Source organism: Schaalia odontolytica, from assembly GCF_005696695.1.
GTDB lineage: Bacteria > Actinomycetota > Actinomycetes > Actinomycetales > Actinomycetaceae > Pauljensenia > Pauljensenia odontolytica_C.
Genome location: NZ_CP040006.1, coordinates 861,304 through 976,646 on the forward strand (window position 1 = coordinate 861,304; position 115,343 = coordinate 976,646).

The window sequence follows — 115,343 nt, forward strand, 5'->3', positions numbered from 1 at the left end:
TAGAAGTGGAACTCGTCCATGACGATCATGTCCGCGTCCAGCGTGGGCCCCTCGCGCAGCGACTGGTTCGCCAGGATCTCGGCGGTGCAGCAGATGATGGGCGCGTCGGCGTTGAGAGACACGTCGCCGGTCACCATGCCGACGTTATCCGCGCCGAACAGGGACACGAGGTCAAAAAACTTCTCCGACACCAGGGCCTTGAGCGGTGCCGTGTAGTAGGAGCGGCCCCCGTGCGCCATCGACGTGAAGTGCGCGGCGAGCGCGATCATCGACTTACCCGACCCCGTGGGGGTCGCCGCAATCACGTGGTTGCCCGCGAGGATCTCCACCAGGGCCTCCTCCTGGTGGGGGTAGAGCGGACGCCCGGTGCCCTCGGCCCAGGACACGAAGGCCTCGTACAGGGCGTCGTCGTCGCCCAGACGGCCCTCGTCCTCCAGGTCGTCCAGGATCTCGTTCAAAGTCGCGCTCATGCTCCCATTGTCCCAGAGTGCGCCCACGTCTGCGTCCTCGCACCGCAGGACTCTTCCCGCAGCTCATCGACGAGGCCGGGATACCCCATGCGCTCACGCGCGGGCGTGCGCGTGGCGAGACGTCGCCTGCCGGGTGAGGAGCCCTGTGGCAAGATGAACGGGTCCCATTACAACGCGCGGGTGCGTCCCGCGACAGCGCGCGAGGTGCGGCGACCCGTCCCCGGCCTCGTTCTTTGACACCCCGGGAGGCTCCTGTGGAACACATTGCCCAGATCGAGCAGCAAATCGCTGACTGGATCACGATGCACCTGACGATTGTCATCCTGATCGGCGTGGGCCTTGTCCTGACGGTCGTCTCCCGCGGCGTGCAGCTGCGCCTCTTCCCGGAGATGGTGCGCACGGTGCTCGGCTCGCGCAAGGGAGCCGACGGCGGCATCTCCTCGTTCCAGGCTTTCGCGATCTCGCTGGCCGCGCGCGTGGGTATCGGCAACGTGTTCGGCGTGGCCGCGGCGCTCATGTTTGGTGGCCCCGGCGCAATCTTCTGGATGTGGGTCGTGGCCCTGGTCGGCATGGCGACAGCGTTCTTCGAGGCGACGCTGGCCCAGATCTTCAAGGTGAAGCACTCCGACGGCTCCTTCCGTGGCGGCCCGGCCTACTACATCAAGCGCGGCATGAAGAACCGCGTCCTGGCCAACGTCTTTGCCGTCATCACCGTCGTCACCTGCGGCATCGTCATCACCTCCGTGCAGTCCAACGCCATCGCGGGCACGCTCACGAGCGCGTTCGGTGAGGCCGCCAAGCAGCCCCTGCCCGGCGCGGGCGGCTTCTCGGCCGCGCAGCTTACCGTCGCAGGCCTGATCTTCGTCTTCTCCGCGATGGTCATCTTCGGCGGTATCCGCACCGTCGCCCGCGTCACCGAGTGGATGGCCCCGATCATGGCGACCGTCTACGTCATCATGGTCGCCATCGTCTGCCTCATGAACATCACGCAGTTCGGCACCGTTGTGGGCCAGATCTTCACCTCCGCGTTCTCTATGGACGCCACCGTCGGCGGCCTGGGCGGCGGCATCATCGCCGCGATGATCAACGGCACCAAGCGCGGCCTCTTCTCCAACGAGGCCGGCCAGGGTACCGCTCCCAACGCCGCCGCGACCGCGACCGTGTCCCACCCGGTGCGCCAGGGCCTCATCCAGTCCCTGGGTGTCTTCATTGACACGATCGTCGTGTGCACCGCGACCGCCTTCGTCATCCTCATCGCAGGCGAGAAGGTGTGGGGCGGCGCGGACGTGAACCCCTCGAACCTGACGACCCTGGCCGTGGCCCACGAGCTGGGCGCCTGGACGATCGTCCCCATGGCGATCCTCATCTTCGTCCTGGCCTACTCCTCGATCATCGCAGCCTACGTCTACTCCGATACGAACATGTCCTTCGTCTTCGGGGATGCCCGCTGGGCGAGCTGGACCGTGCGCGTCGTGTGCGTGGCCTCGGCGACGATCGGTGCCCTGCTGACCCTGGACGTCGTGTGGAACGCCGTTGACATCGCGATGGCGGTCATGACGATCACGAACCTGGTGGCCCTGGTCTTCCTGGCCCGCTGGGTACTGGGCGCGCTGCGCGATTACGAGACCCAGCGTCGCAATGGCGTCGCCGAGCCCGTCTTCGTGGGCGAGAAGAACCCGCTGCTGCCCGGCGACGTTCCCGGCAGCGTGTGGAAGCGCCCCAAGCAGAAGAAGAAGTAATAGATGCTGACCACCTCGCCGGGTGCGCCGGGCACGTCTCGTGCCTCGTGCACCCGGCGTCGTGTATGTCGGCGCTGCTCGGCGCGACGTGCGCAGAGCTGCGTTAGGCTACCGGCATGAGAATCGCACGTTTTTCCGATGGTACGAACCCGGTCTACGGCGCCCTTGAGGAGGGCTCGACGAGGATCGTGGGGCTCAAGGGCGACCCGCTGTTTTCGCCCGTGGAACCCTCCGGCCAGATCTACGAGCTGGACGAGGTGCGCCTGCTCTCCCCGGTGATCCCGCGCTCGAAGGTCGTGGGTATCGGCGACAACTACTCGGACACCCCGATTCCGGCTGACGAGCGCCCCGAGCCGCCGATTTTCCTGAAGGCCAACACCTCGGTCGTGGGCCCCGATGACCCGATCGCGATCCCATCGTGGTCGAATGCGGTGGCCTTCGAGGGTGAGCTCGCGATCGTCATCAAGTCCCTCGCCAAGGACGTGAGCGTCGAGGACGCGCCGCAGATGATCCTCGGCTACACGATCGCCAACGACGCCACCGCCCGCGACGCGATGACGGGCGGCCCCTGGTCGCGCGGAAAGTCTTTTGACTCGGCGTGCCCGCTGGGCCCGTGGATCACGGTCGACCCCGCCCTCGACGTCACCAACCTGGCGATTCGCTCGTACCTGAACGGCGAGATCGCTCAGGACTCCTCGACCGCGCACATGATCTGGAACCCCTTCGAGCTGGTGTCCTACGTGTCTCACCAGATGACGCTGCTGCCCGGCGATGTGATCGCCACGGGCGCGCCCGCGGGTGCCGAGATCGTTCACGCCGGTGATCGCGTGGAGATCGAGATCGAGGGGATCGGGAGCTTGACGAATCCCGTCGTGCGAGCCTGATCGTGTGACCTGTGTGATAGGATTACGTCGTTCTGACAATATCTCCGTCGCATAGGAGCACACTGTGAGCGAACCCCAGTCATCGGGCGCTCTGGCCGTCGAAATGGCCGGCCTGGACGTCATCCCCGAATCCGATCGCAAGGGAAAACCCTCCGACCTGTTCATGCCGTGGTTCGCGGCGAATATCTCGGTCCTGGGTATCTCGTGGGGCTCGTGGGTCCTCGGCTTCGGGCTTTCCCTCGCCCAGGCGGTCGTCGTGTCCGTCGTCGGCGTGGCCCTGTCCTTCCTGGTCTGCGGCCTCATCGCGATCGCCGGTAAGCGCGGCTCCGCCCCGACGCTGGTGCTGTCGCGCGCGGCCTTCGGCTTCAACGGCAACCGCATTTCGGCGGCGATCTCGTGGATCCTGACGGTGGGCTGGGAGACCTTCCTTGCGATCATGGCCGTCCAGGCCACGGCCACGGTCATGGGGGCGCTCGGCTTCACCAACCACGTTGTCGCCCAGATCATCGCGCTGATCCTCGTCGTCGTCCTGGCGGCCGGCTCGGGCATCCTCGGCTTCGAGGCGATCATGAAGGTCCAGACGTGGATCACGTGGGCCACCGCGGCCCTGACGATCGTCTATCTGGTTCTGGTCGCACCGACGATCGACTTCGCGGTCCTCTCCTCGCGCCCCTCGGCGCCCCTGACTGCGGTCTTGGGTGCGGGCTGCATGCTCCTCGTGGGCTTCGGTTTCGGCTGGATTAACGCGGCCGCCGACTACTCGCGCTACCTGCCGCGCGCCGCCTCGACGAAGGGGGTGGTCGGCTGGACGACGGTGGGCGCGGCGCTGCCCACGGTCATCCTGGTCTTCTTCGGCATCCTCCTGGTTGGTTCGGCCGACGAGTCCCTCTCCGAGGCCATCGGCGGCGACCCGATCGGCGCGCTCACCACGCTGCTGCCCACCTGGTTCCTCATCCCCTTCGCGCTGGTTGCGATCCTGGGCCTCATCGGCGGCATCGTCATGGACATCTACTCCTCGGGCCTGTCGCTGCTGGCCACGGGCGTGCCCGTCTCGCGTCCGGTCGCCACCGCGATCGACGGCACGATCATGACGGTCGGCACGATCGTCGTCGTGTTCTTCGCGGACTCCTTCCTGACTCCCTTCACGGCGTTCCTCACGACCCTCGGCGTTGTCATCGCCGCGTGGGGCGGCGTCATGCTGGCGGATATCGCGCTGCGCCGCAAGGACTACGACGAGCCTTCGCTCTTCACCCCCTCGGGCCGCTACGGCTCGGTGAACTGGGGTGCTGTCGCCTCCCTGATTGTCGGCTCGCTGGTGGGCTGGGGCCTCGTCGTCAACGCGAGCGCCTCCTGGCTGTCCTGGCAGGGCTACCTCCTCGGCCCTCTGGGTGGCCGCGAGGGTGACTGGGCGGGCGCCAACATCGGCATCCTCCTAGCGATGGTCGTCGGCTTCGTCGGCTACTGGGCGACCAGCGCGGGCCGCGTGCGCGCGCAGGAGAAGCTGCCCTCGCGCACCTACGCAGAGGGTGCGGGCGAGGACGAGCAGTGAGCGTCGACCCGCGCTTCACGCAGGCTCTCCTCGACGATGAGGCCCAGGCCGGCGCCCGGGTCCTCACCGCTCTTGCGGGGCGCCCGGATGCGCTCGTCGTACTCGGGTCCGGCTTGGCCGAGGCTCTCGACGAGGCCTGGGGAGCCCCCGTGGCCACCGTTTCACTGGGTGACATCCCCGGCGTCGTCACGCCGGTCGCGGACGGGCACGGCGGCGAGCTGCGCGCCTACGAGGCACGTAGGGGAGTGGTCCTCGTGGCCACGGGCCGCACGCACCTCTACGAGGGACTGGGCGCCCGCCCTGTCACGGCTCTCGCCCGAGCTGCGGTTGCCGCGGGGATCAGCCGCGCGGTCCTCACGAACGCGAACGGCTGCCTGAAGCCCTGGAACCTGGGCGACGTCATGGCGATCACCGACCACGTGAACTTCAGTGGCGCCTCGCCCTTCGACGGGCCGCTCTTCCTGGACGTGTCGGCTGTGTGGGACGCCCAGATGACGCAGGCTCTGCGCGGGGTCTGCCAGCGCGAGGGCATTTACGCGATCCTGCGCGGCCCTGAGTACCAGACCATGGCCGAGACCCGCATCCTCGCGGGCCTGGGCGTGGACTGCGTGGGCATGTCGACCGTCATGGAGGCCATCACCCTGCATGCCCTGGGCGTGCGCGTCGCCGGCATGTCGGTCGTCTCCGACCTGTCCTTCGCCGATGCCCCCACGGATCCGACCGCCGTCGTCGAGGTGGCCTCGGCGGCCCGCCAGACCGTGGTCGCAGGCATCGAGGCGGCACTGGGCGCCTGAGCAGGAACCAGACGCAAACGAGGCCGTGGCCGGGAGGTGGATGTCCACCGTTCCCGGCCACGGCCTCGTTTCGTGTAGAAGACGCTTACAGCAGGCCGAGGACCCTCTCCACGATCCGCGAGGCCACGTCGGGGGCGCACGCCAGGTTGATGCGCGCCCACGAGGCGTAGTCCGCTCCCAGGGTGCGGCCCTCGTTGGCGGCGATGCGGGCGCGCTCGCGCAGCGTCGCGGCGGGGGAGAGGGGACCCAGGTCGACTCCCTCGAAGCCCCACCATGTCAGGTAGGTGCCCTCGGGGCGCACGAAGTCGATTGGTGTATCCGCGAGAGCGCGTTCGACGAGGTCCACGTTGGAGCGGATCAGGTCCTTGACCTCGCGCTGCCAGGCATCGCCGCGCTCGTAGGCGGCGATAGCGCCCACGGTGCCGATGACGTTGGCGTCGTGGCGCACGTCGGCGGCGAAAACGTCCCAGCGCTCGCGCAGCGCCCCGTCGGGCAGGATCACCTGCGCGGAGGGCAGGCCTGCGATGTTCCAGCCCTTCGACGCGGCGGTCGCCGTCACCGTGTGGGACGCGAACGAGGGACCGAGCGACGCGTAGGAGACGAAAGGAATCGACTCATCCAACACGAGGGAGGAGTGGATCTCGTCGGAGAACACGAGGGCGTCGTACTCGCGGACCACGTCATGCAGGGCGCGCAGCTCGTCCTCGCGCAGGACGCGGCCGACCGGGTTCCACGGGTTGCACAGGATGACGAGGCCGGCCCCAGCCTCGAGCCCCGCGCGGATCCCCTCCAGGTCGAGCGCCCAGCCGCGCCCGCCGGCGCGCGTGCCACGCAGCGAGGGAACCTCGATGACGGGGTGGTCGAACTTGCCTGGGATCGTCAGGAACGGCATGTAGGCGGGGGTGGGCACGATGATCGGCGCGCCCGGGCGCACCAGGTGCTCAATTGTCGCCTCGAGCGCGGGCAGGACCGAGGCCACGAGGCGCACGTGCGAGGCGTCCACGTCCCAGCCGAAGCGGCGCTTCTGGAACTCGGCGGTCGCGCCTGCGATGCGGGGTTCCAGCCAGGTCGGCTGGTACCCGAGCAGGCCGTCGTCGATCGCGCCCTTCATCGCGTCGGCCACCTCCGGGGCCGTCCCGAAGTCCATTTCCGCGACCCACGCGCCGATCGTCGGCTCACCGCTCGCGGCCGTGATGCCGGTCCACTTCAGGGAGCCGGTGCGGTAGAGGTGGGAGTCGGAAAAGAGACGAACGGACACGGTGTCCTCCTGGATGAGTCGGTGGATACGGCGCGGGCCGATCCCGGTGATGCAACCAGCCTATCCGCGCCACCGGCGCGCGTCGCAGCGCGCCCACCCATCAAGCAAATGCAACAGCCACCGCTGGAGTAGGATGGAGGAATCATGAGTGAAACAACTGCCACCGGTGCCGACGTTCGCGTCCGCTTCTGCCCCTCGCCCACAGGAACCCCTCACGTCGGCATGGTCCGTACGTGCCTGTTCAACTGGGCCTATGCCCGCCACACGGGAGGAACCTTCGTCTTCCGCATTGAAGACACGGATGCCGCCCGCGACTCCCAGGAGTCCTTCGACCAGATCATCGAGTCCCTGCAGTGGCTGGGCCTCGACTGGGACGAGGGCGTCGGTAAGGGAGGCCCACACGGCCCCTACCGCCAGAGCGAGCGCATGGACATCTACCGTGACGTGGCCGCCCGCCTGCTCGAGGCCGGCTACGCCTACGAGTCCTACTCGACCCCTGAGGAGATCGAGGAGCGTCACCGCGCCAATGGTGAGGACCCCAAGCTCGGCTATGACGGCTTCGACCGCAACCTGACGGAAGAGCAGATCGCCGCCTACCGCGCCGAGGGCCGCCAGCCCGTCCTGCGCCTGCGTATGCCCGACGAGGACATCACGTTCACGGACCTGATCCGCGGCGAGATCACCTTCAAGGCCGGCTCGGTTCCGGACTACGTCATCGTGCGCGCCAACGGCCACCCGCTCTACACGCTGGTGAACCCGATCGACGACGCGCTCATGGAGATCACCCACGTGCTGCGCGGCGAGGACCTGCTTTCCTCGACGCCCCGCCAGATCGTCCTGTACCGCGCGCTCGAGGCCATTGGCGTCGCCAAGTTCATGCCGCGCTTCGGCCACCTGCCCTACGTCATGGGCGAGGGTAATAAGAAGCTGTCCAAGCGCGACCCCGAGTCGAATCTGCTGCTGCACAAGGCTGCCGGCATGATCCCCGAGGGCCTCAACAACTACCTGGCCCTCCTGGGCTGGTCGATTGCCGCGGACCGCGACATCTTCTCCATGGAGGAAATGGCCCAGGCCTTCGACATCTCGGACGTGAACCCGAACCCGGCGCGTTTTGACCAGAAGAAGGCCATCGCCATCAACGCAGAGCAGATCCGTCTGCTGGACGGCGAAGACTTCCGTAACCGCCTGGTGCCCTTCCTGCACCGCGACGAGGTTGTTTCGGCCGACTCCTTCGAGGCGCTCACCGATCGCGAGCGCGAGATCCTCACCGAGGCCGCGCCGCTCATCCAGACGCGCATCCAGCTCCTCGGCGAGGCCACGGGCATGCTCGGATTCCTCTTCGTCGCCGACGACGCGCTGGAGACGGACGAGAAGGCCGTTTCCAAGCTCAAGGACAACGCCGTGGACGTCCTGGACGCCGCCATCGAGATCGTCGAGGGCCTGACCGAGTTCACGACCGCGTCCCTCGAGGAGTCGCTGCGCGCACGCATCGTCGACGAGATGGGCGTTAAGCCCCGTCTGGCCTTCGGCCCGCTGCGCGTCGCCGTGACCGGCCGTCAGGTCTCCCCGCCGCTGTTCGAGTCCATGGAGATCCTGGGTCGCGAGTCCTCGCTGACCCGCCTGCGTGCCCTGCGCGCCTCCCTGGCCTGATCGCTGAGACCAGCCCCGGCCTCGTCGCCCTGTCTGCGGGACGAGGCCGGGGCTTCGTCGTGCCCGGAGGAGTCCCGATTGTGGGGGGAGAGGCAGTGGGTGATCGGGACCACTGGCCTTCGATTTGGCATGAGGGCGTCGGTCCGCTACAGTTATCTCCTGTCGCCAGCGACGTGAAAGCGAAGCAGGTGATACCCAATGGGGTATGGTGTAATTGGCAACACAGCTGATTCTGGTTCAGCCATTCTAGGTTCGAGTCCTGGTACCCCAGCGATCTGAAGCGCAAGTTTCAGTCAAGGCCCCCATCGTCTAGCGGCCTAGGACGACGCCCTCTCACGGCGTTAACACCGGTTCAAATCCGGTTGGGGGTACGGATTCATAAGTGAATCAAGGCCCCCATCGTCTAGCGGCCTAGGACGACGCCCTCTCACGGCGTTAACACCGGTTCAAATCCGGTTGGGGGTACCAATGACCTCGTCACCTGAGCGGTGGCGAGGTTTTTGTTAACCGATCGGTCCGCGTATTTCCTTGTGCTTTGCAGAAAAGTTTCGGAACTGTTGCAGTGTGTCTAACCTAGGAGCAGCCCCCATGGGAGGGGACCGCTTTTGGACGAGGGAGTCTGTCGTGACATACCGACTCAATAGGACAATGCTGCGCCGAACGTTGGGCGTTGGCGCTGCTATCGCGCTGATGGGAGGTGTACTTCCAACCGCGTGGGCCGCGCCCGGGACGGAAACGTCAAACGGGGGAAACGATGCGACTGCTGCCGACGCGGGAGCTGCTGGCGCCGCCGCCGACGTGCTGGTGACAATTCCCGGTAACCACAACGCGGCGATGGGATGCGACGCGGACTGGGCACCTGCCTGCGATAAGGCTGTGCTCAAGCGCGACGCGACGGGCGTGTACAGTGCGACGTTCACGCTGCCGGCCGGCGATTACCAGTACAAGGTTGCCGAGGGCGGCTCGTGGGACACGTCGTTTGGTGCCGGGGGCGCTGCGGGGGGAGCGAACATCTCCTACACCCTGACCGAGACGACGTCCGTCACCTTCTTCTACAACCGTGCGACGCACCGCGTGTGGAACACCGCCACCGACCAGATGGTGACGCTGCCTGGCTCTTTCCAGAAGGCGCTGGGCTGCACGGACAACTGGAAGCCCGAATGCCTGGCACCCCTCATGGAGCCGGTGGGGGACGGGACCTACACCTACGCCACCACCGCGCTGCCTGAGGGCGACTACGAGTTCAAGGTTGCCGTTGGCGGGTCCGACAACGAGAATTACGGGCAAGATGGCGCCATCGGCGGTGCCAACTACCAGTTTGCAACGAAAGCGAACAAGCTCGTGACCTTCACCTACGATTCTCAGACGCACAAGGTCGACATCGCGAGCGCTGACGCCCCGGTCGCGGGCGCCGGCGAGCAGCGCGCCTACTGGGTGACCTCGAACATTCTCGCGTGGCCGACGTCGCTGCTCCCCGAGGGCGTGACCCGCGCGCAGGTCCTCGACGGTTCCGTGAAGCTCTCCTACGAGCTGGTGACCGCCCCCGAGGGTGGCGCTGGCCTGGCTGATGGTGCCGTCACGGGCGCTTCGACGAGCACCCTGACCGTCGCGGGCGACCTGCCCGCCGATGTGACGACGGCCCACCCGAATCTCAACGGCTACATCGCCCTGAAGGCTTCCCTTGACGAGGCCGGGGCTCGCGAGGCCCTCACCGGCCAGATCGCGGTCGCCCAGAAGTCGGGGGAGAGCGTCAATGCCTTCACCGGCGTGCAGATCGCTCCCGTCCTCGACTCGCTGTACGCTGCGAAGGCCACCCAGGCCTCGTACGGCGTGGGCTGGAACGAGGCGGGTAACCCGACGTTCGCGCTGTGGGCACCGACCGCTAAGAACGTGACCCTGCTGTCGTGGAACACCTCGACCCCGCGCGGCTCCGACGCCGACGTGCAGGGTGACGGCCTGCGTACCGCCGCCGTGCGCGGCGAGGACGGCCGCTGGAGCGTGGACAACGCTGCCGGCGAGATCCACGAGGGTGCCCAGTACCTGTGGGAGGTCAGTGTCTACGTGCCCGAGACGGGCAAGGTCGAGACGAACCTCGTGACCGACCCCTACTCGGTGGCTCTGACCGTCGACTCCACGCGCTCCGTCGCCGTCAACATGGACAACCCGTCGATCGCCCCCTCGATGTGGACGGACTCCAAGGCCCCCGTCATCGAGGACGACGCTCAGCGCTCCATCTACGAGCTGCACGTGCGCGACTTCTCCGCCGCGGATACGTCGGTGCCCGAGTACATGCGCGGCACCTACATGGCCTTCACGCAGTTCCAGTCCAACGGCATGCGTCACCTGGCTGAGCTGTCGCGCGCCGGCATGAACACGGTGCACCTGCTGCCCACTTTCGACATCGCGACCATCCCTGAGAAGCGCGCCGACCAGAAGACGCCCGCGATCCCCGAGGATGCCGGCCCGGCGTCCGAGGAGCAGCAGGCGGCGGTCACGGCCGTTGCCGACCAGGACGCCTACAACTGGGGCTACGACCCGCTGCACTGGATGGCCCCCGAGGGCTCGTACGCGACCTCGTCCCAACAGAACGGCGGCGCGCGCGTGCGCGAGTTCCGCTCCATGGTGGGTGGTCTGCACTCGATCGGCATGCAGGTCGTCCTCGACCAGGTCTACAACCACACGCCCGCGGCGGGTCAGTCCGCCCACTCCGTGCTTGACCGCGTCGTGCCCGGCTACTACCAGCGCCTGAACGCCACCGGCGGTGTCGAGACCTCGACCTGTTGCTCCAACGTCGCGACCGAAAACGCGATGAGCGAGCACCTCATGATCGACTCGATGATCCACTGGGCGAAGTACTACCACGTCGACGGCTTCCGCTTCGACCTCATGGGCCACCACCCGGCCGAGGAGATGAAGCGCGCGAAGGCGGCCCTGTCCTCCCTCACCCTGGAGAAGGACGGCGTGGACGGCTCGCGCCTGTACATCTACGGCGAGGGCTGGAACTTCGGTGAGGTCGCGAACAACGCGCTGTTCACCCAGGCCACGCAGGGACAGCTGGATGGCACCGGCATTGGTGCGTTCAACGACCGCCTGCGTGACGCCGTGCACGGTGGCGGCCCCTTCGACGAGGACCACCGCGTGCTGCAGGGCTTTGGCTCGGGCGCATTCTCGGACCTCAACGGTCTCGATACCCGCTCCGAGGCGGATCGTCGCGCCGATTATCTGCACCGCGTGGACCTCGTGAAGCTTGGCCTGGCGGGCAACCTGAAGGACTACACGCTGACGACCTACGACGGCAAGACCGTGTCGGGTGCGCAGCTGGACTACAACGGCCAGGGCGCCGGCTTCGCCTCCCAGCCCGCCGAGAACGTCAACTACGTGGATGCCCACGACAACGAGACGCTCTTCGACCTGGTCACCTACAAGATGCCGGCGGATGCTCCGATGGATCACCGCGTGCGCATGTCGCTGATCAGCCAGGCCTCCGTGGCCCTGTCGCAGTCGCCTTCCTTCTGGGCCTCGGGCACGGAGATGCTGCGCTCGAAGTCCCTGGACCGCGACTCCTACAACTCCGGAGATCACTTCAACGCGATCGACTGGTCGATGCGCGACAACGGTTTTGGCCGTGGCCTGCCGGTCAAGTCGAAGAACGGCGCGGCCTGGGATCACATGCGCCCGCTGCTGGAGAACCCCGATCTGAAGCCGACCCCGGAGCAGATCGACACCTCCTCGGAAATCGCGATGGACTTCCTGCGCGTGCGTTCCTCCTCGCGCCTGTTCACGCTGGGCAGCGCGGATCTGGTCCGCTCCAAGGTGACCTTCCCCAACTCGGGTGAGGCTGCCGTGGACGGCACGATCGTCATGCTCATCAACGACGAGGCCGGAGCCGGGAACGACATCGACTCGAAGCTCGACGGCGCGCTCGTCGTCTTCAACGCGACAGACAAGACCGTGACGACAGCTGTTGATGGCCTGGCTGGGCGCGTCTTCAAGCTGCACGAGGCCCAGGCGAACGGCTCGGACGAGACCGTCAAGGGCGCGTCCTTCGATGCGAAGACGGGCTCCGTCACGGTTCCCGCTCGCACGGTCGCCGTCTTCACGCAGGCCGCAGGCGATCGCATTGATCCCACCGTCACCCCGGAGCCGGATCCGGCTGCCGCGCAGTGGGTTGCCTCGGGTGATGGCCGTTGGTGGCTTCGCTACCCGGATGGGACCTACCCGGCCAACGAGCGCGTTGTCCGTGACGGCGTCACGTACTCCTTCGATGCGAATGGCTGGATGAAGACCGGCTGGCAGGTCGAGGATGGCGCGTGGCGCTACTACGCCCCGTCTGGCGCGATGGCGACCGGCTGGACCGCCGTCGGCGGCACCTGGTACTACCTGGATCCCGACACCGGAGCCATGGCCACCGGCTGGCTGAAGGACGGCGACACCTGGTACTACCTGAACGCCAGTGGTGCGATGGCGAGCGGCTGGGTGAACCTGGGCGGCGCCTGGTTCTACCTGAACGGCAATGGCTCGATGGCGACCGGCTGGGCCGCCGTGGGTGGTCAGTGGTACTACCTGACGGAATCTGGCCAGATGGCGATCGGATGGGTGAAGGACGGCGGCAGCTGGTACTTCTGCCACCCGTCGGGTGCCATGGCAACCGGACGAGTCGTGATCGGCGGCACCGCCTACACCTTTGATGGTTCGGGTCGCTGGGTCGCCTAGCGGATCGCTACGCAAACGGGTGGGCCGGGACGATTCAGTCGTCCCGGCCCACCCGTTTGTCTGCTCTGCGGTCGCAGCTTACAGGTCTGCGGCGTCCTCGACGGTGGAGAGGAATTCCGTGAGCCTGTTGGCGGCCGCCATGACGGAGGGGCCGTGCTGGCGTCCGGGCTGGCGACCCATGCGCTCGATGGGGCCGGAGATAGACAGGGCGGCCAGGACGCGGCCGGAGGGGCCGCGCACGGGGGCGGACACGGAGGCGACGCCCGGCTCTCGCTCGCCCACGGACTGTGCCCAGCCGCGGCGGCGCACCTCGGAGAGCATGGTGGCGTTGAAGGAGGCGCCGTACAGGCCGCGGTGCAGGCGGTCGGGCTCCTCCCAGGCCAGCAGGACCTGGGCGGCGGAGCCGGCGCTCATGGAGAGCGTGGCACCCACGGGGATCGAGTCGCGCAGGCCCATCTCGCGTTCGGAGGCGGCCACGCACACGCGGTAGTCGCCCTGGCGGCGGAAGAGCTGGGAGGATTCCTTCGTGTGGTCGCGAAGAGCCTGAAGGACCGGCATGGAGGCCTGGAGGAGGCGGTCTTCGCCGGCGGCGGAGGAGAGTTCCTGGAGGCGGGGGCCGAGAATAAAACGTCCCTGCATGTCGCGGGCGACCATGCGGTGATATTCGAGAGCGACGGCCAGTCGATGGGCGGTGGGGCGAGCAAGCCCCGTGCTGGAAACGAGTTGGGCGAGGGTGGCGGGTCCCGCCTCGAGAGCGCTGAGAACCAACGCAGCCTTATCGAGAACGCCAACGCCACTGGATGTTTGCTCTTCCATACAACTATTTAATATCTCAGCTTTTGAGATGGCAAATTGTCGGATAGTGAAACAGGTCAAAGCGGCGTCCGAGACGTGAGATCAGCGGGTCGCTCGGCCGATGAGGCGGTTCCATTGATTGCGAAGCATGAATGACACCGTGTCTCCAAAGCGGAGAACAGAGGAGGAACAATGAGCGGAACGATGGCAGAAAAGGTGTGGCGCGACCACATCGTGTCCAAGGGGGAGAACGGCGCCCCCGACCTGCTCTACATCGACCTCCACCTCGTGCACGAAGTGACGAGCCCCCAGGCTTTTGAGGGCCTGCGCCTCGCCGGACGCCAGGTGCGTCGCCCCGATCTGACGATCGCGACCGAGGACCACAACACGCCCACGATCAATATCGACCAGCCGATCGCGGACATCACGAGCCGCACTCAGATCGACACTCTGCGCAAGAACGCCGAGGAGTTCGGCGTGCGCCTGCACTCCCTGGGCGACGCCGACCAGGGCATCGTTCACGTCGTCGGCCCTCAGCTGGGCCTGACCCAACCCGGCATGACCATCGTGTGCGGCGACTCCCACACCTCCACGCACGGTGCGTTCGGCGCACTGGCCTTCGGCATCGGCACCAGCCAGGTTGAGCACGTGCTCGCCACCCAGACCCTGCCGATGGTCCCCTTTAAGACCATGGCGATTACCGTCAACGGCTCCCTGCCTGAGGGATCGACGGCCAAGGACATCATCCTCGCCGTCATCGCGAAGATCGGCACCGGCGGCGGCCAGGGTTACGTCCTGGAATACCGCGGTCAGGCGATCCGCGAGCTCTCCATGGAGGGCCGTATGACGATTTGCAACATGTCGATCGAGGCGGGTGCCCGCGCCGGCATGATCGCCCCCGACCAGACGACCTTCGACTACATCAAGGGCCGCCCCCACGCCCCCGAGGGCGAGGACTGGGATCGCGCCGTCGAATACTGGTCCTCGCTGGCCTCCGACGAGGACGCCGTCTTCGACGCCGAGGTTATCCTCGAGGCCGCCGACATCGAACCCTTCGTCACCTGGGGCACCAACCCGGGCCAGGGCGTGCCGCTGTCCGCGACCGTCCCCGCCCCCGAGGACTTCACCGACGAGACGGCCCGCGCGGCCGCCGAGCGCGCCCTCGAGTACATGGACCTCAAGGCCGGCACCCCGATGCGCGACATCGCCGTGAACACCGTCTTCATCGGCAGCTGCACCAACGGCCGCATCGAAGACCTGCGCGCCGCCGCCGGCATCTTCAAGGGCCGCCGCAAGGCCGAGGGCGTGCGCGTCATGGTCGTGCCCGGCTCCGCCCGTGTGCGCCTCCAGGCCGAGGCCGAGGGCCTCGACAAGATCTTCACCGACTTCGGCGCCGAATGGCGCAACGCCGGTTGCTCCATGTGCCTGGGCATGAACCCCGACACGATGAACGCGGGAGACCGTTCGGCCTCCACCTCCAACCGCAACTTCGAAGGCCGCCAGGGCAAGGGCAGCCGTACGCACCTGGTGTCTCCGCTCGTTGCGGCCGCCACCGCCGTGCGTGGCACCCTGTCCTCCCCGGCCGACCTCTGAGGCCCGCCCTCCGCAACCCGACAGCGGGGGAGGGCCCCGGCCCCGTCCCCCACGGAAGAAAAGACTCAACCACCCATGGAAAAGTTCATCACCCACACCGGCATCGGCGTCCCGCTGCGCCGCTCCAACGTTGATACCGACCAGATCATCCCCGCCGTCTACCTCAAGCGCGTGACCCGTACGGGCTTCGAGGACGCTCTCTTCGCGGCCTGGCGTGGCGACCCGGAGTTCGTCCTCAACCAGGATGCTTACAAGAACGGCTCCGTCCTGATCGCGGGCCCCGACTTCGGCACCGGCTCCTCGCGCGAGCACGCCGTGTGGGCCCTCAAGGACTACGGCTTCCGCGTCGTTCTGGCCCCCAAGTTCGCAGACATTTTCCGCGGAAACTCCGGCAAGCAGGGCCTGGTCACCGGCATCATCTCCCAGGAGGACTGCGAGTCCCTGTGGAAGCTCCTCGAGGCCGAGCCCGGCACCGAGGTGACCGTCTCCCTGGAGGACAAGACGTGGCGCGCCGGTGCGATCTCGGGCACCTTCCAGATCGACGACTATGTGCGCTGGACCCTCATGGAGGGCCTCGATGATATCGCCCTGACCTTGCGCCACGAGGACGAGATCGCGGCTTACGAGGCCGCGCGCCCGTCCTTCAAACCGCGCACGCTCCCGGCGAAATTCTTGCCCAAGGAAGAAGTTGTGTCGGCTCGCGACTGAACGCACTGCGCATACTGGCCCCTACCTAGCTAGAGTAGGGGCCAGTTACGTCATAGTGAGGAGCACTCATGTCATCGATCCTTCAGGTTGAGGGCGGCCATCCGCTGCGCGGTGAGATCACGGTGCGCGGCGCGAAAAACTTCGTCCCCAAGGCGATGGTTGCGTCGCTGCTCGCCGACACCCCCTCTGAGCTCTACAACGTGCCGCTCATCCGCGACACCGACGTCGTCTCGGACTTGCTGAGCCTGCACGGCGTCCAGATCGACTTCGATCAGGATCGCGGCACGCTGCGCATGGACCCCTCGAACGTCAAGATCGCCTCGCGCTCTGACATCGATACGCTCGCGGGCGCCTCGCGTATCCCGATCCTGTTCTGCGGCCCGCTGCTGCACCAGCTGGGTGAGGCCTTCATCCCCGAGCTGGGCGGTTGCGCGATCGGTGGCCGTCCCATCGACTTCCACCTGGAGACGCTGCGCAAGTTCGGCGCGATCGTCGACAAGCAGCCCGACGGCGTGCACATCAAGCGCCCCGCTACCGGCCTGCACGGCGCGATCATTGAGCTGCCCTTCCCGTCCGTGGGCGCGACCGAGCAGACGCTGCTCACGGCCGTGCGCAATGAGGGCATCACGACCCTGAAGGGCGCGGCCATTGAGCCCGAGATCCTCGACCTCATCAACGTCCTGCAGAAGATGGGCGCCATCATCTCGGTGGACACGGACCGCACGATCCGCATCGAGGGCGTTGCGAAGCTGAACGGCTACCGTCACACGGCTTTGCCGGATCGCATCGAGGCGGCCTCGTGGGCCGCGGCTGCCCTGGCCACCCGCGGCGACATCTACGTGCGCGGCGCTCACCAGCCCGATATGACGACGTTCCTCAACACCTTCCGCAAGGTGGGCGGTGCCTTCGATATCGACGCCGACGGCATCCGCTTCTACCACCCGGGCGAGCCGCTGCACTCGATCGCCCTGGAGACGGCCGTGCACCCGGGCTTCATGACGGACTGGCAGCAACCCCTCGTCGTGGCCCTCACGCAGGCCGAGGGCCTGTCGATCGTGCACGAGACCGTGTACGAGAACCGTTTCGGCTTCACCGAGGCGCTGCGCAAGATGGGTGCGAACATCCAGGTCTACCGCGAGTGCCTGGGTGGGACACCCTGCCGCTTTGGCCAGAAGAACTACTACCACTCGGCCGTCATCTCGGGCCCGACCCCGCTGCACAGCGCGGATATCGAGGTTCCGGACCTGCGCGGCGGCTTCTCCCACCTGATCGCGGCCCTGGCCGCGTCGGGCACGTCTACCGTGTCGGGTATTGACGTGATTTCGCGCGGCTACGAGCACTTCACGCGCAAGCTCCACCAGCTGGACGCTCGCGTGCGCTACCTGGACGCCTGAGATCATGGCCGCATCGGGCGTGCGCCGCAGCATTTTGTTGCTCGTCTCGTCGATGTCGGCGGGCGGGCGCAGCGTGCGTCTGGGGCCGCGCATCGTGCGCATCCTGCGCGGCGGCGGCTGGGAGGTCGCGGTTCGCCTGACGACTCCCGGTGACGACCCGGCGGCGATCGCCGGCGAGGTCGCGTCCGGATCCTTCGTCGCGGCTCTGGGCGGGGACGGGTACCTGGGCGCGGTGGCGCGCGGGTGTCACGAGTCCGACGCGATCTTCGTTCCCATGCCGGGCGGGCGCGGCAACGACCTGTGCCGCGCGCTGGGGATTGGCACGGACCCGCTGGTGCGCGCGCGTTCCCTGGCTCCGCTGGGTTTTTCTTCCGACGAGGCCGGGGCCGACTCCTCGGAGTGGCTGGCCTCCCGGGTGCGTCCCCTGGACGGCATGTGGGTGCGCTCGCGCGACGGGGTGCGCCTGGCTCTCGGCATCGTCTCGATAGGCCTGGATGCGCGCGCGAATATTCTCGCGAACGAATCCTCTCTCACCTCGGGTCCGCTGGCCTACGGGTACGGCGCCTTCGCGGCCCTGGCCTCGCACGAACCCACCGAGATCGTGGCGACCGTGGACGGGGTCGAGCGCAACATGAGCGGGTGGATCGCGTCGGTGTCCAACTCCGGACGTTTCGGCGGCGGCATCACCCTGGTGGACTCCTCGGACATGAGCGACGGCGTCCTCGAGGTGTGCCACGTTGGCCCTCTGTCGCTGTCTCGCGCCCTGCCGGTGCTCGCCCGCGTCGTCGCCGGACGCGCGAAGGCACACCCGGCCATCGAGGTGGAAAGCGCCCGCGTCGTTTCCTTCGCCGCCCCCGCAGGCATGATCGCCATGGCGGACGGTGACCGCATCGCCTCGATCCCCTTCACCGTCGATGTCGCCCCCGGGGTCGTATCCGTCCTGGTGTGAGGTCCGTGTGGGCCAGCGCAATGGGGGAGCGGTCCCCGTAGAATGAAGCCATGAGTGCTGTCTCCGGCTTTTACACCTTCGCCAAGGGCGTCCTGACGCCCATCATGACGCCCTGGATCAAGTTCACCGTGACGGGCGAAGAGAACCTGCCCGCCGAGGGCGGCTTCCTCCTGGTGCCCAACCACCTGTCCAACGTGGACCCGCTGTGCCTGTGCTGGTACTTCATGAAGCGCGACACCGCCGTGCGCTTCCTGGCGAAGAAGTCGATGTTCTCCGTCCCGGTCTTCGGCTGGATCATCAAGGGCATGGGCCTGATCCCCGTCAACCGCGACTCCAACCCCTCGGCGGTCCTGGCACCCACGCGCGAGGCCCTGAAAGCCGGCGAGGTTGTCGGCATCTTCCCCGAGGGCACTCTCACGCGTGACCCCGACCAGTGGCCGATGGAGTTCAAGTCGGGTGCCGCCCGCCTGGCCCTCGATACGGGCGTGCCCGTCATTCCCGTCTCGCAGTGGGGGCCGCAGGACATCATGGCCCCCTACAACGCCAAGGGCATTGACATGCGCCCGGGCCGACGCGTCGCCTACCACTTCGGCGAGCCCGTCGACCTCTCGGACCTCATGAGCCCCGCAGGCTCGGAGGATCACGAGGCCGTCAACGAGGCGACCAAGCGCATCAGCGACGCCGTGCGCGCGGGCGTGGGTAAGCTGCGTGGACTGCCCGTCCCCGAGCAGGTGTGGGACCCCGCCACGCAGGCCGGCCCCTGGTGGGAAGAAGAGCTCGCGAAGAAGGCCAAGAAGGCGAAGAAGGCCCGCAAGAAGGGCTAATCGCGGATATCGATCACCATGCGCACCGGGTCGGACAAGAATCCGATCTGGAATTGGCGCGAGGTCGGCGCCCCGATGACGACGTGCGTGTTGTCCTCGAAGGTACCGTCCGAGACGACGTCCAGGTCGCCAACGCGCGTGTGCGTCCCGCCCGGGTAGGGGGTCTCGGACGCCGTCATCGGCGTGCCGTCGATGACCAGATCCAAGACAGCCTCGCCCTCGACGTCGATGGGCAGGCCTCGGCCCTGTTCCACGGCCTCATCCGTCCAGGCGGCACGCCACACCCCCGGCGTTCCCTTGCCCGAAAACTCGAGCACGACCCGCGTGAAATCCTCGTGCGTCGCCGCGCGAATCCCCGTCAGCGCCAAAGCCTTCGCCGGGTCATCCGAGCGCACCGGAGGCAACCCCTCCACGCTCGACATCCAGTTGTCGGCGTTGATCGGCTTGGTTGCGTCCAGACCGGGCTCGGCCGTCGGCGTTTCCTCCGGCGTCGCGCTCGCGGTCGCAGACGCCGTGGGGGAGGGGGAGCCGCTCGGCGAGGCCGCGGCTGACTGAGACGCGTCCGTTGGTGCTCCGGGCGCGCACGCACCCAACAGGAGCAGGGAGGCGGCCGCGCTCGCGGCGAGGACTCGACGGTGAGACACAGTTCCTCCTGGTGCGGGTCGGTTGTTTCAATCCTAGTAGAATGGCCTCGACAGGGAGGTCTCGATGAGTATGACAACAGCAGCGGTCCTGGGAACGGGTGCATGGGGAACGACGTTCGCGCAGGTCCTCGCCGACGCGGGCGTGAGCGTGACGATGTGGGGGCGTAACGCCGACACGATTGCGTTCATCAACGGGGGAGAGAACCCGACGTACCTGCCGGGGATTGCCCTCTCGGAGCGCATCAGCGCGACCACGGACATCGCCGAGGCCGTCGCTGGTCGCTCTCTCGTCGTCGTCGCCGTGCCCGTCAAGGCCGTGCGTGCCACCCTGAGCGCCGCGCGCGAGTCTTTCGCCCCCGACGTCGCCCTGCTGTCCCTGGCCAAGGGCCTGGAGCTTGGCTCGCTCAAGCGTGTCGACGAGATCATCGCCGAGGCCTCGGGCGTGCCGAGTAGCCGCATCGCCGTCCTGTCCGGCCCGAACCTCTCGCGTGAGATCGCGGAGCGCCAGCCCACGGCCACGGTCGTGGCTGCAACCGACGTGGAGCTGGCCAAGGAGATCGCGAAGGCCTGCCACAACTCCTACTTCCGCCCCTACGTGTCCACCGACGTCGTGGGTACTGAGATGGCGGGCGCCACCAAGAACGTCATCGCGGTGGCGATCGGCGCCGCCGAGGGCATGGGCCTGGGCATCAACACGCGCTCGACCCTCATCACCCGCGGCCTGGCGGAAATGACGCGCCTGGGCACCGCGCTCGGCGCCGATCCCGTGACCTTTGCGGGCCTGTCGGGCATCGGCGACCTCGTGGCCACCTGCTCCTCGCGCCTGTCGCGTAACTTCTCCCTCGGCCACCGCCTGGGCTCCGGTATGGGACTGGCTGAGGCCCTGGCCCTGTCCCCGGGCGTCGTCGAGGGTGTTGCCTCGGCCTCGCCGATCCTCCAGGTCGCGGCCTCCGTCGGCGTGGACATGCCGATTACGGGCGCCGTCGTTGAGGTCGTCGAGGGACGCGCGAGTATCGAGGACATGGGGCGCATGCTGCTCGCACGCCCGCAGAAGATGGACGGCTGGAAGATCGAGCTGGTCTAAACGCCGCGCACGCGGGCGTGAAAAGCCTCCCGCGCGGTAGTCTTGGACCCATGACTGCAATTTCTCGTCCTCGCGTCCTCATCGTCTTCGGTGGACGCTCCTCCGAGCATGAGATCTCGTGCTCGACGGCCGCCGGCATCCTGACCGCTATCGACCGCACCAAGTGGGACGTGATCCCGCTGGGTATCACGCGCGACGGCCAGTGGGTGCGCGTCGCCGATGATCCGTCGGCGCTGGAATTCAAGGATGGGAAGGGCCAGTCCGTCACCGCCGGATCCACCCGCGTTGCCCTGACCCCGGGCGAGGGCAACCTCGTCGAACTCACCTACGAGGGCGACCCGGACGCCCCGGACTCGCGGGTCATTGGCGTGGAGGACCTGGGTCACGTCGACATCGTGTTCCCGCTCCTGCACGGCCCCTACGGCGAGGACGGCACCATCCAGGGCCTCTTCGAGATGGCCGGCGTGCGCTACGTGGGCTGCGGCGTGACCTCCTCCGCCGTGTCCATGGACAAGCACCTCACCAAGACCGTCCTGGCAGCCGCCGGTATCGACGTGGGCCAGTGGGAGCTGGTCACCGCGCGCCAGTGGGATGCCGACGCCACCGCCTGCATGGACCGCATCGAGCGCCTGGGCTTCCCCGTCTTCGTCAAGCCCTGCCGCGCCGGTTCCTCGGTCGGCATCTCGCGCGTTACCTGCCGCGAGGACCTGCCCGTGGCCATCAAGGAGGCCGCGAACCACGACCCACGCATCATCGTTGAGGCCTCGATCTCCGGCCGCGAGGTCGAGTGCGGCGTCCTCGGCTCGCGCTCCGACTGGCGCAGCGGCACCGCGCCCCTGGGCGAGATCGTCGTCCCCGAGGGCGAGTTCTACGACTACGAGCACAAGTACGTGGACGACGTGGTCGGCCTGTCCTGCCCGGCCGACGTCGCCCCCGAATACGCCGATCGCATTCGCGAGACCGCGTGGCGCGCCTTCGACGCCCTCGAGTGCGAGGGCCTGGCGCGCGTCGACTTCTTCCTCGACGAGGCCAGCGACACCGTCATCATCAACGAAGTGAACACGATGCCCGGTTTCACGCCCATCTCGATGTACCCGCAGATGTGGGCCGCCGCAGGCCTGTCCTACCCGGAGCTGCTGACCGAACTGCTGACCGAGGCCGCGCAGCGCCCGCTCGGCCTGCGCTGAACACCCAGCTAATGCCTCGTTAATCAACTAATCCCCACGATAGAAAGATAACTATGACGGCCCATCCCAAAGTCACCCTGGTGACCTGCAAGTCCATGCCTAACCTCTTCAAAGGCGAGGAAGGTCTGCTCGACGAGCTGGCGGCGCGCGGGTGCGACCCCCAGATTAAGGTGTGGAACGACCCCGACGTCGACTGGTCCGAGGCCGGCATGGTCGTCGTGCGCTCCGTGTCCGACTACGCGAGCGACCGCCCCGCGTTCCTGGAGTGGACGAAGCAGCTGCGTCGCGTGCAGAACTCCGCGGACGTGCTGAACTGGAACACGGACAAGCACTACCTCAAGGAACTGGCCGCCCTGGGCATGCCCACGATTCCCACGAACTGGCTGGAGCCTGAGCAGAACCTGTCGAAGCATCAGATCCACACGCGCTTCCCGGCCTTCGGCGAGTTCGTCGTCAAGCCCGCCGTGTCCTCCGGCGTGCGCGACATCGGCCGCTACACGACCGTGGACACTCGCCAGCGCCAGGCCGCTATGCGCCAGGTCCAGGGCCTGCTGGGGGAGGGGCGCTCCGTCATGATCCAGCGCTACGTCGAGGAGATCGACCTGCACGGCGAGATCTCGCTCGTCTTCTTCAACGGCTTGGTCTCCCACGCCGTCGAGAAGCGCTCCGCCCTGCACCCCGCGTCGGTCAGCGACCCTTACGTCCACGAGGCCGTGGTGACCGCTGAGGCGGCCGACTCCGTCGCGTGGAAGTGGGGCGAGGAGATTCGCCGCGTCCTGCACGGCTACGTGCGCTCGCGCCTGGGCCACGACGAGCAGTTCCTGTTCAACCGCGTGGACCTGGTCCCCGACGGAAAGGGCTCCTTCCTGGTCATGGAGGTCTCCCTCGTGGATGCCGACCTCTACCTGGGTGCCACCCCGGGCGCGCTCGGCAACTTCGCCGACGCGATCTCCGCTCGCGCCCACTGGTGACGCACGCCACCGCCGTGAGGGCAGTGCTCGAGTTTCCAAGCTCGGGTGGGTAGTGCTAAGCTCTACCCGTTGCCTTCACGGCGACGCGATGGTGGCTGTAGTTCAGTTGGTAGAGCACCTGGTTGTGGTCCAGGACGTCGCGGGTTCGAGTCCCGTCAGCCACCCCACCGCCCCGGCGCTTGTGCGCCGGGGTTTTTGTTATTGGAGTATGCTTGTAGCAACCCAATTGACCGGACAAAGGAGTTCTCATGCCCAGCGTGATCGCATACGGCTGTGACGATGCCACCACCCAGTTCCACCCCCTGCAGATCGACATCCGTGAACCCGGCGAGGGGGAGATCTACTTCGACGTCGCCTACGCGGGCATCTGCCACTCCGACATCCACGCCGCCCGCGGCGAGTGGGGCCCCGTGTCCTACCCGCTCGTGCCCGGCCACGAGTTCGTCGGCACCGTCTCTAAGGTCGGCCCCGGCGTCACCACGTTCAAGGTGGGCGACCGCGTGGGCGTGGGCTGCATGGTGGGTTCCTGCGGCACGTGCGAGATGTGCGAATCTGACTACGAGCAGTGGTGCACCTCGACGCCCGGCACCCTGTGGACCTACCGCGCCGACGCCGAGGGCAACCCGACGACCGGCGGCTACTCGCGCGGCTTCACCGTGCGCGAGGACTTTGCGCTGCATGTGCCGGAATCCCTCGACTTTTCCGCCTGCGCACCCCTCCTGTGCGCCGGCATCACCACCTACTCGCCGCTCAAGCACTACAACGTGGGCCCCGGCTCGCGCGTGGCCATCCTTGGCATGGGCGGCCTCGGACACGTGGGCGTGCAGATCGCCAAGGCCATGGGCGCGGACGTCTCCGTCATCTCTCACGGACGCTCCAAGGAAGCCGACGCCCGCCGCTTCGGCGCCGACCACTTCTACGCCACCAGCGAGGAGGGCGTGCTCGAGTCCCTGCGCGGCTCCTTCGATCTCATCCTGTGCACCGTGTCCGCCGACGGCCTCGACTACGCCGGCTACATGGCCGCCCTGCGCCCCTACGGTGTCTTCGTCGACGTGGGCCTGCCCACCGAACCCGTCTCCCTGCCGCTGCGCGCCTTCGTCAACGGCGGCAAGTCTTTCGCGGGCTCCCAGATCGGCGGCATCGCCGAAACCCAGGAGATGCTGGACTTCTGCGCCGAACACGGCGTCATCCCGCAGGTCGAGATGATCGGTGGCGAGGACATCACGCAGGCCTACGACAACATCGTCGCCTCCCACGTGCGCTACCGCTACGTCATCGACACCTCGACGTTCCCCGAGAGCGCGTGAGCGTGAGTGAGTGAGCGGAAAGCCCCGGGCCGAGTGGCCCGGGGCTTTCCCTGTGCTGGAGCGGATGACGGGAATCGAACCCGCGTGATCTGCTTGGAAGGCAGAGGCTCTACCATTGAGCTACATCCGCGTACCCCCGAAGGGGACACGAAGATCGTAGCGGGTATTGTCCACGTGCGCGACATTTAAACGCCCCTTCCCGTATGATGGGGCACCGGACATCAGTCCAACGGGGTGTAGCGCAGCTTGGTAGCGCATCTGCTTTGGGAGCAGAGGGTCGCAGGTTCAAATCCTGTCACCCCGACCAACCGCGGCCACAGCGTCGCGGTTTTTTCGTACGATCCCGGGGGAGTCCATGCCGTCCTATCGCACCATCATGACGGTCACGACTCTGGCACCCGGGCGTGCCCCCGAAGAAGTCGAGGCCGCCGTCCGATCCGTCACCCGGCTCGAATCCTGGGACATCGCCATCGCCTCCGGCCAGCCCCGCGTCACCGCGCGCTTCACCGCGACAGATGACGCCGAGGCGCGAGCGACCCACCGCGAGATCACTGCCGCCGTGCGCCTCGTCGCCGATGTGCCCCGCGCCCGCTTGGCAGCCGTCGTGCGAGGGCGCTCCCACTACCTCGCCCCCTGAGTGCGCCCGGCAGCGCGGGCGGCCCCGGCCTCGTGAATGGGGAGAGTGGTACGTGCTCGTGTGGCGTTGCGCACTTGAAGTGGCCGTAGAGGGGTGGATATGCCCACTAATGCCCCGCGAATGAGGACATCAGCGGGGTCGTGGCGTACACTAAGCGAGTTGTTATGCGCCCGAAATGGGCGTTCCCGAATTCGTAGACTACGGAGCGTACGCACGTGAAGAGCACCGTTGAAACCCTCGAGCCCACCAAGGTTCGTCTGACCGTTGAGGTTCCCTTCGAGGAACTGAAGTCCGAAATGGACAAGGCGTACAAGGAGATCGCCGGACAGGTCAACATCCCCGGCTTCCGTAAGGGCCACGTGCCTCCGCGCATCATCGACCAGCGCTTCGGCCGCGCTGCCGTCATCGAGCAGGTCGTCAACCAGGTCCTGCCCGGCCACTACTCGGACGCCGTCAACGAGAACGACCTGCGCCCCATGGCTCAGCCCACCGTCGACGTCACCGAGATCCCCAACGTGACCGGCCCCCAGGGCGGCCAGCTCGTCTTCACCGCCGAGGTTGACGTCGTCCCCGCCTTCGAGCTGCCCGAGATCGACGAGAAGCTCGTCGTCGAGGTCGAGCCCACCGAGGTCACCGAAGAGGACGTCGAGAAGGAACTCGAGGACCTGCGCGGCCGCTTCGCCACCCTCAAGACCATCAACCGCAAGGCCAAGACCGGCGACTTCGCGACCATCGACCTGGTCGCCACCATCGACGGCAAGCAGGTTGACTCCGCCTCCGACGTCTCCTACGAGATCGGCTCCGGCTCCATGCTCGACGGCCAGGACACCGCCCTGCGCGGCACCAAGGCCGGCGAAGAGGTCACCTTCACCTCCAAGCTGAAGGGTGGCGAGCACGAGGGCGAAGAGGCCGAGGTGACCATCACCATCAAGGCCATGAAGACCCGCGAGCTGCCCAAGGCTGACGACGACTTCGCTCAGATGGTCTCCGAGTTCGACACCATCGACGAGCTCAAGGAAGACCTGAAGAAGCAGGCCGCCCAGTCCAAGGAGTCCCAGCAGGCCCTCGCCGCGCGCGACGCCCTCATCGACCTCCTCCTGGACAAGGTCGAGATCGTCCTGCCCGAGTCCGCGGTCGACCACCAGGTCGAGCACCGCGTCGGCGAGGATGCCAAGCCCAAGGCCAAGAAGGAAGCCCGCGAGGCCGTCGAGAAGGAAATCCGCACCGAGCTGCTTTCCGAGGCCCTGGCCAAGAAGTTCGACGTGCAGGTCTCCCAGCAGGAGCTGATCGACTACGCGATCCAGATGTCGCAGAACTTCGGCATCGACATCAACCAGCTGTTCTCCTCCTCCCAGCAGATGGCCAACGTCGTGGCCGACCTGGGCCGCTCCAAGGCCCTCATCGAGGCCCTGAAGGTCGTCACCGTCAAGGACACCAACGGCGCCGACGTCGACCTGAGCAAGTTCTTCGGCACCGATCCCGCCACCGAAGAGGGCGCGGAGATCGTCACCGAGGTTGCCGACGAGCAGGAGTGAACCGCGGCGGGCGAACCCGCTGACGAGTGACTAACTCGTGAGCTGAGGGGGTGGGGCGCGAGCCTCGCCCCCTCAGTGCATATGTCGAGCGCATGTGTCGAGTGCATGTGCCGACAGCGAAACGACGGCCCGGCGCGCGCACGAGCGGGCGCGCAGCGGGTACGGTTGACACCAATGGGGCCGACTGGGCCCGCGAACAGACGAGGAGGTACGCGTGAGCGTGCACAATACCGGGGCTGCCGGCGAAGGCTCGCAGCTGGGACTGGGCGACTCGGTCTACCAGCGCCTGCTCAAGGAGCGCATCATTTGGCTGGGCGGCGAGGTTCGCGATGACAATGCGAACGCGATCTGCGCGCAGCTGCTGCTGCTCGCGGCCGAGGATCCGGACCGCGACATCTACCTGTACATCAACTCGCCTGGCGGCTCGGTGACGGCCGGCATGGCCATCTACGACACGATGCAGTACATCAAGCCGGACGTCGTGACGGTCGGCATGGGCCTGGCCGCGTCGATGGGTCAGTTCCTGCTCACCGCGGGCGCCCCCGGCAAGCGTTACATCACGCCCCACACCCGCGTTCTGCTGCACCAGCCCCTGGGCGGTGCGGGCGGCTCCGCGACGGAGATCCGCATTAACGCTGACCTGATCCTGGGCATGAAGAAGGAACTCGCTGCCATCACCGCGTCTCGCACGGGCAAGACCGTCGAGCAGGTGGAGGCTGACGGCGATCGCGACCACTGGTTCACGGCGCAGGAAGCCCTCGAGTACGGCTTCGTCGACCGCGTGATCGACACCCCGCAGGAGATCGGAACGCGAGGAGAAAACTGATGAGCACCCAGCCCTACTTTGAGGCGGTCGCCCGCCAGATGCCCCAGGCCCGCTACGTGCTGCCCGACTTCGAGGAGCGTACGGTCTACGGTTTCCGCCGTCAGAACCCCTACACGAAGCTGTTCGAGGACCGCATCGTGTTCCTGGGCGTGCAGGTGGATGACGCCAGCGCCGATGACGTCATGGCGCAGCTGCTGGTCCTGGAGTCCCAGGATCCCGATTCGCTGATCACCATGTACATCAACTCGCCCGGCGGCTCCTTCACGGCGCTGACCGCCATCTACGACACGATGCAGTACATCAAGCCGCAGATCCAGACGGTGTGCCTGGGCCAGGCCGCCTCGGCTGCCGCCGTGCTGCTGGCCGCAGGTTCGCCCGGCAAGCGTCTGGCGCTGCCCAACGCCCGCGTCCTCATTCACCAGCCGGCGATGGAGGGCATGCAGGGGCAGGCCTCGGACATTCAGATCGTCGCCGACGAGATCGACCGCATGCGCGCGTGGCTCGAGGACACCATCTCGAAGCACTCGGGCAAGCCGGTGGAGCAGGTGCGCCGCGACATCGAGCGCGACAAGATCCTCACCGCCCCGCAGGCCGCCGAGTACGGCCTGATCGACCAGGTGCTGGAGTCCCGCAAGGCTCTGTGACGCGTTTTCGTCACTGACGAGGCCGTGGCCTCCCCGCGTGTGTGTGCGGTGGGTGCCGCGGCCTCGTTGTTTATGTGACCGGTCAGGCGGTTATCGCGCTGACAATTGTCGGCTACGGGTGAACTTTTCATAACAATAGGCGTGGCTACGCGGAAAACTGGCTCGTGTGCACTACGTTGTTTGCTAGTAAGTGCGAAAGCGCATCCGACCGAACGGCAAAACGTTCAACACCTTGGAGGTCTCGTGGCTCGTCTGACTGATGGCGCGGAACTGCTCAAGTGCTCTTTCTGTGGGAAGAGCCAGAAGCAGGTGCGTAAGCTCATCGGTGGCTCCGGCGCGTATATCTGCGACGAGTGCATTGAGCTGTGCAACGAGATCATCGAAGAGGAACTGGGTTCTCAGCAGCCTTCCTCGTCGGCGACGCCGCTGCCTAAGCCGCGCGAAATCAACGAATTCTTGAATACGTGGGTGATCGGTCAGGACCGTGCCAAGCGCGCCCTGTCGGTGGCCGTGTACAACCACTACAAGCGCGTGCGCTCGCGCGAGGCCGGCAATGCTGAGGACATGCTGGGCACCAAGTCCAACATCCTCCTGCTCGGCCCCACGGGCACGGGCAAGACCCACCTGGCGCGCTGCCTCGCCCGCCTCCTCGACGTGCCTTTCGCGATCGTGGACGCGACCGCCCTGACCGAGGCCGGCTACGTGGGTGAGGACGTGGAGAACATCCTCCTGCGCCTCATCCAGGAGGCCGACGGCGACATCAAGAAGGCCGAGAAGGGCATCATCTACGTCGACGAGATCGACAAGATCGGCCGCAAGGCTGAGAACGCCTCGATCACCCGCGACGTGTCGGGTGAGGGCGTGCAGCAGGCCCTCCTGAAGATCATCGAGGGCACGGTTGCCTCTGTGCCTCCCACGGGCGGTCGCAAGCACCCCCACCAGCAGTTCCTGGAGATCGATACCTCCGGCATCCTCTTCATCGCCGCCGGTGCCTTTGCGGGCATCGAGGATATTGTGAAGGCCCGCCTGGGCCGCCGCTCCACGGGCTTCGGCTCCGAGCTGAAGAGCGCCTCGGAGATGGGTGACCTCTACGAGGCCGTGTCCGCCGAGGATCTGCACAAGTTCGGCATGATCCCCGAGTTTATCGGCCGCCTGCCCATCCTGACCTCCACGAAGGAGCTGACGGAGGAGGACCTCGTTCGAGTCCTCACCGAGCCGTCGAACTCGCTCGTGCGCCAGTACCAGCACCTTTTCGAGCTGGACAACATGGACCTGGAGTTTACGCACGAGGCCCTGCTGGCGATCGCGGCACGCGCCAACGAGCGCAAGACGGGCGCCCGTGGCCTGTCCTCGATCATGGAGCAGACCTTGTCGGACCTCATGTTCGACCTGCCGAGCCGTGACGACGTCGCCCGCGTGGTCATCACCCGCGACCTCGTCGAGGGTGTCGGCCCCGCCGAGCTCTACCCGGAGCGCTCTTCGGAAGGCAAGCGCAGCGCCTGAGTCCGCCCGCTACACTGAGGTCAGTTGAGACCTTAGGGGAGGAACAATGGCACAGCGTGACGAGGCCTCGGTGGTCGCTTCGGCGGACCTGGGCGTGAGTGGCATTCCCGCCGAGCTGGCGGAGGCTCGCGCAACGATCGACAACATCGACGCTGCCCTCGTGCACATCCTCGCCGAGCGTTTCCGCTGCACCCAGCGCGTCGGGCACATCAAGGCCCGCCTGGACCTGCCTCCCGCCGACCCGGATCGCGAGGCTCGCCAGGTCGAACGCCTGCGCACCCTGGCGGCGTCCTCCGGCCTCGACCCCGATTTCGCCGAGAAGTTCCTGGGCTTCATGGTCCGCGAGGTCATCCGACACCACGAGGACATCAAGGCTGAGTACGACGAGGGTTCGTGCCTCTAAACTGCGCGCTGGGGAAGTGCCAAGCCCCGGCCTCGTGAACTCTCAGGGTTGTCTGATGAAATTCTGCGCAGGCTCCCCGATAGTTTTCAGGTAGCTTTCAGGGTTGTGGACTGTAATCTATACAGGCAGTGAGAACCATTGCCGATAAGCAGTCCTCAAGGAGTTTTCGATGAAGAATCGCGCACAGACGCGCGCCCTTGCCGTCATCGCCATCACCCTGGCGGCGGCCCTCAGCGCATGCGGATCGACCGGATCGTCCAGCTCGTCCGCGTCCAGCACCAAGAGCCCGAGCGCGGCGTCCACCAACGCGGCCAGCAACGACCCCAACCTGGTGTTCGCTCAGTGCATGCGCGAGAAGGGCTTCGACGTGCCCGACACGGGCCTGACGCCCGACAACCTGAAGGACACTTCCGACGCTTTCAACAACGCGCTCAACGAGTGCATGATGAAGGTCTCCGGCATGACCGGCGAAGACAACGTCGCGAACGACCCCGCCGCGCGTGAGGCCATGGTCAAGGCGGCGCAGTGCCTGCGTGAGGCCGGCTACGACGTGAAGGACCCGCAGGCCGGCGAAGGCATCAGCGTCAAGGACATCCCCGAGGACGTGCTCAACAAGTGCTTCCAGCAGTCAGGGGCCGCCAAGTGAAGCGTCCGCGAACCCCACGCCCCGCGGCTGCGCTTGCGATCCTCGCGATTGGCGCACTGACCCTATCCGCCTGCTCGGGTACCAACGCAGACGCCGAAGCCCCCCAGTCCTTTGACGGCGCGACGGCGACCGTCACGAAGGGGGACCTGGTGGGGGAGACCACCGTCCAGGGAACCCTCCACTACGCCGACTCCTACACTCTTAAGAGCGCCTTCGAAGGTGTCGTCACCGCCCTGCCCACGCCCGGCACGTCCCTGACCCAGGGATCGCACGTGTACACGGTCGCCGGCAACAACACATATCTGCTCCACGGCTCTACCCCCGCCTGGCGCGCGTTCGAGGAGGGCATGAGCGACGGCGAGGACGTCACCCAGCTGGAGACTGCGCTGTCCGAGCTCGGCTATTTCGAGGCCACCCCCAACGCGCACTTCGATTGGAATACGATCGCTGCGATCAAGAAGTGGCAGAAGGCTCTCAGCCTGCCCCAGAGCGGCTCGCTGCCGCTGGGCACCGTCCTCTTCGCTCCCGAAGACCTGCGCATCGGCGCGCTGAAGGCCCGCGTCGGCGACAACGCGACGATGGAGACGGAACTGTTCACGGCCTCGTCCTCGCGTCAGATCATCTCCGCGAACCTGAAGCTCTCCGACCAGGCCCTCGGCGTCGTCGGAAACTCCGTGACCGTGCGCCTGCCCGGCTCCGCCACGACCACGACCGGAACCATTACCTCGGTCGAGCCGCCGCGAGAGAAGGACAGCGAGGAGGGATCCAAGGAGACGACCAAGGAACGCATCATTCCGATCACCGTCACCCCCGATGACACCTCCGCCCTCGAAGGGCTCCAGGAGGCCTCGGTCTCCCTGGGCCTGACCTCGCAGACCCGCACCGGCGTGCTGTCCGTGCCCCTCGGCGCGCTCGTGGCCCTGAGCACCGACCAATTCGGCGTCGAGGTCGTGGATGAGAAGGGCGAGATTCGCCGGGTTCCCGTCACCGTCGGCCTGTTCGCGGGAGACCGCGTCGAAGTGAGCGGCGACGAGATCGCCGAAGGCCAGCGCGTGGTGGTGCCCAACCGATGAGCCACATCCTGCAACTGACCGACGTGCACCGGTCCTTCGGCAGCCCGCCCGTGCACGCCTGTAACGGAGTGTCCCTGGCCGTTGACGAGGGCGAGTTTGTCGCCATCGTCGGGCCGTCGGGCTCCGGAAAATCCACTCTGCTCAACCTCATTGGAACGCTCGACCGGCCGACCTCGGGCAGCGTGTGCATCAACGGCATGGACGTGTCCTCCCTGCGTGACACCGAACTGTCGGGAGTGCGCTCCTCGCTGATTGGATTCGTGTTCCAACAGTTCCACCTGACGGCCGGTGTCTCCGCCCTCGACAACGTCGCGGACGGACTGCTCTACCGGGGCGTGCCGCGCGCCAAGCGCCGCGAGGCCGCGCGTGAGGCCCTGACCCGCGTGGGCCTCGGGCACCGCATGGACCACAAGCCCCACCAGATGTCGGGCGGCGAACGCCAGCGCGTCGCCATCGCCCGTGCCATCATCGGGCACCCGGCCCTGCTGCTGGCCGACGAACCCACCGGCAACCTCGACTCGCGTTCGGGCGCGTCCATCGTCGCCCTCCTGCGCGAGCTTAATGAGGCCGGCACGACCATCATCGTGATCACCCACGACAATGACCTGGCGGCCTCGCTGCCCAGGCAGATCGCCATCCGCGATGGCGAGATCGTCTCCGACTCCGCACACCCGGGAGGTGACCATGGCGAGTAAGAAGAACTCGGGAGCCGGCCGCTCCGCGCTGCGCCTCTCAGACGTCGCACGCCTGGGCCTGACGGGCCTGCGCGCCCGCCCCATGCGAGCCGTCCTCTCGGCCCTGGGCATCGCGATCGGTATCGCGGCTATGGTCGGCGTCGTCGGCGTCTCGGCGTCCTCGCAGGCCCGCCTGCAAGAACAGCTGCGGGCGCTGGGCACCAACATGCTGACCGCGCGCAGCGGCGCGGACCTGTCGGGAACGGACCTGATCCTGCCCGAGGACTCCGTGGGTCGCACCCTCATGATCCCGGGCGTGACCGACGCGGCCTCGACGTCGACGCTGAGCGGCGTCTCCGTGTACCGCTCGCGACTGTCCGACCCGAACGCAACCGGCGGCATCATCACGATGGCGGCCGACACGAACCTCCTGAAGGTCGTGTCCGGGACCATGAAGAAGGGCGCGTGGCTCAACGATGCTACCGCGAAGTACCCGGGCGTCGTCCTGGGCTCGAAGGCCGCGCAGCTGCTCGGCGTCGTCGAGCCGGGCACCCAGGTGTGGCTGGGCGGCATGTCGTTCACCGTCCTGGGCATCATGGATCCGGCTCCCTTGGCCGAGGAACTCGATAACGCAGCCCTCATCGGTGTGTCCGCCGCGGGCACGTATTTCGACGCGGGCAAGACGCCCACGACGATCTACGAGCGTTCCTCCGAGGACCAGGTGGAGACCGTGCGCGAGCTCCTCGGACCCACGCTCGCCCCGCAGGGGGCCACCGGCCTGAAGGTCTCGCGCCCCTCCGACGCGCTGGCCGCCCAGAACGCGGCTGACCAGACGCTCACGACGCTGCTCGCCGGCGTCGGTTCGATCGCCCTGCTGGTTGGTGGCATCGGCGTGGCCAACACGATGATCATCTCCGTCCTGGAACGCCGCAAGGAGATCGGCCTGCGCCGGTCTCTGGGCGCCAAGCGCGGACACATCACGGTGCAGTTCCTGGCCGAAGCCCTGCTACTGTCCTTCCTCGGAGGACTCGCCGGATGCCTGATCGGCGCCGGCGTGACCTGGGGCATGTGCTACGCGTACGGCTGGCCGCCCACCCTGCACTGGTGGGTGATCGCCGCAGGCCTCGGCGCTACCCTCCTCATCGGTGCCGTCGCCGGTCTCTACCCCGCGATCCGAGCGGCCCGCACGCCGCCCACAGCGGCGCTCGCCTCGCAGTAGGAAGCCCATACACAAAAGCCGTGGCCGGCTCGCCAACCCCGACACCGAGCGGGGGAGTGCGAGCCGGCCACGGCCTCGTTCGCGGGCGCGTCAGTCCTGCACGGGGCCGCCGTAGATCTCGTCGATGATGGGCGCGAGGCGGCGCGTGGCCTCCAGGCGCTTGACCTTCAGCGAGGGTGTGAGCAGGCCGTTCGCCTCCGTGAAGTCGGTGGTGAGGACCTTGATCTTGCGGATCGACTCGGCGCGTGAGACGTGCTCGTTCGCGGAGGCCACCGCCTTCTCTAGGGAGGCCAGGACCTCGACGTTCGTGGCCGCCTCGGCGACGCTCATCGGGGGCAGTGAGTGCGCGGCGAGCCAATCGGGCAGCATCTCCGCGTCCAGCGTGATGAGCGCGGCGACAAAGGGCCTCTGGTCGCCGACGACCAGGACCTGGGAGATGAGCGGGTGGGAACGCATCGGGTTTTCGAGGCTGGCCGGGGCGACGTTCTTTCCGCCCGCCGTCACGATGATCTCCTTCGCACGGCCCGTGATGGACACGTAGCCGTCGCGGTCCAGGGACCCCAGGTCGCCCGTGTGGAACCAGCCGTCTTCGGTGAAGCAGGCGGCTGTGGCCTCGGGATCGTTGTGGTAGCGCTGGAAGACGCTCGAGCCCTTGAGGAGAATCTCGCCCTCGTCGCTGATCTTGAAGGACATGGGCGGCAGGGCCGGTCCCACGGTGCCGATCTTGGACAGGCGGGGCGTGTTCACCGAGACCGGGCCGACTGTCTCGGTGAGGCCGTAGCCCTCCAGGACGGGGATGCCGACGCCGCGATAGAAGTGCGCGAGCCAGGTCGCCAGGGGCGCACCGCCCGACACGATGTAGTCCGCGTTGCCGCCCACTAGGCGGATGATCTGCTGGTAGACGAGCTTGTCCGCCAGGGCATGCTGGGCCTTGAGCGACGCGGTCGGGCCCTCTTCGGTGTCGAGGGCTTGGGAGTAGGCGATCGCGACCTTGGCTGCCCAGCGGAAGATCTTGCGCTTGGGGCCGGACGCCTTCGTGTCCGCCGAGTTGTAGATCTTCTCCAGGACGCGCGGGACCACCAGGAGGTAGCTCGGCTTGAACGATGCCAGGTCGCCCAGCAGGTTCTTGATGTTGGAGGCGTGGCCGAGGACGCCGTTGCCGCTGATTTGGAAGACCTGCAGGAAGCGCGCGAACACGTGGGCCAGGGGCAGGAAGAGGAGCAGGCGCGAGTCCTTGCCCGCGGCGATCTCCGGCATCCACGCGTGGGCGTTGAGGCACAGGTTCGTGAAGTTCTCGTGGGACAGGACCGTGCCCTTGGGCGTGCCCGTCGTGCCCGATGTGTAGACGATGGTTGCGATGTCGTCCTTCGTGAGGGCGTCGGAGCGGGCGAGGACGCGCTCGCGCGGGGTGGCCGCGCCGTCGGCGATGAGGGTTTCGATGGCCTCGGAGTCCAGGGAGAGGACGTGCGTGTTGGCACGCTTTTCTCTCTCGGCTGCCGCGCGCACGATCTCCGCCATGGAGACGGTCTCGGTGATGATGAGGTTGACGTCCGCGTCGACGAGGACGTGGGCGACCTGGTCGATGGAGCTGGTCTCGTAGATGGGCACGGGGACGAGGCCGGCCGCCCAGCACGCGAAGTCGAGGAGGGTCCACTCGTAGCGGGTGCGGCTCATGATCGCGACGCGGTCGCCGGGTTCGAGGCCCCGCGCGATGAGGCCGGCGGCGACGGCGTGGACCTCGTCGTAGAACTCGCGCGCCGTGATGGAGCGCCACGTGTCGCCGATGCCGATCTTGCGCAGGATCAGTGGCCGGGTCGCGCCGCGCTGTACGCGCTCTTTGAGCAGGTGGGGGATCGTCGTGTGCTCATCGATGCGTACCAGGACGGGAGCGTGCCACTCGAGGGCCTCGGTGGTCGTCTGCGCCTGCGTCGTCTCATCGTCGTTGGACGAGGCCGGGGTTTCTTCGGCGGTCATGTCTGCTCCCTGGTCGCTGGGCGGGAGCGCCGCGGGACGGGCCCAGCGGCGCAGCTGTTGCTTCCCCTATCCTACGCGCCCGTAGGGTGGGGGAGTAAAACTCTCAAACTGAGGATGCTGTTTGTGCTACCTGACTTCGCCGTCAAGGGGCTCAAGGAACTGATAGACAGATTCGGGAAGGGTAACTCGCCCTTGCCTCGCAGATTGCACGGCGAGTACCAGCACCTGATCCTCCATCACGGCGAAAACGATGCGAAGCCGCTGGCGAAAACCTATAGCCCGGATTGACGGGTGAAGATCGGGACGTGCTTCACCGCGATGAGGGAACTCAGCGAGACGGGACAGAAAATCGCGTAGGGCAGTGAGGTAAGCATCAGTTGTCTGTTCTGAGCCGGTGAGGGTCAGGAGCTCGCCGCGAAAGTTGACGAGGTCATGGTATGCAGTATCGCCAATCGTAAGGCGTCGTTGGGGTGCCACTATTTCAGTCCCCATGCAGCCGTCAGCTCATCGAGAGTGTGTGCAGTTTCCGGGTGCTCAAGGTAGTGTTCGAGGGCGGGTAGAGCATTCTCACGGAGCCACGTCTCGTATTCCTCGCGCTCGCGGGCTTCCCGCCGCGCTTCGAGGGCAGCGATAGCCTCTTCGTAGAAAGCGGGGGAGACCAAGACCGCGCGGGTCTGTGCGCCGCGCGAACGGAGCTCGACGGGTTCGACTTGTGCGGCGGCGATGTACTGAGCCTGGTTCTGGCGGAAATCAGAGAGTGTTGCGGTTGACATGTACTAATTGTACAAGTTGCGAGGAGCTTGCGTGTCGTTTCGTGGTGGCGCGAGTCGTTATAGTTGGGGTTTACCTCGGGGTTTCCGATATGACAAGATGTGCCTTGTGTCACTAATTACTCAATTACCGTGAAGGGTTAATGTCATCATGTCGCAGCGGAAGATCGTGGATGAGGATGAGGCTCACCGACTGCTGGTGGATGAGGGGTGGACCTACCAGCAGATGATCGACCTGTACCGGGAGAAGTACGGGGTGGAGACGTCCACGTCTGTGTGGAGCCGCTTTTTGAGGAGTGCGGGCCGGGCGCGTATTGTCCGGTCTTTCCCGCTTGCTGCTCCCTGGCTTGTCCGGGCCAAGAATCCCCGCAACGGGCATTATCGTACGGGCCTGCGGGCGCTGGCGGCTATTGAGCATGGCGAGGACGTGGTGGGAGAGAATCGTCGGATTGCTGTTCGTCTGCGTCGTGCACTTGGCGCGGATATGGTTGTTGAATATGACTGGGATGAGAATGGTTATGTGCTTGTTCCTCGCCGCCAGGGCGTGGATAAGTGGTGGATTCGTGACCCGTTCCTAGATGATGAGGGCAACCCCGTTGCGGACTTGTCTCGCGTGACGGTGGCGGCGACTGAGGCGCATTTCGGCATGTGAGAGCTGGTTTAATTCTCTCGCCTTGGGGGCTGTGACTTAGGTTGCGGCCCCCCTGTTTTGTGTGTTCGAGTTGCGCTCGGCGCTTGCTTTGCGGCTATTTGATGGCCTGAGTTGAACGCGATCACAACACAGTTTCTACTGAACGAGAAAACGAGAAAGCGTGCATGACCGAGAAACGGATCGTTTGCAGCCTGTCGTATTCCAGCGCGGCATAGGACAATGATTGTCCTGAGCATTGGTGACTGAGGTACGTGACCTTGATGAGGTTGGAATCGCAAAGGGGCCGCCCGTGGATTCCCACGGGCGGCCCCCCAGCATCCTAACGATCAGCCCTTGCGCTTTGCAGGAGCCTCGCCCAGCTCGAAGGACTCGACAACGGCCTCGGTGGCCTCAGCGTCGTCGGAGGCAGCCACGGTCAGGGCACCCACGGCCTTCGACGCGGCCTCCAGGTCGCCCTTCACGGACTCCAGGGCCTCCACCTGAGCCTGCGGTGCGCGCACCGTCACCGCCAGGAACGGCGTACGCGGCGACACCTTCGCCTCAGACTTCACACGGCGCAGCGCGATCAGAGCAGACGACGCAGCCTCGAGCACCGAAGGATCGCCCTCGACGCCAGCCAGGTCCGCGACCACCGGCCACGGCGCGACGTGCACGGAGCCCTCGCGGTACCAGCTCCACACCTCTTCCGTCACGTACGGCAGGTAGGGGGCCAGCAGGCGCACAACGTTATCAATGACGATCGCCAGAGCCGCACGGGCCGACGCGGCCGAGGCCTCGTCCCACGCGCCATCACGGTTGTAGGCGCGCTCCTTGACCAGCTCCAGGTAGTCGTCGCAGAACGTCCAGAAGAACGACTCCGTAACCTCGAGCGCGCGAGAGTGCTCGTAGGACGCCAGGGCAGCCGAGGCCTCGTCGATGACGGAGGCCAGCGCCGCCAGCACCGAACGATCCAGCGGCACCGTCACCAGCGCCGGATCCAGATCGATCGCCGCGCCCTCGCCGCCCATTGTGAGTGCAAACTTCGACGCGTTCAGCACCTTGATCGCCAGGCGGCGGCCAATCTTCATCTGCTGCTCGTCGAACGCTGCATCCAGGCCCAGGCGAGCCGACGCCGCCCAGTAACGCACGGCATCCGAACCGTACTTCTCCAGGATGCCCATGGGGGTCACGACGTTGCCCTTGGACTTCGACATCTTCTTGTGGTCCGAATCCAGGATCCAGCCCGACAGGCCCGCGTGCTTCCACGGCAGCGCGCCGAACTCCAGGTCCGCGCGCACCACGGTGGAGAACAGCCACGTACGAATGATGTCCTGGCCCTGCGGGCGCAGATCCATCGGGTACGTGCGAGCGAACAGGTCCTCGTCATCCAGCCAGCCACAGGCCAGCTGCGGGGACAGCGAGGACGTCGCCCACGTGTCCATGATGTCCAGCTCGCCCACGAAGCCGCCGGCCACGCCGCGCTGATCCTCCGTGTAGCCCTCCGGAACGTCCGTCGACGGATCGACCGGCAGCGCAGCCTCAGACGGGGTGATGATGTCGTCGTAGTTGACCTGGCCGTCCGCGTCCACTCGGTACCACAGCGGGAACGGCACGCCGAAGAAGCGCTGACGCGACACCAGCCAGTCGCCCTTCAGACCCTTCACCCAGTTCTCGTAGCGCACGCGCATGAAGTCGGGGTGGAACTCCAGCTCGCGGCCGCGGCCGATGAGCTCCTCGTTCAGGTCCTTGCCCGAGGCCGGGTTCGTCCACGCGCGGCCACCGTTACGGATGTACCACTGGCGCGAGGTGACGATCTCGAGGGGCTTGTCGCCCTTCTCGAAGAAGTTGGTCTGACGCATCGTCTTGGTCGGCTCGCCCTTCAGCTCGCCCGACTCGCGCAGGGCGGCCACCACGGCCTCGCGCGCGGAGAACGTCGTCTTGCCGGTGATCTCCTCGAAAGCCGCGCGACCCGCATCGGTCGTGATCCACTCGGGGGTCTCGGTGATGATGCGGCCGTCCTTGCGCAGGATCGCGCGCAGCGGCAGCTCCAGGTCACGCCACCAGTCGATATCGGTCGTGTCGCCGAAGGTACAGCACATGGCGATACCCGCGCCCTTGTCCATCTCCGCCTCGGGGTGGGGCAGGATCGGCACCTCAACGCCGTACACGGGGGAGGCAACCGTCGTACCGAACAGCGGCTTGTAGCGCTCGTCGTCCGGGTGGGCGATCAGGGCCACGCAGGCGGCCAGCAGCTCAGGACGCGTCGTCTCGATGCACACGTCCACGCCGTCCTCGACGGGCGCGCCGGCGGCGGCAGCCTTCGCGGCGGCCTCGGCGTCGGTGATGTGGAAGGCCAGGCGGTGGTAGAAGCCCGGGTACTCGCGGCTCTCCAGCTCAGCCTGGGCGACCGCCGTCTGGAAGGTGACGTCCCACAGGCCCGGGGCCTCGGCCTGGTAGGCCTCGCCGCGCGCCAGGTTGCGCAGGAATGCAGCCTGGGCGACCTTGCGGGCGCGCGCACCGATCGTCTGGTAGTTCTGCTTCCAGTCCACGCTCAGGCCCAGGTAGCGCCACAGCGCCTCGAACTGAGCCTCGTCTTCCTGGGTGAGGCGCTCGCACAGCTCCACGAAGTTCTTACGGGAGATCGGCTTCTGGTCGCGAGCCTTGATCGACTTGCCGTCGCCGCCCACGTGCGGGGGCTCGAAGTCGGGGTCGTAGGGCAGCGTGGCGTCCACGCGCACGCCGAAGTAGTTCTGCACGCGGCGCTCGGTGGGCAGGCCGTTGTCGTCCCACCCCATCGGGTAGAACACGGACTTGCCGATCATGCGCTGGTAGCGGGCCACGACGTCGGTGTGCGTGTAGGAGAAAACATGGCCGATGTGCAGGGAGCCGGATACCGTCGGCGGGGGAGTGTCGATCGAGTACACCTGCTCGCGCGTGGCGCTGCGGTCAAAAGCGTAGGTGCCCTGGCTTTCCCAGGCCTCACCCCACTTGGCTTCGAGGCCTTCGGGGGCGGCGCGGTCGGGCACGCGAGGCGCCTGCGCACGGGTGTTCATGGCCATAATTGAGTTGTCTCCATCCGAGTCGTGGACTGTTTGCCCCACTAGCCTACGTTTCCCCAGGCATTTCGGTCCAATGCTGGGCCTTTTAGCCCCCGGCGCGTCGCTCACACGCGTCGTTACAAAAGTTCCCCTCGTGGCGCGGTCGGGTGAACGTGAGCGCGTGGGGATACCGTGGTGTCAGACGCGGGAGCCGGGACGAGGCCCCCGCCGGGAAGGGGATCATCGTGAGGACGCAATCACTGGGCGAGCAGACCGTCGACCTGTTGGGACGCCTGGTGCGCCTGGGCTGCGTCAACGACCTGACCGCCGACTCGGGCGGAGAGGAGCGCGCCGCCGACCTCCTCGAGGACTTCTTCGCGGGCCTGCCCGTGTCAATCGAGCGGATCACCCCGCACCCCGGGCGCACCACCCTCGTCGTCACGGTTGAGGGCGCGGATCCGCGCAGCCCCGGCACACCCCTGACCCTCCTCGGGCATACGGACGTTGTGCCCGTGGATACGGCGAAGTGGACGCGTGATCCTTTCGGCGCTCAGGTCGAGGACGACGTCATGTGGGGGCGCGGCACCGTCGACATGCTCCACCTGACCGCCGCGATGGCCGTCGTGACCCGCGAAGTCGCCCGCCGCGCTCAGGACGGCAATCCTCCCGCGCGCTCCCTGGTGTTCGTGGCCGCCGCAGACGAGGAAGCCCGAGGAGGACTCGGCGTCCCGTGGATCGGCGACAACAAGCCGGACGTCTTCCCGTGGGATGCAGCCCTGTCCGAAATGGGAGGAGCGCACATTCGTGGGCGCCGCGGAGGCGATAGCGTCGTCGTGGTCGTCGGCGAAAAGGGTGCCGCCCAGCGCCGCCTGCACATCCGGGGCGACGCCGGCCACGGCTCGGTTCCGCTGGGGCGCACGAGCGCCGTCGAGCGCCTCGCCCAGGTGAGTGCGGCGCTGTCCGCCGCCCGCTGGCTCACCGCCACGGACGTGGTCTGGGCCTCCTTCGTGCGTGCCTTCGAGTTCGATGAAACGACCGAAACGAGTCTCATCAACGGCACCTACGAGGGCGACTATTCCGAGTTCGAGGACCTGGCGGCGTTCGCGCACGCGATCTCCCATGTGACCGTCGCCCAGACGGTGGCCCGCGCGGGCGGGCCCATCAATGTCATGCCCTCCCACGCCACCCTCGAACTCGACATCCGCACGCTGCCCGGCGTCGACGACGATGACGTGGATGCCGCCATCACGGCGGCCCTCGGCGACCTCGCCGAGCACGTGACCATCGAGCGCCTCCTGTGCGAGGCCGCCACGGCCTCGTCGATCGACACAGACCTGTACCGGGCGATCGAAGCGGCGCTGACAAAGCGCTACCCGGGCGCGCGCGTCGTGCCCGTCCTCTTCCCCGGCGGATCCGACCTGCGCGTGGCCCGCAGGCTTGGCGGTATCGGGTATGGCTTCGGGGCCGTGGATAGCGGTGCGAGCCTGGGGCATGTGTACTCACAGCTGCACGCACACGACGAACACATCGCCCTGGTGGACGTGCGTGCGACCGCCGAGGTCCTCCACGAGGTCGTGACCGCCTACCTGGGCGCATAACGAGGCCGGGGCCAGGTTGCGCGTTCGTGCAACCCAGCCCCGGCCTCGTAGAGAAGAACGATGGAATCAGAGGACCATCGCCGCGATCCAACCACCGATCAACAGTGGAATGTTGTAGTGGATGAACTCGGGGATGACCGTGTCTCGCATGTGGTCGTGCTGACCGTCGATGTTCAGACCGGATGTCGGGCCGAGCGTCGAGTCGGACGCGGGTGAGCCGGCGTCGCCGAGCGCGCCCGCCGTGCCGATGATCGACACGGTCGCGATGGGGGAGAAGCCGAGCGCTACGCACAGCGGCACGTAGATTGCCGAAATGATCGGCAGCGTCGAGAAGGACGAACCGATACCCATCGTGATGATCAGGCCGACCACGAGCATGATCATGGCGGCCAGTGCCTTCGAGCCGTTGAACATCGCGGAGGTTTGCTGGACGAGGGGCTCGATCTGGCCGGACGCCTTCAGGACGGACGCGTAGCCCTGTGCGGTGATCATGATGAGGCCGATAAGGCTCATCATCTTCATGCCGCCGCTGAACACGTCGTCTGCCTGCTGCCAGGGAACGACGCGCATCGCGAGCATCATGCACAGGCCCACCAGGGAACCCACGAGCAGCGGGTCGGCCTCGGAATCCATCTTGGTCATGACGGCCTGGATGACGAAGCAGGCGACGAGGGCGGCGATGGCTGCCCAGACCTTCTTCATCTCGACGGGCTTGTCGCTGTCGGAGCTGAACGAGGTCTCGCGCTGTTCGTATTCGCGCGGCTTGCGGTAGGAGACGAGCAGGGCGATTGCACAGCCCACGGCCATCGAGGCTGCGGGGATCGCCATGGCGGCCATCGGGTTGACGATGCCCTCGACGGGCAGGCCGGCTTCCTCGATGTTCTTGTAGAGAATGTCGTGCAGGAAGATACGGCCGAAGCCGATCGGCACGAACATGTAGGTCGTGACGATGCCGAAAGTGATCGCACAGGCGACCAGGCGACGGTCCATCTTCAGCTCGTTCATGACGCCGATGAGCGGGGGCACCAGCAGAGGGATGAACGCGATGTGAATCGGGATGAGGTTCTGGCTCATCACGCCCATGACGAGGACGCCGCCGAGGATGCCCCACTTGGCGGAGCGGGCCACGCGCGCCGAGTTTGAGTCGTCGGCATTACGCAGCTTCTTGATGATCCAGTTCGCCAGCAAACGCGGCAATCCGGAGTGGGCGACCGACATAGCGAACGCACCGAGCAGGGCGTAAGACAGGGCGATCTTTGCGCCGCCGGCGAGGCCGTCCTGGAAGGCAACCATCGTGGCGGACATGCCCATGCCGGCGACCAGGCCGCCCACGAGGGAGGCCACGAAGAGAGAGATGACGACGTGCACGCGTGCGACGCTGAGGATCAGCATAACGAGCACGGAGAGCACGACTGCGTTGAAGAGCAACATGTGTGTTCCTGTGTTGAGGGTGCGCGGGTGCGCCAAATAAGGGGGAGGTAAGCCGCTGTGCGGCAGGTGGTGTCAGCCGAGATGGGAGTCGGCGTGGATGGATGCGTCGACGGCACCTACCAGTGCGGTCGACAAACCACCTTCCTCGGCGGCCAGCAATCCTGCGATTGTGGTGCCGCCGGGGCTCGTCACCCGATCAATGAGTTGCGCGGGGATCGTGCCCGCCTCGCGTTCGGCGAGGAGCAGTGCAGCGGCTCCCGCCATCGCCTGTGCGGCGATCTCGACGGCGCTGTCCTTGGACAGGCCGTGCTTGAGACCAGCGCGGGCGAAAGAATCAACAATCTGGAAATACCAGGCCGGAGAGCACGAGGCCAGGGCCTGGAACACGGGGAAATAGTCCTCGTCAATGAGGATGGTGCGGCCGACCGAGTCCATGAGGGATCGGACGGCTGCGACCTGCGCGTCGGTGGCGCGCGCGGCCGTCAGGGCGGTCATGGACTGCCCGACGGTGGCCGCGACGTTCGGCATGACGCGCACGAGCGGGATGCCCGCGCCGAAGTCAGTGGTGATCTGGTCGAGGGTGCGCCCCGCCGCCAGGGAGACGATGCAGACGTCGGTGCGACCGACCACGATGGGGGAGATCTCCTTGATGACCGCGCGCTGGTCCTTGGGCTTGACGGCCAGGATGACGATGTCGGCCTGGCGGGCCAGGGAGGCGTTCGAGGACGCGGCTGCCGCGCCGAGTTCGTCGGCGAGGTCGCAGGCCTTGGCGGCGGTGCGGTTGGAGAAGACCAGGGTCGCGGGATCGACGCCGGACGCGACGGCACCGCGAGCGATGGCCTGGGCCATGGCTCCCGTTCCGATGAATCCGATACGCATCAGGGTCTCCCGTGAAAGTTGGTCGATTGCGTTGCAGCTTACTCCACTTTGCCGTTTCTTGGCACAACGGCCGCACTGTGAGACGAGGCCGGGGCCCGGACTCCCCGAAGGAGCCCCCAGCCTCGGCCTCGTGCCGAAAAAACGGAAGGGTCAGCGCTTGCGGGTGCCGAAGATGGAGCGAGTGATCTCGCGGCCGGCGGTGCGCAGGACGGACCCGAGGACGTTTTCGACCTGGCGGGTACGGCGTTCGGCGGCGCGCTGGCGGGCGGCCTCCTCCTTCTCCTGCTGCTTTTCGACCTGGCGGCGCAGCTTCTCCATTTCCTTCTGGCGAGCAGCCTCTTCCTTTGCGGCGGCCTTCTCGGCCTCCTTGGCGGCGCGCTCGGCTTCCTTCTCGGCCTCCTTTTGCAGGCGTTCGGCCTCCCTCGCGGCCTCTTCCTGGGCGATGGCTTCCTCGCGGGCGGCCTGTGCATCGGCCGCGCGGCGCTCGAGCTTCTCCTCGGCGGAGTCCGGGTTCACGGCGTCGCGGTAGCGGCCCATGATGACGCTGGACTGGTTGATGCGCGCGACCGTGTCAGCGGACGCGGGGCCCATGACGGAGGCGGGCGCCCAGATGCCGACCGGCGTGACCGGGGTGGGGTTACCCTTCGGATCCAGGACGGTCACGACGGCCTCGCCGGTGCCCAGGGTGGTGAGGACCTCGTCGAGCTCCAGGGAGGTCTTCGGGAAGGTCTGGACCGTGGCCTTGAGCTTCTTGAAATCGTCCGGGGTGGAGGCACGCAGGCCGTGCTGGATACGCGAACCGAGCTGGGCCAGGACGTCAGAGGGGATGTCCTTGGGGGTCTGCGTCACGAAGACGACGCCCACGCCCTTGGAGCGGATGAGTCGCACGGTCTGGACGACCTGACGCTCGAACTCCTTGGTGGCGTCCGCAAACAAAAGGTGCGCCTCGTCGAAGAAGAACACCAGCTTGGGGCGCTCGACGTCGCCGACCTCGGGCAGGGTGGAGAAGAGGTTGGCGAGCAGGAACATGATGACGGCGCTGACCAGCGCCGGGCGCGTAGAGATATCGCCGACGCCGAGCAGGGAGATGATGCCGCGGCCGGTCGAATCCATACGCATGAGGTCGGCCGTGTCGAAGCCGGGGGCACCGAAGAACTGGCCGCCGCCCTGGGACTCGAGCGCGGTCAGGGCGCGCAGGATGACGCCGGCGGTGGCCTTGGAGACGCCGCCGATCGTGGCCAGCTCGTCCTTGCCCTCATCCGAGGTCAGGAAGGAGATGACGGCGCGCAGGTCGGGAAGGTCGATGAGCTCGAGGCCCTGGCCGTCCGCCCACGCGAAGATCAACTGGAGGGCCTGCTCCTGCGTGGTGTTGAGGGCGAGCGCGCGGGCGAGCAGGATCGGGCCGAAGTCGGAGATCTGGGCGCGCACGGGCACGCCCGGGAACTGCGAATCCGCGCCACCCAGGCTCAGCAGCTCGATCGGGAACGAGGAGGACGCCCAGTCCTGACCGTTGGCCGCGGTGCGGCTCAGGAGCTTCTCGGAGCTGGCGCCGGCCTCGGCCAGGCCGGTCAGGTCGCCCTTGACGTCGCACAGGAGGACGGAGGAGCCGTTCGCGGACAGGCCCTCGGCCAGGAGCTGGAGGGTACGGGTCTTGCCCGTGCCCGTCGCTCCGGCGACCAGGAGGTGGCGGTTGAACATGGGCAGCGGCATCTTGGCGCTCACGCCGGGCACGCGCGCACCGTTGTCAATCAGGGTGCCGATCGTGACCGCGGGGACGTCCCAGGAGTAGGCGCCCTGGATCTGGGTGGCGAAAGCCGACAGTTCGGTGCTGGGGGCGGGGGACGAGGCCGGGGCGGCAGGCGCTTCGGCGGCGGGGGCCTCGGGTGCGGGGGCGGCCTCGGCGGCCTCCACCTGGGTGCGCAGCGCGTCGGCCGTCGCGCGGGCGGCTTCCGCCTGCTGGGTCTCGGCCTCGGCCGTGGCGGCAGGCGCGTCTGCGGCCGAGCCGCCCTTTGCTTCAAGCTGGAGACGCAGGGCTTCGGCCTTTGCGCGGGCGGCCTCAGCCTCGGCGGCCTTCGCGGCTGCTTCCGCCGCGGCGAGCTGCGCCTTGAGGTCCTCGATGTTCTCGCTCATGGTGTGGCCTTTCGGCTCTGGGCGCAGTGCGCCACTGTACTTCGACGTTACCGGAACAGTATCCCTTGGGACCGCAGTCCCATGCGAGTTATGCGGGGTGGGTCGGATGTGGGATTCGTCCACAACCCCCACACGCGCGTCGCAGTTATCCACAGGGGTTCGTTTTCGTGTGTGCTCCTGGCGTTCGCCGGGGTTAGCGTGCGGGCATGAACGTGTCACGATGGTTGGCTCGTCGGCGCATGGCGGCGCTGACGAAAGCCGTGTACGACAGCGCCCTCAGTGAGGACGACGAACCCGCCGAGCCGAGCGCCGCCCGCCTCCTACCTGGAGCAACGACCGTGGCCGCGCTGATCGTCGTGGTCGTCCTGATAGCGGCCATGGGGGTGTGGAGGCACGCGGCGGCACGCGAGCATTCCCAGGCCCTCGCCCAATCCTCCTCCGAGCGAGAAGAGAGCGAGGCCGCGCCTGTCGCGACAGGCCCGTCCCCATCCGCATCCGCTTCCGCTTCCGCAGGCGATCGCACCGACGCTGTCGTCGTCTACGTCTCCGGTGCTGTCGCTTCCCCGGGAGTACTCACCCTGCCGGCCTCTTCCCGAGTCATCGACGCCATCACGTCAGCCGGAGGCGCAACACCCGAGGCCGACCTGGAATCAATCAACCTCGCCCGACTCCTCGTCGATGGGGAACAGATCCGGGTCGGCATCGTTGGGGAATCGCCACCAGCAGCCTCCGAGGCGGGCACCCCAGCGGGGGCGTGCATTCGACTGGCCACCGCCACCGAGGCCGAGCTCCAGACCCTGCCCGGCATCGGACCGGCCCTCGCGCAGCGCATCATCTCCTACCGGGCCACGCACCCTCGCCTGTCCGCCGTCGAGGAACTCGACGATGTGCCCGGAATCGGCCCGTCCCTCATTGAGAAGATCCGGCCGGGTGTGTGCTGATGAGTGACACGCAATGCGCTCCCCGCATGATCGACCTGCGCCTCGCGCCCGCAGCCACCGCCACCTGGGCCGCCACCTGGTGGGCGACAAGCCGACCCGTGCCATGGCTCTTGATCGGAGTGTGCGCCCTTGTCGTGCTCGGATGCGCCGCCTCCTACGCGCTCTCGCAACGCGGCCGGAATACACCCAGACACGCCCTCACCCCACCCCGGTCCGCTCGCCTCGGCGTCGCACTCCTCCTCGCCTGCGTGGCCTGCGCGCTCGCGGTCGGATCCACCGCCCGCCGGCAATACGACGCCGACCCCGCCCGCCGAGACTCCGGCCCCATCCACGCGCGCGTCGCCCTCCAGGCCGACCCAGCCCCGCCCTCGTCCGGGTTCTCAGCGACACGCAGTGCTCGCGCGCGCATCGAGGCAGTCTCCGTGGGGGAGGAGTGGCAACCCTCGAACGCCGCTGCACTCGTGCGCGCGCCCGGGTGGCGGGACGCCGCGCGAGGCGACGTCTACGAGGTCTGGGGGAACCTCGACGCGACCTTTGCCGCCGACGCGCCATCGGTGGGCACGATACGCGTCAGGCGTGCCCAGCTCATCGCCAGACCCGGTGGCCTGTCCGACTGGATGCGCTCCACCCACCGGGCATTCACCCACGCCTGCGCGCCTCTGCCCAGGGACGCACGCTCCCTCGTCCCCGGCATGGCGATCGGAGATGACCGTGCCATGCCCGCAGACCTGTCCGACGCAATGAAGAAAACTTCCCTCACCCACCTCACCGCTGTCTCCGGATCCCACATCGTCATCGTCCTCGCCACCGTCAGCCTCGTCGTCCCCGCACGAAAAGCCCTACGCCTCGGGGCCACCATCCTCGTCCTGGGCACAATCCTCATCCTCGTCGGACCAGACCCCTCAGTCGTGCGCTCTGTCTGCGTCGCAGCCGTCGCCGCACTCGGACTTATTCTCGGACGCGAGGGCCAATCCATCGCCGCCCTCTGCGCCGTCGTCATCGCAACCCTCCTCATCGACCCCTGGTCATCCCGCTCCTACGGATTCGCCCTGTCGGCGCTCGCCGCGCTCGCGGTCGTCGGCCCCTCCGCGGCGCTAGTGCGGCGCTGTCGCCGGCGAATACGAGGGGACACGCGCGCGGGGAAGATGCTTCGCCGCCTCGTAGAGATGGTGTGCGTGCCCGCCTTCGCGGAGCTGGCGACCGCGCCGCTCATCGTGTCGCTCTCCGGAAACGTACCGGTGTGGGGGATCGCGGCCAACGTCATTGCCGAGCCCGCCGTTCCGGTCGCCACCGTCGCCGGGCTCGCGGGCGCTCTCATCTCCCCGCTGAGCATGCGCGTCGCCTCCGTATGTGCCGTCGTTGCTTCGTGGGCGACCGCATGGATCGCAGGGGCAGCGCGCATGTGCGCCTCCCTGCCCGGAACCGGGGTGCATGTGCCCGGTGGATCCTCGACAGTCTTGGGTGTGTACGCATGCTGCGGCGGCGGATGGGTTGCGTGGCGCGCGTGGAAGCGGTGGGGAGCCCCGATCGTCGATGAGCGGGGGCCATGAGTGGGGCAGACACCTACTGATGGTGCGTCGTCAAGCTCTCGTGACACCTGCCACGAGTAGTGTCCGCCCACGGCAAAGACGGACGCAAATGAGCTCGCTCGGTGGCAGACTTAGACAGTTACCGTTTCAGCGGAAAGGCAGGAAGACGTGGCAGCACGCGGTTCTCGCCCGGCGGCGCCAGCCCAGATCACGCTGGCACCCATCGTGTTGATCAAAGGCCCCGAGGGCCTTCTCGTCGACCGCGCCCTCGACCAGCTGCGCGCCCTCGCCCACGAGGCCGACCCCAACCTCGAGCGCACCGACATCAACGCGGCCACCTACCAGGCCGGACAGCTCGACGTCATCGCCTCGCCCTCACTCTTCGGCGAATCCCGCATGGTCATCATCCGGGACCTGGAAACGATGAGCGACGCCCTCGCCAACGATCTGATCACCTACGCCGGCGCGCCCGCCCCCGACGTGTGGATGTTCCTGGCACACCCCGGGGGCAACGCCCGCGGCAAGAAGGTCATTGACACGATCACCAAAGCCAAATGGCCCGTGATCCCCGCCGAACCGCTCAAGAACGACCGCGACAAGCTGGCGCTCATCGCCGCCGACGTGCGCGCCGCACGCCGGCAGATGGACACCGAGGCCCAGCAGGCCCTCGTGGACGCACTCGGCAACGACCCGCGTGCGATGGCCGGAGCCCTGGCCCAGCTGCTCTCCGACGTCAGTGGACGCATCACGCTGGAGGACGTGCGGCGCTACCAGGCCGGACGCGTCGAGGCAACGGGCTACGACGTCGCGGACGCGGCGGTTGCGGGCAACTCAGCGAAGGCCCTGACGCTCGCGCGTCACGCGTTCGCCACCGGCATTGCGCCCCAGCTTCTTGTCACCGCCCTGGCCATGAAGTTCCGCGCCATGGCGAAGGTCTCGATCGGCGGATCCGCATCCGCGCTCAAAATGGCCCCCTGGCAGGTGGACCGCGCCCGGCGGGAACTGCGCGGCTGGTCCGACGCCTCGCTGGCAGGAGCCTTCGGCGCTATCGCCACGGCAGACGCCGAAACAAAGGGCGCGTCGCGGGACCCGCAGCGCGCCATCGAAAAAGCACTTATCACCATCTGCAGGCTGCACGGGCGCTGAATACGCTCCCCGGCCTCGTCTATGAGAAGCCCGTAGGGAACGAAGAGGAGATACATGAAGACGATTCGAACGCTGGTGGGGAGGCTGCGCGAGTTCAGGAAACCCGCGATCCTGACCCCGCTGTTCATCATCGGTGAGGTCATCCTCGAGTGCCTGATCCCGCTGACAATGGTCACGCTGGTGGATGCACTCGACGGAGTGTCCCTGAGTCCCGTCATGCGCCTGGGCCTCATCCTCACGGGACTGGCCTTCGCGTCGCTCGCCTGCGGCATCCTGTCCGCGCGTTACGCCGCCACCGCCTCGGTGGGCCTGGCGAAAAATCTCCGTCAGGACCTCTTCTTCAAGGTCCAGGACTTCTCGTTTGCGGACATCGACCGCTTCTCCACGTCCTCGCTGGTCACGCGCATGACGACGGACGTCACGAACGTTCAGAACGCCTTCGGTATGCTCATCCGTATTGCGGTGCGCGTGCCCCTCATGATCGTGTTCTCGATCGTCATGGCGTGGCGCATTAACGTCCAGATGGCCCTCATCTTCCTCGGGATGGTTCCGGTTCTCGCCATCATCCTCGCGGCCATCGTGCTCATCGCCTTCCCGATCTTCCGTCGCATCTTCAAGAAGTACGATGCGCTGAACAACTCGGTGCAGGAGAATGTCGCTGCGATCCGTGTGGTCAAGTCTTTCGTCACCGAGGAACACGAGACCACGAAGTTCCGCGCCGCCTCGCAGGACGTGCGCAAGGACTTCACGAACGCCGAGAAGCTCATCGCGCTCAACAGCCCCGTCATGATGTTCTTCATCTTCGCTGCGATCGTCGCCGTCGACTATGTTGGCGCCTCGATCATCATCAACTCGGGAGCGACCGAGCTGACGAAGGGTGGACTGACCGCCCTCATCACCTACGGCATCCAGATTCTGACGCACATGCTGATGCTCGCCTTCATCTTCGTCATGACGACGATGGCCGCAGAGTCCGCGAACCGTATCGCCGAGGTCCTCAACCACGACCCGTCGCTCACCTCCCCGGCCAACGGCGCCACCGAGGTCCCGGACGGCTCCGTGGTCTTCGAGGGCGTGTCCTTCAAGTACTCCGAGAGCGCCGAAGAGAACGCGCTGTCTGACATCGACCTGCGCATAGAGTCGGGCTCTACGCTCGGCATCGTGGGTGGCACCGGCTCCTCCAAGACCTCGCTCATCCAGCTGATCTGCCGCCTCTACGACGTCTCCGAGGGGTCTGTGAAGGTCGGCGGTCGCGACGTGCGCGACTACGACCTGAGCGCCCTGCGTGACGCGGTTTCCGTCGTCCTGCAGAAGAACGTTCTCTTCTCCGGAACGATCAAGGAGAACATGCGCTGGGGCAACCCGGACGCGACCGACGAGCAGATTGAGCATGCGTGCAAGCTCGCGCAGGCCGACGAGTTCATCCAGCAGCTGCCCGGCGGCTACGACTACGTGATCTCCCGCGGCGGCACCAACGTGTCGGGTGGCCAGAAGCAGCGCCTGTGCATCGCCCGAGCGCTGCTGAAGAACCCGAAGATCCTCATCCTGGACGACTCCACCTCCGCCGTGGACACGAAGACCGATTCCCTGATCCGAAGCGCCTTCGAGACCGAGATCCCCGGTACGACGACGATCATCATCGCCCAGCGTCTGTCTTCGGTCAGCCACGCTGACCAGATCATCGTCCTCGACGACGGTCGCATCAAGGAACGCGGCACCCACGAGGAGCTGATGGCAGCGGGTGGAGAATACCGCGAGATCTACGACTCCCAGAATGCCGCGAGCGAAAGCGAGGTGGCCTGACATGGCACGCATGCATGGTCGTCCCGTTGACAGCGACGGCGAGAAGCTCGAGGGTATCGAGCGCCCCTTCGGCCGCCTCATGGCCTACGTGTTCCGCCACTACCCGGTGCGCATCAGCCTGACCGTCGTGTGCATCATTACGTCCGCCGTGGCCTCGGCGGTCGGCTCGATCTTCATGCAGCAGATCGTCGACAACGTCGTGACCCCAGGCCTGGAGAGCGGCTTCGACGCGGTGCGCGCCACCCTGGTGCGCCTCGTTGTCACGATGGGCATCATCTTCAGCGCCGGCGTTATCGGTAGCTTCATCTACACCCGCGCCATGGCGATCGTGACCCAGGGAACGCTCAAGCACATGCGAGACGACATGTTCGACTCCATGGAGCGCCTGCCCCTGCGATTCTTCGACACGCACCCGCACGGCGCGATCATGTCGACCTTCACCAACGACACGGACGCGATCCGTCAGCTGATCGGCCAGTCCATCCCGACGCTCATCCAGTCGGGCTTGACGATCATCGTCCTGATCGGCACGATGCTGTACTACTCCGTGTGGCTCTTCCTCGTTGTCCTCATCGTGGGCGCTCTCATGGCCTTCCTGACCGGAAAGCTCGGCGGGCTGTCAGGCCGCTTCATGAAGGCCCAGCAGGCTGCGCTGGCGGATGAAGAAGGCTTCATCGAAGAGATGATGGACGGGCAGAAGGTCGTCCAGGTCTTCAACCACGAGCAGGATGCCAAGGACGAGTTCGTCGAGTACAACCAGAAGCTCTTCGACTCCTCGCAGAAGGCGAATATCTACGGCAACGTGCTGATGCCTGCCCTGGGCAACATCGGCAACATCATGTACGTCGTTATCGCGATCGTCGGCGGCATCATGATTCTGGAGCAGACGCCGAATATTCACCTCTTTGGCGTCGACGTCATCACGGTTGGCGTGGTTGTGTCCTTCCTGGGCATGGTCCGTAACTTCTCGCAGACGATCGGCCAGATGTCGATGCAGGTCCCGATGATCGCCTTGGGTATGGCGGGCGCGGGCCGCGTGTTCGCCCTCATCGACCAGGAGCCCGAGGAGGACGAGGGCTACGTGACCCTCGTGCGTGCGCGCGAGCTGCCCGATGGCACTCTCGAGCCGACCGAGGAACGCACGGGAATCTGGGCGTGGCGCCACCCCCACAAGGCCGATGGCACCGTCACCTACACGCGACTGCGCGGTGAGCTCGTCATGGAGGACGTCGACTTCTCCTACGACGGCGAGAAGCAGATCCTGCACGACATCTCCCTGTGGGCCAAGCCCGGCCAGAAGATCGCCTTCGTGGGCGCCACGGGTGCCGGTAAGACGACGATCACCAACCTGATCAACCGCTTCTACGACATCGCTGACGGCAAGATCCGCTACGACGGCATCAACATCAACAAGATCCACAAGCCGGACCTGCGTCGCTCCCTCGGCGTTGTCCTGCAGGACGTCAAGCTGTTCACGGGCACGGTCATGGAGAACATCCGCTACGGCCGTCTGGACGCCACGGACGAGGAGTGCATCGCCGCTGCGAAGCTGGCCAACGCGGACTCCTTCATCCGGCGGCTGCCCGAGGGTTACGACACGATGCTGACCGGCAACGGCTCGAACCTCTCGCAGGGGCAAGCTCAGCTTCTGTCGATTGCGCGCGCCGCCGTGGCCGACCCGCCGGCGATGATCCTCGATGAGGCGACCTCCTCGATTGACACGCGTACCGAGGCCCTCGTGCAGCAGGGCATGGACAACCTCATGGAGGGGCGTACGGTCTTCGTGATCGCCCACCGCCTCTCGACGGTGCGCAACTCGGACGCGATCATGGTCCTGGACCACGGCCGCATCATCGAGCGCGGTAGCCACGACGACCTGATCGCCCAGAAGGGCGTGTACTACCAGCTCTACACGGGCGCCTTCGAGCTCGAGTAAGCGCTCAACGATCACGTTTGCCCCGGCCTCGTTTCGACGAGGTCGGGGCTTCGTTATGTGCGCCCGGCGCGGAGTGCGGGGGAGTGGTCAGGGTGGGTGTGCCGGCCACTCGCACGAAGCGCGCGGGGAGCGGGTATACGAAAGCGGGCCGCCCAGTGGGCGGCCCGCTTCACGTCAAACTATTGTTCGCGCTCAGTCACCGAGCGAGGCGACGCGACGAGCAAGCTTGGACTTGCGGTTCGCAGCCTGGTTCTTGTGGATGACGCCCTTGGAGACGGCGACGTCCAGCTTGCGCGAAGCAATGCGCAGTGCAGCGAGAGCCTTCTCCTTGTCGCCGGCCTCAACGGCCTCGCGGGTCTGACGGACCAGGGTCTTCAGCTCGGACTTCACGGACTGGTTACGAACGCGGCGCTTCTCGTTGGTCAGGATGCGCTTCTTCTGGGACTTAATGTTTGCCACAGTCGGATTTCTCCTTGATGTATGTCTGACAGGGTCGGTGAGGGCTGTGTCAAGACCGGGACTTAGGCGTGGGGACACCCGCAAACGGTCCTAACCAGACCCCCTGCCCGACCAGGCCGGGAGTCCAACGACCGATCATACCAGGGCGGGGCCTTTTCGTCATATCCCTAGGCGTTCTCGCGCCTCGTAAGGTCGGTCACGTGTTGGAGGTGTCAGTCGCCGTGCGTGCGGTAGTGCTCCTCGAGGGCATCGACGATCAGCTGCCAGGTTGCCTTGGGCAGGATCGAGCCTTCGCGGCGCACGTCGGTGGCCTTGACCCACAGGGCCCGGTCGAGGCGCACCTCGGAGGGGCGGCCCTTCGAGTCCCAGTCGCCCGCACCGATGTCGAGCCAGTAGCGTCCGGCGGCGGCCTCCTGGGCGGCGTCGCGCGTGTGGTCCTTGCTGGTTAGCTGCAGGAGGTACACGCCCTCGCCCTGTGCGCCGATGACGACGGCCGGGCGATCCTTGCCGACGGAGGCGTCCTCCTGGTAGGGCACCCAGGTCCACACGACCTCGCCGGGATCCGCGTCGCCGTCCATGACGGGCGTGTACGAGGCGTGGGCGAGTGCGTCGGCGATGCTCGCTTCTCGGATCGAGGTCTTAGGTCGATTCGAGGTCGCCGGATCCTCGTAGCGGTGCTGCGAGCCGGAATGCGCGGAAGAAGACGAGGACGAACGCGGCTTGGGAGTCGACTTCTTGGCCGACTGACGCTGTCCCGTCTTCGTGGTCGTGGTGTTCTTCTGCGCCTCCTCTGTGGCGCCGGAGATGACACCGATGAGGAAGTTGATGATGCCCCTGACGATTGAGTTCATGGGACCAGCATACGGCAGGCGTTGGGGAGCATGTTTTATCCACAGGGCCCTCCGAAGACCGCGAGTTATCCACAGGCTTCGTGATGGCGCGTGACAGTGCATAACAGGAGGTGTCACTCTGTCGTTGTTCGCAGGTGAACACGCAACAATAGAAAGGCGACGACGATGTTGACTGCAACGATGCACGGACCGATTGTTTCTCTGGATGCGCTGGCTGGGGGTGGCATGCCCGAGGGGAGCAATACGAGCGCGACGAGGGCGCGGTCCTCGCTCCATGAATCCGTGCGCTGCGGGGCCGCGGGCAAGGTGGAGAAGGCACTCGAGCATGGCTTGGAGGCCTATCGAGACGAGGGTGCGCCCGTCGAGCTGCGTCTCGAGGCTGCCAAGCTCTGCATCGACTGGTACGCAGCTCTCGGATCCTACGGACAGTGTCGGAAGCTGGCCGGTGAAGCTGCGCGTCTGGGGGAGCGATACCTGGAGCGCTGCCATCCGCTGATCCTGATGATGCGTAATTCGGAGGCCTACTGGCTCGCCATTCTCGGTCAGCACGATATGGCGATCCGCAAGTTCTCGGCACTCGTGGCAGACATGAAGCATTGCCAAGGTCTCGACCCTGATATCTCTATCGCCATCCGCAATAACTCCGCGATGCCGTGGAAGTACACGGGCAAATGGAAGAAAGCGGCGCGCGTGTACCGCGAGCTCCTGTCGGAGTTGGAGGAACAGCGCGAGGAGTCCGACATGACGCTGCTGACTGTGCGGGACAATCTCGCCGAGGTGCTCTCAGCTGATCGCTGCTACGACGAGGCCATTGCCCTCTACGAGCGCAACATGGACGCTCTGCTGACCGTCGCGGACCACGGTGACTGGCGTGTTCTGCGGCTGCGCAACGAGATCGCGCGCAACACCTGGATGGGCGGGGACCGGGACGCGGGCGAGGACCTCTGGACGGTTCTGGCCGAGGATTGCCGCAGGTACCTGGGGGATCGAGACCCAATGACCGCCCGCATCCGCACGATCCTGCTGACCCTCGCGACGCTGCGCGGAGATGAGGAGCGGGCGATGTCGATCGCCCGCAAGCTCCGAGATGACCACCCCGATGACTGGGAAGAGTGCGACTTCAGCGAGGCCGCGGCTCTCCTCGCCGAGTCGGAGTGTGGAAAGAGCGGAGGAAGGGAATAGGGAGGGGAACAAATGGTGTGAGGCGTGGCCACTGTGCGCGACTTCCCGCGCCTGAACTGGCACAAATGCCTACGACAATGGGACGATAAGGAGGTTAACGACTTCACGGAGGTTCACGTGCCCATCCCCACGCCCGAGCAGCAGGCGCAGATTCGCCCTGCCCATACCCCGCAGGGGCAGATCCGTAACTTCTGCATCATCGCCCATATCGATCATGGGAAGTCGACGCTCGCGGACCGCATGCTCCAGCTGACCGGCGTCGTCGAGGCGCGCGAGATGCGCGACCAGTACCTCGATCGTATGGATATCGAGCGTGAGCGCGGCATCACGATCAAGAGTCAGGCGGTGCGCATGCCGTGGGCACACGAGGGCACCCCCTACGCGCTCAACATGATCGACACGCCCGGTCACGTGGACTTTACGTACGAGGTCTCCCGTTCCCTGGCGGCGTGCGAGGGTGCGGTCCTCCTTATCGACGCTGCGCAGGGCATCGAGGCCCAGACGCTCGCGAACCTGTACCTGGCCCTCGAGAATGACCTCGCGATCATCCCGGTCCTCAACAAGATCGACCTGCCGGGCGCCCAGCCCGAGAAGTATGCGCACGAGGTCGCTCAGCTGATCGGCTGTGACGAGAGTGAGGTCCTGAAGGTCTCAGGCAAGACCGGCGAGGGCGTCGAGGACCTCCTCGACCGCATCGTCGAGGTCGTCCCCGCCCCCGAGGGAACCCCCGACGCCCCAACGCGCGCGATGATTTTCGACTCCGTGTACGACACGTACCGCGGCGTCGTCACCTACGTACGTGTCGTCGACGGTGTGCTCTCGACCCGTCAGCGCGTGCGCATGATGTCGACGGGCGCCACCCACGAGCTCCTCGAGCTTGGTGTTATCTCGCCCGAGCCGAAGCCTGAAGAGGGTATCGGTGCCGGCGAGGTCGGTTACCTGATCACGGGCGTGAAGGACGTGCGTCAGTCCCGTGTCGGCGACACCGTCACCAGTCAGGTGCGCGGAGCGACCGAGGCTCTTGAGGGCTACCGCGATCCGAACCCGATGGTCTTCTCCGGCATCTACCCGGTTGACGGATCGGACTTCCCGGACCTGCGCGACGCCCTCGAGCGCCTCCAGCTCAACGACGCGGCGCTCACCTTCGAGCCCGAGTCCTCTGCGGCCCTCGGCTTCGGCTTCCGCTGCGGCTTCCTCGGACTGCTCCACCTGGAGATCATCCGTGAGCGTCTGGAGCGCGAGTTCAACCTCGACCTCATCGCGACCGCCCCGAACGTCGTCTACCGCGTTGTGACGGAGGACGGCGCCGAGGTGCGCGTTGATAACCCGAGCGAGTTCCCCGAAGGAAAGATTTCCGAGGTGCGCGAGCCCGTCGTCAACGCGACGATCCTGACGCCCACCGAGTTCACGGGCACCATCATGGAGCTGTGCCAGGAGCGCCGCGGCTCGATGCAGGGCATGGACTACCTGAGCGAGGACCGCGTGGAGCTGCACTACCAGCTGCCCCTCGCCGAGATCGTCTTCGACTTCTTCGATCAGCTCAAGTCTCGCACGCGGGGCTACGCCTCCCTGGACTACCAGGAGAGCGGCGAGCAGAGCGCCGACCTCGTCAAGGTCGACATCCTGCTCAACGGTGACCGCGTCGATGCATTCAGCGCGATCGTTCACCGCGACGGCGCCTACAACTACGGCCAGCGCATGACGAAGCGCCTGAAGGAACTCATTCCCCGTCAGCAGTTCGAGATTCCGGTCCAGGCCGCTGTCGGCGCGCGCGTCATCGCCCGCGAGACCATTAAGGCCCTGCGTAAGGACATGCTCGCCAAGTGCTACGGCGGCGACATCAGCCGTAAGCGCAAGCTGCTCGAGAAGCAGAAGGAAGGCAAGAAGCGCATGAAGTCCATCGGCCGTGTCGACGTGCCGCAGGAAGCCTTCATCGCGGCTCTGACCTCCGACGTTCCGACGGGCAAGAAGTGAGCGGGGATCAGATGAACGAGGCCGTGGAGGGTCGCACTCCCGTCGGCCAGCGAGCGGATCGCCGTCCGGGCGAGGCCCCCGAGGGCACGGTCTTCATGAGCCGCACGAAGTCTTTCACGCGGCGTACGCGCGAGCTGCCCGCGAATCTCGTGCGCACGTGGGAGGCCCACGCGCATCGCTACGTGGTGGAGCCGCGTCGCGGTGTCGGCTACACGACGGTCGCGGAGGATTTCACGCTCGATTTGGCCGAGCTCTTTGGGCGCAGCGCACCCGTGACGCTCGAGATCGGCTCGGGAACGGGCGAACAGATCGTCGCCGCTGCTACCGCTCATCCTGAGCGCAACTTCCTGGCCCTCGAGGTCTGGGTTCCGGGTATCGCCAAGCTCGTCTCCAAGGCGGTCGAGGCTGGCGTGGACAACATTCGCGTCATCGAGGCCGACGCGGCCCAGGCGCTGCCGATCATGCTGGAGGACGCGTGCCTGGACGAGGTCTGGACGTTCTTCCCCGACCCGTGGCGTAAGGCTCGGCATCGCAAGCGTCGCCTCGTCTCCGATTCCTTCGCGCGTGAGGTCGCGCGCCTGCTGCGTGACGGGGGAGTGTGGCGCCTGGCTACCGACTGGGACGACTACGCCTGGCAGATGCGCGACGTTATCGAAGCCTGCGAACTCTTTGAGAACCCGCACGCGGGAGAGCATCCGGATCCGGAGGATCCGCAGCCGGAGCGCGGCGGATTCGCCCCGCGCTTTGAGGGGCGCGTTGTCACGCACTTTGAGACCCGAGGCATCGATGCGGGCCGCCATGCCCACGACATCGTCGGTATCCGCCGTCCCCGTGGCTGAATCCGCCATGAGGCCCGGCGCGACCTGTTCGCTGGCGGGAGGGTGCTCGTGAGCCCCGCGCAGCCAGACGGCCAGCGCTGGCCAGACGACGGCGCTCTGGACCCAGGCCTCGTTGAGGTGGAGGCCCAGCGTCCTCTCTCCCTGTATGTGCACGTGCCGTTTTGTCGCGTGCGCTGCGGGTATTGCGACTTCAACACGTACACGGTGGGCTTCGGCCCGGGCGCCCAGGTGGGAGACTATGCGCCGTCGGTCCTGGCCGAGGCCTCGCTGGCAGCCCGCGTCATGGCTGAGTCCGGGCTGCCCGCGCGCGAGGCTGAGACCGTTTTCTTTGGCGGAGGCACTCCGACGATGCTTGACACCGCCGAGCTCGCCGAGATCCTGACGGGCCTGCGTGAGCGCATCGGCATCGCGCCCGGTGCAGAGGTGACCCTTGAGGCTAATCCCGACACGGTGACGCGCGTGGGGCTGGTGCAGCTGGCCGACGCGGGTTTTACGCGTGTCTCTTTCGGCATGCAGTCTGCGGTCCCCGCGATCCTCAAGACTCTCGACCGCACCCATACTCCGGAGCGGGTGCCCCTCGTCGTCCAATGGGCGAAGGAAGCGGGCCTGTCGACGTCCGTTGACCTCATCTACGGCACGCCAGGGGAGAGCCTCGCCGACTGGGAGGCGTCTCTGCGCGCCGCCCTCTCCTACGAGACCGACCACATCAGCGCCTACGCCCTCGTCGTCGAGGAGGGAACCAAGATGGGCGGGCAGGTCGCCAGGGGAGAACTCCCGACCCCCGATCCGGACGACGAGGCCGCCAAGTACGAGCTTGCCGATGCGCTCCTCAGCGAGGCCGGGTACGCCTGGTACGAGATCTCTAATTTTGCCCGCGCGACCGACGCGGACCTGGCCTCGGGGCGCCCGTCCACGTTCTACGCGCACGCGTCGGCGCACAACCTTGCCTACTGGCGCGATTGGGACTGGTGGGGCCTGGGACCCGGCGCGCATTCCCACGTGGGGCGTATGCGCTGGTGGAACGTTAAGAACCCTGCCGCGTACGCTGCAAGGCTGCGCGATGGGCGTTCCCCTGCCTACGCGGGGGAGATCTTGGACGAGGACACGCGCGAGCTTGAACGCGTCATGCTGGGTGTGCGCACGTCCGAGGGGATCGAGCTGGCCGGCCTGCCGGGGACTCGGCAGGCGGACGAGGCCGGGGTAGCTCTGGGGGCTGGCGCGGTCTCGGGTGGGCGCGTTGCCGCGCTCATCGCGGACGGGCTGATCGATGCTGCCGCAGCCCTCAGGGGACGGGTGATTCTCACGCTGCGCGGCCGGCTGCTCGCCGACTATGTGACCCGCGAATTGATGGGGTATTGAGTCCTTTTTCGTGGCACTACTCCGTAATCTGCATGCGGTGGTAAACGATCGTTTTCTCTGCTAGTTGCCACAGTTCGCCTTGTAGTTATCTAGATACAAGTAAAACTGTGGATACTTTTATGAGGTATTCATAAGTGATTAGGTACTGTGAATGTGACAAGCTTGGATTACGTGGCAATACTGTTGACATCATGGTTGAAATGTGTTTGCCTAGGTATGTCATGTGAAGCCGTGCTGTCTGCTGGCCGTCTCCTTGAGAGGGCTTGTGGAGGGTCAGATACAAGGAAAAGTGTGGTATTGTGACTCTGCGATACGCTGTCATTGCTGACATCGTGGGCTCTCGTACGTTGACCAATCGTGCAGACGCTCAGAGAATCTTTGAAGCAGCCTTGGAGCGGGCCAGTGAGGGGCTGGCTCTCCTGCAGGCTCCGTACCCGACGGTGGGCGACGAGTTCCAGGCGGTTGCCTACACGCTCGAGGATGCTCTCCTCCTGACGCTGCGCGCGCAGCTTCTCCTTCCTCCGCAGCTCCAGCTGCGCTTCGGCATTGGTGCCGGTCGGATTGAGGAGTTTGCGTCGGGCGTGCATCGCCAGGCGCCGGCCCGTGGTCTCGGCGCAGAGTCGGCGGCTCTTCAGGATGGATCTGCGTGGTGGGCGGCCCGCGCCGCGATCAATCGCGCGCACGATGTGCAGGATTCCTCCAATCCGTTCATTCGCACGTGGTTCATGGCGCATGCGTCCGTCGAATCCGAGTTCTCCTCGCGCTGCCAGACCTGCATCAACGCCATGCTGAGCCTGCGCGATCATTCGATTCTCAAGCTGTCGGCGCGTCATCGTCGCATCACGGCCTCGCTGCTGCTGGGTAAGACGCAGGTGGAGATCGCCCGTGTCGAGAAGCTGTCGCAGCAGGCCATCTCCGACTTCGCCCGGGGCACGGGGGCGGGGCTCATTCAGTCTTCACTCATCATTGCGGAGGCCGCTCGTGCATGAAGTTCTTCTCCTGGGCATCGCCGCCTCGGAGCTGACCGTACTTCTCACCTCTGACCCGCGCCGCTGGTCGCGACGCCTGTCGCTCTTCCTGACGCTGCTCCTCGCAGTGATCTGCTACTCCTGGTTCATCCTGGGAGTGAGTGCCGTCGCAAACGCGATCGGCGCGACTCTCGCGGTCGTGTGGTTTGCGTGGGACCTCGTGGATCCGTCGGCGCGCGGCGTTCTCGCTCGCTGGGCGTTGGCATCCGTCGGCTTCGTCGCACTGCTAAGCCTGGATCCGTTGAACTTCCCCCTGCTGTCGCTGCGCTCAGGGCGCCCTATCGACCTGATCATCGCGGTTCTCTTCCTCGTGACGGGTCCTGTGAATCACCTGATTACAGCGATTCTGCAGTGCGCGCGCGGCCGCGCCTCCGATCCTGTGCCCGGGTGGATCAACGCTCCCGTTCTTCCGGCGATACCGGTGGTGGACGCGGAAGGGAGCGAAGGTGGCGAGGAGGAGGCTGCGGAGCCCGAGCTCATCTCCGGCGCGCTGCCCGTCTTGGGCGGGCAGGCGGAGGAAGAGAAAGTGACGGCTCTGCGTGGCGGGCGCTGGATCGGTCCGCTTGAGCGCCTGCTCATCATCGTTTTGGCCGGTGCCGGCGCAGAGATCGCGATCGCGGCAGTCGTTGCCGCCAAGGGAGTCATTCGATTCCCCGAGATCTCGCAGGATTCAACGGGCGAGAAGGCCGAAGAGTTCCTGATCGGCTCGGTATCCTCGTGGATCTTGGCCGCTCTCGTGTCGATGCTCATTCGTGTCGTAAGCCAGCACTGATTCCCGTGCCGCTAGAGTATGCCGGGTGAATAGCTCAGACCCCTACGGCCGCAACATTTTCGCCCACGACCCGCATCGCGACGGGCCGGGAGCGCGGCGTCCGCGTTCGCAGGCCGTCCATGTCGAGATCGGTATGGTCCTCGAGGATGTGGCCTCGGGCTGGGTTGGGGCAGTGACGCGCGTGGAGAAGTCTGGCGGTATTCACCTCGTCGAACTCGAAGATCGTCGAGGAGTGCGTCGCTCCTTCCCCCTCGGACCCGGCTTCTGGCTCGAGGGTCGCCCCATCGAGGCGCTGCCTCCGCGCCCGGCTCCCACCCAGGCCTCGCCGGGTGCTCAGGTGAGCGCGTCGGGGCGGCGCATCACGAACTCCGGATCTTTCGCTCCCGCGTCGAGTGGTCCCAAGGTCGCTAAGCGCTCGCGCATCTGGGTCGAGGGGCGCCATGACGCGGAGCTCGTGCAGCACGTGTGGGGCGAGGACCTGGCCGAGGCCGGGATTGCCGTGCAGCTTCTCGAAGGCGTTGACAACCTTGAGGCGATCTTGGAGGTTTTTGGCCCGACAGACACCGCGCGTGCGGGTGTTCTTGTCGACCATATGGTTCCCAGTTCGAAGGAGTCTCGCATCGCCGAGGCAGTGTCGGCGCGTTGGTCGGGCGCGGTCCTCGTCCTCGGTCACCCGTTCGTTGACATCTGGCAGGCCGTCAAGCCCGCTCGTGTCGGCCTCGAGCGCTGGCCAGACGTTCCGCGTGGCACCGATATCAAGCATGGAACCCTCGAGGCCCTCGGCTGGCCGCACGCCGACCAGCGTGACATCGCCATGGGGTGGAAGCGGATCCTGTCCACCGTGCGCACCTACCGAGACCTTGAGCCGGCGCTGCTGGGGCGGGTCGAGGAGCTCATCGACTTCGTGACCGTGCCCTGGGCGCAATGACTCGCGTCGCCCAGTGTGAGGTTCGCGCTGGGCGCACACCTGGCGCGGCCCTCATGTCGCCCCCGATTGGCTGCGAGGAGTAGCATTGGCACTCAGGAAGTAGGAGTGCCAGAACGGGAGGAGATGGCATGACACGCAACAGCGCACAAAACCGCAGGCTCGACGTCCTGCGCGCCATCGTCACCCAGTACGTGGCCACCCGCGAACCCGTCGGCTCCAAGGCTATCGCCGCCGGAGGACTCGGCGTCTCATCCGCGACCATCCGCAACGACATGGCGGTGCTGGAGGAAGCCGGCCTCATCTATCAGCCCCACACCTCGGCGGGGCGTGTGCCGACCGACCGCGGCTACCGCGTGTTCGTCGATCGACTCGCCGAACTCAAGCCCATGAGCGGGCCGGAACGCCACGCCCTCGAGACCTTCCTGGCCGAGTCTGTCGATATCGACGACGTCGTGGAGCGCTCCGTTCGTCTCCTCGCCCAGGTGACGCATCAGGTGGCCCTCGTGCAGTATCCGGGGGCGCGCGTGCGCGTCCTCAAGCACCTCGAGGTCATCGCTCTGGCTCCCGGTCGCGTCCTTGTCGTCGTCATCACCACGGACGGCGAGGTCGGAGAGCGCAGCCTCACCCTCCACGCGCCCCTCGACGATGGGCAGTTGCGTGAGGTGCGCGAACACCTGCGTCACCACTGCGACGGTGCGACCTCTGCGACCGCGCAGGCCTGCGTTGACGAGGCCACGGCCTCGGCCCGGCCCGAGCTGGTGGGGACGGTTGCTGCGATCGGCGCGGCCCTGACGGATGTCCTGAGCGGGCAGAGCGAGTCGAAGATCGTTGTCGCGGGCGCCGCGAACCTGGCCCGTGGAGCCCTCGACTTTCACGACATTGCCCCCGTCCTCGACGCTCTCGAGGAGCAGGTTGTCCTCATGCGTCTCTTCGCCGAGGCCGACCCGGGCGCTGACGTGCACGTGAGTATCGGCGCCGAGAATCCCCACGACGGCCTGGCGGAAGCCGCCGTCGTCACGGGCACGTACCGTGCTGGCGCCGACGACTCCGTCGGATCCGCGCACCTCGGCATCGTTGGCCCCATGCGCATGGACTACGCGCGCACGATGAGCTCCGTGCGAGCAGTCGCCGCCTACCTGTCGCGCTATCTCGCCTCCCAGCACGGCGGCTAATGCCGCCCCACAGACGTTGATGAACATCCCCACGAGAAGAAAGAGCAGCCGTGAGAGACTACTACGAGGTTCTCGGTGTCGCCCGTGACGCCAGCCAGGACGAGATTAAGAAGGCCTACCGCAAGCTCGCGCGTAAGCTTCACCCCGACTACGCGGGAGCCGACTCCGAGGAAGCCTTCAAGGAGCTGTCCGTCGCCTACGAGACGCTCTCGGACCCCGAGAAGCGCCAGATGTACGACATCGGTGGTCCTGATGCTCTGCGCGGCGGTGGCGCGGGTGCGGGCGCAGGCTTCGGTGGATTCTCCGACATCTTCGAGGCCATGTTCAGCGGCGGCTTCGGCGCGTCCGCTGCGGGCCCGGCTTCCCGCGTGCGCCGCGGTAAGGACAAGCAGGTGGTCGTTGACATCACGCTGGAGGACGCCGCCTTCGGTGCCGCCAAGGAGGTCTCTTTCGACACCCACGTCCTGTGTGACGCCTGCAACGGCTCGATGTGCCAGCCGGGCACCTCGCCCACGCAGTGCACGACCTGCCACGGCTCGGGCTTTGTCACCCAGATCCAGAACTCGCTCTTCGGTCGTATGCAGACGCAGGCTCCCTGTCCGACCTGCCAGGGATACGGCAACATCATTGAGACCCCGTGCGCCGAGTGCTCGGGAGCGGGCCGCGTGCGCACTCGCCGTACCCTCAACATCAATATCCCGGCCGGTGCCAGCGAGGGGACACAGATCCGTGTCAGCGGCGAGGCCGAGGTCGGCCCCGGCGGTGGTCCGAACGGCGACCTGTACCTGCTGATTCGCGAGAAGAAGCACCCCGTGTTCGATCGCCGAGGCGACGACCTGCACACGTGGATCACGATCCCGATGACCACGGCGGCGCTGGGCACCGAGTTCGAGCTGGACACCCTCGACGGCAAGAAGACCGTGACGATCAACCCGGGCACCCAGCCTAACGACGACATCGTCCTGGAGGGCCTGGGCGTCGGCCACCTGCAGCGCTCGGGCCGCGGCTCGATGCATGTGCATGTGGACGTTCAGATCCCCAAGAAGCTCGACGACAAGTCGCGCGAGCTGCTCGAGGAGCTCGCGAAGGTCCGCGGTGAGGTGCGCGTGGAGCCGCATCGTCAGCAGGCCTCGTTCTTTGACAAGCTCCGCGACACCTTCATGGGGTGATGCACCGTGACGCTGCCCGTTTTCCTCGCCGAGGACCTGACCCCGGCCCTTGCGTCCCTGTCCGTGGGGGACAGTGCGACCCTTGGCGGAGCTGAGGGACGTCATGCAGCATCCGTGCGCCGCATCGGCGCGGGGGAGTGGGTCGACGTCGTCGACGGTGCCGGAGCGCGTGCGACGTGCAAGGTGAGTGGGAGTGATAAGTCCTCGCTGACCCTCGTCGTGCGCGAGCTCGTGCAGGAGGACAGCCCGAGTCCCGAGGTGATCCTCGTCCAGGCGCTCGCCAAGGGTGGGCGCGACGAGGCCGCCGTCGAAATCTGCACGGAGATCGGCATTGACAGGGTGATCCCGTGGGCATCGCAGCGCGCGATCGTCCAGTGGAAGGGCCCGAAGGCTGAGAAGGGGCGCGCGAAGTGGGAGGGCGTGGCCCGCGCGGCCGCTAAGCAGTCACGCCGCGCCTTCGTCCCGGTCGTTGAGGACGTCAAGGACAGCCGCGAGCTCGCCTCCTGGGTCGCCTCCTTGACGGACGAGGCCGGGGTAGCCTTCGTCTGCCACGAGGAGGCGACGGATTCGCTCGGGGCTGCTCTTGCCCGCGTTCAGGAGTCTCGCGCGGACGGGACTCTGCCCGCACGGATCGCCCTCATTGTGGGCCCCGAGGGCGGCATCGGAGCCGAGGAGACTGCGCAGCTGGTGGACTCCGGTGCCCGCACGATTGGGCTGGGAGACAACGTTTTGCGTTCCTCCACAGCCGGCGCGGTCGCACTCACGCTGATCCGCGCCGCCGCGGGGAAATACTAGGAATCGTCAGCTCTCGAAGCCGGTGATTCGCGCGCTCAGCGTGTGGGTCTCGCCCGCCTTCAGGGCGATCACGTCCGTGCCGGAGTTGAAGGCGTTGGGCGGGCAGCTCATCGGCTCGACGGCCACGCCCACGCGGTCGATGTAGTCGGCCGAGTAAACCTGCAGCCAGCGCGCATCCGAGGATAGTGACACGCCCACGCCAGAAGACGGGTCGCGCAGCGTCACGGCCCAGGTGCCCTCGGGCAGGCCTGCGAAGGCGTGGTCCAGGCGGGAGGCGCCGATGATGGCGGGGGAGCGGAAGTCCAGCCCGAAGGAGGCCACGTCGTGGGCCGCCACCGGGATCATGGACGCGTCGGCCTCATAGATGATCGACGCGGGGTTCTCCAGCTCCAGATCATCCGCCTTGACACTGTCGACGGCCAGGTATGGGTGGAAGCCGACGCCGTAGGGGGCGGTGCCCTCTCCGATGTTCGTCGCCGACAGCTCGACGGTGAGGCCCGTGTCCGCGTCCAGGCTGTAGCGGGCGGACACCGCCAGCGTCCACGGGTAGGAATAGCGCGCCGCGATGAGGGTGCACAGAAGGACCGAGGAGGTCTCGGCCTCGGCGATCTCCCACTCCTGGAAGGCCACGAAACCGTGGAGCGCAGTCCCGAAAGCGGGCTCGTCGACGGGAAGGTCGTAGGAGCTTCCCTCCCACGAGTAGGAGCCGCCTGCGACGCGATTCGGCCACGGCATGAGCACCTTGCCCAGGTATCCCGGGGGGCACTCGTTCACGGCGTGGGAGACAATGAGCTCGTGCCCGCGGTAGCGCAGGCCAGCCAGCCCGGCACCGACGGTGACGATCCGCGCCTCGTAGTCCCCGGCCTGTAAAACGATCTCGCGCCCCGATGCACTCCGGTCCAACATTGATGCTCCTTCGCATTCACTGAACATGAATAACACTCATTCTAAACGGAGTTGAGTCGTCTGCGTCACTACGAAAAGCGTATCCTTATAGAGAATGAATCTCGATTGAAAGGAATGCCTCGTCCCATGGCACACGAAATCACCGACGAATTCGTCGCCTCCCTGCACGCATCCTCAGACTCCGCCCGCGCGGTCGCACGCAACGCCGTCGCCCACGCCGGCGTCGAGCCGGTCGCCTTCGACCGCGCCAAGGTGGTCGCCACCCCCACGGTCGTGTCCCACAAGGTGGACGACTGGAAGGTGACGTCGCAGAAGAAGTCCGGCCGCTGCTGGCTCTTCTCCTCCTTGAACCTGCTGCGCTCCACCGCGCGCACCCACCTGGGCCTCAAGGACTTCGAGTTCTCGCAGAATTACGTGCTGTTCTGGGACAAGTTCGAGCGCGCAAACTTCTTCCTCACCGACATTATCGCGACCGCGAAGACCGAGGAACTCGACGGCCGCCTCCTGCAGTTCCTGCTCGGCGACGTCCTCTCCGACGGCGGCCAGTGGGACATGGCGGTCTCCCTCTACCTCAAGCACGGCCTCGTCCCCAAGGTCGCGATGCCCGAGACCGAGTCCTCCGGCCACACCGCTCCCATGAACGCCCGCCTGAAGGTCGTCCTGCGCCGCACCGCCCTCGAGCTGCGTTCCCTCGTCGAGGCCGGCGCCTCCGAGGAGGAGATCCTCGAGGTCAAGGAGGCCGCGCTGGCCGACGTGTGGCGGATCCTCGTCATCTGCCTGGGCGAGCCCCCGGCCTCGTTCGAGTGGGAGTGGCGCGACGACAAGGGCGAGTTCCACCGCGACGGCGTGCTCACCCCGCGCGAGTTCTACGAGCGCTACGTGGACGTGGACCTCACGCAGTACGTGTGCCTCGTCGACGACCCACGCGTCGAGCACCCCAAGGGCCACACCCTGACGGTCGATCACATGGGCAACGTTGTGGGCGGTCGCCCGATCCTCTACGTGAACACCCCCGTCGAGCAGATCCGTGAGATCACGGCCTCCATCCTGGCCTCGGGCCGCGCCGTCTGGTTCGGCGCTGACTGCGGCCAGCAGTCCGACCGCGCCTCCGGCCTGTTCGTCGAGGGCCTCTACGACTTCGACAACCTCTTCGGCGTGGACTTCTCCACCTCGAAGGAGCAGCGCGTCAACACGGGCGAGTCCGCGATGAACCACGCGATGCTCTTCACGGGTGTCGACATCGACGAGGAGGGCAACGCCCGCCGCTTCCGCGTCGAGAACTCCTGGGGCGAGGAGCCCGGTGAGAAGGGCTTCTTCACGATGGACGCCGCCTGGTTCGACGCCAACGTATTTGAGGTGGCTGTGCACGTGGACGACCTGCCTGCCGAGCTGCGCGCGGTCATCACCGAGGAACCGCTGCACCTGCCGGCCTGGGACCCGATGGGGGCGCTGGCCTGAGGCAGACTGTCTGACTGAGTGAACGGTGGCCGCCGCGTCGGACCGTTCGCTATGTGGCCTCCCTCAGCACGGGGCGGGTGGAGTGGGACAATTGTTCCGCGACACCCGCCCCGTTATCTGTGGAGGACACATGAGCACTGACGTGACCCGCGACTTCGCCTTTGGACTGCCCAAGGCCGAGCTGCACCTGCACCTGGAAGGCACCCTCGAACCCGACCTGAAGCTGGCCCTCGCCCGCAAGAACGGCGTCGACATCGGCCAGTCCACGGTCGAGGAGGTCCAGGCAACGTACCGGTTCAACGACCTCACGTCCTTCCTGGCTGTCTACTACCCGGCCATGGACGTCCTCCAGGACGAGGACGACTTCCACGACCTGGCCGCCGCCTACTTCGAGCGCGCCCGCGCCAACGGTGTCGTGCGCGCCGAGTGCTTCTTCGACCCGCAGGCCCACACCTCGCGCGGCATCGCCATCGAGACGGTCATCCGCGGCTATCACCGCGCCGTCGTCGAGGCCCGCGAGGCCGGCCTGTCCGCCGACCTCATCCTGTGCTTCCTGCGTGATATGAGTGCCGAGTCCGCGCTCGAGACCCTCCAGGCAGCGCTGCCCTATAAGGACATGTTCATCGGTGTGGGCCTGGACTCCGACGAGCGTGACAACCCGCCCACGAAGTTTGCCGAGGTCTTTGCCCTGGCCCGCGAGGCCGGCCTGCACGTGACGATGCACTGCGATATCGACCAGGTCGGCTCGATTGATAACATCCGCGCGGCCCTCACCGAGCTGGGTGCCGAGCGCCTCGACCACGGCACGAACATCGTCGAGGATCCCGAGCTGGTCGCCTACGCCCGCGACCACGGTATCGGCCTGACCTCGTGCCCCCTGTCCAACTCCTTCGTCACCGAGGAGATGAAGGGCAAGGAGATCGTCGAGCTGACCGCCGCGGGTGTGAAGGTCAGCGTCAACTCCGACGACCCCGCCTACTTCGGCGGATACGTCGGGGACAACTACCTGGCGCTCGCCGAGCGTTTCGACCTTGGCCGCGCCGACCTGGAGCGCATCGCCCGCAACTCCATCGAGATCGCGTGGATCTCAGATGACGAGAAGGCCGAGCTGCTCGCCCGCGTGGACCGCTTCGTGTCCGAGAACTGACCATCGACGAACGAGGCTGGGGCTCAGAGGCCGTGAACGCGCGGATCAGCCCCGGCCTCGTCGTGCGTGGGGGAGCGCTATTCTCACGTTGCACGTGGGGTGGACACGAGCTGTCACAATTGGCCACCCCGTGAACCCACCCGGCACGGTGGCTGCGAGACTGCAAAGATAGTAACCATGACGAACCACACGAAGCCGACGTTGTTGATTTCCAACGTCCTGCCGGCACGCCCGGGGGACGAGGCATACAACAACATCTGCATGCGCCTGTGGGATCGTCTCCTTGAGGCCGCGCTGCCGAACTGGAACGTTATCCGCGAGTACGCTCAGGAAGATGGTGCCGAGGGTGCCGCCCTGCGCGCCCAGCACGCGGACGCCATCATCATCATGGGCGGCGAGGACGTCCACCCCAGCCTGTACGGCGCCCCCCAGGGCTACGAGGCCGAGGGGCGTCACTGGTACCGCGCTGACCGCGGACAGATCGCCCTCGTCGACTACGCCGTGCGCACGGGCACCCCGCTCCTGGGGATTTGCCGCGGCATGCAGATCATCAACACGGCGCTGGGCGGCACGCTCGAGCAGCATATTGAGGGTGCTCATGGCACCCACACGAATAACCGGATCCTGTCCGATCACCGCTTCATCCGCCACAGCGTGCGCGTCGGCGAGGGAACGAACCTTGAGCGCGCCCTGGCCCCCGTCCTTACCGACTCCGAGCTGGTTATCTCGTCGGCGCACCACCAGCGCGTGGATCGCCTCGCGCAGGGCCTCCAGGTCAGCGCCTACGCCCCCGACGGCACGATCGAGGCCATCGAGTCGATCGACGCCCCCGTCATCGGCGTGCAGTGGCACCCCGAGGACCCCGCGGCCGACATCTCCCAGCTGCACGCACTCCTCGGCCACCTGGATGCGCGCCGCGCCCCCCGCCTCGAGAGGGCCTCGACTACCCTGGTCGCATGACCATCTCCCCGGGAACGAACTTCGACGACCCCCGATTCTGCGACGACGAGCGCACACCCGTGCAGCGCATGCGCGATGGTGACTACTACGTCGCGGACGATGAACTCGCCGCATCAATGAAGCGCGCGGTTCGCCTCCTGAGCCTCTACGAGCAGGCGCATCCCACCGACCCGGATATTGCTCGGTACCTGCTCGCCCAGGTCCTTGGCCAGGTGGGGGAGTGCGTCGACATCCGACCGCCCCTGCGCGTTGACTACGGCTACAACATCTCGATCGGCGACGGCTCCTGGGTCAACTATGGGCTGACCGTGCTCGATGTCGCGCCGGTCGTCATCGGCGCCGACGTCCTCATCGGCCCCAACTGCTCGCTCTACACGGCGATCCACCCGACCGAGCCCGGGCCTCGTCGAGCGAAATGGGAGTCCGCAGCACCGATCACCATCGAGGACAACGTGTGGCTGGGTGGCTCCGTCGTCGTCTGCCCGGGAGTGACCATCGGCGAAAACTCGATCATTGGAGCGGGCGCCGTCGTCACCCGCGACATCCCCGCCAACTCCATCGCGGTGGGCAACCCCGCCCGCGTCATCAAGAACCTGGACCCCACCACCCCGCGCGCCATCGAAGCAGCGGGCGTCGGAGTCATCGCACACACGGGAGATCACGCATGAGCATCCTGCCGATCTGCATCACGGGCGAGCCGGTCCTGCACCGGGCCGCGGCACCAATCGAGTCCTTCGATTCGGAGCTGAGCGACCTCGTCGCCGACATGATCGAGACGATGCACGCCGCACCCGGCGTCGGCCTCGCCGCACCCCAGGTGGGCGTCGGCTCTCAAGTCTTCGTGTGGAGGTACGGCGGCGCCGGCTCCTTCGATTCCCACTACCGCGACGTCCTTCAGCTCGACGAGGCCCCCGCGTGCGGCTTCAACACGGCGCTGCACGGCGTCGTCGTCAACCCCACGCTCGACCTCGTGTGGGATACCGAAGGGGCGGGAGCCATCCTGCCCGAGGAACCCGACATAGCGCTCGAATCCGAGGGCTGCCTGTCCGTGCCTGGCTACGGATACCCCCTGCGCCGCGCGCTCGGTGCGGTCCTGCGCGGCTACGACGTGGACGGCAACGCCATCGAGGTCAGCGCGCGCGGATGGCTCGCGCGCATCTTCCAGCACGAATACGACCACCTGCAGGGCACCCTCTACGTCAACCGCCTCGAGGCACCCTACGCCGACGAGGCCCAGCGGGTCATCGCCGAGCGCGGATGGGGCGTCAGCGGACACACGTGGACCCCGGGGGAGCGGGCTTAAGCCGCTTCCTCCCGGGGTCCCGGTACGTTCGCGTCAGTGGACCAGGAAGCCCAGCGAACGGAAGTAGTTGCGGACCTCCTCGGTGGCCTCGGGCGTGGGAGCCTTCGTGTCCTCCAGCTGATACTCCAGGCCGAGGGAGTGCCACTTATCCTTGCCCAGCTGATGGAAGGGCAGGACCTCAACGCGATCGATGACGTCCTTCCAGCGCGAGACAATCTCGCCGACCTGGCGCACGTTCTCGGGGTCGTCGGTCAGACCCGGAACCAGGACGAAGCGGATCCAGATGCGGGTGGCGCCACCGCGAGCCGCGATGCGGTCGCCGAACTCGATCGTGGGCGCCAGGGAACGTCCCGTCGCCTTCTTGTAGGTCTCCTCGTTGCCGCTCTTGACGTCCAGGAGCACCAGGTCGATCGCGTCGAGCATCTCGTCGTCGCAGTTCGCGCCCAGGAACCCTGAGGTGTCGATGCAGGTGTGAACGCCCATCTCCTTGGCACCCATCAGAATTCGCTTGGCGAACTGCGGCTGCATGAGGACCTCGCCGCCGGACAGGGTGATGCCGCCGTTCGTCGTGCGGAAAATGCGGCGGTAGCGGGCAATGCGGGAGAGCAGCTCCGTGTCTGACACGGGAGCGCCGTCCTTCATGAGGAAGGTGTCGGGGTTGTGGCAGTACAGGCAGCGCAGCGGGCAGCCGTTGAGGAACACCGTCATGCGCGTGCCGGGGCCGTCAACGGCGGTGACGAGCTCCCAGGAGTGAATGGAACCCAGCGTGCCCTCACGCATGCGGCGCAGACGCTCGGAGCGCTCCAGGTCCGTGATCTCCTCCAGGCCTTCGACGCCGGCGCCGACGGTACGGGATTGGGGAGCTTGGAAGTCCTGCTCACGGAACGTGGGGAGAGCGAGGGGCTGCGACATAATTCCTTCTTCGCGGTTGAGTGGGAGTGGTGGCCGTGATGGGAACGAGGCCGGGCTGCGTCAGCGGTGCGCGCCGACGTGGGCAGACATAGTAGTGGGGCGCCGAGCGTTGCCCGACGCCCCACTCCAATCAGCTATCAGGCCGAGTGGTGGAAGGTGCGGGACAGGACGTCCAGCTGCTGCTCACGGGTGAGCTTGACGAAGTTAACGGCGTAGCCGGAAACGCGAACGGTCAGGTTCGGGTACTTCTCGGGGTGCTCCATGGCGTCCTTCAGCGTGGACTCCTCGAGAACGTTGATGTTCGCGTGGTACAGGCCCTCCTTGTCGCCGCGCTCTTCGCGGGCGGCCTTCATGTCGGCGAGGCGCTCTTCGTAGGTCTTGGTTGCCATAACATTTCTCCTTTTGTGAGATTCCGGCGGTGCCGGTTTGGGCGGGTCGCGGTGCGGCTCACCCACGAGTGGTGGGTGGCGGGGATCAACACGGGTGGCGCATCGATCCCCGCCGATGGTGGATCAGTAGCCCTTGGTGCCGTCGTAGGCGCAGGAATCGTCCGGAACGAAGCCGGCGTCGAGGATGCCGACCAGGTTCTGGATCTGCTCTTCCTTGGAGCGGCCCAGGCCCTGCGGGGTGATCGTGTTCGTCAGCGAGATGCCGTCGAGCGCGTCGTTGTAGTCCAGCTTGCCGACCGACAGCATGGAAGCGACCATGCCGTGCGTGTCGATGCCGTTCTCCGGGTTCGCGCCGGGGGCGAAGGGGGTGCCCTTCTGGTGGCCCGACGGGAAGGAGCCGGTGGCCTTGCCGTAGACGACGTTCGAGGTGATCGTCAGGACCGACTGGGTCGGGATCGCGTCGCGGTACATGGGGATGGCGCGGATCTTGTCCATGACGGTGTGGACGACGGTCGCGGCGATGTCGTCGGCGCGGTCATCGTCGTTGCCGTAGGTCGGGAAGTCGCCCTCGGTGCGGTAGTCGACGACCAGGCCGGTCTCGTCGCGGATCGGGTAGACCTTCGCGTACTTGATGGCGGCCAGCGAGTCGGCAACGATGGACAGACCGGCGATGCCGCAGCCCATGGTGCGAATGATCTCGGAGTCGTGCAGCGCCATCTCGATGGACTCGTAGGCGTAGCGATCGTGGCAGTAGTGGATGATGTTGAGGGCCTCGACGTAGGTGCCAACGACCCAGTCCAGCATCTCCTCGTAGCGCTTCCACACGTCATCGAAGTCGAGCGGGCCGTCACCCTGGACGGGCTCGTAGCCTTCCATGACCTGCTTGCCGGTCATCTCGTCGCGGCCACCGTTGATGGCGTAGAGCAGGGCCTTGGCGGCGTTCACACGCGCGCCGAAGAACTGCATCTGCTTGCCGACCTTCATGGGGGAGACGCAGCATGCGATGGCGGCGTCGTCGCCCCAGTGCGCGCGGATCTGCGGATCGGACTCGTACTGGATCGACGAGGTGTCGATCGAGATGCGGGCGCAGAACTCCTTGTAGCCGCGGGGCAGGTTCTCGTCCCAGAAGATGGTGATGTTCGGCTCGGGGGCCGGGCCGAGGTTGACCAGCGTCTGGAGCAGACGGAACGAGGTCTTGGTGACCAGCGTACGGCCGTCGTCGCCGAAGCCGGCGTCCGACCAGGTGGCCCAGTAGGGGTCGCCCGAGAAGATCTGGTCGTAGGCGATGGTGCGCAGGAAGCGGGTGATGCGCAGCTTGATGACGAGGGCGTCGATGATCTCCTGGGCGCCGGACTCATCCAGCGTGCCGTTCTTCAGATCGCGCTCGAAGTAGACATCGAAGAAGCCGGACAGGCGGCCGATCGACATGGCGGCGCCGTCCTGGGACTTCACGGAGGCCAGGTAGCCGAAGTAGGTCCACTGCACGGCCTCGTGCGCGTTGGTGGCCGGGCCGGAGATGTCGTAGCCGTAGGACTGCGCCAGGTTCTTCAGCTTCTTGAGGGCCTTGATCTGCTCGGAGTGCTCCTCGCGGTAACGCGCCCAGTGCTCGGAGAAGGGCTCGTTCGCGTAACGATCCTTGTCCTTTTCCTTCTCGGCGATGAGGTGGTCAACGCCGTAGAGGGCCACGCGGCGGTAGTCGCCGATGATGCGGCCACGGCCGTAGGCGTCCGGCAGACCGGTGATGATGTGGGAGGAACGAGCAGCACGAATACGCGGCGTGTAGATATCGAAGACCGCATCGTTGTGGGTCTTGCGGTACTTGGTGAAGATCTTCTTCACCTCGGGGTTGTACTCCATGCCGGCCTCGTGAATGGCCGTCTCGACCATGCGCCAGCCGCCGTTCGGCATCATCGCGCGCTTCAGGGGGGCATCGGTCTGCAGGCCGACGATCACGTTGTCGTCCTCGCAGATGTAGCCGGGCTTGAAAGCATCGATGTCGGCGGGGGTGTCCGTGTCGATGTCGAGGATGCGCACCTTGCGCTCTTCGGAGAGGTACTTCTCTTCGAGAGTGTTCCACACGCGCAGGGTCTTCTCGGTCGGCCCTGCCAGGAACGAGGCGTCGCCCTCGTACGGGGTGTAGTTCAGCTGGATGAAATCACGAACGTCGATTTCATCGCACCAGTTACCCTTTACGAAACCTTCCCAGGCCTTCTGGTCTGCTGTCGTCATTCTTCCTCTTCTCGGATGTCCGTATCCCGTTGTGGGGACGGTATGTTCGGAGCGAAGCTCCATGTGCGTCGGATTCCAACGCTTAGGCCCATTGTCCTACGGCTTGGGGGGTCTCCACAACCCATATCGACCGACAGTCTATGTTCTGTGTCTCAGGATATGGGCCCATAGTCTCTGTCGGTCAAATTGTGGGACCAAGGTCCTTAAGAGAAGGGAGGGGCTTTGACCGCCTACACTGGTACCAGTGCCCGTCCCACAAAGGAGAAAAAGTCCTATGTCTGCACCCCGTCCTGTCCTCGGAGTTGGCGTTCTTGGAGCCGGAACCGTCGGTAGCCAGGTCATTCGCATTCTTCAGTCGAGTCGCGAGGATTTCGCCGCTCGCTCGGGCGCGGAGATGGAGGTGCGCCGCGTCCTCGTCCGCAATGTGGATGCCCCGCGTGACGCTCCGATCGACCGCGAGCTGCTGACGACCGACCCGGCCGAGGCGATCGACAACATGGATCTCGTCGTCGAGCTGATCGGCGGTATTGAGCCCGCTCGCACCCTCGTGCTGCGCGCCCTCAACCAGGGCATCTCGGTCGTCACCGGCAACAAGGCCCTCCTGGCCGCCCACGGTCCCGAGCTTTACGAGGCAGCCGCGTCTAACGGTGCCGACCTCTACTACGAGGCCGCCGTTGCGGGCGCCGTCCCCGTCGTGTACGGCCTGCGCGAGTCCCTCGCCGGCGACCGCATCACGACCGTCATGGGCATCGTCAACGGCACGACGAACTTCATCCTGGACGCGATGAGCACCAAGGGGCTGAGCTACGAGGATGCTCTCAAGCAGGCGCAGGACCTCGGTTTCGCCGAGGCCGACCCCACCGCCGACGTCGAGGGTTTCGATGCAGCCGCCAAGTGCTCCATCCTGGCCTCCCTGGCCTTCCACACGCGCGTCGGCATTGACGACGTCGCTGTCGAAGGCATCTCGAGCATCACCAAGGAAGACATGGAGGAGGCCGCTCGCGTCGGCCACACCATCAAGCTCCTGGCCATCGCCGAGCGCCGCATCGGCGAGGACGGTCGCGAGGGCGTCGCCATGCGCGTCCACCCCGCACAGGTTCCCTCCGATCACCCGCTCGCTTCCGTCGACGGCGCTTTCAACGCGATCCTCGTTGAGGGCGAGGCCGCGGGTCGTCTCATGTTCTACGGCCAGGGAGCGGGCGGCGCTCCCACGGCCTCGGCTGTTCTGTCCGACCTCGTCGCCGCGGCGCACCACCGCGCCTTCGGTGGGCATGCCCCGCGCGAGTCGGTCTACGCCCACCTGCCGATCCTCGATCCCGGCTCGACGCACACGCGTTACCAGATCCGCCTCCAGGTCGAGGACCGCCTCGGCGTCCTGTCCGACGTTGCCGGAATCTTCGCCCGCCACGGCGTCTCGATCCAGTCCGTGCACCAGCGCAACGACGAGGTGCCCGGTGCCTGCGTCATCGTCGTGACCAGCCACCGCGCCCGCGAGGCCGACCTGCGCGCCGTCGCACGTGCGTTGTCCGTCTCCGACGCGGTGCGCGAGGTGACCTCCACGATCCGCGTTGAGGGTGAGTGACGTGCGCCTGCGTGATGATTTCGTTGCGGTGAAGGTTCCCGCGACCAGCGCGAACCTCGGCCCCGGATTCGACTCCATGGGCCTGGCTCTCGACCTGTGGGACGAGGTCTCGGTCCACGCGACGACGGGGGCCACCTCGGTCGTCGTCGAGGGTGAGGGAGCCGGAAACGTTGAGCAGGGCGAGGACAACCTCGTCGTGCGCGCGCTGCGCCTCGCACTCGACCGCGTCGGCGCGCCCCAGGTGGGCGTGCGTATGCACTGCACGAATCGGATCCCCCATTCCCGAGGCCTGGGTTCCTCTGCGAGTGCGATCGTCGCCGGTGTGACCCTGGCGCGCGCCCTCATCGGTGACGCCGACGTGCTCGGCCGCCAGGAGATCCTCGAAATCGGCTCGCAGATGGAGGGCCACCCCGACAACGTTGCTCCGGCCGTCTTCGGCGGCGCGACCGTGTCGTGGATGAATGAGGAGACCTCCGAGGTTGGCAGCGTTCGCCTGACCCCGCCCGAGGGTATTCACCCGGTCGCCTTCATCCCAGACTTCGAGCTGCGCACCGCCGCCGCGCGTGCCGCGCTGCCCGCGACCGTGCCCCACGGTGACGCGAGCTTCAACGTCGCCCGCGGCGCCCTGCTGGCCGCCGTGCTCTCGGGCAATGCGCAGGCGAGCGGGGGAGCGGACCTGCACTTTCTCCTCATGGAGGCCACCCGCGATCGCCTTCATCAGGAGCAGCGTCGGGCCGCGATGGAACCCTCCCTCGCCCTCGTCGATTGGCTGCGCGGCGCCGGCTTTGCCGCCGTCGTCTCCGGCGCGGGCCCGACGGTCCTCTCCCTGGAATCCGTCGGTGCCGACATCCGCCGGGATGCCGCGGCTGCCGGGTGGCGAGTCGTCCCGATGGGCGTGGCTCCCCAGGGTGTCCAGATCACCCGCGGAAGCCTCTCGAAGGTGGAATTCTGAGCATTTACGCCCTGTGAGTTTCTGCGCAAGCACCGCCAGCCGTGTCGTCTGATCGACAGCGGGCTGGCGGTCTTGCTATATTTTTTTCAGGTTGAGACGAATGTTCGACTTCGGCCTTCGCGATGCACCTCTTTTGTGCATCTTCCTGATCAAGCTTTTTCATGTGCTTGAGCAATCACCTCGCCCGCTGTGGGCGCATTCCAGTAAGGATCACTTCGTGAGCAACGAAACCTCCGCCGATACGGCCGCGTCGCTGTCGGCGATGAAGCTGCCTGAGCTGAAGGCTCTGGCCGCCTCCCGCGGCCTCAAGGGCATCTCCCAGCTTCGTAAGTCCCAGCTGATCGAGCTGCTGAGCAACGGCGCCGGCGCCTCGACCCCGCAGGAAAAGGCTCCCCGCAAGGAAGCCGCTGCCTCGTCCGAGAAGAAGGCTGACAAGGCTGAGAAGCCGGCCGCCGAAAAGTCGGTTGAGCAGGCTTCCGCGTCCGACGCGCCCGCCGAGGCTCCGCGACGCTCTCGCCGCCGCCGCGCTGTGAGCCAGGGCGCCGTTGAGCCCGCGCACGTCACCCTCGACCTGCCCCTGCCGGCCGCCGAACGCACCGAGCCCACTCCGGAGCCCGACACGAGCGTCGTCGAGACCGTCCTGAACATCGAGCTGCCCGACGGCGATGACACCGAGGCACGTCGCCCCCGCCGTGAGCGCGGCCGCCGTGGTCGTCGCGACCGTGAGAACCGTGAGAACCGCGGCGAGGGTCGTGAGAATCGCGAGAACCGCGAGAACCGCGGCGAGGGTCGTGAGAACCGCGAAGCTCGCCCCGCGCGCGGCGGCGAGGATAACCTCGCGCCGATCGCCGGCATCCTCGATATCCAGGAAAACCACGCCTTCGTGCGCACCTCCGGCTACCTGCCCGGCCCGAACGACGTCTACGTGACGCTCGGCAACGTGCGCCGCTGGGGCCTGCGCGCTGGCGACGCGGTCGCCGGTGCCGTGCGCCTGCCCCGCGAGGGCGAGCGTCAGCGCCAGAAGTACAACGCCCTCGTGCGCGTTGACTCCGTCAACGGCATGACGATCGAGCAGGCACAGGCGCGCCGCGAGTTCGGTAAGCTGACCCCGGTCTACCCCTCCGAGCAGCTGCGCATGGAGACCTCTCCCAAGGCCTACACGCCGCGCGTCATCGACCTGGTCGCCCCCGTCGGCAAGGGCCAGCGCGGCCTCATCGTCTCCCCGCCCAAGGCCGGTAAGACGATGGTCATCCAGCAGATGGCCAAGGCTATTGAGCTGAACAACCCCGAGGTGCACCTCATGGTCGTCCTGGTGGACGAGCGTCCCGAAGAGGTCACCGACATGCGCTCGATCGTCAAGGGTGAGGTCATCGCTTCCACCTTCGACCGTCCCGCATCGGACCACACGACCGTCGCCGAGCTCGCGATTGAGCGCGCCAAGCGCCTGGTCGAGCTGGGCCAGGATGTCGTCGTGCTCCTCGACTCGCTCACGCGTCTGTCGCGCGCATACAACCTGGCTGCGCCCGCCTCGGGCCGTATCCTCTCCGGTGGCGTCGACGCGTCCGCGCTGTACCCGCCCAAGAAGTTCTTCGGCGCTGCCCGCAACATCTCCGAGGGCGGCTCGCTGACGATCATCGCCTCCGCGCTGGTGGAGACGGGTTCGAAGATGGACGAGGTCATCTTCGAGGAGTTCAAGGGCACCGGCAACATGGAGCTGCGCCTGTCGCGTCAGCTCGCCGAGCGTCGCATCTTCCCCGCAATCGACCTCAACGCGTCGGGCACCCGTCGCGAGGAGTTGCTCTTCAAGCCCGAGGAGCTGCGCATCATGTGGAGGCTCCGCCGCGTCCTGGGCACCCTCGACCAGCAGCAGGGCCTCGAGCTGGTCCTCGATAAGCTCAAGGAAACCCAGTCCAACGCTGAGTTCCTCATGCTCATCCAGAAGACGACGCCCTCCGAGTGATCGGCGGGTGAGAGCGGGGCGAGTGGCGAGAGCCGCTCGCCCCGCTTTCTTTTCGGTGCACGCCCCAATACCGGACAACTGATGAGGGGCTGTGTCAGACTTGGGGCATGGTGAACATGGCGCCGAATTCGATCAATGCGCAGGCGACACGGGAATCCTCGCGCCGGTCCTGGAGTGCTGCGCGCGGATCTCTGCGCCTCGTTCTTGGTCTATTTCTCTTGCTGGTGGCTCCCCTTCAGCTGGCGATCGCCATCTATGATCAGGCCCATCACGGGATGGGGGAGGCTGTGGACTGGCCGAATTGGACCGGCTGGGTCATGGCGCTGTGCGGAATCGGAGTGCTGTGGCGCGGCGCTGATCTTCGGCGCTCGGGGCGTCAGAAAGTGACGATGATCGCTGAGAAATGGGCTGCCTTGGAGAGCCGGCGGGCAGAGGTTGAGCGCGTGTTTTCCACGCTCGTCGGCGCAGGTTACTACGAGATCGGACTGACGGCGCGCCACGAGTGTGCCCGAGCCGAACGCGTCAGGGTTGGCGCTCGGATCGCCGAGCACAGGCCTCCGGGTTTCCTCGCGTCGCTCAGCGAGGCGTCGGCAGGCGCGGGGGATGAGATCCTTGCGCGGATGGAACGCCTGGCAGACGCGGATGCCGCGATCATGGCTGCGCGCGGCTTTTTCGCGCTCGCGCCCGGCTGGCGCGACGTGTGGAAGACCGAGGTCGGCCCGATCATCGAAGACCTGGACATACTCGACGACGTCGCAGACACCCTCGAAAGTGTCAATACGGACCCGCGAATCCTGACGGACATTGAGGCTTTCAGGGAGCGCGTGGGGGATGACAAGGACACGGTGAACGACCTCGGGACACGCCTTGAGGGCGGGCAGATCGCTCCCACTCAGGCCCTCGAAGAACTCGACCGGATCACCAACGAAGCGCGAGCACGCACCGCCGAGCTCATCGAGGAAACTCTCGCAACGGATGCCTCGGCGCAGGGACGGCAACGCTACGCCCGATGGAAGAACACAGGCATCAGGCTCACCGCGGCGAACGCGGAGTACGACGCAGCCTATTGGAGCCAGGACGCGGACACTGACATCGAGTACAACCCGGCGGCCACGATTCGACTGACCGCAAATTCAGCAGGCGTTGACCTGGAAGGGCTACCCGCTCCGGCGACCGGTATCCTCACGGCTGGCGGCTCGTCCGTCTATCTACTGCCCATGTACCTCGAGCAATACCTGAGCGACGACGTGGACGAGGCAGGCGGAGGCTCGTCGACCTGAGGGCGGAAGCGACATCTCATTGTCGTCGCTGCGGGTATCAGAGTGCTGAGCCAGCGCGCGCATGAGGTCGGACCGTGACACAGTGGATGCATGACTTCAGTGACGACCGAATCGGCAAACGAGGAACGCGGCCACATGACGGCGCGAGACGTGAAGCGCTCGGTGCGAGGGGTGGGCCGGATCCTGCTGGGCGTCGTCATGGCGATCTGCGTTCCCGTGTGGCTGGTGTTCTCCTTCGTTGAATTCACCCGGCCCACGGTGCCAGCCAGCGAACTCGTCGCGCCGTCTGTCGAGGTGCACGACGAGACGGGAAGCTTCGGGCCGGTCGACGGGCGAACGCTGACAGACGCCCTCGGCGACGTCACGTTCACGCGTCCCATCCACCTCGTCATCTTGTCAACGGATGACCTGGTGGACGACAACCTCGACGAGGCGACCCTCAAGTACGCGCGGGCCGGGCATAAGGAGTGGATCTCACCCAATGGGTACAAGTGGGCCGACGGCTACCTGATCCTGTCGGTGTCGCCCACCCACCGCAAGGTGGGGACGTACTTCGGCGAGGACATCGCCCCGTTGCTGTCCGTGCAAGAGGAGATCCAGGACGCCGCGAAGGACGACTTCCGTGCGGGCCGCTGGAGTGCGGGGATCGTCGCCGCGGCCACGAAGGCTGCCGCAAACATCCCGAACGAGGCAGGCTACAGCATTAAGAACCGAGTCGTCTGGCCTCACTGGACGGGATGGCTGATCTCGCTTACGGGCATCGGCGTGCTCCTGCGCGGACGCAGCCTGCGCCGGACGGTACGAGAAAGCTCCGAGCGTATTGCTGAGGCGTGGAAGGAGATGGAGGGGCGTCGCTCGGAGGTGGATCGTGCTTTCCACTCGATCGTCGATGCGGGGCAATATAGCAAGGGGCTGACCGTGCGCTACGGGTGCGCTAACCAGGAGCGCAAGAAGGTGCGCGAGCGCGTCTCCGTCCTGCGATCCCCTGGGTTTTTCGGATCCCTCAGCGCCGGCGCGGCAAGCGAGCGAGAGGAACTGCTCGAAGATATCGAGCTGCTGTCGGCCGCCGATGACGCGATTTTCGCCGCCCGCGACTTTTTCGCGCTGGCTCCGGGGTGGCGCCATCTGTGGGACAACGAGGTGGGACCGGTCTTCGAAGACCTGTTAGCCGCGGATTCCATCTCAGTCAAGGTGCGCAACCGCGTCAAGAAGCGTCAAGTGAAGAACGCAGTCGAGGCCTTTAACCGCTGGACGAACGAGCAGCGGGACATCATCGTCGGACTCGGAACGAGCCTGGAGCGCGCGGAGATCACTCTGGTGCAGGCTCTCGACGAGCTGGACCGAATCGCGAGCGAGTCTCGCGCGCGACTGACGAAGCTCATCGGGCAGGCACTCGTCGCCGACACTTCCTCGTCTGGGCGTCAGCGCTACGAGCATTGGGAAAGCAACAAGGGCGGTACCGTCAGCGCCAGCGAGGTGCTCTACAAGGGCACGTACCTGAGTGGCGGTGACCACCATGAGTACAACCCCGCCTCGACGATCCGCCTGACCGCGAACTCTGCGGGTGTTCGCCTGACGGGCAAGGCTGCGGAGAAGTCCGGCCGTTTCCAGGCGAACAATGTGTCCGTCTGGGCGTATCCGACGTATCTCGATCGCTACGTGGACTACGAACCGTCCAGCTCCTCGACCAGTTCAGCGGACTACGGCTCATCCTCGGGTGGCTTCTCGGGTTCCGGCTCGTCCTCGTCCTTCTGAGTCCCATCGGGATACCGGGCAACTGAAGGCGATCCGTGCCAGAGTGGAGCCATGACGTCTCAGGCAACGGAAACGATGAGTCACGCACCCCAGCATCCTCGCGCGGTCATGCGCAGCGCGCGAGGCTGTGCGCGCCTCCTGGCGGGTCTCGCCCTCTTTCTGGTGGCCCCCGTGTGGCTCGGCATCGCCGTGTCCGTCGGTGCATCGCACAGCATGCTGTGGCCCACCTGGTACGCGTGGGTGGCGACGCTCGCGGGCATCGGCCTGTGGGCGCGCGGGTGGATGCTGCGCCGCGTCGCCCGCGAGAACATGCGGAAGGCATCCGATGAGTGGGAGGCGCTCGAAAAGCGTCACCTGGAGGTCGAGCGTGCCTTTCTTCCACTCCTCGGGACCGGGCGCTACGACCGCGGTCTGACTGCGCGCCTCGAGGCAGCTCGGGCCGAGCACGAGAAACTTCGCGTTCGTCTTGCAACGGTGGTGACACCTCCGTTCCTCGCCTCGCTCAGCGCGGCAACAGCGTGGGAGGCGGATGAGATCGTCAAGGACTTCCACGGTCTGATGGATGCCCACGCCGCGATGATGGCCGCGCGCGATCTGTTCGCGCTGGCTCCTGCCTGGCGCAGGGTGTGGGAGAACGAGCTGGGGCCGGTGTACGAGGACCTAACCGTCGTCGAGACCATCACGCAAACTGTCCAGAGTAGAAGCATGGACCCGACCGTCCTCAGCATGGCTGCCTCCCTCGTGCTGTGGCTCGATGAGCAGCGCCTGGCTGTCAACGAGCTGGGGGCGAGTCTCGAGCGCGCGCAGATTGATCCTGCTGGGGCACTCACGCAGCTCGACCGCATCGCCGACGAGGCCAGGGTGCGGCTCGTGTGCCTCGTCGAGGCGGCTCTCGGTGCCGACACGTCCATGATTGGGCGGAGGCGTTACAAGCGCTGGAGGAAGGGCGCGGGGGAGAAGCTGCGCAGGAACGAGACATGCTACCTCGGCGCCTACCGGATCGCCGGCGTGACGTACACCTACAACCCCGCTCAGGCGATTCGCCTGACCGCAAACAGCGCGGGTATCAACCTCAAGGGGAGTGCGGCCCATTCCACCGCGCGCTTCACGGCGTTTGGCGCGGAGCTCTACGTGCCGCCCGCGTACCTCCATCGCTACCTCGTGTGGGACGGAACCTCGCGGTACGGCTCCTCGCGAGCGAACTACCTGACGTCGGCCGCAAACCTCGATCCGCGCGGGCGCACACGCTGAGCGCTGTGCTCGGTGCCCGCCCATAGCCGATGTCACGCCCGTGGGGGCCTTCCCTCGTTGAAGGGGGTGGGGGCGTGTGCGATAATGTCGTGTCGGCTTACCGGTTCACCGGCATGCCCCAGGCGCTTTTGGCGCGCTGGAAGGTGAGTCCCCGCCAGATGCGGGGGACGCTGCATGTCCGGACCCGGGGCACCAAACGATCCAGGAGAAACTCCATGAAGCAGGGTATTCACCCCGAATACGTGGACACCGTCGTGACCTGCACGTGCGGCAACTCGTTCCACACCCGTTCCACCATCACCTCCGGTGAGATGCGCGTGGACGTGTGCTCGGCCTGCCACCCGTTCTACACGGGCAAGCAGAAGATCCTCGACACCGGCGGCCGCGTCGCCAAGTTCGAGGCTCGCTACGGCAAGCGCGTGCGCCCCTCCAAGTGAGGGTGAGCGGCTAGCTCAACGGCGGTGTCGTTGGCCTCACGGCCGACGGCGCCGCCGCTTTGTCAACTGTATGGAACGAAGGAAGTGGTGAATCGTGGCCGCGACGGATGAACTCGGTGCCCTGGGCCCCCTGCTGCAGGAATATGAGCAGGTCGAGGCGCAGATGGCGGATCCCCAGACGCTGGCGGACCCGCAGCTGATGCGCCGAGTCGGCCGACGCTACGCCGAGCTTGGCCGCGTGAAGGCCGCTGCCGATAGGCTCTCCTCAGCCTCGGGAGACCTCGAGGCCGCCCGAGAGCTGGCCGCCGAAGATCGTTCCTTCGCCGACGAGATTCCCGCCCTCGAGGAAGAGGAAGCGGCCGCCCACGAGGCGCTCGTGAAGATTCTGGCTCCCCGCGACCCCGAGGATGCGATGGACGTCATCCTTGAGATCAAGGCGGGTGAGGGCGGCGAAGAATCCGCGCTGTTCGCCTCCGATCTGGCGCGCATGTACGCCCGCTACGCGGAGGCGCACGGCTGGAGCGTCACCGAGATGAGTGCGACCCACACGGAGCTCGGCGGTTTCAAGGACATTACGCTCGCGATCCGTGCGAAGGGCACGCCCGCACCCGACGAGGGCGTGTGGGCGCACCTGAAGTACGAGGGCGGGGTGCACCGCGTGCAGCGCGTGCCCGTCACCGAGTCGCAGGGCCGCATTCACACGAGCGCCGCAGGCGTTTTCGTCATGCCGGAGATCGAGGATGACGAGGAGATCGTCATCGACCCGAACGATCTGCGTATCGACGTCTATCGGTCCAGCGGTCCCGGTGGCCAGTCGGTCAACACGACCGACTCCGCCGTGCGCATCACGCACATTCCCTCGGGCATCGTCGTGTCGATGCAGAATGAGAAGTCGCAGCTGCAGAACAAGGAGGCCGCGCTGCGCGTGCTGGCCTCGCGACTGGCCGCCGAGGCGAGGGCGAAGAAGGAAGCCGAGGCCTCGGCCCAGCGTCTGTCCCAGGTGCGCACCGTGGATCGCTCGGAGCGTATCCGCACCTATAACTTCCCGGAGAACCGCATCGCGGATCACCGCACGGGCTTCAAGGCTCACAATCTGGACGCGGTTCTGTCCGGTGCGCTCGATGCAGTGATCGCTTCGCTGCAGGAAGCTGATGAGGCTGAGCGCCTGGCTGCCGCCGCTCAGTCGTGATTGGAGGAGACATGGGGACGTGGTCTGTGACGGATGCGCGTTCGTGGGCGCGCGAACGCCTGACGAAGGCCGGCATCGACTCGGTCGATGCGGACGTGCGTGAGCTGCTCGAGTGGGCGTGTGACGCCTCGTCCCAGTGGGACCTGCCGGCGGAGCTGAACGAGGACCAGGCCGAGAAACTGCGCTCGGCGGTGGGGGAGAGGGCTCTGCGCATTCCCCTTCAGCACGTCACGAGTCGCATGTTCTTCCGTGGCTTGACCCTTGCCGCCCGCCCCGGCGTGTTCGTCGTGCGCCCGGAGACCGAGGTTCTTGCCGGCCTCGCGATTGACGAGGCCATGGCGGTCGTCGCCCGCCACGGTGAGGCTCGCGTCGTCGACCTGTGCGCCGGCTCCGGCGCGATCGGGCTGGCGGTCGCCGTTGAGACCACCTGCACGGAGGTCTGGGCAGTCGAAAAGGAAGCCGAGCCCTTCGCCCTGGCCTGTCAGAACCGTGACGCTGTGGGGGTTCCCTGCCTGCACTTGGAGCGAGGCGACGCGACGGATTCGGCGACGCTTGCGCACCTGGACGGCATGGTTGACGTCGTCGTCACCAACCCGCCCTACGTTCCCGCCGATGAGATGCCCACTCAGCCCGAGGCCAGCGCTGATCCGCACGTCGCCCTGTACGGGGGAAGCCCGGATGGAACCGAGATCCCCGCGCGCATCGCGCGTCGCGCGCTCACCCTCCTGCGTCCCGGCGGTGTCCTGCTGATGGAACACTCGCCCTCGCAGGAAGAAGCCATGGTGGCGATCGCCGCGCAGCTCGGAATGACGGACATCGCAACCCTGCCCGACCTGGCTGGCAGGCGACGTTTCCTGAGCGCCCGCGCGCCCGAATCGACGAAGCCCACGGCATCCGTGACACAATGAACACGATGAGTACAGAGACGATCCTGAGCGCCGTTCCTTCCCTGAGCGAGGACGACCTGGCGCGCGCCCAGCGGGAGCTGCGCGACGGCCATCTCCTCGTCGTACCGACGGACACCGTCTACGGCATTGGCGCGGATGCGGCCAACGCCGAGGCCGTCGCCGCCGTCCTGTCCGCCAAGGGCCGCGGACGGCAGATGCCTCCGCCCGTGCTCGTCGCCTCCGTCGACGCGATCGACTCGCTGTGCGTCGATGTGCCCGAGGCCGCCCGCGCTCTTGCGCGTGCCTTCTGGCCCGGCGGACTCACCCTCATCCTGCGTGCCCGCCCCGACCTCGGGTGGGACCTGGGCGAAACCGGCGGCACCATTGGTGTGCGCATGCCGAACCAGACGGCCCTCCTGCGCCTCCTGCATGACTTCGGACCAATGGCCGTCACCTCCGCGAACCTGACCGGTCAGCCCCCCGCGACCTCGGTTGAACAGGCCGTCGGATACTTCGGAACCCGAGTGTCCGCCTACCTCGACGGTGGTCCCACCCAGGGTTCCACGGCCTCGTCGATCGTTGACTTCGCGCACGAGACGCCCCGCGCGCTCCGCCTGGGGACCATCTCCCTGGATGACCTCAGTGCAGCCGCTGGCGTGCCCATCGCCCCCGTCGAAGGGGCCGCTTCGTGAAGGTCTACCTGCTGCTGGGGGCCATCGCGATGGCCCTGACGATCCTGCTGACCCCGGCCGTGCGCTGGGCGTGCCTGCAGTTCAATATCTTGCCGCCCCTGCGCGGACGGGACCTGCAAAAGAAACCCATCCCGCGCCTGGGCGGCGTCGCGATGACCATCGCACTGATCGTCACGATGCTGCTTGCCTCCCGGATCCCCTACATGGCGCCGCTCTTTACGACGACGGTCCCGTGGGCCGTCATGGCCGGCGCCGGCGCCATGTGCATCCTCGGCATCGTCGATGACATCATCGAACTCGACTGGATGGCCAAGCTCGGTGGGCAGGTCCTCATCGCGGGCGGCATGGCTTTCGGCGGCGTGCAGCTGGCCTCGTTCCCGATTTTCGGCCTGACGCTCGGATCCTCCCGACTGTGGCTCTTCGTCTCCGTCTTCTTCATCGTCGGCATCATGAACGCCGTCAACTTCATCGACGGACTCGACGGTCTGGCATCCGGCATGATCGCGATCGGCGCAGGGTCCTTCTTCGTCTACTCCTACATCATCACCCGGCTCATGGGCGCGGCCTCCTACGCGACGACCGCCAGCCTCATCGTGATCGCGCTGCTCGGGGTGTGCGCCGGCTTCCTCTGGTTCAACTTCCACCCCTCCTCGATCATGATGGGCGGGGGAGCGGAGACCATGGGACTCGTCCTGGCCGCCGCCGGCATCATCGTCACCGGCAAGATCGATCCGTCGCTGCTCGGTCGGCAGCAGATGATCGTGTCCGCGCTGCCGCTCATCCTCCCGCTGTCGGTCATCTTTATGCCCGTCCTCGACCTGGTCGTCACCTCGATTCGCCGCATGAGCCGAGGGAAGAGCCCCTTCGTTGCCGACCGCTCCCACTTCCACGACCGTCTCCTCGTTGCCGGGCACTCTCACCGCGGGGTCGTTGCGATCCTGTGGATGTGGACCGCCATTGTCTGCGTCCCCGCCGTCGGGCTCCTCGTCTTCGAGTGGTGGAGCGTCACTCTCGTCGCAGTCACCGCTGCGGCTATCGGCGTGGCCGTCACGACCCGAGAATTCCCCAAGGAAGAGACCACTCCCGAGGAGGTTTCCGCATGACCTACGTGCTCGCCCTCGCCATGGTCGTCGTCATCGTTGCGGCGCAGTGGTTTTTCACGTCGCGCGCCCTGCGATCGCCCTCCCACTTCATCGGATGGGTGACCGGCGGATACGCGGCGAAGATCGCTCTGCTCGCCATCGGACTGTACGTTCCGCGCGCGCTGGGCATGGACGTGCGAGTTGCCGCAATCGCCACGATCATCGCGATTATCGTGTCCTCGACCGTCGAGATGATGGTTATGATGCGCAAGCGCACGATGAACGTGGACGCGCCGAGCGACACTCAGTAACCCTTGCGCGCGCTAGGCGGCCCCTTCTCTGTATAGAATGGTTGAGTTGCCCCGGCAGCAGACACAAACCAATGGAGTTGAGATGAAGGAGGCACATTCAGTGTCCGATCACGCGCCTGCTCGCCGCACCGCGTCCAAGCCGCGTTGGTATTGGGTGAGCCTCGCGGTCCTTCTCATCGTCATCGCACTCACCGCGTACCCTGCGTTCACGCAGCACCCCCACCAGCCGGCCCTCGAGGACTTTTTCCCGACCGTGATTTTTGGTGAGGGAACGTTCTTTGAGTTCAACCGACTGACTCTCGCCCGCGTCATCATGGGCGTACTCGTCTCGCTCATCCTCGTCGCAGTCGCGCGCAAGCCTCAGCTGGTGCCGACCCGCGGCCAGATGGCCGTCGAGGCGATCGCCGGCTACATTCGCGACAATGTTGCCCTCGACATGCTTGGCCCCAAGACCGGCCGCAAGTTCTCCGGCTTCATTGGCTTCCTGTTCTTCGGCGTCCTGTCCATGAACATTGCGGGCATCATTCCCGGCATCAACATCGCAGCCTCGTCGGTTGTCGCCGTGCCGATGGTCTTCGCTCTCATCACGTACGTGACCTTCATCGGTGCGGGTATCTCCAAGCAGGGCGTCGGCGGTTTCTTTTCCTCGCAGCTTTTCCCGCCGGGACTGCCCGTCCCCATGTACCTGCTGATCACGCCCATCGAGTTCCTCTCGAACTTTATCGTTCGCCCCGTCACGCTGACCCTGCGTCTTCTGTGCAACATGATCTCGGGCCACCTCCTGCTGGGTATGACCTACTTTGGAACGGCGATTCTGCTCCACGAACTCTCCGTCCTGTCCGCCGCGTCCGCGCTGACCGGTGCCGCCATGTTTGTCATGACGGGCTTCGAGGTCTTCGTGGCCTTCCTGCAGGCGTACATTTTCACGATCCTGTCGACCGTCTACATCAAGCTTTCCGTCGAACATCACTGACCCCCAACGCCACCCGGCGTTACTAACAGAAGGAAACCACTATGGGAACCGCAGCATTCGCCTACATCGGCTACGGCCTCGCCACCCTGGGCCCCGGCCTCGGTATTGGCCTCATGGTCGGCAAGACCCAGGAAGCGACCGCCCGTCAGCCCGAGGTTGCCGGTCGTCTCTTCACCAACATGATCATCGGCGCCGGCATGGTCGAGGCCCTCGGCCTCATCGGCTTCGTTCTGCCGCTCATCGTTAAGTGATCGCCATGCACCAGATTGTCGCCGCGTCGGACCAGGAGGTCGGCGGCCTCGCCGTCATCCTGCCGCCGCTGTACGAGATTTTCTGGTCGGCTCTCGTTCTGCTTATCGTCCTGCTCCTCGTCGGACGCTACGCGCTGCCTCGCATCTACAAGACGATGGACGAGCGCGCTGCGAAGATCGAGGAGGGCCTCGGCGCTGCCGAGCAAGCGAAGGCCGATCAGGCTACCGCTGCGCTCAAGCGCGAGGAGATCATCCGCGAGGCTCACGCTGAAGCGCACACCATCCGTGAGCGCGCCAACGACGAAGCGAAGGCCATCGTGGCCGCCGCCCGTCACGAGGCAACCAGCGAGGCCAACCGTATTCTCGAGGCCTCCGAGCGTCAGATCCTCGCCGAGAAGCAGGCCGCGCAGATTTCCCTGCGCTCCGAGGTGGGTCTTCTCGCCTCCGAGCTGGCAGAGAAGATCATCGGTGAGCACCTCACCGACACGGCGCTGACTTCTCGCGTGGTCGATCGCTTCCTTGACGAGCTCGAGGCCGACAGCGCTCGGGTCGAGGAGAAGCGATGACACAGATGCGCACGATCGAGTCCGTCCCCTTTGCGAAGGAGCTGGCGGCGGCCCTGGCCACACCCGGCACCGACCCAATGCGGGTTGCCGAGGATTTTTTCGGCCTGGCTGACCTGTTCAAGGAGAACACTCGTCTCGCGCGTGCAGCGACCGACCCGGCGCGGTCGGTCGCAGATAAGCAGGGGCTCGCCTCCAGCGCGTTCGCTTCGCACGTGACGGCTGCGACGCTGTCCGTCGTGAATGCGGTCGTCGCCGACCACTGGCGTCATCCGGCGGATGTGGCGGACACGCTCGAAGTGCTCGGCATCCTCGGCGTGCTCAATGCCGCCGGTGCCCAGGGAGCTCTCGAGCAGGTCCGTGAGGAGCTGTTCCAGGTGCGCTACTTCCTGGCACACCACCGCGAGGTCCGCGTGCGCCTGTCGGATAAATCCAAGGGCGACGCACACGAGCGCGGCGATGTCGCGTCGAAGCTTTTCGGCAAGCACGTCAGCACCTGGACGATGCGTCTCGTGCGTCGGGCGGTCGGACGCTCGAACCACGGTCGTCTGCTGCACAACCTGCGTCGCTACGCCCAGTGGGCAGCGACTATGCAGGACCGTCTCTTCGTTACCGTCGCCACGGCGACCCCGATGAGTGAGACTCAGGTTGAGCGCCTTCGTTCCATCCTCTCGAAGCGCTACGGCACGGACGTTGACCTGGCGATCTCGATTGATCCCGAGGTCGTGGGCGGATTCCGCCTGCGCGCGGGCATGACCGCGATCGACGCCTCGTTGGCCAGCCGCATCAGTGCAGCGCGCGACGCGATCGCCAGCTAGCACTTCTCGTACACACATTAATTTCTTTTACCTAGTTAGGAATCCTCATGGCTGACCTCAGCATCTCCCCGGAGGAAATCCGCGGAGCACTGGACTCCTTTATGGAGTCCTACCGTCCGGCGGACGTGGCCACCGAAGAGGTGGGTCACGTCATCGAAACGGCCGATGGTATCGCGCACGTCGAGGGCCTGCCCGGCACCATGGCGAACGAGCTGCTGCGTTTCGAGGACGGGACGCTGGGCCTGGCCATGAACCTCGACCAGCGCGAGATCGGTGCCGTCGTCCTCGGTGACTTCGGCGGCATCGAAGAGGGCCAGGTCGTGCACCGCACGGGCGAGGTTCTCTCGGTTCCCGTCGGTGACGGCTACCTGGGTCGCACGGTCGACCCGCTTGGCCGCCCGATCGACGGCCTCGGCGAGATCACGGACCTGGACGGGCGCCGCGCGCTCGAGCTGCAGGCGCCCGGCGTTATGGCGCGTAAGAGCGTCCACGAGCCCCTCGCGACCGGTCTGAAGGCCATCGACTCGATGATCCCGGTTGGCCGCGGCCAGCGTCAGCTCATCATCGGCGACCGCAAGACCGGTAAGACCGCGATCGCCCTCGATACGATCCTCAACCAGCGTGAGAACTGGAAGAGCGGCGACCCGAACAAGCAGGTGCGCTGCATCTACGTGGCGATCGGCCAGAAGGGCTCGACCATCGCTTCGGTGCGCTCCACGCTCGAGGACGCTGGCGCCATGGAGTACACGACCATCGTGGCCTCCCCGGCCTCGGATCCCGCCGGCTACAAGTACATGGCCCCCTACACGGGTTCCGCCATCGGTCAGCACTGGATGTACCAGGGCAAGCACGTCCTCATCGTCTTCGACGACCTGTCCAAGCAGGCCGAGGCCTACCGCGCCGTGTCGCTGCTGCTGCGTCGCCCGCCGGGCCGCGAAGCCTACCCCGGTGACGTCTTCTACTTGCACTCCCGCCTGCTGGAGCGTTGCGCGAAGCTCTCGGATGCCCTGGGTGGCGGTTCGATGACCGGCCTGCCGATCATCGAGACCAAGGCGAACGACGTGTCGGCCTACATCCCGACCAACGTCATTTCGATCACCGACGGTCAGATCTTCCTGCAGTCCGACCTGTTCAACTCGAACCAGCGTCCCGCCGTCGACGTCGGTATTTCCGTGTCCCGTGTTGGTGGCGCGGCGCAGCCCAAGGCCATGAAGAAGGTCGCCGGTACGCTCAAGCTGACGCTCGCGCAGTACCGCTCGATGGCTGCCTTCGCCATGTTCGCTTCCGACCTGGATGCGGCGACTCGTCGTCAGCTGACCCGCGGTGAGCGCCTCATGGAGCTGCTCAAGCAGCCTCAGTCCACGCCTTACGCGATGGAAGACCAGGTCGCCTCGATCTGGATGGGCACCAAGGGCTACATCGATGACATCGAGGTCGAGGACGTCCTGCGCTTCGAGCGCGGCCTGCTCGACCACCTCCACGCGAACTCCACCGTGCTCGACACGATCGCGGCGACCGGCGACCTGACCTCCGAGACGGAGGAGGCGCTCAAGAACGCCGTTGAGGAGTTCCACCACCAGTGGATCAGCGCCGGACGTGGCGCCGCCGAACTCGAGGACGGCGAGGTCGTGGCTGAGCGCACCCGCGAGGAAATCTCGCGCGGTCGCACGAGCGAGAAGGCCTAAGCGATGGGTGGACAGCAGAGGATCTACAAGCAGCGTATCGCCTCGACGACGACGCTCGCGAAGGTCTTCCGCGCCATGGAGATGATCGCTGCGTCTCGCATTGGCGCGGCGCGGCGCGCTGCCACCGAGGCGGGGCCTTACGAAAAGGCCCTAACCCAGGCGGTCGCGGCGGTCGCGGTTCACACGGACCTCGACCACCCGCTGACCGAGGAACGCGAAGACACCAATCGCGTGGCCATCCTGGTCGTGGCATCGGATCGCGGTATGGCCGGAGCATACTCGGCGACCATCCTGCGCGAATCGGAGAAGCTCATCGCGGACCTGCGTGAGGACGGCTACGAGCCCGTTGTCTACACCTTTGGTCGCAGGGCCTCGGCGTACTTCCGCTTCCGCGGCGTTGACATCGAACGCGAGTGGGAAGGGGAGTCGGATTCTCCGTCTGCCGAGACCGCGCGTGAGATGGCGAACGTGCTGCTCGAACGTTTCTTGGACAAGGACCCCGATACGGGTGTCGGCGCCCTGCACCTCGTGTACACGCGCTTCAAGACCGTCATGAGCCAGGTCCCCGAGGTGCGCCAGATGCTGCCGCTGACGGTTGTGGACGCCCCCGAATCGGACGAGGAGCGTGCCACCGAACGCGGCTTCGCGGACGATCCGTCCTTGGCCCAGCCGGAGTACGAGTTCATTCCTTCTGCGGAAGCTGTTCTGGACACGCTTCTTCCCCTGTACGTGGAGGCGCGTATCCACAACGTGCTCCTTCAGTCGGCAGCGTCCGAGCTTGCATCGCGCCAGCGCGCCATGCACACCGCGACGGACAACGCGAACGAGCTCATCACCAAGTACACGCGTCTGGCGAACTCGGCCCGCCAGGCGGAAATTACCCAGGAAATCACCGAAATCGTGGGCGGGGCCGACGCTCTTAACGCGAGCTAAGCCCTTCGAGACACGGAGTAACACCATGACTGATACACATGCAATCGCCGAGGGACGCGTCGCACGCGTCGTCGGCCCTGTCGTCGATGTCGAGTTTCCCCCGGACCGCATCCCGCCGCTGTACAACGCGCTGACCGTCGAGGTGAACCTCGCGGGCCAGGGTGAGGGCGAGTCGACATTCACGATGACCCTCGAGGTCGCCCAGCACCTCGGTGACAACCTCGTGCGTACCATCGCGCTGAAGCCGACCGACGGCCTCGTGCGTGGCGCCCCCGTCACCGACACCGGCGCCCCGATCACCGTCCCCGTCGGCGACGTCACCAAGGGCCACGTGTTCAACGTGACCGGCGACGTGCTGAACCTCGAAGAGGGCGAGACCCTCGAGGTCACCGAGCGCTGGCCGATCCACCGCCAGCCCCCGGCCTTCGACCAGCTCGAGGCGCGCACTAAGATGTTCGAAACCGGCATCAAGGTCATCGACCTGCTGACCCCCTACGTGCAGGGTGGCAAGATCGGCCTCTTCGGTGGTGCGGGCGTCGGCAAGACCGTCCTCATCCAGGAGATGATCCAGCGCGTGGCCCAGGACCACGGCGGCGTCTCGGTGTTCGCCGGCGTTGGCGAGCGTACCCGTGAGGGCAACGACCTCATTGGCGAAATGGAAGAGGCGGGCGTCTTCGACAAGACCGCCCTCGTCTTCGGCCAGATGGACGAGCCGCCGGGCACGCGTCTGCGCATCGCCCTGACGGGCCTAACCATGGCGGAGTACTTCCGCGATGTTCAGCACCAGGACGTCCTCCTGTTCATCGACAACATCTTCCGCTTTACCCAGGCGGGCTCCGAGGTCTCCACGCTGCTGGGCCGCATGCCCTCGGCCGTGGGCTACCAGCCCAACCTGGCTGACGAGATGGGTCTGCTCCAGGAGCGCATTACGTCGGCCGGCGGCCACTCGATCACCTCGCTGCAGGCGATCTACGTTCCCGCCGACGACTACACCGACCCGGCTCCGGCGACGACCTTCGCTCACCTGGATGCGACGACCGAGCTCTCCCGTGAGATCGCGGCCAAGGGTATTTACCCCGCCGTGGATCCGCTGGCCTCGACCTCGCGTATCCTCGACCCGGCCCTCGTCGGCCGCGAGCACTACGACGTCGCCACGCACGTCAAGGCCATCCTGCAGAAGAACAAGGAACTGCAGGACATCATCGCCATCCTCGGCGTCGACGAGCTGAGCGAGGACGACAAGGTCACCGTCGCGCGTGCTCGTCGCATCGAGCAGTTCCTGTCGCAGAACATGTACATGGCCGAGAAGTTCACGGGCGTGCCCGGCTCGACCGTGCCGCTGTCGGAGACCATCGAGGCGTTCAAGCGTATCGCCGAGGGCTACTACGACGATGTCCCGGAGCAGGCGTTCTACAACTGCGGTGGTATCGACGACCTGGAGCGCAACGCTCACGAGCTGGCCAAGGAAGCCTGATGGCATCGGGCAAGTCCTTGCAGGTCGAGGTCGTCTCCCACGAGGGACGCCTGTGGCACGGCGCGGCTGCGTCCGTCCAGTTTCCGACGGTCGACGGAAGCCTCGGTGTGCTGCCAGGCCGTCAGCCGCTCCTCGCTCAGCTGAGCGAGGGAACTGTGACGGTGTCGCGCGCGGACGAGGTCGTGTCCTTCCAGGTCACTGGGGGATTCGCCTCAGTCGACTCGGATTTCGTCACGGTCGTGGCCGACCACGCTACAGTGGCAGAACAGTAATTCGACGCAACGCGAGGAGGACCTCATGAGCCTGATGACGATTGTGATCTGGTGTGCGGTTCTCCTCGCGTGCGTGGGGGCGATCCTGTGGGCGTACATGAATGTGCGCGCCCGCAGGATCGTTTCGCGTTTGGGCGCGTTCCGCTGTTGGTCGCGCCCGGACGTTCATTCGGGATGGACGGCCGGCATCGGCGTGTACGGCGTCGAGGAGCTGTCCTGGTATCGGCTGGTGGGACTGACCTTCAAGCCGGTGTATTCGATCCCGCGTCGGGGCATGGAGGTTTCGGCTCCGATCGCGCACTCGGCTGACGGATCTGTCGTTGAAGTGCGCCTGGCGTACGGTGACCATCGTTACGAGGTGGCCGTAGAACGCTTGACATATAACGGATTGGTCTCCTGGGTGGAGTCCGGTCCTCCGCGCCTCGTGTGAGCAGGATTGGTAAGCTCACGGGGTGCGTATTGTTATTGCTACCTGCACCGTTGATTATTCCGGTCGTCTGAGCGCCCACCTGGACCCCGCCAAGCGCGTCATCATGCTCAAAGGTGACGGCTCGGTCCTCATCCATTCCGAGGGCGGTTCCTACAAGCCGCTCAACTGGATGACGGCACCCTGTACGGTCTCCATGGGGGAACCCGGCGAGGACGAGGAGGGTGTCGAGCAGGTCTGGACGGTTCAGGCCGACAAGACTGACGACAAGCTGATCATCCGCATCCACGAGATCATCGCGGATGTCACCGAGGACCTGGGCGTCGACCCCGGCCTCGTCAAGGACGGCGTTGAGGCGCACCTGCAGGAGCTTCTCGCGGAGCAGGTGCCCCAGATCCTCGGTGAGGGTTGGGAGCTGGTGCGCCGCGAGTTCCCCACGCCCGTGGGCCCGGTGGACCTCATGGTGCGCGACGCCGACGGCAACCACGTGGCGATCGAGGTGAAGCGCCGGGGCGGCATCGATGGCGTTGAGCAGCTGACGCGCTACCTGTCGCTGCTGGGGCGCGATGCGCTTCTGGGCGACGTGACCGGTATTTTCGCAGCCCAGGAGATCACCAAGCAGGCTCGTACCCTCGCCGAGGATCGCGGTATCCGCTGCGTGGTTCTCGACTACGACGCGATGCGCGGGGTTGATGACCCCGAGTCTCGACTTTTCTGATGGAGACATCCCGTCGGGTGAGCCTGGGGAGAATCATCGCCCAAGGACTCGTCCCTGCGACCGTGGCGCGCTCGCCGCTGGACGCCGTGGAGAATCTGCTGGCACTGCAAGGCCAACAGGCGAGCGCGATCCCGTGGGCGATCGGTGTGCGCTGCACGGGTGTGTCGCGCGCTCGCGTCGAGGAGTCCTTCGCGCGCGGTGAGCTGGTTCGATCCTGGCCGATGCGCGGCACCATTCACGTGACGAGCGCCCGTGACCACCACTGGCTGCGCCGACTGCTGCGTCACCGCCGTGCGGCGTGGGAACGCCAGGCGTCTTCTCTGGGCCTCACTGATGCTCTCGTCGAGCGTGCGGCGCAGGTTGCGTGTGACCTACTGGAGACCTCACCCCAGGGAGTGAGCCGCGCCGAGCTTGTCGCGGCGTGGGGAAGTAGTGGGATCGATACAGTGACGGTTTCTTCCGCACAGGAAGGGCTACGGCGCCGCCACCTCATCATGCGCCTCCATTTGGATGGTGTGCTCACCGCTGGTCCTGTGTGCGCGGGTGAACACCGGATCATTGACGCGCGTTCACTTCCGGCTGCCCCCGGGGTTGCGAAAGGGGAGGCTGGGCACGAAGAAGCCCTCGCGGTCCTGGCAGCGCGTTACGCCTGGGGGCACGGTCCCATCGACGAGGCGGACCTGGCTAGGTGGACCGGGTTGACTCTCACCGAAGCGCGTCGGGCGATGGCTGGGGCGCGCGTGGCGGGGAAAAATATCGGCCTGCCCATCGCGGAGTTTGAAGGTGGCCTGGCTCGCGCTGACCTTGCTGACCTCGTGGAAGCCTTCAGCGACGAGGCCGAGGCGATGCTCGCGCTGCCCTCATTCGATGAGCTGCATGTCGGTTATAAGGACCGTTCCTGTCTGACGGACGAGGCAGGCGAGGCTTTGATCTGCCCTGCGAAGAACGGGATGTTCCGTCCGATTGCTGTCGCAGGTGGACGCGTGGTTGCTGTGCGCGCCCCCGGCAGCCAGGTTGTGACTGCCGACGGCTGCGGGACCTATGAGGAATCGGCGCGACGGGCGTTCGGAGACTGGGAGAAATGGTTGTCCGAGACGCAGCAGTGAAGTGTCATGTGTGCCACAATTAGTGCATGACTACTTCTGTGTTGCGTGGCCGTCTGGTTCTGGAAGATACCGTCGTTGAGGACGGAATCATCGAGTTCGACGGCGCGACTATTACCCGTGTGTGTCCCGTTTCCGAATACGAGGGCGAGGCGCCCGAGGCCAGCGATGCGACCTACCTGCCCGGCCTCGTCGATGTGCACTGCCACGGCGGCGGCGGAGAGTCCTTCCCCAACGCCGAGACCGCCGAGGCTGCTCTCGTTGCTGTCCTTGAGCATCGCCGTCACGGCACGACCTCCCTGGTCGCATCCTGCGTGACCGCCTCCGCCGAGGTGCTGCGTGCGCGTGCGAAGACCCTGGCTGAGCTGGCGAAGGCCGACGAGCTTGCCGGTATCCACTTCGAGGGCCCCTTCGTCTCCCACGAGCGCTGCGGCGCCCAGGACCCGACGTACATCGTCGATCCCGACGCTGACCTGACGCGCACCCTCATCGAGGACTGCCAGGGATACGCACTGTCCATGACGCTGGCCCCCGAGAAGCCGAATGCCTACGGCCCCGGCTCGGTCGCCGAGGCCCTCATCGACGGGGGAGCGGTGCCGTCCTGGGGACACACTGACTCCAACTCCGTGAAGGCTCGCGAGGCCCTGGCCTACTCGCGCGAGCGTTTCGCCCAGGTGGAGACCAAGCGCGGCCCGCGTGCGACGATCACCCACCTGTTCAACGGCATGCGCCCGCTGCACCACCGTGACACCGGCCCGATTGCCGAGTTCCTCTCGGATGCCGCGCGCGGCGGTGCTGTCGCCGAGCTGATATGCGACTCCGTCCACGTCGATCCGTCGCTCGTTCGCGACGTGTACGAACTGGTCGGCCGCGAGCACGTCGTTCTCATCACCGATGCGATGGCGGCCGCCGGCATGGCCGATGGCGAATACACGCTCGGCCCCCAGGACGTCATCGTGAAGGACGGCGTCGCTCGCCTGGCTCACGGCAACTCCATCGCGGGCGGCACGGCGCACCTCATGGACTGCGTGCGCGTAGCCGTCACCAAGGGCGGGATCCCGCTCGTTGACGCCGTGTACATGGCCTCAGCTCAGGGAGCCACGATTCTCGGCGACGATACGATCGGCTCGCTGGCGGCCGGAAAGAAGGCCGACATCGTCGAGGTCGACTCTGACCTCGTCGTGCGCCGCGTCTGGCGACGTGGCACTGTGGTTGCGTGAGAGGCAAACGAAGCAAGAAACGACCGTGGGGCGAGGCGCGTCCATTGCAGATGGACCGCCTCGCCTCCGTGCCGCGTACGGAACGCGGCCCTGACGGGGGCGATTATCAGGTGCGCCGCCTGCCCGGTTCGGCGAAGGAATACACCTGCCCGGCCTGCTTGCGCCCGATTCCCGTGGGCAGTGCGCACGTGGTTGCGTGGCCCGAAGAAGCGCCGTTTGGCCTGCCCCAGGGAGTAGAGGGACGCCGTCATTGGCACTCGGAGTGCTGGCGGCGAGGACTGCGTCCCCTGTGACGCGCGGATGTGATGCATCACTGCCCCGCGTGCGAATTCGGCCGTCAACGGGGTTAGCACGTAAAGTGGAGCCTGAAGAATGCCCGCAGTGTGGGTGTTGGACGTGAGGAGCAACCGTGGAACTCTTTAAGCGATACGTGGCGGCATCGTCGATGGGCGTTGTGGCTCTCGTATGCGTGCTCGTCGGGCTGCTCGGTGTGACCGTGCTGCGGCCGCCGACGCATCAGGTCTCGTCGGTCGTGTCTTCGACCGATCTGATCATGACGCGCGGCAACGTGCTGTCGATCGTGAAGGACGACGTGACGGTCACCGCGACGTCGAAGTCGGGTGCACCCGTGACGCTGAGCATCGGCACCACGCAGGACGTCAAGGGCTGGATTGGCGATGCTGCCTACACCGAGGTCATCGGCGTCGAGTCCGACCGCACGAAGCTGAAGGCCGAGTCGCACGATGCGATCGGCCCGTCTCGCGTCCCGTCACCCACCCCGACCCAGCCCGGCGCACAGTCGGGGGCTCAGTCGGGCGTGCAGTCCGGTGCGCAGCCCCTCGCCGAGCCGTCGTCGGCCGACCTCGTGCAGCAGCTCGCCTCCTCCGACATGTGGTTCAAGCAGGCCAGCGGTGAGGGCACCGTGAGCCTGGACCTCGAGAACGTTCCGTCGGGCCGTTCCGCTCTCGCCGCGTCGGCCGCTGGCCCCGACGACCTGACCCTGACGCTGACCTGGAAGGTCGAGCAGACCAACACCCTCGCCATCATCGCGTTCCTTGCCGCCTGTGTCTTCGCGCTGATTGCCCTCGCGCTCTTCCTCACGCGCTGGCAGCTCCTGCGTCTGCGCAAGATTCGCGAGGCCCGCATTGAAGAGCGCCGTAAGGCTGACTCGCTCGAGACCTCCTCGATCAACTCCGCCGCCGTCGCCGAGCGCATTGCCGCCGCCCGCGAGGCTGCCCCGGCTGCCGTCGCGGCCTCTGAGCCGGCAAAGGCCGACGAGCCGTCCGTGGAAGAGTCGGAGCAGCCTGAGGCTGACACCGACGACCAGCCCGCAGACAACGCTCCCACGTGGGGCGCCGCAGCTTTCGCGTCCGGCAAGAACGAGGCCGAGGACGACGAAGCTCCCGTCGCAGAAGCTGACGAGGCCGTGGCTGAGGACAGTGCCGAGACCGAGCCCGCCGATGAGGCCCCCGTGGAGCCCGCCGAGGCCTCGGACGAGAACGCCGAGCAGGCACAGCCTACTGTTGACGCCTCCGAGGAGTACGTCCCGGACCCGCTGACCGATACCTTTGAGCGCCGCGGTCGCCACGGCCTCGATAATGGTCCGATCGACCAGGATCCGCCGGAGCGCGCCACGACCGACACCGGCGTCATCGACCTGTCCGGTATTCGCGGTGGTCGCACGCTGCCGTCGCGCCGCGCGCTGCGCGAAGCCCGCAACAACGGTGAGCAGGTCGTCGTGGTCGACGGCCAGGAATTCAACACGGGCCTGATCCCGGTGACGCGTCCGCGCGCTGCCGAGCAGGCTCCCGCGCCGACGTCGGCACCCGATGATGACGCGTCCTCGACGGGCGGCTGGACCTCGATCATGTCCGGCTGGCTGAAGGACCGCCAGGAAGGTAAGTGATGAAACGACGCACCCTCGCCGCCGCTGCGGCCGCCCTGCTCATGACCTCTGCTCTGGGAATGAGCGCATGTTCGAACGAGATTGTCGCCCAGTCGGGTGAGGAGGCACAGAGCGCCGCCAACCTCGACCTCGAGCGCATCTCCTCCGTGCTCGACGCGACCGGTAAGGCCATGACCACTGCGGATGCGTCGCTGAACGCCTCAGACCTGTCGGGCCGCGTTTCGCAGGGTGCCCTGGCATACCGCACTGCTCAGTACGCGTACGCCACGGCCTCGGGCCAGACACCGCAGGCCCTGGACTTCACGCCGGCCTCGCTGGCCATCACGAACTCCGACTCGTGGCCTCGTGCGATCTTCAACATCTCCGAGTCCTCCTCCACGGCCCTGCCCGTGGTGCAGGTCTACGTGCAGGATTCCGCGCGTTCGGACTACCAGCTGACGAACTATGCGCGCCTCCTGGGCGGCACCCAGCTGACGCTGCCCCCCGTGGGCACCGGCTCCGCCTACGTGACCGGTACCTCCGAGGGCTTCACGGTGAGCCCCGAAGCGGCGCTCGCTCAGTACATCACGATGCTGAACTCCGGCACCCAGGACACCACGCAGTTTGTCGCGGACGACTTCACGAAGACCTACCTGTCGAACGTCACTGATCTGAACTCCTCGGTGAGCGCTGCCGGTAGCGTGACCGCCGCGGCCACGGCGACGGACTACCCGATTTCCGGCCTGGTTCTCCAGGACGGTTCGGCTCTGGTTGCGGCCAACTTCAAGTTCACGCTGACCTACCAGCGCACGGTCGCGGGTGCGACCATGAACCTGGGCGGCAAGACGGCGACGATGAGTGCTGACGGCACGACGGTCGAAGGCACCGCTACTGCGGAGTACCTGGCGACGATCCTCATGCGCATTCCGTCGAAGACAGCGGGGGGAATTCCCCAGATCGTTGGTGGCGAGTACGCCATTGTGTCCGTGACGCTCGATCCTTCGTCGAGCCCGGGCTGATTTTCACCCACAGCGCACACATCGTCCCCGCGGCTTAGAGTCGTGGGGACGACGCATATCATCGTTCTTAGTAACAACTGTTTTGACGAAGAGGACACCATGACTACGCCTGACCCTCGTCCCGCATCCGAGGCGACGCCTATGCCCGCAGACTCGCACGGAGCCGTCGACCTGTCGGCACGTTCGAGCGCACCCGCTCCCGAGGAGTCCGCCGCTCCCGCAGCGGGGGAGGGCTTGCACATCCCGCTGATCACCACCACGGACGAGGAGAACTTCCAGGACGTCATGTCCACCTCCCAGGCCGTGCCGGTCATCATGATCATGTGGTCGCCGCGTTCGCTCGAGTCCAAGCCTGCACTGGCCATGCTCGAGGAGATCGCGCGCGAGCAGGCGGGCAAGTTCCAGCTGGTCGAGGTCGACATCGACAAGGCGCCCGCGATCGCTCAGGCGTTCCAGATCCAGGGTGTGCCCACGGTCGTCGCTCTCGTTGGCGGGCGTCCCGTTCCGCTCTTCCAGGGCGCGGCTGCCAAGGAACAGGTGCTTCCCATCGTCACGCAGGTGCTCGATGCCGCCGCGCAGATGGGCGTCACGGCGCGCATCGCCGTGGCCGCCGAGGATACCGTCGCCCCGACCCCGCCCGAGCACGAGGCGCCCCTGGCCGCCGAGGCCGCCGGGAACCTCGACGAGGCCATCGCCGGCTGGGAGAAGGTCATCGAGCTGAATCCGCGCGACGAAGACGCGAAGTCTCACCTGTCCCGCGTGCGACTGGCGGCCCGTAGCGCGCAGGCCGACGCTACCGATCCCGCCGCACGTGCGGACACGCTGTTCGCTGCGGGCGACGCCGCTGGAGCCTTTGACGTGCTGCTTGACCTGCTCGCCGCCTCCACGGACGCTGAGGAGCGCGACGCGCTGCGCCTGCGTCTCCTTGACCTCTTCCGGGTCGCAGGCTCGACCCCCGAGGTCTCCAAGGCGCGTACGCGCCTGGCGATGCTCCTCATGTGATACCGTCGTGCCAACGCACAGTTGCGGAAAGGGGCCCTCATCATGGCAGCATGGATCATCGTCGCTGTCGTGTTCGTCTTGGTCGTCGTGTGGTACGGATGGCATTCCACGCACAACGAACTGACGAAGAAAATCGACCGCGAGTCTGACCCCGAAGTGAGGCGCGAACTCATCAAGCTGCAGGGGCAGATCGACCGGGGGAGGGCCGGCTTCTAAACGTCGCGCCCGCTGATACCGGAGCGTGCCGATGCCGCAACGACCAGAAAACGAACGAGGCCGGAGCAGGAATCCCTGCTCCGGCCTCGTTGTATCAGCCTACGGCGTCAGCGCACCTGCGAGGCGGGCACCAGCCACACGGCGCCCAGCGGCGGCACGCGCAGCGACGCGGAGACCGGGCGGCCGTTCCACGGGGTGTCCTCGGCGATGATCGTACCGACGTTGACGACGCCCGAGCCGCCGAACTCCTCGGAGTCCGTGTTCAGGATCTCGACCCACTCGCCGCCGAAGGGCAGGCCCACGCGGTAGCCCTCGTGCGGGTTGCCGGCGAAGTTCGAGATGCACACGACGACCTCGCGGTTGCCCTCATCGTCCGATCCCTTACGCAGGTAGGAGATCAGGTTGTGGTCGCCGTCCGAGGCATCGATCCACTCGAAGCCCGTGTAGTCGTCGTCCCACATGGCGGGGGAGGAGGCGTAGATCTTGTTGAGGCGCTCCACCAGCGCGGCGACGCCTGCATGCCCCTCCTGATCCAGCAGCCACCAGTCGAGGGAGTAGGACTCGTTCCACTCCTGCTCCTGGCCGATCTCCTGGCCCATGAAGATGAGCTGCTTGCCCGGGTGACTCCACTGGTAGGCGTACAGGGAGCGCAGGCCCGCCAGGCGCTGCCACTTGTCGCCGGGCATCTTCGAAATCAGCGAGCCCTTGCCGTGCACGACCTCGTCGTGCGAGAGCGGCAGCACGTAGTTCTCGGAGAAGGCGTAGACCAGCGAGAAGGTGAGTTCGCCGTGGTGCCAGCGGCGGTTGACCGGATCCTCGCTCAGGTAGCGCAGGGTGTCGTTCATCCAGCCCATGTTCCACTTCATGCCGTAGCCGAGGCCGCCGCCGGACGTCGGGGCGGTCACGCCGGGCCATGCCGTGGACTCCTCGGCGATCATGACGATGCCGGGGTGACGACGGTACGCGGTCGCGTTGGCTTCCTGGATGAACTCGATGGCCTCCAGGTTCTCGCGGCCACCGTACTGGTTGGGACGCCACTGGCCGTCCTTGCGCGAGTAGTCCAGGTACAGCATCGAGGCCACGGCGTCGACGCGCAGGCCGTCGATATGGAAGTCCTCGAGCCAGTACAGGGCGTTGGCGACCAGGAAGTTACGCACCTCGCGGCGGCCGAAGTTGAAGACGTAGGTGCCCCAGTCGGGATGCTCGCCGCGCAGCGGGTCCGGATCCTCGTACAGCGGGGTGCCGTCGAAGCGGGCCAGCGCGAAGTCGTCCTTGGGGAAGTGGGCGGGGACCCAGTCCAGGATGACGCCGATGCCCTCGCGGTGGAAGGCGTCCACCAGGTAGCGGAAGTCGTCCGGGGTACCGTAGCGCGAGGAGGGCGCGTAGTAGGAGGTCACCTGGTAGCCCCACGAGCCACCGAAGGGGTGCTCGGCCAGCGGCATGAACTCCACGTGCGTGAAGCCCATCTGCTTGACGTAGGGGACCAGCTCGTCGGCCAGCTCGCGGTAGCCCAGGCCCTGACGCCAGGAGCCCGCGTGGACCTCGTAGATGGACATCGGGCCGTTGTGGACGTTGCGGTCCTTGCGGGCGGACATCCACTCCTGGTCGGTCCACTCGTGGAAGTAGTCGGTGACGACCGAGGCCGTGGCCGGGGGAATCTCGGTGGCGCGAGCCATCGGGTCGGCCTTCTGGAACCAGTTGCCGCCGGGGCCCTGGATCTCGAACTTGTAGCGGGCGCCGACGCCGACCTCGGGGACGAAGATCTCCCACACGCCGGACGAACCCAGCGAACGCATGGAGGTCTGGGTGCCGTCCCAGTAGTTGAATTCGCCGACGACGCGCACGGCGCGGGCGTTGGGGGCCCACACGGCGAAGGCGGTACCGGTGGTCTCGCCCAGCTCGTCAGTGTAGGTCTTCACGTGCGCGCCGAGAACGTTCCAGAGGTTCTCGTGGCGGCCCTCAGAGATGAGGTAGGTGTCCATCTCGCCCAGGGTGGGCAGGTACCGGTAGGGATCGTCGCGCACGATCGTGTCCTCGCCGTAGGTGACGGACACGCGGTAGGCGGTGATCTCCTTGCCGGGCAGGGCCGCAACCCAGATGCCGCCGCGCTCGTGCGTGGCAGCGTAGGCGCCGGTGGGGGTGATGATGTCGACCGCGTCGGCCAGGTGCGCGACGACTCGGATGGTGACACCGTCGTCACCGAGGTGCGCGCCCAGCACAGAGTGGGGCGAGTAGTAGGAGCCTGAGGCAACGGCGTCGAGAATGTCGTCATTGACCGGGATCGGCGTAAGTTCGAAGCTCATGGATGTTCCTTACTCCAGAAGGGTGAACCGCTCAGTTCACTGGTGTTAATAAGTCTAACGTCTGACCGGCAAAATAGGGAGCCGGGTCTCATTTTGATGGGGGTTATGGAGGGTGTGCGTGCACCCGGCGCGGTGACGTGGTAGCGCCGGGTGCACGAGCCTCGTTAGGCCTGTGCCCAGGGCGAAGAGTGCGCGGGCTCGACCTTGAAGACGTGGCCCAGGCGCGTCACGGGGGACAGCGACACCCAGTTGGACGAGCCCCACACATAGGAGCGACCGTCCAGCTCGTCGACGACCGTAATGTGACCACCCGGGGTGGCCAGGCCCATCGCCTCCAGATCGAGCTCGACCGAGGCGTCCACGCCGTTGTGCGGATCCAGGGAGATCACGCAGATGACGGTGTCGGGCTTGCCGTCCGACGTGAACTTGCCGGGCATCTGACGCGAGAACGCGATGAGGCGATCCGAGGAGGTCGGGTGGATGCGGATCTGGTGGAGCTGGCGCAGCGCGGGGTGCTTGGCTCGCGCGGCGTTGAGCAGCGTGAACAGGCGCGAGATGCCGATCGGCTCGGCGTCCTCCCAGCGGCGCGGGCGGAACTCGTACTTCTCGTTGTTGTTGGGCTCCTGGTAGGTGCCGCGCGGCTCGTTCTCCACGAATTCGTAGCCGGAGTAGATGCCCCATGTGGGTGCCCCCAGGGCTGCGAGCATCGCACGGATCGCGAAGATCGCGGTGCCGCCGTCCCACATCTGCGGGGTGAGAATGTCATGCGTGGTGGGCCAGAAGGCGGGGCGCATGAGGTGCGCGGTCTCTTCGGAGATTTCGCGCAGGTATTCCTCGATCTCCTCCTTCTCGGTCCTCCACGCGAAGTAGGTGTAGGACTGATCGAAGCCGATCGCGCCGAGGGTGCGCATCATGGCGGGGCGCGTGAAGGCCTCGGCCAGGAAGAGCGTGCCCGGGTACTGCGCCTTGATGTCGGCGAGCAGGCGCTCCCAGAAGGGGATGGGCTTCGTGTGCGGGTTGTCGACGCGGAAGATCGTCACGCCGTGGTTGATCCACAGCTCGATGACGTCGCGCACCGCCTGGTAGATGCCCTCGGGGTCGTTGTCGAAGTTCAGGGGGTAGATGTCCTGGTACTTCTTCGGCGGGTTCTCCGCATACGCGATGGTGCCGTCGGCGCGCGTCGTGAACCACTCGGGGTGATCCTTGACCCACGGGTGATCGGGCGAGCACTGGAGGGCCAGGTCGAGAGCGACCTCCAGGCCGAGGCCTCGGGCGCGCTCAACGAAGCGGTCGAAATCGGCAAAGTCGCCGAGTTCGGGATGGATGGCGTCATGGCCGCCCTCGGGGGAACCGATGCCGTAGGGCGAGCCCGGATCGCCGGGGGCGGCCTCCAGGGAGTTGTTCTTGCCCTTGCGGTGCGTCGTGCCGATCGGATGGATCGGGGTCAGGTAGACGACGTCGAAACCCATGCCTGCGATGCGCGGCAGGTCCTCCGCCGCGCCCGTGAGAGTGCCAGAGACCCACGTGCCGTCGGGGCGCTGGAAAGCGCCCGCCGAGCGCGGGAAGATCTCGTACCAGGCGCCCGCCAGGGCCTTCGTGCGGGCCACGTCGAGCGGGTAGACGCGGGAGGAGTCCAGCAGGTCGCGCAGCGGGTGGTCGCGGAAGATCAGGCGCACGCGCGAGGAGATGCCAGCGGAGAGGCGCTGCTGGGCGGAATGGCTGGTGTCGCGCAGGCGGCGCGCCGCGTCGGTCAGGACGTCAATGTCCGAGGCCGGGGGGCGCTTCTGGGAGGGGTTGCCGTAGGCGGTGCCTTCGGCCGCGCGCTCCATGAGGAGGGCGCCTTCCTCGAGCATGAGCTCGACGTCGACGCCGGCGCCGACCTTGACGGTCGCGTCGTGGCGCCACGTCGCGTAGGGATCCGACCAGGAGTCCACGCGGAAGGACCACGCGCCGGGGGCGTCGGTGGCCACCCAGGCCTCGTACCGGTCGAGACCGGGGGCGATGTCCACCATGCGCGTGCGGGAGTATTCACCCCCGTCCGGGCGCAGCAGGATGGCCTCGGCGGCGAATGCGTCGTGTCCTTCGCGGAAGACAGTCGCACGAATGGGGAAAGGCTCGCCTTCGGCCGCCTTGGCGGGAAGCGTGCCGTCTTCGATGACGGGGAACACTTCGATGATCGGGATACGGGGCAACAGTTTCTCGCTCACGAGACCCACACTAGCCTATGGATGCGCGCACGTGAAAGTGAGGCCCACGCCTCGGCTCTGCGACTGATGTCTGAATGATCTGTCAAGATTTTAACTGTCGACTAAAACGTTGGAATTCCGACAGAAAAGACGGAGGGTAGCTCCTGGATGTCCAGGAACTACCCTCCGTTGAGAAGATCGACGCTCAGCTGCCGCTGTTCTGCAGCCCCGCCATGACCGCACCACCGAAGAGGACGAACATTAGGATCGTCGCGACGATGCCGATGATCTGCCAGATGAACATGGCGCGCGCGAAGTTGCGCTTCGCGGGCGAGCCGCCCGAACCGAGGGCGAGCACCAGCAGGTAGACGAAGCCGACCAGCGGGATGCCGCACACGAAGAGCGTGAGCATCCACGAGCCGACGGAGTCGTCGGGGTGCTCGGGGAACTGGTTGTATGCCATGAGTATCTCCAGGAAGGTGTGGGATCAGTAGACCATCTGCATGGCCGTGCGCACCTCGGACAGGGTCTGATCAGCCTGTTCGTTGGCGCGCTCGTTGCCGGCGTGCAGGATGGACAGTAGGTAGTCCTCGTTCGCGATGAGCTCGGCGCGGCGCTCGCGCAGGGGGGCGAGCATCTCGTTGAGGGACTCGGTGACGAGGGACTTGAGCATACCGGCGCCCGAGTCCCCGATGCGGTCCGCGATCGCCTCGGGGGCTTCGCCCGTGGCCAGGGAGGCCAGCATGAGCAGGTTGGAGACCTCGGGACGGCCCTCCGGATCGAAGGTGATGCGGCGCTCTGCGTCGGTCTTCGCCTTCTTGAGGATCTTCGCGGTCTCGTCCGCGGTCATACGCAGCTCGATCGTATTGCCGCGCGACTTCGACATCTTCTGGCCGTCCGTGCCGAGCAGCAGCGGGACCTCGGAGAGGAGAGCCTCCGGACGGGGGAACACGGGGCGCTCGGGGGTGGCGCGGCCGTAGCGCTTGTCGAAGCGCTGGGCGATCAGGCGGGCCTGCTCCAGGTGGGGGAGCTGGTCCTGGCCCACGGGCACGATGTTCGCCTTGCAGAAGAGGATGTCGGCGGCCTGGTGGACCGGGTAGGTCAGCATGAGGCCCGTCATCGCGCGGCCCTCGGTCGCCTCCAGCTCGGCCTTCACGGTCGGGTTGCGGTGCAGCTCCGACTCGGTGACCAGGGAGAGGAACGGCAGCATCAGCTGGTTGAGGGCCGGAACCGCCGAGTGGTTGAAGATCGTGGACCGCTCGGGGTCGATGCCCGCGGCCAGGTAGTCGGCGACGAGGCCGAGGACGCGCTCACGGATCGGGCCCACGCCATCGCGGTCGGTGATCACCTGGTAGTCGGCGACCAGAACCCAGGTCTCAACGCCGCGGTTCTGCAGGAGCACGCGGTTACGCAGCGTGCCGAAGTAGTGGCCCAGGTGCAGGTGGCCGGTCGGGCGGTCACCCGTGAGGATGCGGAAACGCGAGGGGTCCTGGTCGATCGCCAGGTCGATCTCGGCGCTGCGGGCCTTCGAGCGGGCCAGCGAGGCATCAGAGGTTGCGGTTTCCAGGGCATCTTCACTGCGAGTCATGCGTGAATCCTATCCAATGTGTGAGTGATGGGGGGAATGGAAGAACGGTCAGCTCTCGGGCTGGAATGCCACGTCGGAGAGCAGGATGGTGACGGAGAGAGGCTCGATCGTCAGCGTCGAACGCGGGGTCACGTGCTCGACCTCGAGAGAAAGCTCAGCCGGGTTGAGCGTGGAGCCGACACCGCCCTCGGCAGGAGTGGCCCACACGGTCGAGTAGGCGACGAGCCAGTCCAGGTCATGGCCCTCGGGCAGGGTGACCTCGGCGCTGTCCAGGTTCGCGTTGATGATGATGAGCGCGTCGCGGTCGCCCCACGTCACGCCCGAGCGCAGCATCTGGAACGTGCGGTGGTGCCAGTCCGTCCAGCCGTAGTCCGGCATGGGCATGCCCTGGGCGGTGTACCAGGACAGGTCGGCGATCGTGTCTCCGTTACGGGGGGTGCCGGTCGCGAAGCGGTCAGGACGCAGGACCGGGTGGGCCTTGCGCAGGGCGATCAGCCAGGAGACGGCGTCAATCTGTGCGTGCTGGCTCTCGGCCAGGTCCCAGTCGACCCACGAGATCGGGTCATCCTGGCAGTAGGCGTTGTTGTTGCCGTACTGGGTGCGGCCGAACTCGTCGCCGCCCGTCAGCATGGGCGTGCCCGAGGAGACGAACATCGTCGCCAGGATGTTGCGCTGTGAGCGGGCGCGCAGGTCGGCGATCGTCATGTCGGAGAGGATCGCGTAGGGGGTGTCGGCATTCGGGTGTGTGCCGTTCGAAGCAAGTGTGCCCTCCACGCCGTGGTTCCACGAGCGGTTGTCGTCTGACCCGTCCCGGTTGTTCTCCAGGTTCGCCGTGTTGTGCTTGCGGTCGTAGGCAGTCAGGTCCGCGAGCGTGAAGCCGTCGTGGGCCGTCACAAAGTTGATCGAGGCGCGGGGACCGCGCAGACGGCCCAGGCCGTGCTCGAAGACGTCCTGGGAACCGGACAGGCGGGTCGCCAGGTCGTTGGGGCCGGAGACGACATGGCCCGAGGCCTGGGCGCGCACGTCCGCCAGCCAGAAGTTACGCAGGGCGCCGCGGTAGTGGTCGTTCCACTCGGAGAAGGGGACGGGGAAGTTACCCGTCTGCCAGCCGCCCGGACCCACGTCCCACGGCTCGGCGATCAGCTTCGAGTGGGCCAGGACCTCGTCCGTCGCCATCGCGATGAGGAGCGGGTGCATGGGGCTGAAGCCCGTCGAGAAACGGCCGAGCGTGGCCGCCAGGTCGAAGCGGAAACCATCCACGCCCATCTCGCGGACCCAGTAGCGCAGCGAATCCAGCACCATCTGAATGGTCTTCGGATGGTCCACGTTGATGGTGTTGCCCGTGCCCGTCACGTCGATCGTCTGGACCGGGCGCGAGGTGGTGTGACGGTAGTACATGTCGGAGTCGAGACCGCGCCAGGACAGGGACGGACCGGCGTCGCCGCCCTCACACGTGTGGTTGTAGACAACGTCGAGAATGACCTCGATGCCCGCCTGGTGCAGGAGCGAGACCATGCCGCGGAACTCGTCGACGACCGCCTGGGCGCCGCGCTCGCGCGAGGCCTCGCTGGCGTAGGAGGGCTCGGGGGCGAAGAAAGAGAGGGTCGAGTACCCCCAGTAGTTCGTCAGGCCTCGTTCGGTGAGGAAGGGCTCGTCGCACTTCGCGTGGACGGGCAGCAGCTCGACGGCGGTGACGCCCAAGTCCTTCAGGTAGGACACGGAGGCAGGGTGAGCCAGGCCTGCGTAGGTGCCGCGCAGCTCCGCGGGCACACCGGGCATGTTCTTCGTGAAGCCCTTGACGTGGATCTCGTAGATGACGGTGGTCTCCCACGGCGTGTGGGGCTGCGGCGCGATCGGGAAGGAGGGCTCTACGACGACCGAGCGCGGCATATACGGCGCGGAGTCGATGGGGGAGCGGCGCAGCGGGTACTCGGAGGGGTAGAGGTCCTCATCCACGCAGTGCGCGTAGACCGCAGGCTTCATGTCCACCACGCCGTCGAGGCCTCGGCCGTAGGGGTCGAGGAGAAGCTTGTGCGAGTTATAGAACTGGCCGCCGTCAGGATCCCAGGTGCCGTGCACGCGGAAACCGTAGCGGGTGCCCGCACCGTATCCGGGGATGTGACCATGCCAGATGCCGGTCTTCGGGCCGAGCAGAGCGAAGCGGGTCTCAGCTCCGGCCTCGTCGAAGATGCACATGTCCACGCCGGAGGCGGCCCTGGCGACCACGGCGACATCGAGCCCATTGCCCGACGGGAAAACCCCCAGACGGGTGGGAACAGGGTTCGGTTCGGTGACACGCACGATGGGGACGCTGGACGAGCCGGAACGCTCGGACATAAAAGAGTGCCTCTTTCTCACGAATCAGTGACCGCACCCTAGCCTGATAGATACAGCCATGACACATCATACGTGACCGTTAATTAAGCGGTCGGATTAGGGAGTGTGCTGAGGGTATGAGCAGCGGCACGCACTGGTGAGGGAACCCTCATATATATGGGCGTGCTGCGCAGAATGTGGCACGCTAGAAGTCATGAGAATTGTCGTGTGTGTGAAGCATGTCCCCGACATGCAGTCCGAACGCCGTTTTGAGGGCGGCCGCCTGGTGCGCGGTGAGGACGATGTGCTCAACGAACTGGACGAGAACGCCATCGAGGCAGCCGTCCAGCTCAAGGAATCCGAAGAGGATGCGGGTCGCGAGGCCGAGGTCGTCGCGCTGACGATGGGCCCCGAGGACGCCGAGGACTCCCTCATGCGCGCCCTGCAGATGGGCGCCGACCGCGCCTACATCGTCTCCGACGAGTTCCTCGAGGGCTCCGACGTCATCACGACCGCCTCCGTTCTGTCCGTCGCGATCGCGAAGATCGCGCAGGAGTGCGGCCCTGTCGACCTGGTGATCACCGGCATGGCGTCGCTGGACGCGATGACCTCCATGCTGCCCGCCGCCCTGGCCGCCAAGGCCCACATGCCGCTGCTGGGCCTGGCCCGCTCCCTGAGCGTCGAGGACGGCACTGTCACCATCGAACGCGCCGTCGACGGGTACACCGAGACCGTGCGCGTCGCGCTGCCCGCTGTCGTCTCCGTGACTGACCAGATCAACGAGCCGCGTTACCCGGCCTTCGCAGCGATGAAGGCCGCCCGCAAGAAGCCGCTGGATCAGTGGGGCATCGACGACCTCGTCGAGGTTCCCGGCGGTGAGGCCCTCGTCATGCGCCGCGCGCTGACTTCCGTCACCCATGGCGAGGAGAAGACCCGCGACGGCTCGGGCACGATCATTCAGGACGCCGGCGAGGGCGGGCGCGCTCTGGCCGACTACATCCTTTCGGTGGTGAAGTGACATGACGCAGCAGATGAGTTCCCCGATTCTCGTTCTGGCCGACCAGGCGGGCGATCACCTGACGCCCCTGGCTCGCCAGGCGGTTACGCTGGCCGCGTCCCTGACTTCCGCCGACGTCGTCGCGCTGTCCCTGGCCGCCACTCCCGATGTGGCCGCCCTGTCTGAGCTGGGCGCGACCCAGCTGCTGCATGCCGACCTGGGTGACGCGGCGCGTTCCTCGGTCGTGGCCTCCGACGCGCTTGTTTCCGCGCTGGCGACCGGCAGTTTCGGTCTGGTGCTCCTGTGCTCGGACTACCGTGGTCGCGAGATCGCCGGCCGTGTCGGCGCCCTCACCGAGGCCGGCGTGGTCTCCGGTGCGTCCTCCGTCGGCTTCGACGGCGGCGTCCTCCAGATCGGCAAGACCGCTCTGGGTGGCTCCTGGTCGATGCGGATCGTCCTTGAGGGACAGACCCCGATCGTCGGCATCGCCTCTGGCGTCATCGACGAGGCCCCGGTGGCCTCTCCCGTCGGCCTGACCCCGCAGACCCTGGCCGTCGAGCTGAGCCCCGAGGCCTCCGCGATTCAGGTCGTCTCTTCCGTGCCCGACGAGGAGGAAGGCGTGTCCCTGACGGATGCGTCCACTGTCGTGTGCGGTGGCCGCGGCGTGGACGGCGACTTCGAGCTGGTTCGCTCCGTCGCTCAGGCGCTCGGCGGCGCCGTGGGTGCGACCCGCGTCGCCTGCGACGAGGGCTGGGCACCGCGATCCGAGCAGATCGGCCAGACCGGTCTGACCGTCACCCCGAATCTCTACATCGGCCTGGGCGTATCCGGCGCGATCCACCACACGGTGGGCATGCAGTCCTCCGCCCACATCGTCGCCGTGTGTGACGACCCGGACGCCCCGATCTTCGAGATCGCGGACTTCGGCGTCGTCGGCGACGTCACCGAGGTCGTGCCCGCAGCCCTGGCCGCCATCGAGGAGGCGCGCTCCCAGGCGTGAGCGTCTACCTCGACCACGCGGCCACCACGCCGCTGCGCGAGTGCGCCCTCGAGGCGTGGACCCGCGCCCAGCGTGACCTGGCCGCAACCCCCGGCAATCCCGCCGCCCTCCACTTCGGAGGGCGGCGGGCCCGTCGCATGCTCGACGACGCGCGCGAGCAGGTCGCAGCGGCCCTCGGCGCAGACATCCACGAGGTTATTTTCACCTCTGGAGCCACCGAATCGGATGCCCTCGGCGTGATGGCCTCGGCCCGAGGCATGCGCGGGCGCGACGGCGCGCGCGACCTGATCGTCGTCTCGGGCCTCGAGCACGACGCGGTCGCCCATCAGCGCGAGGTTGCCTCTCGCGAGGGCTTCTCCTGGGAGTTCCTGCCCGTGGATGCGGGCGGCGTGTCCATCCTGCCCGGTGTTTCCGGCGACGACGCGCCCGGTCCGTGGGACGGTCGCCTCGCGCTCGGATCCATGACCCTTGTGTCCTCCGAGATTGGCACGATTCAGCCGGTCGCAGACTTCGCCGAGCTCGTGCACGCCAGCGGAGGGCTCGTACATTCCGACGCCGCCCAAGCTATCCCAACCCTGGACGTGTCATTTGGAGAACTCGGCCTGGACCTCATGAGCGTCGGCGGCCACAAGGTCGGCGCCCCTGCTGGCATCGGCGTTCTCCTCGCCCGACGAGGCATCCCCATGACGACCGACCGACCCGGCGGCGGCCACGAGCGCTCGATCCGCTCGGGCACGCCCGACGTTGCGGGTGCCTGCGCTCTCGGTGCTGCCCTCACCGAGGTTGTCGCCCAGCGCGCCGCTTTCGCAGCCCGTGCGGCCGACCTGCGCGCGCATCTGCTGTCCCACCTGCCGGAGGGCACGTATCTGACGGTGGGGGAGACGGCCTCGTCGAGCGCCATCATCCACCTGTCCCTGCCCACCGCCCGCCCCGAAGCCGTCCTCATGGCTTTCGACATGGCTGGGATCGCCGTGTCTGCTGGGTCTGCCTGCCACGCGGGGGTCACGCGCCCCTCCGAGATCGTCATGGCGATGGGACGCAGCGAGGAGCAGGCACTCGGCGTGCTGCGCGTCTCGCTCGGCCATGAGACGACGCGCGACGACATCGACGCCTTCCTGGCTGCCCTGCCCGTGGCCATCCGCGCGGGGGCCGCCCTGGACGGCGTCGCACACGTGCGCAACGAACGAAACGAGGAACGCTAGATGCGAGTTCTGGCAGCACTGTCCGGCGGCGTGGACTCAGCCGTCGCCGCCGCGAAGGCCGTGGAAGCCGGGCACGACGTCGTCGGCGTCCACATGGCCCTGTCCTCCCAACCCCAGGAGTGTCGCATCGGCTCGCGCGGCTGCTGCTCGATCGAGGACGCCGGGGACGCGGCGCGCGCCGCCGAAATCATCGGCATCCCGTTCTACGTGTGGGACCTCGCCCAGGAATTCGAGCAGACCGTCATCACCGACTTCGTCGCCCAGTACAAGGCCGGGCGCACCCCCAACCCCTGCGTGCGCTGCAACGAGTTCGTGAAGTTCCGCGAGCTGGCCACCCGCGCCCGCGCGCTCGGCTTCGATGCGGTGTGCACCGGCCACTACGCGGCCATCGTCGATGGCGAGGCCGGACCCGAGCTGCACCGCGGCGCCGACAACCTCAAGGACCAGTCCTACGTGCTGGCCGTCATGGGGCCCGAAGAGCTTCACCGCGTCGTCCTGCCGCT

102 protein-coding genes and 6 tRNA genes (2 of these 108 only partly in view) are annotated in these 115,343 nt (G+C 66.5%); 85 read left to right on the forward strand and 23 right to left on the reverse strand.

The window, feature by feature from the left end; genetic code table 11:
- Positions 1–470 carry the 5' end (the start) of a DEAD/DEAH box helicase gene (locus FBF35_RS03735; protein WP_060566779.1) on the reverse strand. 2,284 nt of this gene lie to the left of the window's left edge, so 470 of the gene's 2,754 nt are visible here — the first part of the coding sequence; it begins with the start codon at positions 468–470; its stop codon lies beyond the left edge, outside the window.
- Between the two features lie 254 nt (positions 471–724).
- Between FBF35_RS03735 and FBF35_RS03740 the strand changes: the two genes are divergently transcribed.
- The 4 genes from FBF35_RS03740 to FBF35_RS03755 all read left to right on the forward strand — a co-directional run bounded on the left by FBF35_RS03740 (position 725) and on the right by FBF35_RS03755 (position 5,436).
- Positions 725–2,209 (forward strand): alanine/glycine:cation symporter family protein, encoded by a 1,485-nt coding sequence (locus tag FBF35_RS03740; protein ID WP_082632872.1) that lies wholly within the window; start codon positions 725–727, stop codon positions 2,207–2,209.
- A gap of 116 nt (positions 2,210–2,325) precedes the next feature.
- Positions 2,326–3,093, forward strand: coding sequence for a fumarylacetoacetate hydrolase family protein (locus FBF35_RS03745; protein WP_060566781.1), 768 nt, complete (start codon positions 2,326–2,328; stop codon positions 3,091–3,093).
- Between the two features lie 103 nt (positions 3,094–3,196).
- Complete coding sequence (locus FBF35_RS03750) at positions 3,197–4,642, forward strand: purine-cytosine permease family protein (RefSeq protein ID WP_082632882.1); 1,446 nt, start codon at positions 3,197–3,199, stop codon at positions 4,640–4,642.
- Positions 4,639–5,436, forward strand: coding sequence for a purine-nucleoside phosphorylase (locus FBF35_RS03755; RefSeq protein WP_060566785.1), 798 nt, complete (start codon positions 4,639–4,641; stop codon positions 5,434–5,436). The genes FBF35_RS03750 and FBF35_RS03755 overlap by 4 nt, the downstream gene beginning before the upstream one ends.
- An 85-nt stretch (positions 5,437–5,521) precedes the next feature.
- Here FBF35_RS03755 and FBF35_RS03760 read toward each other — a convergent pair whose 3' ends face one another.
- A complete protein-coding gene (locus FBF35_RS03760; protein WP_060566787.1) occupies positions 5,522–6,694 on the reverse strand; it encodes a MalY/PatB family protein in 1,173 nt (390 codons plus the stop codon).
- 144 nt (positions 6,695–6,838) lie between these two features.
- Between FBF35_RS03760 and gltX the strand changes: the two genes are divergently transcribed.
- The 5 genes from gltX to pulA all read left to right on the forward strand — a co-directional run bounded on the left by gltX (position 6,839) and on the right by pulA (position 13,057).
- Positions 6,839–8,344 (forward strand): glutamate--tRNA ligase, encoded by a 1,506-nt coding sequence (gltX, locus tag FBF35_RS03765; RefSeq protein ID WP_060566789.1) that lies wholly within the window; start codon positions 6,839–6,841, stop codon positions 8,342–8,344.
- Positions 8,345–8,543: 199 nt separating this feature from the next.
- Positions 8,544–8,615, forward strand: a tRNA-Gln gene (locus tag FBF35_RS03770).
- Positions 8,616–8,642: 27 nt separating this feature from the next.
- A tRNA-Glu gene (locus FBF35_RS03775) sits at positions 8,643–8,715 on the forward strand.
- A 21-nt stretch (positions 8,716–8,736) separates the two neighbouring features.
- Positions 8,737–8,812, forward strand: a tRNA-Glu gene (locus FBF35_RS03780).
- A gap of 120 nt (positions 8,813–8,932) precedes the next feature.
- On the forward strand, positions 8,933–13,057 hold the full coding sequence (gene pulA / locus FBF35_RS03785) for a pullulanase-type alpha-1,6-glucosidase (RefSeq protein ID WP_241772557.1): 4,125 nt from the start codon (positions 8,933–8,935) through the stop codon (positions 13,055–13,057).
- A gap of 78 nt (positions 13,058–13,135) precedes the next feature.
- Here pulA and FBF35_RS03790 read toward each other — a convergent pair whose 3' ends face one another.
- Positions 13,136–13,873: an IclR family transcriptional regulator gene (locus FBF35_RS03790; protein ID WP_003793025.1), complete on the reverse strand. Its 738-nt coding sequence runs from the start codon at positions 13,871–13,873 to the stop codon at positions 13,136–13,138.
- 171 nt (positions 13,874–14,044) lie between these two features.
- On the opposite strand from FBF35_RS03790, the gene leuC reads away from it, so the two are divergent.
- From leuC to FBF35_RS03815, 5 genes are all read left to right on the forward strand, one after another.
- Positions 14,045–15,445, forward strand: coding sequence for a 3-isopropylmalate dehydratase large subunit (gene leuC, locus FBF35_RS03795; RefSeq protein ID WP_138134103.1), 1,401 nt, complete (start codon positions 14,045–14,047; stop codon positions 15,443–15,445).
- 75 nt (positions 15,446–15,520) lie between these two features.
- Complete coding sequence (gene leuD / locus FBF35_RS03800) at positions 15,521–16,153, forward strand: 3-isopropylmalate dehydratase small subunit (RefSeq protein WP_060566795.1); 633 nt, start codon at positions 15,521–15,523, stop codon at positions 16,151–16,153.
- 68 nt (positions 16,154–16,221) lie between these two features.
- A complete protein-coding gene (gene murA / locus FBF35_RS03805) occupies positions 16,222–17,547 on the forward strand; it encodes a UDP-N-acetylglucosamine 1-carboxyvinyltransferase (protein ID WP_048671022.1) in 1,326 nt (441 codons plus the stop codon).
- 4 nt (positions 17,548–17,551) lie between these two features.
- Complete coding sequence (locus FBF35_RS03810) at positions 17,552–18,496, forward strand: diacylglycerol/lipid kinase family protein (RefSeq protein WP_060566798.1); 945 nt, start codon at positions 17,552–17,554, stop codon at positions 18,494–18,496.
- A gap of 50 nt (positions 18,497–18,546) precedes the next feature.
- A complete protein-coding gene (locus tag FBF35_RS03815; RefSeq protein WP_060566800.1) occupies positions 18,547–19,320 on the forward strand; it encodes a lysophospholipid acyltransferase family protein in 774 nt (257 codons plus the stop codon).
- On the opposite strand, the gene FBF35_RS03820 is transcribed toward FBF35_RS03815, so the two are convergent.
- Entirely contained in the window at positions 19,317–19,964 is a 648-nt protein-coding gene (locus FBF35_RS03820; RefSeq protein WP_241772558.1) for a hypothetical protein, read from the reverse strand. The genes FBF35_RS03815 and FBF35_RS03820 overlap by 4 nt on opposite strands.
- A gap of 64 nt (positions 19,965–20,028) precedes the next feature.
- Here FBF35_RS03820 and FBF35_RS03830 point away from each other — a divergent pair, with 64 nt between their 5' ends.
- The 5 genes from FBF35_RS03830 to FBF35_RS03850 all read left to right on the forward strand — a co-directional run bounded on the left by FBF35_RS03830 (position 20,029) and on the right by FBF35_RS03850 (position 24,513).
- Positions 20,029–21,048 (forward strand): NAD(P)H-dependent glycerol-3-phosphate dehydrogenase, encoded by a 1,020-nt coding sequence (locus tag FBF35_RS03830; protein ID WP_060566803.1) that lies wholly within the window; start codon positions 20,029–20,031, stop codon positions 21,046–21,048.
- A 50-nt stretch (positions 21,049–21,098) separates the two neighbouring features.
- Complete coding sequence (locus FBF35_RS03835; protein WP_034467314.1) at positions 21,099–22,235, forward strand: D-alanine--D-alanine ligase family protein; 1,137 nt, start codon at positions 21,099–21,101, stop codon at positions 22,233–22,235.
- A gap of 53 nt (positions 22,236–22,288) precedes the next feature.
- Positions 22,289–23,206 (forward strand): RimK family alpha-L-glutamate ligase, encoded by a 918-nt coding sequence (locus FBF35_RS03840; RefSeq protein ID WP_060566807.1) that lies wholly within the window; start codon positions 22,289–22,291, stop codon positions 23,204–23,206.
- A gap of 91 nt (positions 23,207–23,297) precedes the next feature.
- A tRNA-His gene (locus FBF35_RS03845) sits at positions 23,298–23,373 on the forward strand.
- An 81-nt stretch (positions 23,374–23,454) separates the two neighbouring features.
- Positions 23,455–24,513, forward strand: a complete 1,059-nt coding sequence (locus FBF35_RS03850; protein ID WP_060566809.1) for an NAD(P)-dependent alcohol dehydrogenase — start codon at positions 23,455–23,457, stop codon at positions 24,511–24,513.
- A gap of 56 nt (positions 24,514–24,569) precedes the next feature.
- Here the strand turns inward: FBF35_RS03850 and FBF35_RS03855 are convergent.
- Positions 24,570–24,643: transfer RNA gene (locus FBF35_RS03855), tRNA-Gly, on the reverse strand.
- Between the two features lie 100 nt (positions 24,644–24,743).
- Here FBF35_RS03855 and FBF35_RS03860 point away from each other — a divergent pair.
- The 11 genes from FBF35_RS03860 to FBF35_RS03910 all read left to right on the forward strand — a co-directional run bounded on the left by FBF35_RS03860 (position 24,744) and on the right by FBF35_RS03910 (position 33,673).
- Positions 24,744–24,820, forward strand: a tRNA-Pro gene (locus FBF35_RS03860).
- 48 nt (positions 24,821–24,868) lie between these two features.
- Complete coding sequence (locus tag FBF35_RS03865) at positions 24,869–25,150, forward strand: hypothetical protein (RefSeq protein WP_060566812.1); 282 nt, start codon at positions 24,869–24,871, stop codon at positions 25,148–25,150.
- Between the two features lie 215 nt (positions 25,151–25,365).
- Positions 25,366–26,685 (forward strand): trigger factor, encoded by a 1,320-nt coding sequence (gene tig, locus FBF35_RS03870; protein ID WP_060566815.1) that lies wholly within the window; start codon positions 25,366–25,368, stop codon positions 26,683–26,685.
- Between the two features lie 214 nt (positions 26,686–26,899).
- The gene (locus tag FBF35_RS03875) at positions 26,900–27,511 is read left to right on the forward strand and encodes an ATP-dependent Clp protease proteolytic subunit (protein ID WP_007590095.1); all 612 of its coding nucleotides are present in this window, start codon (positions 26,900–26,902) and stop codon (positions 27,509–27,511) included.
- Positions 27,511–28,155, forward strand: a complete 645-nt coding sequence (locus FBF35_RS03880) for an ATP-dependent Clp protease proteolytic subunit (protein ID WP_060566818.1) — start codon at positions 27,511–27,513, stop codon at positions 28,153–28,155. The genes FBF35_RS03875 and FBF35_RS03880 overlap by 1 nt, the downstream gene beginning before the upstream one ends.
- A gap of 243 nt (positions 28,156–28,398) precedes the next feature.
- Positions 28,399–29,658, forward strand: a complete 1,260-nt coding sequence (clpX, locus tag FBF35_RS03885; protein ID WP_060566821.1) for an ATP-dependent Clp protease ATP-binding subunit ClpX — start codon at positions 28,399–28,401, stop codon at positions 29,656–29,658.
- Positions 29,659–29,704: 46 nt separating this feature from the next.
- On the forward strand, positions 29,705–30,061 hold the full coding sequence (locus FBF35_RS03890) for a chorismate mutase (RefSeq protein WP_060566825.1): 357 nt from the start codon (positions 29,705–29,707) through the stop codon (positions 30,059–30,061).
- Positions 30,062–30,230: 169 nt separating this feature from the next.
- A complete protein-coding gene (locus tag FBF35_RS03895; RefSeq protein ID WP_060566828.1) occupies positions 30,231–30,707 on the forward strand; it encodes a DUF2066 domain-containing protein in 477 nt (158 codons plus the stop codon).
- On the forward strand, positions 30,704–31,780 hold the full coding sequence (locus tag FBF35_RS03900; protein ID WP_187348967.1) for a peptidoglycan-binding protein: 1,077 nt from the start codon (positions 30,704–30,706) through the stop codon (positions 31,778–31,780). The genes FBF35_RS03895 and FBF35_RS03900 overlap by 4 nt, the downstream gene beginning before the upstream one ends.
- A complete protein-coding gene (locus FBF35_RS03905; RefSeq protein WP_060566830.1) occupies positions 31,777–32,475 on the forward strand; it encodes an ABC transporter ATP-binding protein in 699 nt (232 codons plus the stop codon). Before FBF35_RS03900 ends, FBF35_RS03905 begins: the two co-directional genes overlap by 4 nt.
- Positions 32,465–33,673 carry an ABC transporter permease gene (locus tag FBF35_RS03910; RefSeq protein ID WP_060566832.1) on the forward strand — a complete coding sequence of 403 codons (1,209 nt, stop codon included), beginning with the start codon at positions 32,465–32,467 and terminating at the stop codon, positions 33,671–33,673. The genes FBF35_RS03905 and FBF35_RS03910 overlap by 11 nt, the downstream gene beginning before the upstream one ends.
- A 90-nt stretch (positions 33,674–33,763) precedes the next feature.
- Here FBF35_RS03910 and FBF35_RS03915 read toward each other — a convergent pair whose 3' ends face one another.
- The 3 genes from FBF35_RS03915 to FBF35_RS03925 all read right to left on the reverse strand — a co-directional run bounded on the left by FBF35_RS03915 (position 33,764) and on the right by FBF35_RS03925 (position 36,420).
- Positions 33,764–35,647, reverse strand: coding sequence for an AMP-dependent synthetase/ligase (locus FBF35_RS03915; protein WP_060566834.1), 1,884 nt, complete (start codon positions 35,645–35,647; stop codon positions 33,764–33,766).
- A 126-nt stretch (positions 35,648–35,773) separates the two neighbouring features.
- The gene (locus tag FBF35_RS10735; protein ID WP_082632873.1) at positions 35,774–36,139 is read right to left on the reverse strand and encodes a type II toxin-antitoxin system RelE/ParE family toxin; all 366 of its coding nucleotides are present in this window, start codon (positions 36,137–36,139) and stop codon (positions 35,774–35,776) included.
- Positions 36,124–36,420 (reverse strand): toxin-antitoxin system antitoxin subunit, encoded by a 297-nt coding sequence (locus tag FBF35_RS03925; RefSeq protein ID WP_048776499.1) that lies wholly within the window; start codon positions 36,418–36,420, stop codon positions 36,124–36,126. The genes FBF35_RS10735 and FBF35_RS03925 overlap by 16 nt, the downstream gene beginning before the upstream one ends.
- A gap of 148 nt (positions 36,421–36,568) precedes the next feature.
- Between FBF35_RS03925 and FBF35_RS03930 the strand changes: the two genes are divergently transcribed.
- Entirely contained in the window at positions 36,569–37,069 is a 501-nt protein-coding gene (locus FBF35_RS03930; RefSeq protein ID WP_060566836.1) for a hypothetical protein, read from the forward strand.
- A 326-nt stretch (positions 37,070–37,395) separates the two neighbouring features.
- Here the strand turns inward: FBF35_RS03930 and valS are convergent, their stop codons facing one another.
- Complete coding sequence (gene valS / locus FBF35_RS03935) at positions 37,396–40,107, reverse strand: valine--tRNA ligase (RefSeq protein WP_060566838.1); 2,712 nt, start codon at positions 40,105–40,107, stop codon at positions 37,396–37,398.
- A gap of 224 nt (positions 40,108–40,331) precedes the next feature.
- Between valS and FBF35_RS03940 the strand changes: the two genes are divergently transcribed.
- The gene (locus FBF35_RS03940; RefSeq protein WP_187348968.1) at positions 40,332–41,684 is read left to right on the forward strand and encodes a M20/M25/M40 family metallo-hydrolase; all 1,353 of its coding nucleotides are present in this window, start codon (positions 40,332–40,334) and stop codon (positions 41,682–41,684) included.
- 66 nt (positions 41,685–41,750) lie between these two features.
- On the opposite strand, the gene FBF35_RS03945 is transcribed toward FBF35_RS03940, so the two are convergent.
- The 3 genes from FBF35_RS03945 to FBF35_RS03955 form a co-directional block, all read right to left on the reverse strand.
- A complete protein-coding gene (locus tag FBF35_RS03945) occupies positions 41,751–43,115 on the reverse strand; it encodes a Na+/H+ antiporter family protein (protein ID WP_060566843.1) in 1,365 nt (454 codons plus the stop codon).
- A gap of 72 nt (positions 43,116–43,187) precedes the next feature.
- Complete coding sequence (gene proC, locus FBF35_RS03950) at positions 43,188–43,994, reverse strand: pyrroline-5-carboxylate reductase (protein WP_060566845.1); 807 nt, start codon at positions 43,992–43,994, stop codon at positions 43,188–43,190.
- A gap of 150 nt (positions 43,995–44,144) precedes the next feature.
- Entirely contained in the window at positions 44,145–46,124 is a 1,980-nt protein-coding gene (locus FBF35_RS03955; protein ID WP_060566847.1) for a helicase HerA-like domain-containing protein, read from the reverse strand.
- Positions 46,125–46,330: 206 nt separating this feature from the next.
- On the opposite strand from FBF35_RS03955, the gene FBF35_RS03960 reads away from it, so the two are divergent.
- The 5 genes from FBF35_RS03960 (at position 46,331) to FBF35_RS03980 (ending at position 53,479) form a co-directional block, all read left to right on the forward strand.
- The gene (locus tag FBF35_RS03960) at positions 46,331–47,065 is read left to right on the forward strand and encodes a ComEA family DNA-binding protein (protein ID WP_241772559.1); all 735 of its coding nucleotides are present in this window, start codon (positions 46,331–46,333) and stop codon (positions 47,063–47,065) included.
- Complete coding sequence (locus FBF35_RS03965) at positions 47,065–48,615, forward strand: ComEC/Rec2 family competence protein (RefSeq protein ID WP_241772560.1); 1,551 nt, start codon at positions 47,065–47,067, stop codon at positions 48,613–48,615. The genes FBF35_RS03960 and FBF35_RS03965 overlap by 1 nt, the downstream gene beginning before the upstream one ends.
- Positions 48,616–48,762: 147 nt before the next feature.
- The gene (gene holA, locus FBF35_RS03970; protein WP_060566854.1) at positions 48,763–49,740 is read left to right on the forward strand and encodes a DNA polymerase III subunit delta; all 978 of its coding nucleotides are present in this window, start codon (positions 48,763–48,765) and stop codon (positions 49,738–49,740) included.
- 54 nt (positions 49,741–49,794) lie between these two features.
- The gene (locus FBF35_RS03975) at positions 49,795–51,543 is read left to right on the forward strand and encodes an ABC transporter ATP-binding protein (protein ID WP_060566857.1); all 1,749 of its coding nucleotides are present in this window, start codon (positions 49,795–49,797) and stop codon (positions 51,541–51,543) included.
- Between the two features lie 10 nt (positions 51,544–51,553).
- On the forward strand, positions 51,554–53,479 hold the full coding sequence (locus tag FBF35_RS03980) for an ABC transporter ATP-binding protein (protein ID WP_410060762.1): 1,926 nt from the start codon (positions 51,554–51,556) through the stop codon (positions 53,477–53,479).
- A gap of 192 nt (positions 53,480–53,671) precedes the next feature.
- Here the strand turns inward: FBF35_RS03980 and rpsT are convergent, their stop codons facing one another.
- The gene (rpsT, locus tag FBF35_RS03985) at positions 53,672–53,938 is read right to left on the reverse strand and encodes a 30S ribosomal protein S20 (RefSeq protein WP_060566861.1); all 267 of its coding nucleotides are present in this window, start codon (positions 53,936–53,938) and stop codon (positions 53,672–53,674) included.
- Between the two features lie 212 nt (positions 53,939–54,150).
- Positions 54,151–54,789, reverse strand: a complete 639-nt coding sequence (locus FBF35_RS03990; protein WP_060566863.1) for a type II toxin-antitoxin system PemK/MazF family toxin — start codon at positions 54,787–54,789, stop codon at positions 54,151–54,153.
- Positions 54,790–54,954: 165 nt separating this feature from the next.
- On the opposite strand from FBF35_RS03990, the gene FBF35_RS03995 reads away from it, so the two are divergent.
- The 10 genes from FBF35_RS03995 to FBF35_RS04040 all read left to right on the forward strand — a co-directional run bounded on the left by FBF35_RS03995 (position 54,955) and on the right by FBF35_RS04040 (position 66,007).
- Positions 54,955–55,971, forward strand: coding sequence for a hypothetical protein (locus tag FBF35_RS03995; protein WP_060566866.1), 1,017 nt, complete (start codon positions 54,955–54,957; stop codon positions 55,969–55,971).
- Between the two features lie 117 nt (positions 55,972–56,088).
- On the forward strand, positions 56,089–57,945 hold the full coding sequence (gene lepA / locus FBF35_RS04000; protein ID WP_060567188.1) for a translation elongation factor 4: 1,857 nt from the start codon (positions 56,089–56,091) through the stop codon (positions 57,943–57,945).
- Positions 57,946–57,956: 11 nt separating this feature from the next.
- The gene (trmB, locus tag FBF35_RS04005) at positions 57,957–58,784 is read left to right on the forward strand and encodes a tRNA (guanosine(46)-N7)-methyltransferase TrmB (protein WP_060566868.1); all 828 of its coding nucleotides are present in this window, start codon (positions 57,957–57,959) and stop codon (positions 58,782–58,784) included.
- A 48-nt stretch (positions 58,785–58,832) separates the two neighbouring features.
- On the forward strand, positions 58,833–60,143 hold the full coding sequence (hemW, locus tag FBF35_RS04010; protein WP_187348969.1) for a radical SAM family heme chaperone HemW: 1,311 nt from the start codon (positions 58,833–58,835) through the stop codon (positions 60,141–60,143).
- A 299-nt stretch (positions 60,144–60,442) separates the two neighbouring features.
- Positions 60,443–61,132: a SatD family protein gene (locus tag FBF35_RS04015; protein ID WP_060566872.1), complete on the forward strand. Its 690-nt coding sequence runs from the start codon at positions 60,443–60,445 to the stop codon at positions 61,130–61,132.
- Entirely contained in the window at positions 61,125–61,943 is an 819-nt protein-coding gene (locus FBF35_RS04020) for a hypothetical protein (protein ID WP_060566875.1), read from the forward strand. The genes FBF35_RS04015 and FBF35_RS04020 overlap by 8 nt, the downstream gene beginning before the upstream one ends.
- Positions 61,944–62,076: 133 nt before the next feature.
- Positions 62,077–62,871: a DUF3097 family protein gene (locus FBF35_RS04025; protein WP_060566878.1), complete on the forward strand. Its 795-nt coding sequence runs from the start codon at positions 62,077–62,079 to the stop codon at positions 62,869–62,871.
- 128 nt (positions 62,872–62,999) lie between these two features.
- Complete coding sequence (hrcA, locus tag FBF35_RS04030) at positions 63,000–64,043, forward strand: heat-inducible transcriptional repressor HrcA (RefSeq protein ID WP_060566879.1); 1,044 nt, start codon at positions 63,000–63,002, stop codon at positions 64,041–64,043.
- 50 nt (positions 64,044–64,093) lie between these two features.
- Positions 64,094–65,212, forward strand: coding sequence for a molecular chaperone DnaJ (dnaJ, locus tag FBF35_RS04035; protein ID WP_060566880.1), 1,119 nt, complete (start codon positions 64,094–64,096; stop codon positions 65,210–65,212).
- A gap of 6 nt (positions 65,213–65,218) precedes the next feature.
- Positions 65,219–66,007, forward strand: coding sequence for a 16S rRNA (uracil(1498)-N(3))-methyltransferase (locus FBF35_RS04040; protein ID WP_060566882.1), 789 nt, complete (start codon positions 65,219–65,221; stop codon positions 66,005–66,007).
- A 6-nt stretch (positions 66,008–66,013) separates the two neighbouring features.
- Here the strand turns inward: FBF35_RS04040 and FBF35_RS04045 are convergent, their stop codons facing one another.
- The gene (locus FBF35_RS04045) at positions 66,014–66,913 is read right to left on the reverse strand and encodes an aldose-1-epimerase (protein WP_060566884.1); all 900 of its coding nucleotides are present in this window, start codon (positions 66,911–66,913) and stop codon (positions 66,014–66,016) included.
- 126 nt (positions 66,914–67,039) lie between these two features.
- Here FBF35_RS04045 and FBF35_RS04050 point away from each other — a divergent pair, with 126 nt between their 5' ends.
- The 5 genes from FBF35_RS04050 (at position 67,040) to FBF35_RS04070 (ending at position 71,781) form a co-directional block, all read left to right on the forward strand.
- Positions 67,040–68,371 carry an aminopeptidase C gene (locus FBF35_RS04050; protein ID WP_060566887.1) on the forward strand — a complete coding sequence of 444 codons (1,332 nt, stop codon included), beginning with the start codon at positions 67,040–67,042 and terminating at the stop codon, positions 68,369–68,371.
- Positions 68,372–68,501: 130 nt separating this feature from the next.
- Entirely contained in the window at positions 68,502–69,518 is a 1,017-nt protein-coding gene (add, locus tag FBF35_RS04055; protein WP_060566889.1) for an adenosine deaminase, read from the forward strand.
- Between the two features lie 177 nt (positions 69,519–69,695).
- On the forward strand, positions 69,696–70,478 hold the full coding sequence (locus FBF35_RS04060; protein ID WP_060566891.1) for a gamma-glutamyl-gamma-aminobutyrate hydrolase family protein: 783 nt from the start codon (positions 69,696–69,698) through the stop codon (positions 70,476–70,478).
- On the forward strand, positions 70,475–71,146 hold the full coding sequence (locus tag FBF35_RS04065) for a sugar O-acetyltransferase (protein WP_060566893.1): 672 nt from the start codon (positions 70,475–70,477) through the stop codon (positions 71,144–71,146). Before FBF35_RS04060 ends, FBF35_RS04065 begins: the two co-directional genes overlap by 4 nt.
- Positions 71,143–71,781 (forward strand): peptide deformylase, encoded by a 639-nt coding sequence (locus FBF35_RS04070; protein ID WP_060566895.1) that lies wholly within the window; start codon positions 71,143–71,145, stop codon positions 71,779–71,781. The genes FBF35_RS04065 and FBF35_RS04070 overlap by 4 nt, the downstream gene beginning before the upstream one ends.
- Positions 71,782–71,814: 33 nt before the next feature.
- Here FBF35_RS04070 and pflA read toward each other — a convergent pair whose 3' ends face one another.
- The 3 genes from pflA to pflB form a co-directional block, all read right to left on the reverse strand.
- Complete coding sequence (gene pflA, locus FBF35_RS04075) at positions 71,815–72,693, reverse strand: pyruvate formate-lyase-activating protein (protein WP_060566898.1); 879 nt, start codon at positions 72,691–72,693, stop codon at positions 71,815–71,817.
- 137 nt (positions 72,694–72,830) lie between these two features.
- Complete coding sequence (gene grcA2 / locus FBF35_RS04080) at positions 72,831–73,082, reverse strand: autonomous glycyl radical cofactor GrcA2 (protein ID WP_003792950.1); 252 nt, start codon at positions 73,080–73,082, stop codon at positions 72,831–72,833.
- Between the two features lie 123 nt (positions 73,083–73,205).
- Positions 73,206–75,311: a formate C-acetyltransferase gene (gene pflB, locus FBF35_RS04085; protein ID WP_060566900.1), complete on the reverse strand. Its 2,106-nt coding sequence runs from the start codon at positions 75,309–75,311 to the stop codon at positions 73,206–73,208.
- Between the two features lie 274 nt (positions 75,312–75,585).
- Between pflB and FBF35_RS04090 the strand changes: the two genes are divergently transcribed.
- From FBF35_RS04090 to FBF35_RS04230, 29 genes are all read left to right on the forward strand, one after another.
- Positions 75,586–76,893, forward strand: a complete 1,308-nt coding sequence (locus tag FBF35_RS04090; protein WP_060566902.1) for a homoserine dehydrogenase — start codon at positions 75,586–75,588, stop codon at positions 76,891–76,893.
- Position 76,894: 1 nt separating this feature from the next.
- Complete coding sequence (gene thrB / locus FBF35_RS04095; RefSeq protein WP_060566904.1) at positions 76,895–77,845, forward strand: homoserine kinase; 951 nt, start codon at positions 76,895–76,897, stop codon at positions 77,843–77,845.
- Positions 77,846–77,945: 100 nt separating this feature from the next.
- Entirely contained in the window at positions 77,946–79,805 is a 1,860-nt protein-coding gene (gene rho / locus FBF35_RS04100; protein ID WP_060566906.1) for a transcription termination factor Rho, read from the forward strand.
- A 107-nt stretch (positions 79,806–79,912) separates the two neighbouring features.
- Positions 79,913–81,085 carry a DUF5129 domain-containing protein gene (locus FBF35_RS04105; RefSeq protein WP_060566908.1) on the forward strand — a complete coding sequence of 391 codons (1,173 nt, stop codon included), beginning with the start codon at positions 79,913–79,915 and terminating at the stop codon, positions 81,083–81,085.
- Positions 81,086–81,175: 90 nt separating this feature from the next.
- Positions 81,176–82,840: a DUF5129 domain-containing protein gene (locus tag FBF35_RS04110; RefSeq protein WP_241772561.1), complete on the forward strand. Its 1,665-nt coding sequence runs from the start codon at positions 81,176–81,178 to the stop codon at positions 82,838–82,840.
- A gap of 51 nt (positions 82,841–82,891) precedes the next feature.
- Positions 82,892–84,091 (forward strand): DUF5129 domain-containing protein, encoded by a 1,200-nt coding sequence (locus tag FBF35_RS04115; RefSeq protein ID WP_241772562.1) that lies wholly within the window; start codon positions 82,892–82,894, stop codon positions 84,089–84,091.
- 215 nt (positions 84,092–84,306) lie between these two features.
- Positions 84,307–84,528 (forward strand): 50S ribosomal protein L31, encoded by a 222-nt coding sequence (gene rpmE / locus FBF35_RS04120; RefSeq protein ID WP_007589405.1) that lies wholly within the window; start codon positions 84,307–84,309, stop codon positions 84,526–84,528.
- 94 nt (positions 84,529–84,622) lie between these two features.
- Positions 84,623–85,717 carry a peptide chain release factor 1 gene (gene prfA, locus FBF35_RS04125; protein ID WP_082144892.1) on the forward strand — a complete coding sequence of 365 codons (1,095 nt, stop codon included), beginning with the start codon at positions 84,623–84,625 and terminating at the stop codon, positions 85,715–85,717.
- Between the two features lie 11 nt (positions 85,718–85,728).
- On the forward strand, positions 85,729–86,625 hold the full coding sequence (locus tag FBF35_RS04130; protein ID WP_187348970.1) for a N5-glutamine methyltransferase family protein: 897 nt from the start codon (positions 85,729–85,731) through the stop codon (positions 86,623–86,625).
- A complete protein-coding gene (locus FBF35_RS04135) occupies positions 86,622–87,296 on the forward strand; it encodes an L-threonylcarbamoyladenylate synthase (RefSeq protein ID WP_060566914.1) in 675 nt (224 codons plus the stop codon). Before FBF35_RS04130 ends, FBF35_RS04135 begins: the two co-directional genes overlap by 4 nt.
- Positions 87,293–88,399, forward strand: a complete 1,107-nt coding sequence (locus tag FBF35_RS04140; RefSeq protein ID WP_060566916.1) for an MraY family glycosyltransferase — start codon at positions 87,293–87,295, stop codon at positions 88,397–88,399. The genes FBF35_RS04135 and FBF35_RS04140 overlap by 4 nt, the downstream gene beginning before the upstream one ends.
- Positions 88,396–88,689 carry a hypothetical protein gene (locus FBF35_RS04145; RefSeq protein WP_034467456.1) on the forward strand — a complete coding sequence of 98 codons (294 nt, stop codon included), beginning with the start codon at positions 88,396–88,398 and terminating at the stop codon, positions 88,687–88,689. The genes FBF35_RS04140 and FBF35_RS04145 overlap by 4 nt, the downstream gene beginning before the upstream one ends.
- Before the next feature lie 82 nt (positions 88,690–88,771).
- Positions 88,772–89,662, forward strand: a complete 891-nt coding sequence (gene atpB, locus FBF35_RS04150; protein WP_187348971.1) for a F0F1 ATP synthase subunit A — start codon at positions 88,772–88,774, stop codon at positions 89,660–89,662.
- 41 nt (positions 89,663–89,703) lie between these two features.
- Complete coding sequence (gene atpE, locus FBF35_RS04155; RefSeq protein WP_003792932.1) at positions 89,704–89,913, forward strand: ATP synthase F0 subunit C; 210 nt, start codon at positions 89,704–89,706, stop codon at positions 89,911–89,913.
- 5 nt (positions 89,914–89,918) lie between these two features.
- Complete coding sequence (gene atpF, locus FBF35_RS04160; protein ID WP_060566919.1) at positions 89,919–90,479, forward strand: F0F1 ATP synthase subunit B; 561 nt, start codon at positions 89,919–89,921, stop codon at positions 90,477–90,479.
- Complete coding sequence (locus FBF35_RS04165) at positions 90,476–91,294, forward strand: F0F1 ATP synthase subunit delta (RefSeq protein ID WP_060566920.1); 819 nt, start codon at positions 90,476–90,478, stop codon at positions 91,292–91,294. The genes atpF and FBF35_RS04165 overlap by 4 nt, the downstream gene beginning before the upstream one ends.
- Before the next feature lie 47 nt (positions 91,295–91,341).
- Positions 91,342–92,979, forward strand: a complete 1,638-nt coding sequence (gene atpA, locus FBF35_RS04170; protein ID WP_060566922.1) for a F0F1 ATP synthase subunit alpha — start codon at positions 91,342–91,344, stop codon at positions 92,977–92,979.
- A 3-nt stretch (positions 92,980–92,982) separates the two neighbouring features.
- Entirely contained in the window at positions 92,983–93,912 is a 930-nt protein-coding gene (locus FBF35_RS04175) for a F0F1 ATP synthase subunit gamma (protein WP_060566925.1), read from the forward strand.
- Between the two features lie 25 nt (positions 93,913–93,937).
- Positions 93,938–95,386 carry a F0F1 ATP synthase subunit beta gene (atpD, locus tag FBF35_RS04180; protein ID WP_003792927.1) on the forward strand — a complete coding sequence of 483 codons (1,449 nt, stop codon included), beginning with the start codon at positions 93,938–93,940 and terminating at the stop codon, positions 95,384–95,386.
- Positions 95,386–95,658 carry a F0F1 ATP synthase subunit epsilon gene (locus tag FBF35_RS04185; RefSeq protein ID WP_003792926.1) on the forward strand — a complete coding sequence of 91 codons (273 nt, stop codon included), beginning with the start codon at positions 95,386–95,388 and terminating at the stop codon, positions 95,656–95,658. Before atpD ends, FBF35_RS04185 begins: the two co-directional genes overlap by 1 nt.
- Positions 95,659–95,683: 25 nt before the next feature.
- Entirely contained in the window at positions 95,684–96,088 is a 405-nt protein-coding gene (locus FBF35_RS04190; RefSeq protein WP_060566927.1) for a DUF2550 family protein, read from the forward strand.
- A 22-nt stretch (positions 96,089–96,110) separates the two neighbouring features.
- Positions 96,111–96,803, forward strand: coding sequence for an endonuclease NucS (gene nucS, locus FBF35_RS04195; RefSeq protein ID WP_060566929.1), 693 nt, complete (start codon positions 96,111–96,113; stop codon positions 96,801–96,803).
- Complete coding sequence (locus tag FBF35_RS04200) at positions 96,803–97,909, forward strand: DNA glycosylase AlkZ-like family protein (RefSeq protein WP_060566932.1); 1,107 nt, start codon at positions 96,803–96,805, stop codon at positions 97,907–97,909. Before nucS ends, FBF35_RS04200 begins: the two co-directional genes overlap by 1 nt.
- Positions 97,910–97,935: 26 nt before the next feature.
- Positions 97,936–99,126 carry an N-acetylglucosamine-6-phosphate deacetylase gene (locus FBF35_RS04205; RefSeq protein ID WP_060566934.1) on the forward strand — a complete coding sequence of 397 codons (1,191 nt, stop codon included), beginning with the start codon at positions 97,936–97,938 and terminating at the stop codon, positions 99,124–99,126.
- 50 nt (positions 99,127–99,176) lie between these two features.
- Positions 99,177–99,419 (forward strand): hypothetical protein, encoded by a 243-nt coding sequence (locus FBF35_RS10625; protein ID WP_082632876.1) that lies wholly within the window; start codon positions 99,177–99,179, stop codon positions 99,417–99,419.
- 152 nt (positions 99,420–99,571) lie between these two features.
- Entirely contained in the window at positions 99,572–101,032 is a 1,461-nt protein-coding gene (locus tag FBF35_RS04215; RefSeq protein ID WP_060567193.1) for a hypothetical protein, read from the forward strand.
- On the forward strand, positions 101,032–102,030 hold the full coding sequence (locus FBF35_RS04220; protein WP_060566937.1) for a hypothetical protein: 999 nt from the start codon (positions 101,032–101,034) through the stop codon (positions 102,028–102,030). The genes FBF35_RS04215 and FBF35_RS04220 overlap by 1 nt, the downstream gene beginning before the upstream one ends.
- A 99-nt stretch (positions 102,031–102,129) precedes the next feature.
- The gene (locus FBF35_RS04225) at positions 102,130–103,032 is read left to right on the forward strand and encodes a tetratricopeptide repeat protein (RefSeq protein WP_241772563.1); all 903 of its coding nucleotides are present in this window, start codon (positions 102,130–102,132) and stop codon (positions 103,030–103,032) included.
- Positions 103,033–103,074: 42 nt separating this feature from the next.
- Positions 103,075–103,248 carry a hypothetical protein gene (locus FBF35_RS04230; protein ID WP_060566941.1) on the forward strand — a complete coding sequence of 58 codons (174 nt, stop codon included), beginning with the start codon at positions 103,075–103,077 and terminating at the stop codon, positions 103,246–103,248.
- A gap of 107 nt (positions 103,249–103,355) precedes the next feature.
- Here FBF35_RS04230 and glgB read toward each other — a convergent pair whose 3' ends face one another.
- The 5 genes from glgB to glgX all read right to left on the reverse strand — a co-directional run bounded on the left by glgB (position 103,356) and on the right by glgX (position 111,662).
- A complete protein-coding gene (gene glgB / locus FBF35_RS04235; RefSeq protein WP_060566944.1) occupies positions 103,356–105,551 on the reverse strand; it encodes a 1,4-alpha-glucan branching protein GlgB in 2,196 nt (731 codons plus the stop codon).
- A 164-nt stretch (positions 105,552–105,715) separates the two neighbouring features.
- Entirely contained in the window at positions 105,716–107,758 is a 2,043-nt protein-coding gene (locus tag FBF35_RS04240) for a maltotransferase domain-containing protein (RefSeq protein ID WP_060567195.1), read from the reverse strand.
- A gap of 184 nt (positions 107,759–107,942) precedes the next feature.
- The gene (locus FBF35_RS04245; RefSeq protein ID WP_060566946.1) at positions 107,943–108,200 is read right to left on the reverse strand and encodes a hypothetical protein; all 258 of its coding nucleotides are present in this window, start codon (positions 108,198–108,200) and stop codon (positions 107,943–107,945) included.
- A 24-nt stretch (positions 108,201–108,224) separates the two neighbouring features.
- Complete coding sequence (gene trpS / locus FBF35_RS04250; RefSeq protein WP_034467490.1) at positions 108,225–109,325, reverse strand: tryptophan--tRNA ligase; 1,101 nt, start codon at positions 109,323–109,325, stop codon at positions 108,225–108,227.
- A 48-nt stretch (positions 109,326–109,373) separates the two neighbouring features.
- A complete protein-coding gene (gene glgX / locus FBF35_RS04255) occupies positions 109,374–111,662 on the reverse strand; it encodes a glycogen debranching protein GlgX (RefSeq protein WP_060566948.1) in 2,289 nt (762 codons plus the stop codon).
- Positions 111,663–111,855: 193 nt separating this feature from the next.
- Between glgX and FBF35_RS04260 the strand changes: the two genes are divergently transcribed.
- The 4 genes in view from FBF35_RS04260 to mnmA are tightly spaced (at most 1 nt apart) and all read left to right on the forward strand, a layout consistent with a single transcriptional unit that may run on beyond the window.
- A complete protein-coding gene (locus tag FBF35_RS04260) occupies positions 111,856–112,659 on the forward strand; it encodes an electron transfer flavoprotein subunit beta/FixA family protein (RefSeq protein ID WP_060566950.1) in 804 nt (267 codons plus the stop codon).
- Between the two features lies 1 nt (position 112,660).
- Positions 112,661–113,638, forward strand: coding sequence for an electron transfer flavoprotein subunit alpha/FixB family protein (locus FBF35_RS04265; RefSeq protein WP_060566953.1), 978 nt, complete (start codon positions 112,661–112,663; stop codon positions 113,636–113,638).
- Positions 113,635–114,840, forward strand: a complete 1,206-nt coding sequence (locus FBF35_RS04270) for a cysteine desulfurase family protein (protein ID WP_060566956.1) — start codon at positions 113,635–113,637, stop codon at positions 114,838–114,840. The genes FBF35_RS04265 and FBF35_RS04270 overlap by 4 nt, the downstream gene beginning before the upstream one ends.
- On the forward strand, positions 114,841–115,343 hold the start of the coding sequence (gene mnmA / locus FBF35_RS04275) for a tRNA 2-thiouridine(34) synthase MnmA (protein WP_060566958.1). Its footprint extends 589 nt past the window's final position; only the first 503 of its 1,092 coding nucleotides appear in the window; its start codon is at positions 114,841–114,843; its stop codon lies off the right edge, out of view. It abuts the gene before it with no gap.

Coding starts and splice junctions, on each gene's coding strand:
- FBF35_RS03745 (WP_060566781.1), top strand. CDS start 2,326: ATGAGAATCGCACGTTTTTCCGATGGTACGAACCCGGTCTACGGCGCC.
- FBF35_RS03750 (WP_082632882.1), top strand. CDS start 3,197: ATGGCCGGCCTGGACGTCATCCCCGAATCCGATCGCAAGGGAAAACCC.
- gltX (WP_060566789.1), top strand. CDS start 6,839: ATGAGTGAAACAACTGCCACCGGTGCCGACGTTCGCGTCCGCTTCTGC.
- pulA (WP_241772557.1), top strand. CDS start 8,933: ATGGGAGGGGACCGCTTTTGGACGAGGGAGTCTGTCGTGACATACCGA.
- FBF35_RS03790 (WP_003793025.1), bottom strand. CDS start 13,873: ATGGAAGAGCAAACATCCAGTGGCGTTGGCGTTCTCGATAAGGCTGCG.
- leuC (WP_138134103.1), top strand. CDS start 14,045: ATGAGCGGAACGATGGCAGAAAAGGTGTGGCGCGACCACATCGTGTCC.
- leuD (WP_060566795.1), top strand. CDS start 15,521: ATGGAAAAGTTCATCACCCACACCGGCATCGGCGTCCCGCTGCGCCGC.
- murA (WP_048671022.1), top strand. CDS start 16,222: ATGTCATCGATCCTTCAGGTTGAGGGCGGCCATCCGCTGCGCGGTGAG.
- FBF35_RS03810 (WP_060566798.1), top strand. CDS start 17,552: ATGGCCGCATCGGGCGTGCGCCGCAGCATTTTGTTGCTCGTCTCGTCG.
- FBF35_RS03815 (WP_060566800.1), top strand. CDS start 18,547: ATGAGTGCTGTCTCCGGCTTTTACACCTTCGCCAAGGGCGTCCTGACG.
- FBF35_RS03830 (WP_060566803.1), top strand. CDS start 20,029: ATGAGTATGACAACAGCAGCGGTCCTGGGAACGGGTGCATGGGGAACG.
- FBF35_RS03835 (WP_034467314.1), top strand. CDS start 21,099: ATGACTGCAATTTCTCGTCCTCGCGTCCTCATCGTCTTCGGTGGACGC.
- FBF35_RS03840 (WP_060566807.1), top strand. CDS start 22,289: ATGACGGCCCATCCCAAAGTCACCCTGGTGACCTGCAAGTCCATGCCT.
- FBF35_RS03850 (WP_060566809.1), top strand. CDS start 23,455: ATGCCCAGCGTGATCGCATACGGCTGTGACGATGCCACCACCCAGTTC.
- FBF35_RS03865 (WP_060566812.1), top strand. CDS start 24,869: ATGCCGTCCTATCGCACCATCATGACGGTCACGACTCTGGCACCCGGG.
- FBF35_RS03880 (WP_060566818.1), top strand. CDS start 27,511: ATGAGCACCCAGCCCTACTTTGAGGCGGTCGCCCGCCAGATGCCCCAG.
- FBF35_RS03890 (WP_060566825.1), top strand. CDS start 29,705: ATGGCACAGCGTGACGAGGCCTCGGTGGTCGCTTCGGCGGACCTGGGC.
- FBF35_RS03895 (WP_060566828.1), top strand. CDS start 30,231: ATGAAGAATCGCGCACAGACGCGCGCCCTTGCCGTCATCGCCATCACC.
- FBF35_RS03905 (WP_060566830.1), top strand. CDS start 31,777: ATGAGCCACATCCTGCAACTGACCGACGTGCACCGGTCCTTCGGCAGC.
- FBF35_RS03910 (WP_060566832.1), top strand. CDS start 32,465: ATGGCGAGTAAGAAGAACTCGGGAGCCGGCCGCTCCGCGCTGCGCCTC.
- FBF35_RS03915 (WP_060566834.1), bottom strand. CDS start 35,647: ATGACCGCCGAAGAAACCCCGGCCTCGTCCAACGACGATGAGACGACG.
- FBF35_RS10735 (WP_082632873.1), bottom strand. CDS start 36,139: ATGGGGACTGAAATAGTGGCACCCCAACGACGCCTTACGATTGGCGAT.
- FBF35_RS03925 (WP_048776499.1), bottom strand. CDS start 36,420: ATGTCAACCGCAACACTCTCTGATTTCCGCCAGAACCAGGCTCAGTAC.
- FBF35_RS03930 (WP_060566836.1), top strand. CDS start 36,569: ATGTCGCAGCGGAAGATCGTGGATGAGGATGAGGCTCACCGACTGCTG.
- valS (WP_060566838.1), bottom strand. CDS start 40,107: ATGGCCATGAACACCCGTGCGCAGGCGCCTCGCGTGCCCGACCGCGCC.
- FBF35_RS03945 (WP_060566843.1), bottom strand. CDS start 43,115: ATGTTGCTCTTCAACGCAGTCGTGCTCTCCGTGCTCGTTATGCTGATC.
- proC (WP_060566845.1), bottom strand. CDS start 43,994: ATGCGTATCGGATTCATCGGAACGGGAGCCATGGCCCAGGCCATCGCT.
- FBF35_RS03955 (WP_060566847.1), bottom strand. CDS start 46,124: ATGAGCGAGAACATCGAGGACCTCAAGGCGCAGCTCGCCGCGGCGGAA.
- FBF35_RS03960 (WP_241772559.1), top strand. CDS start 46,331: ATGAACGTGTCACGATGGTTGGCTCGTCGGCGCATGGCGGCGCTGACG.
- FBF35_RS03965 (WP_241772560.1), top strand. CDS start 47,065: ATGAGTGACACGCAATGCGCTCCCCGCATGATCGACCTGCGCCTCGCG.
- FBF35_RS03975 (WP_060566857.1), top strand. CDS start 49,795: ATGAAGACGATTCGAACGCTGGTGGGGAGGCTGCGCGAGTTCAGGAAA.
- FBF35_RS03980 (WP_410060762.1), top strand. CDS start 51,554: ATGCATGGTCGTCCCGTTGACAGCGACGGCGAGAAGCTCGAGGGTATC.
- FBF35_RS03990 (WP_060566863.1), bottom strand. CDS start 54,789: ATGAACTCAATCGTCAGGGGCATCATCAACTTCCTCATCGGTGTCATC.
- FBF35_RS03995 (WP_060566866.1), top strand. CDS start 54,955: ATGTTGACTGCAACGATGCACGGACCGATTGTTTCTCTGGATGCGCTG.
- trmB (WP_060566868.1), top strand. CDS start 57,957: ATGAACGAGGCCGTGGAGGGTCGCACTCCCGTCGGCCAGCGAGCGGAT.
- FBF35_RS04025 (WP_060566878.1), top strand. CDS start 62,077: ATGGTCCTCGAGGATGTGGCCTCGGGCTGGGTTGGGGCAGTGACGCGC.
- hrcA (WP_060566879.1), top strand. CDS start 63,000: ATGACACGCAACAGCGCACAAAACCGCAGGCTCGACGTCCTGCGCGCC.
- FBF35_RS04045 (WP_060566884.1), bottom strand. CDS start 66,913: ATGTTGGACCGGAGTGCATCGGGGCGCGAGATCGTTTTACAGGCCGGG.
- FBF35_RS04050 (WP_060566887.1), top strand. CDS start 67,040: ATGGCACACGAAATCACCGACGAATTCGTCGCCTCCCTGCACGCATCC.
- add (WP_060566889.1), top strand. CDS start 68,502: ATGAGCACTGACGTGACCCGCGACTTCGCCTTTGGACTGCCCAAGGCC.
- FBF35_RS04060 (WP_060566891.1), top strand. CDS start 69,696: ATGACGAACCACACGAAGCCGACGTTGTTGATTTCCAACGTCCTGCCG.
- FBF35_RS04065 (WP_060566893.1), top strand. CDS start 70,475: ATGACCATCTCCCCGGGAACGAACTTCGACGACCCCCGATTCTGCGAC.
- FBF35_RS04070 (WP_060566895.1), top strand. CDS start 71,143: ATGAGCATCCTGCCGATCTGCATCACGGGCGAGCCGGTCCTGCACCGG.
- pflA (WP_060566898.1), bottom strand. CDS start 72,693: ATGTCGCAGCCCCTCGCTCTCCCCACGTTCCGTGAGCAGGACTTCCAA.
- grcA2 (WP_003792950.1), bottom strand. CDS start 73,082: ATGGCAACCAAGACCTACGAAGAGCGCCTCGCCGACATGAAGGCCGCC.
- pflB (WP_060566900.1), bottom strand. CDS start 75,311: ATGACGACAGCAGACCAGAAGGCCTGGGAAGGTTTCGTAAAGGGTAAC.
- FBF35_RS04090 (WP_060566902.1), top strand. CDS start 75,586: ATGTCTGCACCCCGTCCTGTCCTCGGAGTTGGCGTTCTTGGAGCCGGA.
- rho (WP_060566906.1), top strand. CDS start 77,946: ATGTTCGACTTCGGCCTTCGCGATGCACCTCTTTTGTGCATCTTCCTG.
- FBF35_RS04105 (WP_060566908.1), top strand. CDS start 79,913: ATGGTGAACATGGCGCCGAATTCGATCAATGCGCAGGCGACACGGGAA.
- FBF35_RS04110 (WP_241772561.1), top strand. CDS start 81,176: ATGACTTCAGTGACGACCGAATCGGCAAACGAGGAACGCGGCCACATG.
- FBF35_RS04115 (WP_241772562.1), top strand. CDS start 82,892: ATGACGTCTCAGGCAACGGAAACGATGAGTCACGCACCCCAGCATCCT.
- rpmE (WP_007589405.1), top strand. CDS start 84,307: ATGAAGCAGGGTATTCACCCCGAATACGTGGACACCGTCGTGACCTGC.
- FBF35_RS04130 (WP_187348970.1), top strand. CDS start 85,729: ATGGGGACGTGGTCTGTGACGGATGCGCGTTCGTGGGCGCGCGAACGC.
- FBF35_RS04135 (WP_060566914.1), top strand. CDS start 86,622: ATGAACACGATGAGTACAGAGACGATCCTGAGCGCCGTTCCTTCCCTG.
- FBF35_RS04145 (WP_034467456.1), top strand. CDS start 88,396: ATGACCTACGTGCTCGCCCTCGCCATGGTCGTCGTCATCGTTGCGGCG.
- atpB (WP_187348971.1), top strand. CDS start 88,772: ATGAAGGAGGCACATTCAGTGTCCGATCACGCGCCTGCTCGCCGCACC.
- atpE (WP_003792932.1), top strand. CDS start 89,704: ATGGGAACCGCAGCATTCGCCTACATCGGCTACGGCCTCGCCACCCTG.
- atpF (WP_060566919.1), top strand. CDS start 89,919: ATGCACCAGATTGTCGCCGCGTCGGACCAGGAGGTCGGCGGCCTCGCC.
- FBF35_RS04165 (WP_060566920.1), top strand. CDS start 90,476: ATGACACAGATGCGCACGATCGAGTCCGTCCCCTTTGCGAAGGAGCTG.
- atpA (WP_060566922.1), top strand. CDS start 91,342: ATGGCTGACCTCAGCATCTCCCCGGAGGAAATCCGCGGAGCACTGGAC.
- FBF35_RS04175 (WP_060566925.1), top strand. CDS start 92,983: ATGGGTGGACAGCAGAGGATCTACAAGCAGCGTATCGCCTCGACGACG.
- atpD (WP_003792927.1), top strand. CDS start 93,938: ATGACTGATACACATGCAATCGCCGAGGGACGCGTCGCACGCGTCGTC.
- FBF35_RS04185 (WP_003792926.1), top strand. CDS start 95,386: ATGGCATCGGGCAAGTCCTTGCAGGTCGAGGTCGTCTCCCACGAGGGA.
- FBF35_RS04190 (WP_060566927.1), top strand. CDS start 95,684: ATGAGCCTGATGACGATTGTGATCTGGTGTGCGGTTCTCCTCGCGTGC.
- FBF35_RS04200 (WP_060566932.1), top strand. CDS start 96,803: ATGGAGACATCCCGTCGGGTGAGCCTGGGGAGAATCATCGCCCAAGGA.
- FBF35_RS04205 (WP_060566934.1), top strand. CDS start 97,936: ATGACTACTTCTGTGTTGCGTGGCCGTCTGGTTCTGGAAGATACCGTC.
- FBF35_RS10625 (WP_082632876.1), top strand. CDS start 99,177: ATGGACCGCCTCGCCTCCGTGCCGCGTACGGAACGCGGCCCTGACGGG.
- FBF35_RS04215 (WP_060567193.1), top strand. CDS start 99,572: ATGGGCGTTGTGGCTCTCGTATGCGTGCTCGTCGGGCTGCTCGGTGTG.
- FBF35_RS04220 (WP_060566937.1), top strand. CDS start 101,032: ATGAAACGACGCACCCTCGCCGCCGCTGCGGCCGCCCTGCTCATGACC.
- FBF35_RS04225 (WP_241772563.1), top strand. CDS start 102,130: ATGACTACGCCTGACCCTCGTCCCGCATCCGAGGCGACGCCTATGCCC.
- FBF35_RS04230 (WP_060566941.1), top strand. CDS start 103,075: ATGGCAGCATGGATCATCGTCGCTGTCGTGTTCGTCTTGGTCGTCGTG.
- glgB (WP_060566944.1), bottom strand. CDS start 105,551: ATGAGCTTCGAACTTACGCCGATCCCGGTCAATGACGACATTCTCGAC.
- FBF35_RS04245 (WP_060566946.1), bottom strand. CDS start 108,200: ATGGCATACAACCAGTTCCCCGAGCACCCCGACGACTCCGTCGGCTCG.
- trpS (WP_034467490.1), bottom strand. CDS start 109,325: ATGACTCGCAGTGAAGATGCCCTGGAAACCGCAACCTCTGATGCCTCG.
- glgX (WP_060566948.1), bottom strand. CDS start 111,662: ATGTCCGAGCGTTCCGGCTCGTCCAGCGTCCCCATCGTGCGTGTCACC.
- FBF35_RS04260 (WP_060566950.1), top strand. CDS start 111,856: ATGAGAATTGTCGTGTGTGTGAAGCATGTCCCCGACATGCAGTCCGAA.
- FBF35_RS04265 (WP_060566953.1), top strand. CDS start 112,661: ATGACGCAGCAGATGAGTTCCCCGATTCTCGTTCTGGCCGACCAGGCG.